The organism is Pseudomonas sp. HR1, assembly GCF_030175875.1.
Classification (GTDB): domain Bacteria; phylum Pseudomonadota; class Gammaproteobacteria; order Pseudomonadales; family Pseudomonadaceae; genus Chryseomonas; species Chryseomonas oryzihabitans.
In genome coordinates this window covers 1-112532 of the sequence record NZ_JASNRF010000005.1, presented here as the reverse complement: position 1 = coordinate 112532, position 112532 = coordinate 1, and the positions used below count along the sequence as shown (strand labels likewise).

Below are 112532 nucleotides of genomic sequence, written 5' to 3'. Positions count from 1 at the left end.
CAGGGCACCGACTTCAAGCTGCTGGCCGAGCGCGGCGTGGAGATCTTCTTCACCCAGGTGTTCCGCGACAGCTTCTTCCATGCCGACATGCACCCGGGCAACATCTTCGTCAGCACCGCCAAGCCTTGGGATCCGCTCTATATCGCGGTGGACTGCGGCATCATCGGCAGCCTGACCCCCGAGGACCAGGACTACCTGGCGCGCAACCTCTGGGCCTTCTTCCAGCGCGACTACCGCAAGGTCGCCCAGCTGCACATCGACTCCGGCTGGGTACCGGCCAACACCCAGGTCAACGAACTGGAAGCGGCCATCCGCACCGTCTGCGAACCCATCTTCGAGAAACCGCTCAAGGACATCTCCTTCGGGCAGCTGCTGCTGCGACTGTTCCAGGTGGCACGCCGCTTCAACATGGAAATCCAGCCGCAGCTGGTGCTGCTGCAGAAGACCCTGCTCAACATCGAAGGCCTGGGCCGCCAGCTCTATCCGGACCTGGACCTCTGGTCCACCGCCAAGCCCTATCTGGAAAAGTGGATGCGCAAGCGGCTGAGTCCGCCCCAGGTCGCCCGCAACATCCAGCAGCAACTGGAGCAGATCCCGCATCTGGCGCAGATGGCCCGCGACACCCTGGAACGCATCACCCAGCCCCACCGCAAGGACCCGCCCAATCCCTGGGGGGATCGCCGCGACGACTGGATCGTGCGCGTCATAGGCGCGGTGCTGCTGGTGGGCGCCGCCCAGCTGGGTCTCGAACCCCAGCCCCATGCCTGGCCGGCCTGGGCCATGCTGGTCGGCGGCCTGGTTCTGGTGATCAGGCGCTGAACTCCTTAAGCTGTAACCGTCCTGTCATTTTTATCGGGCGAAATACACGCCCTCAGCCACTGGTGCCCTGCCGCTGTATTCGAGCCGCGTCTTGTGCGAGGCTGGTACCCTAAATTCGTAGTACTGAACAGACCGATGAGCGACTGGTTAGACGAGATCCACTGGAACAGCGATGGCCTGGTACCGGCCATCGCCCAGGACCCCACCTCGGGGCGCATCCTGATGATGGCCTGGATGAACCGCGAATCCCTGGCCCTGACCGCTGCCGAAGGCCGTGCCGTCTACTGGTCGCGTTCGCGCAACCGGCTGTGGCGCAAGGGCGAGGAATCCGGGCACGTGCAGCGCGTCCTCGAGCTGCGCCTGGATTGCGATGCCGACGTGGTGGTGCTGCAAGTGGAACAGCTCGGTGGCATCGCCTGCCATACCGGCCGGGAAAGCTGCTTCTATCGCGTGTTGCGCGAGGGCCAGTGGGAGACCGTCGATCCGGTGGTCAAGGACCCCAGTGCCATCTATGCCGGAGGGCACGGCCATGACTGACACCCTCGCGCGCCTGGCGCAGGTGCTGGAAGAACGCAAGCAGGCCGCCCCGGACTCCTCCTATGTGGCCAGCCTCTACCACAAGGGTCTGAACAAGATCCTGGAAAAGGTCGGCGAAGAAAGCGTCGAGACCATTCTCGCCGCCAAGGACGCCGCCATCAGCCAGCAATACGACGACGTCATCTACGAGACCGCCGACCTCTGGTTCCACAGCCTGATCATGCTCTCGGCCCTGGGCCAGCATCCCCAGGCCGTGCTGGACGAGCTGGATCGTCGTTTCGGCCTCTCCGGGCACGCCGAAAAGGCCGCCCGCACTCAATCCTGACCCCAAGCTTCGCAACGAGGAAAGACCATGGGTATCTTCGACTGGAAACACTGGATCGTCATCCTGCTCGTCGTGGTGATCGTCTTTGGCACCAAACGCCTGAAGCATCTGGGCTCCGACGTGGGCGAAGCCATCAAGGGCTTCCGCAAGGCCATGCACACCGACGAGGACGACAAGGCCGAACAGCCGGCGTCCACCGCCAGCACGGCCAACCCGAACGCTCCCCTGAATCGCCCCCAGACCTTCGATGCCGAGCACCGCAAGGTCGAAGAGCCGGTGGTGCGCAAGGACTAAGGCCCCGCCATGTTCGGAATCAGCTTTCCCGAAATGATGCTGGTGGGGTTCGTCGCCCTGCTGGTGCTGGGCCCGGAACGCCTGCCCGGTGCCGCGCGCACCGCGGGTCTGTGGATCGGTCGCCTGAGGCGCAGCTTCAACAGCATCCGCCAGGAAGTGGAGCGCGAGATCGGCGCTGACGAAATTCGCCAGCAACTGCGCAACGAGCATATCCTGTCCATGGAACAGCGCGACAACCGGCCCAAGCCTGCCGCCTCCACCCCGGAAGCCCAGACCCCACCGGCCGCCGTTGCTCCGCCCATGCCCCAGGACGTGGTTGCCGAACGCCCGCAGGATCCGCCCCAGACGCCGCCAAGAGCACCATGAGCGACAAGCCTTCCGAACACGATGACCAGGAAATGCCCCTGGTCTCGCACCTCACCGAATTGCGCACCCGCATCCTCCGATGCGTGCTGGCGACCTTTCTGATCTTTCTCGGGCTGTTCTACTTCGCCCAGAAGATCTATGCCTTCGCCTCCGAGCCGATCCGCCGCGTCCTTCCCGAGGGCGCGACCATGATCTCCACGGACGTCACCTCGCCGTTCCTGGCGCCCTTCAAGCTGACGCTGGTGGTGTCGCTGTTCATCGCCATGCCGGTGATCCTGCACCAGGTCTGGGGGTTCGTCGCGCCCGGGCTCTATCGTCACGAGAAGAAGGTCGCCATCCCGCTGCTGATCTCCAGCATCGTGCTGTTCTACGCCGGCATGGCCTTCGCCTACTTCCTGGTGTTCCCGATCATCTTCCACTTCTTCAGCAGCATCACGCCGGAAGGCGCCATGATGATGCCGGATCTCAACGCCTACCTGGATTTCATCCTGACGCTGTTCTTCGCCTTTGGCGTCGCCTTCGAGATTCCGGTGGCCACCGTGCTGCTGATCTGGATCGGCGTGGTCGACGTGGCCTACCTGAAGAAGATCCGCCCCTACGTCATCATCGGCTGTTTCGTGGTCGGCATGATCCTGACCCCGCCGGACGTCTTCTCCCAGACCATGCTGGCCGTACCCATGTGGCTGCTGTTCGAGATCGGCCTGCTATTTGGCCGCTTCGTGCAGAAGCGCGAGCGCCCGCTGGGCGACGAAGACGCCGCCCCCGAAGCCCAACCGCCCGCCGAACGTCCGTGAATCTGATCCTGCTCGAAGCGGCCGACTTCATGGCCGCTGACCGGGTCGTGCTGCGCGATCCACGCCGTCTCGCCCATCTGCGCGAGGTTCACCAGGCGGCTGCCGGCGACCGGATGCGCGTCGGCCTCCTGGATGGCCTGATGGGTACCGGCCAGATCGAGTCCCTCGACGCCGGCCAGGCCTGCCTGACCGTCACCCTCGACCAGCCACCGCCGGCCAAGCTGCCGCTCACTCTGCTGCTGGCCCTGCCCCGTCCCAAGATGCTGCGCCGGGTACTGCAGACCGTGTCCGCCATGGGCGTCGCGCGCCTGGTGCTACTGAACAGCTACCGGGTGGAAAAGAGCTTCTGGCAGACCCCGTTCCTCGAGCCCGCGGCTATCGAGGAGCAATTGCGCCTGGGACTGGAGCAGGCCCGGGACACGGTGCTGCCGGAGGTGCTGATCGAAAAGCGATTCAAGCCCTTCGTCGAGGATCGCCTGCCCGCGCTCGTCGCCGGCACCCGCGGCCTGGTCGGTCATCCGGGCAACTACCCGGCCTGCCCTCGCGCCCTCAACGAGCCCGTGACGCTGGCGATCGGTCCCGAGGGTGGCTGGATACCCTATGAGGTCGAAAAGCTGCAGGAAGCGGGTCTGGCGCCCGTACAGCTCGGTGAGCGCATCCTGCGCGTCGAGAACGCCGTACCCGCCCTCCTCGCCCGCCTGTTCTAGCCCGACCACGGACAAGAAAAAGCCCCGGCGTCTCGCGACACCGGGGCTTTTTCAATGCGCGGAGCGCCGCCTCAGGAGGCGGGCCGCGGGGTCAGGCTGGCCGGACTGGCTGCGGCATCCGCGGCCGAGTCACTGTGGGAGCGCGGCCGCAGGGTGGCGTAGGCTTCCCGCCAGTTGCGGTGCTCTTCAGCCTTCCAGACCTGCAGGTGCAGTTGCGCCATGCCGTCCGGATCGCTTAGCAGACGCCACTGGTCGTCACCCTTGGTCTTCTCGGGACCGGCGGCCAGGACCCGGGCCACCCGCTCTTCGCGCAGCCGGCGTGCCGGCTCCACCACCTTACCGTGGCGACCGCGGGCCATGCCGATGGCCAGGGCATTGAGCACCGGATCGACGGTGGCGCGCAGGAAGCCCCTGGTCAGGGCGTTGCGGTTGTTCAGGTGCAGGTACTCGTCGGTCGCTACCAGCTCGCGCGGCGGTGCATACTCTTCCGGGATCAGGAACAGGTGATGGCGGCGACTGCCCAGACCCAGGTTGGTCCGGCTGGAAATCACCGACACCGGTGCCGACAGGATCAGCGACACCACGATGGGCGACAGCCACCAGAGGAAGCGCGGATCCAGCCAGGCCACGCCGGCGGTCCAGATCAGACCGAGCAGCATCTGCGAACCATGGCGGCGGAAGGCTTCGCTCCAGGGCGTGTCGTTGTCGTCCCGCTGGGGCGAATTCCACTGCACCGACCAGCCCAGGAAGGCGGCGGTCACGAACACCGTGTGAAACAGCATCCTCACCGGTGCCAGCAGCACCGAGAAGAGCATCTCCAGCATCATGGAAAGGAACAGCCGCAGGCCGCCACCGAATTCCTTGGCACCCTTGGCGATGATCAGCACCACGCTGAGCAGCTTGGGCAGGAACAGCAGGATCAGGGTGGTGGAGAACAGCGCGATGGCCTGCTCCGGATGCCACTGGGGCCAGACCGGGAACAGCTGGCGGGGCTGGAAGAAGTACTGGGGCTCCAGCAGCTTGTGGATCGCCAAGAGCGCCGTGGACAGCACCAGGAAGAGGAACCACAGCGGCGCCGACAGGTAGGACATCACCCCGGTGAGGAACACCGCGCGGTGTACCGGGTGCATGCCCTTGACCAGGAACAGCCGGAAGTTCATCAGGTTGCCATGGCACCAGCGACGGTCACGCTTGAGTTCGTCCAGCAGGTTGGGCGGCAGTTCTTCGTAGCTGCCCGGCAGGTCGTAGGCGATCCACACGCCCCAGCCGGAACGCCGCATCAGCGCCGCTTCGACGAAGTCGTGAGAGAGAATCGCACCGGCGAACGAACCCGTGCCCGGCAGCGGTGCCAGGGCGCAGTGGTCGATGAACGGCTTGACCCGGATGATGGCGTTGTGGCCCCAGTAGTGGGATTCACCCAGCTGCCAGAAGTGCAGGCCGGCGGTGAACAGCGGTCCGTACACGCGGGTGGCGAACTGCTGCAGGCGTGCATACAGGGTGTCCATGCCGGACGCCTTGGGCGCGGTCTGGATGATGCCGGCACGCGGATTGGCTTCCATCAGCCGGACCAGGCTGGCCAGGCATTCGCCGCTCATGACGCTGTCGGCGTCGAGCACCACCATGTACTTGTACTGGCTGCCCCAGCGACGGCAGAAGTCGTCGATGTTGCCGCTCTTGCGCTTCACCCGACGACGACGACGGCGATAGAAGATGTGGCCGAAGCCACCAACCTCGCGGCACAGCTCCAGCCAGGCCTTTTCTTCGGCTACGCATTTGTCCGGATCGTTGCTGTCGCTAAGGATGAAGAAGTCGAAGTGCTCCAGCTCGCCGCTGGCGCGGACCGACTCGTAGGTGGCGCGCAGACCGGCGAAGACCCTTGGCACGTCTTCGTTGGCGATGGGCATCACCAGGGCGGTACGCGACTGGGGATCGATCGGCTCGGTGCCGGTGGAACTGGCCGAGATGCTGTACTTGTCGCGGCCGCTGAGCAGTTGCCAGAAGCCCATCAGAGCGGTCCAGAAACCGGCGGACACCCAGCAGAACAGCAGGGCGAAGAGCAGCAGGATGCTGGTCTGCACCACATAGGGCAGTACCTGGCGGATGGACTCGCCCCAGCCCTGACGGTAGACCTCGCCGAGATCGACCAGCGCCCAGCCCTGATAGGGCAGCACGGCCTTCATGTACCAGGTGGCGATGCCGGTCTGCACCAGCATCAGGATCAGCAGGATGAAGCGCCGGAAGGAACCTACCTTGCGCCAGTGCGCATGGGCATCGGCTTCGGGATCGGGTTGCCAGCGGCTGTGATCCTTGCGGCCGAGCAGCCGCTTCCAGCTCCGCGCCACGGGATTGGTGCGCCAGGGATCGGGCACCATCATGGAGCGGGTCATGGGCGGGGTGGCCTTGATGAAGACGCGACCCTGGGCATCGCTGCCCAGCAGCTCGCCATCCTCCAGGGTATCGTCCCAACCGGCGGCCAGACGCGCTTCGGTGGAGGCGATCACCGCCTCGGCACCCTGGGCGCCTTCGCCGCGGGCACCGGCCAGTTGCCGGTGCAGCGACTCGACGTCCGCCGTCTGGTCCAGCACCTGCCGTTGCCCGGCGGGCAACGGCAGGTGTTCGAGGTAGTCGCCAGCAGCGGCGACCGAGGTATCGCGGGTGGTGTTATTCATTGGCAGGTAGCTGGTAAGTCCAGGTTTCGCTGAGCGGTTTGTCACCCTGGGCGAGGTTGGCGCGCATTTCCACCGGCTTGGTCTGATCCTTGACCTTGAGTCTCAAGGTCAGGCGATAGCCCTTGGTAACCGGGTTGTAGCGCACAGAGTTCTCGACCAGTTCACCGTTGGCATCCAGGCTGACCTGGGAGCCGACCTGCGAATCCTCGGGCAGGTCATCGAGGTTCGGACCTTCGAAGTCGATGATGTAGGCCAGGCTGCCATCGGTCTGGCGCACCAGGTTGGACTGGCGCACGTCACCGGTGGACAGACGGGTCTGGGAGACCCAGGCCAAGTCCTTGGTGTGCAGGTTGGGTTCGTCGGTGGTGAAGTGCAGGCGATAGCTGACATCGATCGGCTGGCCCTTCTCCGGCAGGGTGTCCGGCGTCCAGAAGGCCACGATGTTGTCGTTGGTCTCGTCCGGGGTGGGGATTTCCACCAGCTCGACGTGACCCTTGCCCCAGTCGCCCTTGGGCTCTACCCAGCCGCTGGGACGCTTGTCGTAGCGCTCGTCCAGGTCCTGGTACTTGTAGAACTCGTGGCCACGCTGCAGCAGACCGAAACCGCGCGGATTCTCGATGGTGTAGGTGCTGACCGACAGGCGGCGCGGGTTGTTCAGCGGACGCCACAGCCACTCGCCGTTGCCGGCATGGATGGCCAGACCGTTGGAGTCGTGCAGCGCCGGACGATAGTTGACTTGGGCGCTCGGCTGGTTGGGGCCGAACAGGTACATGCTGGTCAGCGGCGCGATGCCCAGCTTGTTGACGTTGTCGCGCAGGAACACCTTGGCTTCGACGTCGACGGTGCTGTCCTTGCCGGGAGTCAGCACGAAGCGATAGGCACCGGTGGCGCGCGGCGAATCGAGCAGCGCATAGATCACCAGGTTGCGGCGATCCGACTGGGGCTGTTCGACCCAGAATTCGGTGAAGCGCGGGAATTCCTCGCCGGACGGCAGCGCGGTGTCGATGGCCAGGCCACGGGCGGACAGGCCATAGACCTGGTTCTTGCCGATCACGCGGAAATAGCTGGCGCCGAGCATGGTCATCAGCTCGTCATGCTTGTCCGCCTTGTTCAGCGGATAGAGCACCTTGAATCCGGCGAAGCCGAGATCCTTGAGCTGGGCCTGGTCGACCTGCAGGTTGCCGAAGTTGAACATCGAGGGATCGTATTTGATCTCTTCGACATTGTTGGCGGTGACCTCGTTGATCTTCACCGGCACGCTGTAGTGCATGCCCTCGTGATAGAAATTCAGGCGGAAGGGCGTCTTGGCATCCTTCCAGTAGGCCTTGTCCTGATTGAAGGTGATCTGCTGATAGTCGGCATACTTCATGCCGCTGAAGGATGCGGGCAGGTTGCTCTTGGGCGCGACGAATTTCTGGCCGGAGAGTTCTTTGGCCTTGGCGGCCACGTCGTCCAGGCTGAAGGCCAGGGCCTGGGCACTGAACAGACCCAGAGCGACGGAGAGCCCGATCAGGGCGAAGCCCTGCTTGCCCGGCTTAACTTTGGAATGAGATAACACGCAGCCTCCTAAATCAGCGTACGAATACGTTTGGCGACGGGTGGTCGCGAAACGGATAGGCAGAGGTCCGACTCCCGCAGGGGTCAATGATTCCCCAGTTGGACGACCGTTCAAACTCGAACTGCGCAATCATAGACACTTGGCAGGGCGCTGTAAGGGGCGCCCTCACTAAATCGACAATAAAAATGTCACTGGTCCGTCGTTGACCAGGGAAACCTGCATGTCGGCGCCGAAACGACCGGTCTGGACCTCGGGATGAAGGTCGCGGGCGAGGCCTACCAGATGGTTGAACAGCCGCTCGCCCTGAGCCGGTGGCGCGGCGCTGGAAAAGCTCGGCCGGCGGCCGCTGCGGGTATCGGCGGCCAGGGTGAACTGGGAGACCAGCAGCAAGCCGCCGCCAACGTCCTGCAGGGACAGATTCATGCGCTGCTCGCCGTCGGCGAACACCCGGTACTCCAGCAGTCGCTTGAGCATGCGGCTGCAGGCGGCCTCGTCATCCGCCGGCTCGATACCGACCAGGACCAGCAGGCCCGCGCCTATGGCGCCGACCGTATGGCACTCAACCTCGACGCTGGCGCGGCTGACCCTTTGCAGCAGCGCCTTCACTCGGCCTCCTGGGGCAGATCGAGCAGCTGGCGGGCGATCTGATCGGTCGCCCGCACCAGGGCGTCGCAGATACCGGGCTCGCTGGCCGCATGACCGGCGTCGCGGATGATCTGCAATTCGCTGCCCGGCCAGGCGTGGTGCAGGGCCCAGGCATTGTCCAGCGGGCAGACCATGTCGTAGCGGCCGTGCACGATCACCGCCGGGATATGGGCGATCCGGGGCATGTCGCGCAGGAGCTGGTCGGGCTCGAGGAAGGCATTGTTGATGAAGTAGTGGCACTCGATGCGGGCGATGGCCAGGGCGTGCTCGCTGAATTTCTCCAGCACGTCGGGATTGGGCCTCAGGGTCACCGTACGCCCCTCCCAGCAGGACCAGGCGCGCGCGGCGGACATCTGTGCCAGTTCGTCCGGACCGGTCAGGCGGCGATAGTAGGCCTGGATGAGGTTGCCGCGCTCTTCCTCGGCGATGGGGTGCAGATAGTCCTGCCAGAAATCGGGAAACAGCCGGCTCGCGCCTTCCTGGTAGAACCACTGCAGATCCACCGGGCGGCAGAGAAAGATGCCGCGCAGGACCATGGCCTTGACCCGCTCGGGATGGCGCTGGGCATAGGCCAGCGCCAGGGTCGACCCCCAGGAGCCACCGAACAGCACCCATTGCTCGATGCCCAGGTGTTCGCGCAGGCGCTCGATGTCCTCGACCAGGTGCCAGGTGGTGTTGTTCTCCAGGCTGGCATAGGGCGTGGAGCGACCGCAGCCGCGCTGATCGAAGGTGACGATGCGGTAGAGATTGGGATCGAAAAAGCGCCGGCTCAAGCGATCGCATCCGGAGCCGGGTCCGCCATGGATGAACAGCACCGGCAGACCATCCGGCGAGCCGCTCTCATCGACATAGAGCACATGGGGCGCTTCGACGGCCAGCTCGTGGCGGGCGTAAGGCTTGATTTCCGGATACAGATTCAGCATGTCGCGCTCCGCGGGGCAGGGTCGGCCCCTTCATCATAGACCTGCACCTTACCGGGTTTCCACGCTACCCGGGCTTGCTTCGCGTCCAGTGGCACCCGCACCATCGACGGCCAGTCGCCAGAGGAGATCGCCATGTCCCATGCCAAGCTGCAGTTGCTGCTGATCGATCCGCAAAACGATTTCTGCGACCTGCCGGGTGCGGCCCTGCCGGTGCCCGGTGCGGTGGCCGGGCTGCAGCGCGTCGCGGCCCTGATCGAGCGCCTGGGTGCCCGCCTCAGCGGGGTGCAGGTGACCCTGGACTCCCATCAGCCGCTGCACATCGCCCATCCGCACGGCTGGCAGGATGCCCAGGGCCAGCCACCGGCGCCCTTTACCCAGATCGGTGCGGACGAGGTGGCCAGCGGTCGCTGGCAGACCCGTGATCCAGCCGAACGTGCCCGGGCGCTGGCCTATGTGCAGGCGCTGGAAGCCGGGGGTCGCTATCGCCTGGTGATCTGGCCGGAGCACTGCCTGGTGGGCGGCTGGGGCCATGGGGTGCAGCAGGATGTCCATCAGGCGCTCAATGCCTGGGGCCGGCAGCAGGGACGCCTGGTGGATTTCATCGCCAAGGGCGGCAATCCCCATACCGAACATTATTCGGCGCTGCGCGCCGAGGTCCCGGATCCGGCGGACCCGGGCACCGCGGTGGACGCTGGCCTGATCGACCGCCTCCAGGCGGCCGATACCCTATTGATCGCCGGCGAGGCGCTTTCGCACTGCGTGGCCAGCACCGTTCGCGATCTGCTGGAATTCTGGCCGCGTGAGAGGCGCCAGGACCTGGTGCTGCTGACCGACTGCAGTCATTCGGTGCCGGGCTTCGAAGCCCAGGGCGACGCCTTCCTCGCCGAGATGCGCGCCGCCGGCATCCGCCTGGCGACCTCGACGGACGTGCTCTAGCCCGTCCGTCCGCGGCCCTACTTGATCTCGTAAAGACCGGTGTAGGTCGCCGAAGCCAGCTGGTTGAGGTGGATCATGAAGCGACCGACCGCATTGGTCGCGTCCGCCGGCACCGGCAGCTGATCGACCTTGAGCGCATGCAGCTGGAAGATGTAGCGGTGCGGCTTGTCACCCTTGGGCGGCGCCGCCCCGCCGAAGCCGCGGGTGCCATAGTCGTTGATCAGTTGCAGGGCGCCCGCCGGCAGACCCGAGCCATCGGCGCGGCCGGCGTCTTCCGCCAGGCCCTGGGTACCGACCGGGATGTTGACCACCACCCAGTGCCAGAACCCACTGCCGGTGGGGGCGTCCGGATCGTAGACGGTCAGCGCCAGGCTCTTGGTATCCGCCGGCAGATCGGACCACTGCAGCGCGGGCGAGATGTTGTCGCCGTGGGCACCGAAGTCGGCCACGTCGAATTCGTGGCGCTTGGGCATGAAGGCGTTGTCGGAAAAGGCATCGGTCCAGAGTTTCACGGAGAGCTCCTGTGGCCTAGGGCATGTGGGCGTCGGTCTCGCGCCAGACCAGACGATTGAGGTTGTAGCCCTTCTCGCGAGCGATGCGCAGCAGCTTTTCGCTCTGCGCCGCGGAAATGTCGGGCTTGCGCGCCAGCAACCAGAGGTACTTGCGATCCGGACTGCCGACCAGGGCGGTCTTGTAGTCGTCGTCGACATAGAGGATCCAGTAGGGTCCCTTGGCGACATTGGGCAGGACACCGCTGAACCAGGTATCGAAGCGCACTTCCAGGCGATCGGTCACGCCCGGCTTGATGGGGGTGGCGGTGCCGGTGGCTTCCTCCACCTTGCCGTCCAGGGTACGGCAGCGGTTGAACACGGCGACCGAGCCGTCGGCCATGACGTGATAGTTGGCTTCGGACTGGGCGCACTTGCGCTGGAAGAACATCGGCAGCCGCGCCACCTCGTACCAGTGTCCCTGGTAGCGCTGCAGGTCGACATTGCCCGCGGTGAGCGGCGGGACTTCGCGCGGGCCGCTGGCGCAGGCCGCGAGCAGTCCGGCGGCACCCGCCAGCAGTAGCAGTTTGGTAGAGGTTTTCATCGCAGACCCTGCCCGGCGAACATCGCCACCTTATCGTTGAGATACTGCACGCTGATGAAGGAGCCGCGATCGCCCCAGGTACAGGTGGTGACGCCCAGGGCACCCGCGCATTCCGTGGGTGCACCCAGGATCTGCTCCACCTCGGCCTTGGTCTGGCCGGCCTTGAGCCGGGAATAGTTTTCCTGATTGACCTTGCCGCAGCCGGCCAGCATCAGACTGCCCACCAGCAACAGCGCCAAGCGCCCTTTCATACCTCTGCTCCTCCATCCTGACGGCAAGGCTATAGAGCCCGCCCGGCCGCCAGGGTTCGCTTCGTCAGCCGGCGAGATAGGAGGAACGGGTCAGGCCCAGGCGCATGGCGTCGAGGAACTGGGTGCGCTCGCGCGCGGTGAGGCGCGCACTGGCGACCTTGTCGCGGTAGTAGGTCATCAGCTCCTCGGGCGAGAGGTGCACGTACCTGAGCATGTCCTCGATGGTGTCGTGGGTCTCGATGCCCCCGTGGCGCACACTGCCGTCGGCGTCCTGGTAGACGTTCACCGAATCGGTGTCGCCGAACAGATTGTGCATGTCGCCGAGGATCTCCTGATAGGCGCCCACCAGGAACACCGCCAGCAGATAGTCTTCGCCCTCGCGCACCTCGTGCACCGGCAGGCTGGTCTCGATGCTCTGCTCGTCGACGTACTGCTTGATCTTGCCGTCGGAGTCGCAGGTCAGGTCCTGCAGCACGGCGCGGCGCACCGGCTCCTCGTCCAGGCGGGTCAGGGGCACGATGGGCAGGATCTGGTCGATGGCCCAGGTGTCGGGCAGGCTCTGGAACACCGAGAAGTTGCAGATGTACTTGTCGGCCAGCTTGTCGTTGAGTTCGTCGAGCACCTGGCGGTGGGAACGCTGGCGCGCCTTGAGCTGGTTGTAGAGGCGACGGCAGATGGCGAAGTAGCACTGCTCGGCCAGGGCCTTGTCGCTCAGGCTCAGGGTGCCGGCGGCGTACTGGGCGGCGGCTTCGCTGACGTACTGGGTGGCGCGCCAGTAGGTCTCGGTGACCATCTCCGGATCGGTGTCGCCGAGCAGTTCGGCCAGCCACTGCACCACCTCGGCCTTGCCTTCGAAGCGCTCGCTGGCCGGCACGCTGTCGTTGTGGCGCTCGACGTCGGTGACCTGCATCACCAGCATGGCGTGGTGGGCGGTCATGGCCCGGCCGCTTTCCGAGAAGATGTTCGGATGCGGCAACTCCTGCTGGTCGCAGAATTCCTTGAGCATGCCGACCACGGTACCGGCGTAGTCGTCCATGTCGTAGTTGATCGAGCTGGCGTTGCGCGAGTGGGTGCCGTCGTAGTCGACGCCCAGACCGCCACCGACATCGATGTGGTCCAGCGGCAGGCCCAGGGCGCGCAGCTCGGCGTAGTAGCGGATGGCTTCGCGGAAGCCCTGGCGGTAGTCGGCCAGGTTGGCGATCTGCGAGCCCATGTGGAAGTGCAGCAGGCGCACGCCCTGCTCCAGGCCGGCGGCGCGGAAGCGCTCGATCACCGACAGCAGCTGGGCGGCGGAGAGACCGAACTTGGACTTCTCGCCACCGGTGTCGGCCCATTTGCTCGACGCCAGGGACGACAGTCGCACGCGCAGGCCGACCTGGGGCGTGACCTTGAGCTCGGCCGCCTCCTCGATCACCAGCGGGACCTCGGATTCCTTCTCGATGACGATGAAGACGCTGTGGCCCAGCTTCTGGCCCATCAGCGCCAGGCGGATGAATTCGCGGTCCTTGTAGCCGTTGCAGACGATGGTGCCGCCCTTGGGCGCCAGCGCCAGCACCGCCATCAGCTCCGGCTTGGAGCCGGCTTCCAGGCCGATGGAGACGTCACGGGTGGCGATGATGTTTTCCACCACCGCTTCCTGCTGGTTGACCTTGATCGGATAGAGGGCGGTGTAGCGGCCCTGATAGTCGAGGCGCTCGATGTTGCGATCGAAGGCACCGGTCAGGTGGCGCACCTGGCCCTGGAGGATGTCGGGGAAACGCACCAGCAGCGGCAGCGACAGCCCCGCTTCGCGCAGCTGGCCGACCAGCACATGGAGGTCGATCGGCTGGCCGTCCGGGCCGTGGGGGCGGACTTCGACGTTGCCGGCGTCGCTGATGGCGAAGTAGCCGGCACCCCAGTGGCGAATACCATAGACGCTGCGGCTGTCCGCCACGGTCCACTGGCTGCCGTCATCTTTGCGCGTGCGTCGTGGGGACATTCGCGGGAATCTCCTGTAGGGAATCTTGCTTTGGATGGACCGCCGCCAGGGGCGGTAAGTTGTACGCGGGGGCTGGAAGGCCTGGCCTAGCCGCCCGATCTCTTGGTCTTGAAGCCGCGTTTTTCGAGTTCGCCGAGCAACAGGTCGACATGGTCGCCCTGGATCTCGATGACGCCATCCTTGAGCGCCCCGCCGGTGCCGCAGCGGCGCTTGAGCGCGCTGGCCAGGTCCTTGAGCGCTTCCTCGCCCAAGGGCACGCCGCTGACCGTGGTCACCGTCTTGCCGCCACGACCCTTGGTCTCGCGGCGCACCCGGGCGATGCCGTCGCCCGCCGGAGCCGCGGCCTGGGGTTCTTCCGGGCGAATGCGGCCGACGTCGGTGGAGTACACCAGCCGGCTGAGATCCGACAGCGACGAGGTTTTCTTGCTCAAGGGACGGTCCTCCCAGTCGGGTTCAGGCGCCGGGCGCCTGGAGGAAGCCTTGGACGCAGCGCCGGCCGGCACGGGCCGCGCTGGTCCGGGGCCGCGCAATGTAGCAGCATCGTCCGCGGATGCTAAGGCGCGAATGCGAGAAATTAAGGCAGGGATGCGACATCCGCGCGGCTGAGCGCCAGCTGCAGGGCTTCCAGCGAATCCGGGCAATAGGGTCGCTGACGCGCGTCGTCGAGGATGGCCGCCGGGGCCAGGAAGCGCGCCTCCAGCACCTCTTCCGGTTGCAGCCGCAACGGACCGTTCCAGCGCGCGCTGAACACGCCGCCCCAGAGGCGATTGCCCGGCTCCTCGAAATAGAAGGTGCCATGGGCGCGCAGGGGCACGTCGCTGACGCCCAGTTCCTCGGCCAGCTCGCGAGCGGCGGACTCCGCATAGCTCTCGCCCGGCGCCACCATGCCGCCGGCGGCGACGTCCCAGTAGCCCGGGTAGAGCGCCTTGCTCAGGGTGCGCCGGTGCACGCAGAGTTCGCCGGCATCATTGAACAGGAGGATGAAGGTGCAGCGACCGATCAGGCCGCGGGCACGCAGTTCCGCCCGCGGCAATTCACCCTGGATGCGGTCGTCGCGATCGACCCAGACCACCCGTTCCCGGTCGGAGGCGGCGCGATGCGCCGCTTCGCGAGCGTCCGGCGTCATCAGCCCTGTTCCAGCAATTGGCGCAGGTCGATGATGGCGGCGTTGGCGCGGGAGATGTAGTTGGCGATCACCAGCGAGTGGTTGGCCAGGATGCCGAAGCCGCTGCCGTTGAGGATCATCGGACTCCAGACCGGCTGCTGCGCCGCTTCCAGTTCGCGGATGATCTCGCGCACGTTCACCGTGGCGTTCTTCTTCGCCAGGGTGTCGGCGAAGTCGACCTCGATGGCGCGCAGGATGTGCGACAGCGCCCAGGCCTGACCGCGGGCCTCGTAGAAGACGTTGTCGATCTGCAGCCAGGGCGTCTCGACGCGCTGCTCGTGCACCTCCGGCACCTGGCCGGCGGGGATGTCCTGGTTCGGCCGCACCTCGGCGTCCAGGCGAACCCGACCGACGCTGGCGGACAGCCGCTGGGACAGCGAACCCAGGCGGGTCTCGACGTCACCCAGCCAGTTGCGCAGGTTGTCCGAACGCGAATAGAAGTAGGCGGTGGGCTGGCCCTGGGCATTCTGGCCACCCAGGCGCGCCAGGTAGCGGTCCAGGGAGGCGATGCCGGCGCGGTATTCCGATTCCGACGAGGGCATGGCCCAGCTGTGGTTGTCGAAGTTGAAGCGCGGCTCGGCCTGGGCCAGGTCGACGTCCTCGGTGGACTGCGACTGGGAACGGGCGAAGTCCTTGCGCAGGGCGCGCGCCAGGTCGCGGGTCTGCACCAGCACGCCGTATTCCCAGGACGGCATGTCGTCGAGCCAGAGGCCCGGCGGGAAGATGTCGTTGGAGAGATAGCCACCCGGTTTGTCCAGCAGGGTACCGGCCACCTGCTTGAGGGTCTCGACCGTGGTGTAGCCAAGCACCAGCTTGCGCCCGCTGGCCGCGGCCGCCTCCTGGGCATGCTGCTGCACCGGGAAGAAATCCGGTTCGCGACTCCAGTACCAGCCTATCGCCAGGGTGACCAGCAGGTAGAGCGCGACCAGCACTGCCACCAGCCGGAGCCATCCCGACCTCAAGTTCCACTCCCGCATGGGCAATTCCTTGCAATGTTTTCAAAGGTGTTGGCGCTTGGACCCCTGCCCGCGGCGCCGGTTGCGCAGCCTTGGCGGCCGACGCGGGCGCCAGGCACCCGGGCAGCCACTTCCGAGACTAGGGTAACAGGCGACGGACGCTACTCCAGAAGCGACCGACAGTGTCCATGCGAGCGGCATAGCCGCCGCTAACCAGGGTACCGCCTCTCCCCTGCTCGCCAGCAATTGGTAGCATAGGGCCACCACCTCAAGAATGACGGAACAATTCGTGAGCGAACCAGATGATCCGAGCCGGGACCGCCTCAAGCTGCACTTCGCGCAACGGGTCATCCACCAGTCGCGCCAGGTGCTGGAGATCTGGCAACGGCTGCAACGAGACGAGTGGACGGCCGGCAGCCTGGTCGAGCTGACCGACGCCAACGCACGCCTGCTGCAATACGCCAAGCGCTTCGAGCAGCAGGGCCATGCCGAGCTCGCCGAGGCCATCGGCGCCTCCCTGGCCCAGGTCGCCGCCAATCGCGGCCGTCTCAACAGCCAGGCCATCACCGAACTCAGCCTGGCCATGCAGAGCCTGTCGCGCACCGGACTGCGCCAGGGTGACCAGCTGGAAACCACCAGCCTGCCGCCGCTGCGCAAGCCGATCTACATCGCCCTGCTCGACACCGAGCGCGCCGAGCGCCTGGCGCAGCAGATGGAATACTTCGGCGTCACCATCCAGATCATCCACGGCGCCGACGACTTCCGCGCGATGATGGACAGCCGGCACCCGGCGGTCATCGTCATGGACGTGGACTTCGGCGGCGCGGGTGCCGGCATCCAGCTGGCGCTGGAGGCCCAGACCGGTCTGGAGCGCAAGCTGCCGGTGCTGTTCTACAGCCACCAGGAAGCCGACACCCCCTTTCGCCTGGCCGCGGTGCGCGCCGGCGGCCAGGAGTTCTACACCGGCACCCTGGATTCGGCGCGGCTACTGGAAAAGATCGAGACCCTCACCCGCACCGTCTACTACGATCCGATCCGCGCCCTGGTGGTGGACGACTCCCGCGCCCAGGCCATGGCCACGGAAATGGCGCTCAACAGCGCCGGCATCGTCACCCGCACCCTGATGCAACCCGGCGCGGTGATGGCGCACCTGGCCGAATTCGTGCCCGATCTGATCATCCTCGACATGTACATGCCCGAGTGCACCGGCACCGAGCTGGCCAAGGTCATCCGCCAGCACGAGCGCTATGTCAGCGTGCCCATCATCTACCTGTCGGCCGAGGACGACCTCGACAAGCAGCTGGACGCCATGAGCGAGGGCGGCGACGACTTCCTCACCAAGCCGATCAAGCCGCGCCACCTGATCGCCACGGTGCGTACCCGCGCGGCCCGGGCGCGCAGCCTGCAGGCGCGCATCGTCCAGGACAGCCTCACCGGCCTGTACAACCACACCCACACCCTGCAGCTGCTGGAAGACGCCTGCTTCCGCGCCCGGCGCAGCCAGCGGCCGATCACCTTCGCCATGCTGGACATCGACCACTTCAAGCAGGTCAACGACCACTACGGCCATCCCATGGGCGATCGGGTGATCAAGAGCCTGGCGCTGTTCCTCAAGCAGCGCCTGCGCAAGTCCGACCACATCGGCCGTTATGGCGGTGAGGAATTCGCCATCGTGCTGCCCGACACCGACCTGGCCACCGCCACCCGCCTTATCGACGAGATCCGCCAGCGCTTCGCCGAGATCCACTATCCGGCGCCGCCCAAGGAACTCAGCTGCACCTTCAGCGCCGGCGTGGCGCAGCTGCAGCCCGGCCAGGAGATGCCCGCGCTGGCCAAACAGGCGGACGAAGCCCTCTATGCCGCCAAGCATGCGGGACGCAATTGCGTACGCCAGTACGGCCAGGACTGACCAGCCAGATGCCTCTGCTATGATCGGCCGCTGCCGATCGCCGAGAAGCCCATGCGTGTCCTGCTGTTCCTGCTCACCCTGCTGCTGACCTTGCCCGCCACTGCCGGGCTGTTCGATGCGCCGCGCCCGAGCGCCGCGCTGGGCCTGGACGGTCAGCGCCCCAGTCAGCAATTCCTGCCGGTGGATCAGGCCTTTCGCCTGGAGCAGCGCCGCGACGCCGAGGGCCGTCCCCAGCTGCGCTTCACCATCGCCGAGGGCTACTACCTCTATCGGCAACGCTTCGCCTTCGACGCCGACCCCGGCCTGCTCACCGCGCCGGTAGCCCTGCCGCCCGGCGAGCCCAAGCACGATGAATGGTTCGGCGACGTCCAGGTCTATCACGCCGGCGTCGACATCCCCCTGCCCCTGGCGCCCGACCGTGGCGGCCAGATCAAGGTGACCTACCAGGGCTGCGCCGATCGCGGCCTCTGCTATCCGCCGGAAACCCGCACCCTGGACATCGCCGGCCCTGCGCTGGCGACCACGGCGACCCCGGCGGCCGCCGCACCCGTCCCAGATCAGCTGGGCTGGCACAGGATCCTGCTGGCCTTTCTCGCCGGACTCGGGTTGACCTTCACCCCCTGCGTCCTGCCGATGCTACCCATCGTCTCGGCGGTGGTTCTGGCCGGCAAGGCGCGCCCCGGACGTGGCCTGCTGCTGGCGCTGGCCTATGTGGTGCCCATGGCCTTGAGCTTCGCCGCCCTGGGCGCGCTCATGGGCGTCTTTGGCGCCAGTCTCAATCTGCAGGCGCAATTGCAGTCGGCCTGGGTGCTGATTCCCTTCGCCGCGCTGTTCGCGCTGTTCGCCCTGGCCATGTTCGGTCTCTTCGAGCTGCGCCTGCCGGCGGTCCTGCGCGAGCGCCTGGAGCAGCTGGCCAGCGGCACCCGCGGCGGTTCCCTGGGCGGCGCGGCCACCCTGGGCGTGCTCTCCAGCCTGATCGTCTCGCCCTGCGTCTCGGCGCCCCTGGCGGGCCTGCTGCTCTATATCAGCAGCACCGCCGACTGGCTCGGCGGCGGACTGGCGCTGTTCGCCCTGGGCCTGGGCATGGGTACCCCACTGATCCTCATCGCCGCCGGTGGCGGCGCCCTGCTGCCACGCAGCGGCGCCTGGCTGGTGGGCATGCGCAATGCCTTCGGCGTCCTGTTGCTGGCGGTAGCCCTGTGGCTGCTCGAACGGCTGCTGCCGGGGCCGCTGGCGCTGGCCGCCTGGGGCCTGCTGGCGGCCGGCGTCGGGCTGTTTCTCGGCGCTCTGGAATTCGTACCAAAGCCACCCCGTCAGCGGCTGCTGCAACTGGCCGGCCTGACCCTGGTGGTCTATGGCGCGGCCGCCGGCATCGGCGCCCTGCGCGGGGCCAGCGATCCCCTGCGACCGCTGGGCGACGCCGCGGCGCCCGCCGTGGCCGGCCGCGCGGACGTCATGCACAGCCTCAGCGATCCGGCGGCCCTGGCCAGCCGTCTCGGCCAGGGGCGACCGGTGCTGGTGGACGTCTATGCCGACTGGTGCATCAGTTGCAAGCTGATCGAGCGCGAGGTGTTCGGCAATCCCGAGGTCCAGGCGCATTTGCGCGACTTCACGCTGATCCGCTTCGATATGACGCAAAGCACCCGGGAACAGCGGCAGTGGCTGGAACGGCAGGGACTGTTCGGTCCGCCAGCGATCCTGTTCTATGCCGGCAGTGGCCAGGAGCAGACCCAGGCGCGCATCGTCGGCGAAATCGACGCCGCGGGTTTTCTCGCCCGACTCGGTGAAGCAAAAAGGCTTATCGCCAGCGATTAAAAGAATTTCGCCCAACGTGCGGGCATTTCCGGCAAACGTCTAGCGACTGGACAGTCACCTCCGGTTGCGGCATAGTCCGCGGCCAATCTGGTTGCGAAATCGCGAGGCAAGTGGCTATGGCGCATCTGCTGGTACTGCACGGGCCCAACCTGAATCTCCTGGGCACCCGCGAGCCGGGCGTCTACGGGGCCACCACCCTGGCCCAGATCAACGCCGATCTCGAAGCCCGCGCCACTGCGGCGGGGCATCGCCTGCAATACCTGCAAAGCAACGCCGAGCACCTGCTGATCGAACGCATCCATGCCGCGCGTGACGAAGGGGTGGATTTCATCCTCATCAATCCGGCTGCCTTCACCCATACCAGTGTCGCCCTACGTGACGCCTTGCTCGCGGTGAGCATCCCATTCATCGAAGTGCACCTGTCGAACGTGCACAAGCGCGAGGCCTTCCGCCACCACTCCTATTTTTCCGACGTGGCGGTCGGTGTCATCTGCGGGCTCGGTGCCAGTGGCTATCGCCTGGCCCTGGAAGCCGCCTGCGAACAGCTCGCCGCCCGCGGCTGAGCGCGACTCAATATCCAGAACATCACCAGAACCCGAGGGGAGAGCCAACGCCAATGGACATCCGTAAAGTCAAGAAACTGATCGAGCTGCTGGAAGAGTCCGGTATCGACGAGCTGGAAATCCGCGAAGGCGAAGAATCCGTCCGCATCAGCCGCAACACCGGCCGCGGCCAGGGCATGCAGACCGTCTACGCCGCTGCCCCCGCTCCGGTCGCCGCCCCGGCCCCGGCTGCCGCGCCGGCCGCTGCCGCTGCACCCGCCAGCGAAGCCGCCGCGCCGCAACTGACCGGTAACGTGGCTCGTTCGCCCATGGTCGGCACCTTCTACCGCGCCTCCTCGCCCACCACCCCGGCCTTCGTCGAAGTCGGCCAGCAGGTGAAGAAAGGCGACATCCTGTGCATCGTCGAAGCCATGAAGATGATGAACCACATCGAAGCCGAAGCCAGCGGCACCATCGGCCAGGTGCTGGTCGAGAACGGTCAGCCCGTCGAATTCGACCAGCCGCTGTTCACCATTGTCTAAGCCCGTGGAGCCCACGATGCTGGAAAAAGTCCTGATCGCCAACCGCGGGGAAATCGCCCTGCGCGTGGTGCGTGCCTGCAAGGAGCTGGGCATCAAGACGGTGGCGGTTCATTCCACCGCCGACCGCGAACTGATGCATCTGTCCCTCGCCGACGAATCGGTGTGCATCGGCCCGGCCCCCTCGCCCCAGTCCTACCTGAACATCCCGGCCATCATCAGTGCCGCGGAAGTCACCGGCGCCACCGCCATCCACCCCGGCTACGGCTTTCTCGCCGAGAACGCCGACTTCGCCGAGCAGGTGGAGCAGTCCGGATTCGCCTTCGTCGGACCCACCGCCGACGTGATTCGCCTGATGGGCGACAAGGTGTCCGCCAAGAACGCCATGAAGCAGGCCGGTGTGCCCACCGTGCCGGGCTCCGACGGCGCCCTGCCGGATGACGAGGCCGAGTGCCTGCGCATCGGCCGCGAAGTCGGCTATCCGGTGATCATCAAGGCCGCCGGTGGCGGTGGTGGTCGCGGCATGCGCGTGGTCGAGGACGAGGCCGAGCTGATCAAGTCGATCAAGCTGACCCAGACCGAAGCCGGCGCCGCCTTTGGCAACTCCATGGTCTACATGGAGAAATTCCTCGGCAATCCGCGTCACGTGGAAGTCCAGGTGCTCTCCGATGGCCAGGGCAACGCCGTGCACCTCTATGACCGCGACTGCTCGCTGCAGCGTCGTCACCAGAAGGTCATCGAGGAGGCGCCTGCGCCCCAGATCGACGAGAAGGCCCGCGAAGAAGTCCTGGCACGCTGCGTCAAGGCCTGCATCGACATCGGCTACCGTGGCGCCGGCACCTTCGAGTTCCTCTACGAAGACGGTCGCTTCTACTTCATCGAGATGAACACCCGCGTGCAGGTGGAGCATCCGGTGACCGAGATGATCACTGGCGTCGACATCGTCAAGGAGATGCTCAGCATCGCCGCGGGCAACCCGCTGTCGATCAAGCAGGAAGACATCAAGATCACCGGTCACGCCATCGAGTGCCGGATCAACGCCGAAGATCCCAAGACCTTCATGCCTTCCCCGGGCCTGGTCAAGCACTACCATGCACCGGGCGGCAACGGCGTGCGGGTGGATTCGCACCTGTACAGCGGCTACAAGGTTCCGCCGAACTACGATTCGCTGATCGCCAAGCTGATCACCTGGGGCAAGACCCGCGACGAGGCCATGGCCCGGATGCGCAACGCCCTGGACGAGCTGATCGTCGACGGCATCAAGACCAATGCCGATCTGCACCGGATGCTGACCCGCGACCAGGCCTTCGGCCAGGGCGGCGTGAACATCCACTACCTGGAGAAGAAGCTCGGCCTGCGCCACTGAGTGCATGACGAGCTCTGATTCAGCGAACGGGCTGCCCTCGGGCAGCCCGTTTTCATTTACCCTCCCCGCTTTGACCCGATTCAGGTAGCCCACCATGTCCTGGCTGCAAGTCCGCCTCGCCCTCACCCCCGCCCAGGCGGAAACCTACGAAGACCTCATGCTCGAACTGGGCGCCGTCTCGGTGACCTTCATGGACGCCGAGGACCAGCCGATCTTCGAGCCGGATCTCGGCACCACCCCGCTGTGGTCCCAGACCCACCTGCTGGCGCTGTTCGAAGGTGATACCGACGCCGCCGCCCTGGAGCAGCGCGTGCAGCTCCTGGCCAACGGCCTCGTCTACGAGGTGGAGCGCCTGGAAGACCAGGAATGGGAACGCAGCTGGATGGACAACTTCCAGCCCATGCGTTTCGGCCAGCGACTGTGGATCGTGCCCAGCTGGCACGAGGCCCCGGAACCCGAGGCGGTCAATCTGCTGCTGGATCCGGGCCTGGCCTTTGGCACCGGCACTCATCCCACCACCTCGCTTTGCCTGCAGTGGCTGGACGGCGAACCGGTCCAGGGCCTGCAGGTGCTGGATTTCGGCTGCGGCTCGGGCATCCTCGCCATCGCTGCCCTGCTGCTGGGCGCCGAGCGCGCCGTGGGCACCGACATCGACGTCCAGGCCCTGGAAGCCTCGCGGGAGAATGCCAATCGCAACGGCATCGACCCGGCACGCTTTCCGCTGTACCTTCCCGTCGATCTGCCAGGCGAGCCGGCCGACGTGGTGGTGGCCAACATCCTCGCCGGTCCGCTGGTCGGCCTGGCCGAGCAGATCACCCGCCTGACCCGCATCGGCGGTCGCCTGGCCCTTTCCGGCATCCTCGCCGAGCAGGCCGAGGACGTGCGCGCCGCCTATGCCGGCTGCTTCGACCTGGAACCCACCGCCACCCTGGACGGCTGGGTACGCATTAGCGGCACCCGTCGTCGCTGACCTGCGCACCGCCACCGGTCCGCTCACCCGGCGGCCCGGTGGAGGCCCTTCTTTCGCCAGGGCCTTCGGGTACACTAGCGCGCTTCACTCCCTGGCTGTCGCCTCGCCATGACCGAATCCCTCGTCGCCCAGTGTCCGCATTGCCATACCCGCTTCCGCGTCACCCAGGAACACCTGGCTGCCGCGGACGGCGACGTACGCTGTGGCGTCTGCCTGGAAGTGTTCAACGCCAGCAACCAGGCCGCGCCCCTGACGGCGCCGCAGCCCATGCCCGTGCCACCTGCGCCCGTGGCCGAACCGGCGCCGACGCCCAGCGAAGCGGCCTGGCCCCATGACGAACTGGACCTGAGCCACCTGGAGCTGGACGCCGAGGTCGCCCGTCTGGGCGCCCTGGAAGAACAGCGCCGCGCGCCGGCAGCACCTTCCGCAGCAGCAACGCCGCCCGCCGTGGCCGCGCCGCGGGAAGAACCGGCACCGGTCCAGGGCCTGGCGGCCCATCGCCCCCAGCACGACGAAGACCCCTTCGAACTGCCGTCGCTCGGCGCCGCCTCGGCCGAGCGCGAACCCGAGCCGGAATCCCTGCGCCTGCCGGCCGAACCCGAGGTCGAGTTCGAACCGCAGCCCGCGCCCTTGCCGCTTCCCGCCGCCGAGCCGGAACCGGAGCCCGAGCCCGAGCCTGAGCCCGCCGTGGAGGCCCGGCCGGAGCCGGACATCGCTCCCGTGCCGACGGCCGTACCTGTGGCACCGCTCGCGGCCACCCGCGCCCCGCTCAAGCCCGCCCCGGCCACGCCGCCCGCGCCCCTCACCACCGCGCCCCCGCGTGAACGCCAGGAGCCGGCACTCGGGCGGGTCGAAGCCGACGACGACGAACGCGCCGAGCCCGGCCTGGGTCGGCTCGACGACTGGCAGGAGCCCGTTGCCGAACCCCTCAGCGCCGCACGCGACGGCGACGACGAGCCGCTGCCGGCCAAGGCCACGACCGCCCTGCGCAGCGAACCGGAATGGCAGGACGATCCCCTGCTGGACCTGCACGACGATCCGCTGCAGCTGGACAGCCAGCCACGGCGCCCGCACTGGGGTCGCCGCCTGCTGTGGATCCTGCTCTGCCTGCTGGCGCTGCTCGGCCTGGCCGGCCAGTACGTCTATTACCACTTCGACGAACTGGCGCGGCAGGACAGCTATCGCCCGCTGTTCGTCCAGGCCTGCGCCAGCCTGGGCTGCAAGGTGCCGTCCAAGGTCGATGTCCAGCAGATCCGCAGCAGCAACCTGGTGGTGCGCAGCCATCCGCAGTTTTCCGGAGCCCTGCGCGTCGATGCCATTCTCTACAACCGGGCGCCCTTCTCGCAGCCCTTTCCGCTGCTGGAATTGCGCTTCGCCGACCTCAACGGCCAGTTGCTCGCCAGCCGCCGTTTCAAGCCCGGCGAGTACCTGAACGGCGAGCTCAAGGGCCAGGACGAGATGCCGCCGCAGACGCCGATCCACATCGCCCTGGACATTCTCGACCCCGGTCCGCGCGCGGTGAACTACAGCCTGAGCTTCTTCTCGCCGGAGTAGCGCCAGGGCGAATTGCTCATAAACTAGCCAACTCGCGCTTTATCCGGAGGCGGCGAGCGGGTATCATTCCCAACCCTTTTCAAGCACAGCAGCCCCTGTCCGCGGCCGGTTTCCGGCGCAGGCGGAACAGGCGCCTATTCGCCAGGGAAAAAGATATGTCGATGGTACGCATCGGCCCTTATACCTTGCCCAATCCGCTGATTCTCGCGCCCATGGCCGGGGTCACCGACCTGCCCTTCCGGCGCCTGTGCCTGGCACTCGGCGCCGGCATGGCCGTGTCGGAAATGGTGACCAGTGACGTGCGGCTCTATGACAGCCGCAAGTCGCGGCTGCGCCTGATCCACGCCAGCGAGCAGGAACCGCGCTCGGTGCAGATCGCCGGCGGCGATCCGGCGATGCTGGCCGAAGCGGCCCAGCGCAATGTCGAACTGGGTGCCCAGATCATCGACATCAACATGGGCTGCCCGGCGAAAAAGGTCTGCAACAAGGCCGCCGGCTCCGCGCTGATGAAGGACGAGGTCCTGGTGGCCGAGATCCTCGCCGCCGTGGTGGCCGCGGTGGACGTTCCGGTGACCCTGAAGATCCGCACCGGCTGGAATCCCGAGAATCGCAACGGCCTGCGCATCGCGCAGTTGGCCGAAGCCGCCGGCATCCAGGCACTGGCCGTGCACGGCCGCACCCGTGACGACAGGTTCCTGGGCGCCGCCGAGTACGACACCATCGCCGCGATCAAGCAGGCGGTCGATATCCCGGTGTTCGCCAATGGCGACATCGACAGCCCGGAAAAGGCCCGGCGCGTGCTCGAGCACACCGGCTGCGACGGCCTGCTGATCGGCCGCGCCGCCCAAGGCCGCCCCTGGATCTTCCGCGAGATCGCCCACTACCTGGCGACCGGCGAGCACCTGGCGGCGCCGAGCGATGCCGAGGTGGAGGCCATCCTGCTGGAGCACCTCGACGCCCTGCATGCCTTCTATGGCCCGGAAATGGGCGTGCGCATCGCCCGCAAGCACGTCGGCTGGTACCTGGCCGACCGGCCGGGCGCCGCGGAATCGCGCGCCCAGTTCAACCGACTGCAAGATACCCAAGCCCAGCACGCCAGCATTCGCGCGTTCTTCGCGCAGCCCCAGATCGGGAAGCAGGTGGCATGAATTCGATGACCGAGACTTTGACTGGAACAGCGCCCGTGAGTGACAACGGCGACCTCAAGCAGCACCTGACCGCTCCCCTGCAGGAGGGCCAGACGCTGCGCGACAGCGTGGAAAAGGCGCTGCGCAACTATTTCGCCCACCTCGATGGGCAGCCGGTGACCGACGTCTACAACATGGTGCTCTGCGAAGTGGAAGCACCCCTGCTCGAAAGCGTGATGAATTACGTCAAGGGCAACCAGACCAAGGCATCGGAGATGCTCGGGCTCAATCGCGGCACCTTGCGCAAGAAGCTCAAGCAATACGACCTGCTCTGATCCGCCTCATCGCCGGCGGCCCAGGGGGCTTGACCGGCGGTCTCTCTCCTCCTGATGGACATGACCATGACCGACCAGACCTCTCGCCTCCCCGTCCGCCGTGCGCTGATCAGCGTGTCCGACAAGACGGGCGTCGTCGACTTCGCCCGTGAACTCGCGGCCATCGGCGTGGAAATCCTGTCCACCGGCGGGACCTACAAGCTGCTGCGCGACGAAGGCATCCCGGCGGTTGAAGTCGCCGACTACACCGGCTTCCCGGAAATGATGGACGGCCGCGTCAAGACCCTGCATCCGAAGATCCACGGCGGCATCCTCGGCCGCCGCGGCATCGACCACGAGGTCATGAGCGAGCACGGCATCCGCCCGATCGACCTGGTCGCGGTCAATCTCTACCCCTTCGCCGCCACCGTGGCCAAGCCCGGCTGCAGCCTGGCCGACGCCATCGAGAACATCGACATCGGCGGTCCGACCATGGTCCGCAGCGCGGCCAAGAACCACAAGGACGTCGCCATCGTGGTCAATGCCAGCGACTACGCGTCCATCCTCGACGACCTCAAGGCCGGCGGCCTGAGCTATGCCCAGCGCTTCGACCTGGCGCTCAAGGCCTTCGAGCACACCGCCGCCTACGACGGCATGATCGCCAACTACCTGGGCAGCATCGACCAGCAGGCCGAGACCCTGTCCACCGAAGGCCGCGCCGCCTTCCCGCGTACCTTCAGCGCCCAGTTCATCAAGGCGCAGGACATGAGATACGGCGAGAACCCGCACCAGCAGGCGGCCTTCTATGTCGAGCACGCCAGCGAGGCCTGCGTGGCCACCGCCACCCAGCTGCAGGGCAAGGAACTGTCCTTCAACAACGTCGCCGACACCGACGCCGCCCTGGAAACCGTCAAGAGCTACGAGGAGCCGGCCTGCGTCATCGTCAAGCACGCCAACCCCTGCGGCGTGGCCGTGGCCGGCGACATCCGCCAGGCCTATGAACTGGCCTATGCCACCGACAGCGAGTCGGCCTTCGGCGGCATCATCGCCTTCAACCGCGAACTGGACGCCGAGACCGCCCGCGCCATCGTCGAACGCCAGTTCGTCGAGGTGATCATCGCCCCGCGCGTCAGTGTCGAGGCCCGCGACGTCGTCGCGGCCAAGGCCAACGTCCGCCTGCTGGAATGCGGCGAGTGGCCCGCCGAGCGCAAGCCCGGCCTGGACCTCAAGCGCGTCAATGGCGGTCTGCTGGTGCAGAGCCGCGATATCGCCATGATCACCGCCGCCGACCTCAAGGTGGTGACCCAGCGCGCCCCCAGCGAGCAGGAACTGCAGGACCTGATCTTCGCCTGGAAGGTGGCCAAGTTCGTCAAGTCCAACGCCATCGTCTACGCCAAGGGCCAGCAGACCGTAGGTATCGGCGCCGGCCAGATGAGTCGCGTCAACTCGGCGCGCATCGCCGCCATCAAGGCCGAGCACGCCGGCCTGGCCGTGGCCGGCGCGGTCATGGCCTCGGACGCCTTCTTCCCCTTCCGTGACGGCATCGACAACGCCGCGGCCAACGGCATCACCGCGGTGATCCAGCCGGGCGGCTCCATGCGCGACGCCGAGGTCATCGCCGCCGCCGACGAAGCCGGCATCGCCATGGTCTTTACCGGCATGCGCCACTTCCGCCACTAAGGACCCGTCACGGCGAGGCCGCACGCGCCTCGCCGTCGCTCCAATTCAAAGTGCGGACGCCACCCTGCGGCCGCCCGAGAGGAACACTGCATGAACGTACTCATCATCGGCAGCGGCGGTCGCGAACACGCCCTGGCCTGGAAGGTCGCCCAGGACACCCGGGTCACCAAGGTCTATGTGGCCCCGGGCAACGCCGGCACCGCCACCGAAGCCAAGTGCGAGAACGTCGCCCTCGACGTCCTGGCCCTGGAACAACTGGCCGACTTTGCCGCCGCCAACGTCGAGCTGACCATCGTCGGCCCCGAGGCGCCGCTGGTGGCCGGCGTGGTCGACCTGTTCCGCAGCCGCGGCCTGCCCTGCTTCGGCCCCACCGCCGGTGCGGCCCAGCTGGAAGGCTCCAAGGCCTTCACCAAGGATTTCCTGGCGCGCCACCAGATCCCCACCGCCGCCTACGCCAACTTCACCGAGGTGGAGCCGGCCCTGGCCTATCTGCGCGAGCAGGGTGCGCCCATCGTGATCAAGGCCGACGGCCTGGCCGCCGGCAAGGGCGTGATCGTCGCCATGACTCTCGCCGAAGCCGAGGACGCCGTGCGTGACATGCTCTCCGGCAATGCCTTCGGCGACGCCGGGGCGCGGGTGGTGATCGAGGAATTCCTCGACGGCGAGGAAGCCAGCTTCATCGTCATGGTCGATGGCAAGAACGTCCTGCCCATGGCCACCAGCCAGGATCACAAGCGCGTCGGCGACGGCGACAGCGGTCCCAACACCGGTGGCATGGGCGCCTATTCCCCGGCGCCGGTGGTGACCCCCGAGGTCCACGAGCGGGTCATGCGCGAGATCATCGAGCCCACCGTGGCCGGCATGGCCAGCGAAGGCAATGTCTACACCGGCTTCCTCTATGCCGGCCTGATGATCGACCAGAGCGGTGCGCCCAAGGTCATCGAATTCAACTGCCGATTCGGCGATCCCGAGACCCAGCCGGTAATGCTGCGCCTGCAGTCCAGCCTGGTGCTGTTGGTGGAGGCCGCCCTGGCCGAGGCGCTCGACAAGATCGAAGCCTGCTGGGATCCGCGTCCGAGCCTGGGCATCGTCCTGGCCGCCGGCGGCTATCCGGGCGACTACGCCAAGGGTGACGCCATCGCCGGTCTCGAAGCCGCCGCGGCGCTGCCGGGCAAGGTGTTCCACGCCGGCACCAGCCTGCGCGATGGTCAGGTCGTCACGGCCGGCGGTCGGGTGCTGTGCGCCACGGCCCTGGGCGAAACGGTCTCCGCCGCCCAGCAGAACGCCTATGCGCTGGCCCAGGAAATCTCTTGGAAGGGCTGCTTCTACCGCAGCGACATCGGCTACCGCGCCATCGCCCGCGAGCGACAGTGAAGCTCGCCTAAGGGATCAGCCTGTTACACTGTTACGTCAACAGACGTGACGGGCTGATCTATACTCGACGTCCGCATTTGCGAAGGGAACTCTCGTGCACCGGCTCTGGATCGCCATAGGCTTTGTGGTCAGCTGGCTGCTGTTGCTGCTGGTGGCCAATTCCGTGCAGGCCGAGAATTCGCCGGATGCGGGCTGGGCGCAATACGAGGACGCCACCGGCGAATTCTCGCTCGACGACGTCCGTGACCGGCTGTCCGCCTTCAAGCCGCTGACCACCGCCCGCGCCCACCGCCCCGCCGGCCCCGGGGCGCTCTGGCTGCACACCCGCATCCAGCCCGACACCCAGCAGCGCCTGCTGCGCATCATTTCGCCCAATGTCGGCTATCTGGACTTCTTCGCCTATCGCGACGACCAGTTGCTCAGCGAGATCCGCGATGGCCTGTCGCGGCCGCTGCTCAATCCGCAGCAACTCAGTCGCGACTTCGTCTTTCCGATTCCGCAGAGCGACCAGCCGCTCGACCTCTTCCTGAGATTCGAATCGCCCCAGCCGATGCGGATCGCCCTGACCCTGAGCAGCAGTGCCGAAGCAGAGGTCACCCATCGGCTGGTGATGTTCGGCGTGCTGCTCGGCTGCCTGGCCATGCTGGCGCTGTACAACGGCGCCCAGCTGCTCTATCACCGCAGTCGCGCCACCAGCGCCCTCACCCTGCTGCTGGTGATGCTGGTCTGCGTGGCCCTGAACATTTTCGGGCTGAGCAAGTTCTTCCTGGGCGGCTTCAAGGGCCAGACGCCGCTGCTGACCGATCTGTCGGTGCTGGCCTGCAGCGCCGCCGGGCTGAATTTCGTGGGGGCCTTCTTTGGCTGGCGGCGACTGCCGCTGTGGATCCGCCGCACGCTCAGGGGCCTGCTGGCGCTGGTCGCCCTGGCCGCCGTGGTGCGCATCGCCGCCGGCGAGTTCTATATCGGCGACTGGCTCATGGTGGTCAATGGTCTGGCGCTGTTCGCCTGCCTGAGCATCGCCCTTGAGCGCTGGCACCAGGGTGCCCGCTATGCGCGGCTGCTGGTGGTGAGCTGCGCCCTGCTGGCCCTGGCCGGACTGATCGCCTTGCCGATCCTGGCCGGTTACGCCAATCCGCCGGTGTGGATGGGCCGCGGCCTGATCGCCAGCTGCATGTTCAGCGGCATCCTGCTCACCCTGGCCCTGGAGGAGCGCCGTCGCTATCTGCGCGAAGAGCATTTCACCCGTACCCGTGACAGAGCGGCCAACCATGCGGAGCTCAAGGGCAAGGCCGAATTCCTTTCGCGCATCAGCCACGAGATCCGCACGCCCATGAACGGCGTGCTGGGCATGACCGAGCTGCTGCAGGGCACGGCGCTGTCGGCCAAGCAGCGCGACTATGTGCAGACCATCCACAGCGCCGGTGCCGAACTGCTCAACCTGATCAACGAGATCATCGACATCACCCGTCTGGAAAGTGGCCAGATCGAGCTGGAAGAGGTCACCTTCGACCTCAATGCCCTGCTCGACGACTGCCTGGACATCTTCAGGCCGCGCGCCGAGGAGCACCGGGTCGAACTGCTCAGCTTCATCCAGCCCCAAGTGCCCCGCCGCTTCATCGGCGACCCGACCCGCCTGCGCCAGATCCTGCTCAACCTGCTGGAAAACGCCTTCCAGCGCACCGAGGAAGGCGAGATCCTGCTGGTGATCTCCCTGGAAGAGGCCACCGGCCAGCCGCCGCGCCTGCGCATCTCGGTGCAGGACAGCGGCACCCCGCTGGATGCGGCCCTGAGTCGCCAGTTGCTGTCCACCCACCTCGACCGCCGCGACTTCCTCGCCAGCGACACCGACAGCCTGGATTTCGGCCTGATCATCGCCCGCCAGCTGGTGCTGCTGATGCAGGGCGACTTCGGCATCCAGAACAACGCCGAGGGCGGTTCCAGCTTCTGGATCAGCCTGCCCATCCCGGCCCAGGCGCTGGTGCTGTCGCGCGGCGACAGCGACTATCCACTGCAGGACGTACGGGTGCTGGTGGTCGACGACAACGAGCTCTGCCGCAAGGTCCTGCAGCAGCAGTGCAGCGCCTGGGGCATGCAGGCGGTCACCGCCGCGTCCGGACGCGAAGCCCTGGCCCTGCTGCGCACCCAGTCGCACCTGCGGGAATACTTCGACGTGGTGCTGCTCGACCAGCAGATGCCGGGCATGACCGGCATGCAGCTGGCCGCGCGCATCAACGAAGACGAGAATCTCAACCACGACCTGCTGCTGATCATGCTCACCGGCCTGAGCAATGCGCCGAGCAAGGTCATCGCCCGCAACGCCGGCATCAAGCGGGTGCTGGCCAAGCCGGTGGCCGGCTATACCCTCAGGGCGACCCTGGCGGACGAGCTGTCGCGCCGCGGCCAGCGGGTCAGCGAACCCGAGCCCGAAGAACAGCCCAGCGGCATCCCCAGCGATTTCCGCGTGCTGGTGGCCGAGGACAACAGCATCTCGGTCAAGGTGATCCGCGGCATGCTGAAGAAGCTCGGCGTCGAACCCGACACCGTGAGCAACGGCCTGGAAGCCTTCGAAAAGCTCCAGCAGAACACCTACGACCTGATCCTGATGGATTGCGAGATGCCGCTGCTGGACGGCTTCGGCGCCACCCGCCGGCTACGCGCCTGGGAACAGCAGAATCATAGGTCGCGCACCCCGGTGGTGGCCCTCACCGCCCACATCCTCGCCGAGCACAAGGATCGCGCCCAGGAGGCCGGCATGGACGGCCACATGGGCAAGCCGATCGAACTCTCGCAGCTGCGCGAACTGCTGCTCTACTGGGCCGAGCGACGGCGGCTGGACGTGACCCGCGCGGGCCTCAAGGCGACTCCTTGAACCTGTCCTTGACGTAGGTGATCTCGGTCTTGCCGTGCGGCACCGGATTGCCTTCCTCGTCGAGATTGACGAAGACGATCTTGTCGATGGTGAGGATGCTCTTGCGGGTGATCTTGTTGCGCACCTCGCATCTGAGGGTGATGGAGGTACGCCCGAACTCGGTGGCGGTGATGCCCAGTTCGATGATGTCGCCCTGGCGCGAGGCGCTGATGAAGTTGATCTCGGAGATGTACTTGGTCACCACCTTGGGATTTTCCAGCTGCACGATGGCGTAGATCGCCGCCTCCTCGTCGATCCACTTGAGCAGGCTGCCGCCGAACAGGGTGCCATTGGCGTTGAGGTCTTCGGGTTTCACCCACTTGCGGGTATGGAAGTTCATCAGGGCTCCTTGAATTCCCGGGGTCTTGAGACATCAGATCAGGGTGCGCGCGGTAGATTCCGGTCGACATGAGGCAGAGCGCCACCCTTTGGGTTTATCGCGATCCTCGTTATACTGCCCGCGCATCGCGGCCACCAGGCCGCCCCGCCTTCCGTTCGAGGGGCGCTGCAGCACGCTGCGTTATCCCATCCTAGCCGACCCGCCGCTGGCGCGGGACCCTCGGCGGGCATGACGCCAGGCGTTGTCAGGCTCGAGCGGAGCGTTATCAGAACGCATCAACGGCGCCCATTCGCACCTAACGAATGGAGACTCTTCAATGAGCGCTGTCCTCACGCCTGCCGCTTTCAACGATTTCAAGGTCGCCGACATCTCCCTGGCCGACTGGGGTCGTCGCGAAGTCATCATCGCCGAATCGGAAATGCCCGCCCTCATGGGTCTGAGACGCAAGTACGCCGGCGAGCAACCCCTGGCTGGCGCCAAGATTCTCGGCTGCATCCACATGACCATCCAGACCGCCGTGCTCATCGAGACCCTGGTGGCCCTGGGCGCCGAAGTGCGCTGGTCGAGCTGCAACATCTTCTCCACCCAGGACCAGGCCGCAGCCGCCATAGCCGCCGCCGGCATCCCGGTGTTTGCCTGGAAGGGCGAGACCGAAGCCGAATACGAGTGGTGCATCGAGCAGACCATCCTCAAGGATGGCCAGCCCTGGGACGCCAACATGGTGCTGGACGACGGCGGTGACCTGACCCAGATCCTGCACGACAAGTATCCGCAGGTGCTGGAGCGCGTGCACGGCATCACCGAAGAGACCACCACCGGCGTGCATCGCCTGCTGGACATGCTCAAGGACGGCACCCTCAAGGTCCCGGCGATCAACGTCAACGATTCGGTCACCAAGAGCAAGAACGACAACAAGTACGGCTGCCGCCACAGCCTCAACGACGCCATCAAGCGCGCCACCGACCACCTGCTGTCCGGCAAGCAGGCGCTGGTGATCGGCTACGGCGACGTGGGCAAGGGCTCGGCCGCCTCGCTGCGTCAGGAAGGCATGATCGTCAAGGTCTCGGAAGTCGATCCGATCTGCGCCATGCAGGCCTGCATGGACGGCTACGAGCTGGTCTCGCCCTATGTCGACGGCCTGAACGACGGCACCGAAGCCTCCGTGGATCGCGCCCTGCTGGGCAAGATCGACCTGATCGTCACCACCACCGGCAACGTCAACGTCTGTGACGCCAACATGCTCAAGGCCCTGAAGAAGCGCGCCCTGGTGTGCAACATCGGTCACTTCGACAACGAGATCGACACCGCCTTCATGCGCCAGCACTGGGGCTGGGAAGAGGTGAAGCCGCAGGTGCACAAGATCCACCGCACCGGCCTGACCGTCGATCCGGCCAACGACGACTACCTGATCCTGCTGGCCGAGGGCCGCCTGGTGAACCTGGGCAACGCCACCGGTCACCCCAGCCGCATCATGGACGGCTCCTTCGCCAACCAGGTGCTGGCGCAGATCCACCTGTACCAGGAGAAGTTCGCCGACCTGCCGGTCGCCGAGAAGACCGCCAACGTCACCGTCATGGTCCTGCCCAAGAAGCTCGACGAGGAAGTGGCGCTGGAAATGGTGAAGGGCTTCGGTGGTGTGGTGACCCGTCTGACCGAGGCTCAGGCCAAGTACATCGGCGTGACCCAGGAAGGCCCCTTCAAGCCCGACAGCTACCGCTACTGATGGCCAGCCCCGCCCGCCAGGGCGGGGCCGCTCACGAGAGAGACGCCGTGAAACCCAGTCTGAGTTTCGAATTCTTTCCCTGCAAGACCGAAGCGGGCCACGAGAAGCTGATCGCCACCGCGCGGCAGCTGGCGAGTCATGGGCCGGAGTTCTTTTCCTGCACCTACGGCGCTGGCGGCTCCACCCGCGACGGCACCTATCGTACCGTGCGCCAGCTCAACGACGAGGTCGGGGTACCCACCGCGCCGCACCTGTCCTGCGTCGGCGACAGCAAGGCCAAGTTGCGCGAGCTGCTGCAGCAGTACCGGGAAGCCGGCATCAACCGCATCGTCGCCCTGCGTGGCGACCTGCCGTCCGGCATGGGCCTGTCCGGTGGTGGCGAATTGCGTTATGCCAGCGATCTGGTCGCCTTCATCCGCGAGGAAACCGGCGATCACTTCCATATCGAGGTCGCCGCCTATCCGGAAACCCATCCGCAGGCGCGCAGCTTTACGGACGACGTGCGCAATTTCGTGTACAAGATGCAGGCCGGTGCTGACCGCGCGGTCACCCAGTACTTCTTCAACGCCGACTGCTACTTCCATTTTGTGGAACGTGTCCGCAAACTGGGAGTCGAAGCCCCAGTGATCCCTGGCATCATGCCGATCACCAACTACAGCAAGTTGGCGCGCTTCTCCGATGCCTGTGGCGCTGAACTGCCACGCTGGCTGCGGAAGCAACTGGAAGCCTACGGTGACGACACCCAGAGCATCCAGGCCTTTGGCGAAGAAGTCATGACCGCCCTCTGCGAGCGACTGCTCGAAGGCGGGGCACCCGGTGTGCACTTCTACACCCTGAACCAAGCGGAGCCGTGTATCGCCATCTGGCGAAACCTCGGTTTTTGAAGTCGGCCACGCGAACTGGCGGCGACTTCACCCAATCGTGATTACCGCTACCGGTCATCGCCCGACTCTTCATCCAGCGCAGGATGACGAGGGCGGGCGAGACGTCCGAAACCTTTCGGACGTCAACCGGAAGCGCAACCGCGCCCCCACGTCGGCGGGACGCCGACAGAGACAGGAACCCCGCATGTCCTTCATTTCCCTCGGTCTCTCCGAGGCCCTTGCCCGCGCCGTGGAAGACGCTGGCTACACGAATCCCACTCCTGTTCAGCAACGCGCCATTCCGGCCGTTCTGCAGGGTCGCGATCTGATGGTGGCTGCCCAGACCGGCACCGGCAAGACCGGTGGCTTCGCGCTGCCGGTACTCGAGCGCCTGTTTCCCAATGGTCATCCCGATGGCCGCCAGCACGTGGCCAAGCAGCCGCGCGTACTGGTCCTGACGCCGACCCGCGAACTGGCGGCCCAGGTCCACGACAGCTTCAAGGTCTATGCCCGTGACCTGCCCATGCGCAGCGCCTGCGTCTTCGGCGGCGTCGGCCTCAAGCCGCAGGTCACCGCCCTGGCCAAGGGCGTCGACGTGCTCGTCGCCTGCCCGGGGCGTCTGCTGGACCTCGCCGGTCAGCAGAGCGTCGATCTGTCCGCCGTCGAGATCCTGGTGCTGGACGAAGCCGACCGCATGCTCGACATGGGCTTCATCCACGACGTCAAGAAGGTCCTGGCCCGTCTGCCGGCGCGCCGCCAGAACCTGCTGTTCTCGGCCACCTTCTCCAAGGACATCACCGACCTCGCCGGCAAGTTGCTGCAGGATCCCGAGCGGATCGAGGTCACCCCGCCGAACACCACCGTCGAGCGCATCGAGCAGCGGCTGTTCCGCATCCCCGCCAACCAGAAGCGCGCCCTGCTCGCCCACCTGATCACCCTGGGTGCCTGGGAACAGGTGCTGGTGTTCACCCGCACCAAGCACGGCGCCAACCGCCTGGCCGAGTACCTGAACAAGCATGGCCTGCCGGCCGCGCCGATCCATGGCAACAAGAGCCAGAACGCCCGCACCAAGGCCCTGGCCGACTTCAAGAGCAACGAGGTCCGCGTCCTCGTCGCCACCGACATCGCCGCCCGCGGCCTGGACATCGACCAGTTGCCCCACGTGGTCAACTTCGAGCTGCCCAATGTCGAGGAAGACTATGTCCACCGCATCGGCCGTACCGGTCGGGCCGGGCGTAGCGGCGAAGCCATCTCCCTGGTTTCGCCCGACGAAGAGAAGCTGCTCAAGGCCATCGAGCGCCTGACCAAGCAGAGCATCCCCGACGGCGACATGCAGGGTTTCGATCCGCAGTCCGTGCCGCCGGAGCAGCCGGAAGTACGTGCCCCGCGCGAGCCGCGTGGCAAGCCGCAGCAGAATCGCCAGAAGAAGGCCGACAAGCCGGCGCGCAGCGAAGGCAAAGGCCAGAATCAGGGCCAGGGCCAGAACCAGGGCAAGGCCGCCAGCGGCGAGCAGTCCGGTGCCCAGCCCCAGGGCGAGCGCAAGGGCCGTACCCGCAATCGTCGCGACCGCCGTGATCGCGACGACGCCGGTCAGGCCAATGCGCAACCCGGCCAGGCCGCGGCCCAGCAGCCGCGCAATCGTGATCCGGAAGAATTCCTGGACGACGATTACGACAACTTCGGCAACAGCGTCGACTACGTCAGCCCCTACCAGGGCAAGGGTCGCAACGGCCAGCGCCGTGGCAACGGCGGCAACGGTGCCCGTCCGGCAGCCGCGAGCAGCAATGGTCAGCAGCCCCGTCAGGGTCAAGGCCAGGGTCAGGGCGCTGCCCGTGCCCAGCGTGGCCAGCAACAGCAGCAGCCCGGCAAGCGCCGTGGCCAGAATGGCCAGCCCCGCGCCGCCCGCCCCTACGAGGCCGCACCCAGCGAGCCGCGTGCCTATGCCCAGGAAGAGCGGGCATCGAGCAAGCCGCAACCGAAGATCGTGCACAAGCCGTCGCGTGCCGACCGCCTGCCGACCCTGGAGCAGCTGGAAGACCTGCCGAGCCGGCCGCGCAGCGAGAAGCCCGCGCTGCTGACCCGCAACCGCGAAGCCTGATGAAGTGCGGGCCGCTCAGGCGGCCCAAACTCCAGGCAAAAAGAAACCCCGCGTTGGCGGGGTTTCTTTTTGCCTGCGGCAGATCAGGCGTGCGCGGCGCGCAGGGCGTCGATATAGGGCTCGGCCTGACGATGGCTGCGGATCAGCTCGATGAAGTCTTCACCCTGATCGTTACGGGCATCCAGATCGTAGCCGGCCTCGACGAAGAAGCCGACGAAGCGCTCGAAATCGTCCGGACGCAGACCGCGATAGGCCTTGACCAGCTTGTGCAGAGACGCGGGGGTATCGTCCGCCGGCTCGACCGCGAGAAACAGCTTGATCTGCTCGTCGCTGATCTCTTCACCGATGACCTGCTTTTTATCCTTGCGCATCCTTTGGCTACCTGTGCTGGGGGATTCTTTGGAGAAAAGAGGGCCGATTCTAACCCCGCCCCTCGCCTGCCCGCCAGTGACAAAGCCAGGGCAATACCGCGACCCCGATCAAAAGTTCAATCGAATTGAGCGCGCATCCAGCGGCGATAGCGCTCGGCATCGGCGGCGCCTTCCAGCGGTGCCCAGTCGGGTCGCTCACCCTCGCCCAGAGGCACGAAGGGCCCGGCCTTGCATTCGAAGAACAGGCAGTCGCCCTCCAGGGCAACCAGCGCATGGTAGTGCCCGGGGGCGAGATCGACGCCCGGGCAACCGGCGCGCTGGGACAACTCGCGGCGCAGCAGCACCTGCCCTTCTTCGCTGAAGGTCAACAGCCCGAGTCGGCCCTGCAGCACCAGCAGACTCTCGGACTTGTGCGGATCCAGGTGGCGATGGGGCGGGATGTAGCTGTCCTCGCACATGCCCACCACCAGGCGGTGGCAGGGCTCGTCCATGGCGTGCAGGTTGTGATGGGCACGGCGGCGCGGACTGGCCGCCGCTTGCCGGAGCAGATCGGCGAACAGCGCCTGATCGAACAGCCGGGCGGTCACAGTCCCTTCACGGCGTAGATGCCGGGCGCATTGCGCCAGTAGCCCTTGTAGTCCATGCCGTAGCCGAAGATATAGCGATCGATGCAGGGCAGGCCGACATAGGTGGCTTGCAGGCCCTTGACCTTGCGGTCGTGGGTCTTGTCGATCAGCACCGCGGTATGGACCTCGCGGGCGCCGGCATGGCGGCAGAAGTCGATGATGGCCTTGAGGGTGTGGCCCTCGTCGAAGATGTCGTCGACGATCAGGACGTCGCGATCGATGAAGGACACCTCGGGCTTGGCCTTCCAGAACAGCTCGCCGCCAGTGGTCTCGTTGCGATAGCGGGTGGCGTGCAGATAGGACATTTCCAGCGGGAAATTCAGCCGGGTGGCCAGCTTGCCGGTCAGGATCAGGCCGCCATTCATGACGCAGAAGACCACTGGATTGCGCTCGGCGAGATCGGCGGTGATGGCCGCGGCGATCCGGTCGATGGCCGCTTCGACCTGGGCTTCGTCATACAGGCAATCGGCTTCCTGCATGACCTGGCGGATGTGGGCGAGATCGGCGGACATGGGGCTTCTCCGGGGGACGGGGCGCCTGCGGGGTGGTTGGCGCGGATAAAAGGCGGCAAAGGTACAGACACCGCGGACCGATCTCAAGCGCCGCCAGGCGGCTACTATTGTCGCAGGGTACTGCCCACCTCGAGCCGGATGCTTTAATGTACCGCGGTTTTTTTGTGCGCCTGCCCTTCCTGCGGCAGGCCTTCGGGCCGCCGGTCGTACCGAAACCGCCCTCGATCCGCTGCCCTACCGTCTCTGGAGAATCCCATGCCCGTCCACGAAATCCGCCACCCGCTCATCCGTCACAAGCTCGGTCTGATGCGGCGCGCCGACATCAGCACCAAAAACTTCCGTGAACTGGCCCAGGAAGTCGGTGCCCTGCTGACCTACGAGGCGACCAAGGACCTACCGGTGGAAGAGGTGGACATCGAGGGCTGGTGCGGTACCGTCAAGGTGGAAAAGATCTCCGGCAAGAAGGTCACCGTGGTGCCCATCCTGCGCGCCGGCATCGGCATGCTCGACGGCGTGCTCAGCCTGATCCCCAGCGCCCGGGTCAGCGTGGTCGGCCTCGCCCGCAACGAATCCACCCTGCAGGCCCACACCTACTTGGAAAAGCTGGTGGGTGAACTGGACCAGCGCCTGGCCATGATCATCGATCCCATGCTGGCCACCGGCGGCTCCCTGATCGCCACCATCGATCTGCTGAAGAAGGCCGGGGCCAAGGAAATCCGCGCCCTGGTGCTGGTCGCGGCGCCCGAGGGCATCGCCGCGGTCGAGCAAGCCCATCCGGACGTGCGCCTCTACACCGCCTCCATCGACGAGCGCCTCAACGAGCATGGCTACATCCTGCCGGGCCTGGGCGATGCCGGTGACAAGATCTTCGGCACCAAGCAGAAGGACGCCTGAGCGTGACCGCGCGGGAACCGCTCTGGCGGGAGATCCTGGTCGGCGCCCAGATGCTCTTCGTGGCCTTTGGCGCCCTGGTGCTGATGCCGCTGATCACCGGCATGGACCCCAATGTGGCCCTCTTCACCGCAGGCTTCGGCACCCTGCTGTTCCATCTGGTCACCGGCCGTCAGGTCCCGGTGTTCCTGGCGTCGAGCTTTGCCTTCATCGCCCCGATCATCGCCGCCAAGGCCGAATTCGGCCTGCCGGCGGTGCTGGGCGGCGTGGTGGCGGCCGGCTTCGTCTACACCTTCCTGGGGCTGGCGGTGAAGCTGCGTGGCGTGGGCTTCATCGATCGCCTGCTGCCGCCGGTGGTGATCGCCCCGGTGATCATCTCCATCGGCCTGGGCCTGTCGCCGGTGGCGGCCAACATGGCCATGGGCAAGGCCGGTGACGGCAGCGCCCAGCTGGTGCCCTATGCCACGGCGATGATGATCTCCATGCCGGCGCTGGTCACTACCCTGCTGGTGGCCATCTACGGCAAGGGCATGTTCCGCCTGGTGCCGATCCTCGCCGGGGTCTTCGTCGGCTACGCGCTGGCCTTCGTCTTCGGCATCGTCCATACCGAGGGCATCGGCGCTGCGCCCTGGCTGGCGATCCCGGCCTTCGTCGCACCGGAATTCCACTGGGGCGCCATCCTGTTCATGGTCCCGGTGGCCCTGGCGCCGGCCATCGAGCATGTCGGCGGGGTGATTGCGGTGGGCGGGGTGACCGGCGAGAACTACCTCAAGCAACCCGGTCTGCACCGCACCCTGCTGGGTGACGGCCTGGCCACCTCCTCCGCCGGCCTGTTCGGCGGACCGCCCAACACCACCTACGCCGAGGTGACCGGCGCGGTGATGCTGACCAAGAACCACAATCCGCGGGTCATGCTGTGGGCGGCGGGCTTCGCCATGGTGCTGGCCTTCGTCGGCAAGTTCGGCGCGGCACTGCAGACCATCCCGGTGCCGGTCATGGGCGGCATCCTCTGCCTGCTGTTCGGCTCCATCGCGGTGGTGGGGCTGAACATCCTGATCCGCCATCAGGTGGATCTGTCCGAGGCGCGCAACCTGGTGATCGTCTCGGTGACCCTGGTGTTCGGCATCGGTGGCATCGTCTTCGGCAACGGCGAGATCGGCCTCAAGGGCATCTCCCTCTGCGGCCTGATCGCCATCGGCCTCAACCTGGTCCTGCCCGGGCACAACGCCTGGAAGAAGGACGCCGAGCCGCCTGAGCGTCCGCTGCTCTGACGGCACGCCTCCAGATGCCGGCCTAGGCCGGCATCTTGGGTTGCTCGATGGGCTGCGGCGGCAGCTCCGCCACCTCTTCGCACAGTTCCACCAGCGCCTGCGCCCAGGCCGGGTTGTCGTTGACGCAGGGAATCAGCACCAGCTCCCGGCCACCGGCTTCGATGAACTGCTCGCGCCCGCGATCGCCGATCTCTTCCAGCGTCTCGATGCAATCGGCGACAAAGGCCGGGCACATCACCAGCAGGCGCTTCACGCCGGCCTTGGCCAGCTCGTCCAGCCGCGCCTCGGTGTAGGGCTCGATCCACTTGTCCTTGCCCAGCCGTGACTGGAAGGACACCGACCACTTGCCATCGGGAATGCCCAGGCGCCGGGCCACCAGCTCGGCGGTGCGCTGGCACTGGCTGCGATAGCAGACGGCCAGGGCCTTGGCGCTGACCTTGCTGCTGTCGGGCGCGCGCAGGTCGTGGCTGCGATCCTTGACCAGCTTGCGGATGTGCCGCTCGGGCAGGCCGTGGAAGGACAGCAACAGGTGGTCGTAGGGCTCCTCGAGATAGGGCTCGACGCTGGCCGCCAGCGCCGCCTGGTATTCCGGACGGTCGTAGAAGGGCGGCAGGATCTTCAGCGTCAGCGGCAGCTGGTGGGCCTCGATCACCCGCCGTGCCTCGACGATGGCGGTGGTGGTGGTGCTGTCGGCGAACTGCGGATAGAGCGGCGCATAGGTCACTTCGCGGATGCCCTGGCTGGCCAGGCGCTTGAGCACCGATTCCACCGAGGGCTCGCCGTATCTCATGCACAACTCCACCGGACCGTGGCGCCAGAGGGGCCGCACGGCCTCCTGCAGGCGGCGGCTGAGCACGATCAGCGGCGAGCCGTCGTCCCACCAGATCGACTCATAGGCCTCGGCCGAGGCGGCGGGTCGCTTGATCAGCACCAGGGACACCAGCAGACGGCGCAGCGGCCAGGGCAGATCGACCACATAGGGATCCATCAGGAACTGGTTCAGATAGCGCTTCACGTCGGGGACGTGGGGCGAATCGGGCGAACCCAGGTTGGCGAGCAGCAGAGCGTTGGTAGTCATCGTGAATCCTTGGCAGCGAGCAGGTCGGCCAGGGCCGCGTCCAGCTCGGGATAGCGAAAGACATACCCGGCCGCGAGCAGGCGCTCGGGTCGGGCGCGCTGACCACCCAGCAGGAGGATGGACAGCTCTCCCATCAGGCGCAGGGCGAAGGCGGGAATCAGCAATCGCGCCGGGCGCCGCAAGGCCCGCCCCAGCGCTTCGGTGAACTCGCGGTTGCGGACCGGCTGGGGGGCACAGAGATTATAGGGACCCTGGGCGTCGCTTCGGTTGAGAAGAAAATCGATGGCCCCGATTTGATCCTGTAAATGAATCCAGGGCATCCATTGGCGTCCATTGCCCAGGCGCGCGCCCAGGCCGAAGCGGAAGGGCGGCAGCAGGCGCAGCAGAAAGCCGTCGTCGGCGGCCAGTACCAGGCCGGTGCGCAGGTTGACCACGCGGATGCCCAGTTGCTCGGCCTCGTTGGCGATCTGCTCCCAGGCCAGGCACAGCTCGCCAGCGAAGTCGGGGCCGGCCAGGCTGTCGGCCTCGCTCACCGGTTTTTCGCCGCTGTCGCCATAGAAGCCGGTGGCCGAGCCGGAGAGCAGGACCGCGGGTTTCTGCGGGCGCCCGCGCAGCCACTCGATCAGGCGCTCGGTGGTGCCGATGCGGCTCTGCCAGAGTTCGGCCTTGCGACTGCGTGTCCAGGGCTTGTCGGCGATGGGCGCGCCGGCCAGGTTGACCACCGCGTCCAGCTGCTCGTCGCCCAGCGCGTCCAGCTGGGCGATGCCGCGCACGCCGGGTCCGCATTCGCGCGCTACCCGCGCCGGGTCGCGGCTGAGCACGGTGAGCTGGTGCCCGGCAGCCGCCCATTGGCGGCACAGCGCGCGGCCGATCAATCCGGTGCCACCTGTCAGCAGGATATGCATGTCGTCACTTCCTTCTCGTATTGCCCTGCCGCCCGTATGCATCTGAACGAAGGGAAGAGGATTGTTTGGTATGGTCGTGGGTCGAAAGATCCAGAACGGTTGCCAGTCGTAGCCGTAGAGCCCTTGCGCGCGCAAACGTTCGACAAGGGCGAATCGTCAGACAAGCGAGGTCCATCATGACTGCCCCCATCGCCATCGTTGGCGCAGGAATAGCCGGACTTGCCGCGGCCCAGACGCTGATTCGCGCCGGGCAGCAGGTCCAGATCTTCGACAAGAGCCGCGGCAGCGGCGGCCGCATGGCCAGCAAGCGCAGCGAAGCCGGTGCCCTGGACCTGGGCGCCCAGTATTTCACCGCCCGCGACCGGCGCTTCATCGACGCCCTCAACGAATGGCGGCGAGCCGGTTGCGCGGCCGAATGGAATCCGGTGCTCTACCAGTATCGCGACGGGCGCCTGAGTCCCTCCCAGGACGAGCAGCCGCGCTGGGTCGGGGTGCCGCGCATGAGCGCCATCACCCGCCACCTGCTGGCCGATCTGCCGGTCACCTTCGACTGCCGCATCACCGAGGTCTTTCGCGGCGCCCAGCACTGGCACCTGCTGGACGCCAGCGGCGAGACCCACGGCCCCTTCGCCCAGGTCGTCATCGCCATGCCGGCGCCCCAGGCCACCGCCCTGCTCTCCAGCGTGCCCAAGCTGGCGGCCACCGTGGCCGGCGTCAGCATGGAACCGACCTGGTCGGTGGCCCTGGCCTTCGCCACGCCCCTGCAGACCCCGGTGGAAGGCTGCTTCGTGCAGGGCAGCGAACTGGACTGGCTGGCGCGCAATCGCTGCAAGCCCGGGCGCGACACCACCCTGGACACCTGGGTGCTGCACGCCACCAGCGCCTGGAGCAAGGCGCACATCGATGCCTCCAAGGACGCGGTGATCGAACGTCTGCACGGCGCCTTCGCCGAGCTGATCGGCTGTCCGCTGCCGGCGCCGGCCTTTACCCTGGCCCATCGCTGGCTCTATGCCCGCCCCGCGCAACCTCACCAGTGGGGCGCCCTGGCCGACCCCGACATGGGCGTCTTCGTCTGTGGCGACTGGTGCTCCAGCGGGCGGGTGGAAGGGGCCTGGTTGAGTGGTCATGAGGCTGCGCAGCAGCTCCTGAGCAGTCTGGATTAAGCGACGAAGCGCACGCCGTCTGTAACCTGCGGCGAATCTTTTGCCGCAGCCCCCTGTCGAAAGTTGCACCAAACTTGTACAAACAGGAAAACCTTGTACAAGAAAATACACGACAGGGGATCTCCATGCTTGCCAACTCCTCCTCCAGCCTGCCCCGCCCGCGCCTGGGCATCAGTGCCTGCCTGCTGGGTGACGAAGTCCGCTATAACGGTGGACACAAGGAATCCCGGCTCTGCAGCCAGACCTTCGCCGAGCACTTCGACTTCGTCCGGGTCTGCCCGGAAATGGCCATCGGCCTCGGCACGCCCCGCGAACCCATCCGCCTGGTGGGCGACTCCCAGGCGCCGCGCGCGGTGGGCACCGTCGACCCCAGCCTGGACGTGACCGCCGCCCTGACCCGCTACGGGGAAAAGATGGCGGGCGAGCTCACCGACCTGTCCGGCTTCATCTTCATGCAGAAATCGCCTTCCTGTGGCATGGAAAGGGTCAAGGTCTATCACGCCAATGGCCAGGGCAGCGAAACCGACGGTCGCGGCCTGTTCGCCGCCGCCATCATGCGTCTACGACCGGACTTGCCGGTGGAAGAAGCCGGGCGCCTGAATGATCCGGTGCTGCGGGAAAACTTCGTCACCCGCGTCTTCGCCCACGCTCATTGGCTGCAGCTCATGCAACAAGGCCTGACGGCACGTGCCCTGCTGTCCTATCATTCGCGCTACAAGTACCAACTCATGGCCCATGATGCCCACCGGGCCCGGGCGCTTGGTCAGTTGGTCGGCAGCATCGGCCAGCGCAATCTGGACGAGCTGGGACAGGAGTATTTCAGTGGCCTGATGGCTGCACTGAAAAAGTGCGCTACCCGTGGTACTCACTGCAATGTGCTCTATCATCTATTCGGTTATCTGCGTCGGGTCCTGAGCGACAGCGAGAAGCAGGAAATGCAGCAGCTCATCGAGCAGTACCACGAGGGCGTCGTTCCTCTGGTCGTGCCCCTGACGCTGCTCAAGCACCACTTCCGCCAGCATCCGGATCGTTATGTGAACGAGCAGGCCTATCTCCAACCGCACCCCGAACGCCTGAGTCTGCGAAATGCCATCTAGCGCCTCTCCCTTGCCTTCGTCGTCCAACGCCGAAGAGCAGGACTACCAGTCCGCTCTCCATGAGGGCTGGCTGCCCATCCGGGAAATCGCCCGGCGCACCGGCGTGAACGCCGTGACGTTGAGGGCCTGGGAGCGGCGCTATGGCTTGCTGGTGCCCAAGCGCACCCCCAAGGGCCATCGGCTGTACAGCGAGGCCCATGTGGTCCGGGTGCAGCAGATCCTCGCCTGGATCGCCCGCGGCGTGGCGGTCAGCCAGGTCAAGGGACTGCTCGACGAACAGCGGCCCGCCGCGGTACCTAGCGACACGCCTTGGCAGGGCATCCATCAGGAGATGATGGACGCCATCGGCCGGCTGGCCTCGCGCGCCCTGGACGAAGCCTACAATCGCGCCGCCTCGCTCTATCCCCCGCGGGTGCTGCTGGACCAGTTGCTCTGGCCGCTGCTGCGGGAACTGGAGCGCCTGAGCCAGGCCACCGACGATGGCGGCTTGCAACAGGTGTTCTTCCAGTCCTGGCTGCGCAGCAAGCTGGGCGCGCGGATCTACCACAGCCAGCACAGCCTGAGAGGCGCCCCCCTGGTGCTGCTCAATCTCGACGACACGCCGATGAATGTGTCCCTGTGGCTCTGCGCCTGGCTGATCAGCGCCGCCGAGTGCCCGGTCGAGATCGTGGAATGGGCGGTCCCCGCGGGCAATCTGGATCGCCTGGTCGAGCAGCTGGAGCCCCGCGCGCTGGTGCTCTGCCGTGACAGTCGACCCGACAGCGAGCTGCGCCGCCAGCTGCAGACCTTCGCCAACCGCCATGCCCGCCCCTGCCTGACCCTGGGCGCTCTGGGCGAATCCCTGACCGCCGACGCCGCACCGGCGCGCAGCCCGGGGGAGGCCTTCGACCGCCTGCAGAGTGCCGGCCTCCTGCGCCAGGAACGCCACACATGAGTCAGCTCGTCTGGTTTCGTACCGACCTGCGCACCCTCGATCATCCCGCTCTCCACGCCGCCGCCGAACAGGGTCCGATGGTGGCCGTCTTCCTGCTGAGTCCTGCCCAGTGGCAGGAACATGACGAGGCGGCGGTCAAGGTCGATTTCTGGCTGCGCAATCTCGCCGAACTGGGCAAGACGCTCGGTTCTCTCGGTATCCCCCTGCTGGTGCGCAGCGCCGAGCGCTGGAAACAGGCGCCCCAGGTACTGCTTGAGCTGGCCAGGGAACTGGACCTCGAACACCTGCACTTCAATGACGAATACGGGGTCAACGAAGCCGCGCGCGACGACGCCGTGGCTGAAGCCTTCGAAGCGGCGGGGCTGACGGCCCATCGCTATCTAGACCAGACGCTGTTCGCGCCGGGTACGGTGCTGACCAAGAGCGGCGGCTATTTCAAGGTCTTCGGCCAGTTCAGGAAGACCTGCCTGGCACGCCTGGAAACCGGTCTGCCGACGCCCCTGCCCGCTCCCGGCAAGCAGAAGAAAAGTCTGGTCCAGGCGGATGACCTGCCCACCTCGGTCGCCGGCTTTGCGGCCATCTCGCCCGAGGTGCAACAGCTGTGGCCGGCCGGTGAAGAGGCCGGCCTGCAGCGTCTGCAGGCCTTTATCCAAAACGACCTGGAGGACTATCACCAGGCGCGGGACATTCCCTCCACACCCGGTACCAGCCAGTTGTCCGCCTACCTCAACGCCGGCGTGCTGACGCCCCGGCAGTGCCTGCAGGCGGCGGTCCGGGCCAATGACGGCCTGCTCAGCGGCGGCAAGCAGGGGGCGGCCACCTGGATCACCGAGTTGCTCTGGCGCGAATTCTATCGCCACGTGCTGGTGGGCTATCCCTGGGTTTCGCGGCACCAGCCGTTCAACCGGGACCTGGCCGCCCTGCCCTGGCGCGACGACCCCGAAGGCCTCGACGCCTGGCAGCAGGGGCGCACCGGGATTCCCATCATCGATGCCGCCATGCGCCAGCTCCTGCAGACCGGCTGGATGCACAACCGCATGCGCATGCTGACCGCCATGTTTCTCTGCAAGAATTTGCTGATCGACTGGCGTGAAGGTGAACGCTGGTTCATGCAGCACCTCATCGACGGCGATCTGGCCTCCAACAACGGCGGCTGGCAGTGGAGCGCCTCCACCGGTACCGATTCGGTGCCCTATTTCCGGGTATTCAATCCCCATACCCAGGCGCTCAAGATCGATGCCCGGGGCGATTATGTGCGCACCTGGATACCGGAGCTGGCCGACCTCAAGGGCAAGGCCGTGCACACCCCCGGGGGCCGTTACCTGACGCCGCTGGTGGACCTGGGCGAGAGTCGCCAGCGCGCCCTGTCCGCCTACCGTGGCATGGCGCGCAAGACGGAAACGAAAAAGCCGGACTAGGTCCGGCTTTTTTCATATCGGCCCTGGATCAGAGGGTATGGCTGTAGAACAGCGCATAGGACTCGATGCCATCGTTGGGCTGCTTGATGCCGGCGTTGGAATAGTGGGTCGCGCGGATGCCGACGCGCTGGGTGTCGCCGAACTTCAGGCCCAGGCCGATGCGGTCTTCGAAGTTGAAGGCCGAACCCAGGTCCTGTTCGCCGACCTTGGTGCTGGAGAATACCGAGACGCCGATACCGGCCTCGACAAAGGGCTTCACCTGACCCTGGCCGAATTCGTAGACGAACACCGGGGCGAAGGACAGCGAATGCTGGTCGGAAGAATGGCCGTTGTCACCTTCCCAGTAGGTGTAGCCCGCATCCCAGTAACCGGTCAGGCGGCCGGTGGAGCTCTGCCACCAGCTCTTGTCCCAGTTCCAGCCGGCACCGATGCGGTACGTCATGCCGCTCTGGCTGGTGGCGCCGACCGCCCCGGTGATTTCCACAGCCTGTGCCGCTGCCACGCCACCCAGCGAAAGCGCGGCGGCTACTGCGACGGAAAGCAATTTGTTCATGAGAGTGCCCTTATGGATGTTTCTAGTTTTTACGAACCGCCAGCATTGACCCCTAAGTCGTGAAGGTGTTCACAGGCTGGGACATTTTTACCTACAAGGTCGGATGCTAGTCGCTGGACAGGCATTTGGCGAGCAAAACCCGGGCAGAAAAGTCAGACGAACGCCTTTACCTCGGCACCTGCCGGCCAGAGTTGCGGCAGTACCGCCTCCAGGTCGGCGGGCTCGCCGGACGTCCAGATCCGCGTCGGGCCGGCGGGTCCAGGGGCCAGGCGCGCGTCCCGCGCCAGCAGACTCTGCAGGCGCCGGGCCACGGCGGCGCCGGTATCCACCAGGATGATTTCTGGCGGCACCAGTTCCGCCAGCAAGGGGCGCAGGAAGGGGTAGTGGGTGCACCCCAGGATCAGGGTGTCGCACTCTGCCGTCAGCAGCGGCTCGAGAAAACCCTGCAGCAGGCGCCGGGTCTCGGGGCCGTGCAGATCGCCGCGCTCGACCTGCTCCACCAGTCCCGGGCAGGGCTGGGTCACGACCTGGACGCCCAGGGCGAATCGGTCCAGCAAGGCCGCGAACTTGGCGCTCTGCAGCGTACCCGTGGTCGCCAGCACCCCGACCCGGCCATTGCGGGTGGCGGCGGCCGCCGGCTTCACCGCCGGCTCCATGCCGACGATGGGCCAGCGGGGATAGCGTTCGCGCAGATCGGCCACCGCCGCCACGGTGGCGGTGTTGCAGGCCACCACCAGGGCCTTGGCACCCTGGGCGTGCAGCCGCGCCGCGATCAGCTGGCAGCGCTCGCGGATGAAGGCGGGGGTCTTTTCCCCATAGGGGATATGGCCGCAGTCGGCGATGTAATGCAGGGTTTCCGCTGGCAACAGCTGGCGGATCTCCGCCAGCACCGACAGGCCGCCGACGCCCGAGTCGAAGACTCCGACCGGCGCCTCCTCAGCCATGGCGGGCGCCGCACACCGGGCAACCCGGATCGCGCTTGACGCGCAATTCGCGGAAGCGACTGCCCGCGGCGTCCACCAGCAGCAGTCGTCCCACCAGCGGCTCGCCGAAGCCGGCCAGCAGCTTGAGCGCTTCCAGTGCCTGCAGACTGCCCACCAGCCCCACCACCGGACCAAGCACCCCGGCTTCGCTGCAACTGAGCTCGGCTTCGCTGCCCTCGCCATAGAGGCAGTGATAGCAGGGACTGTCGGCGCGACGCGGATCGAAGACGCTGAGCTGGCCTTCCAGGCGAATGGCCGCGCCACTGACCAGCGGCCGCCCGGTGGCCACGCAGGCGGCATTGACTGCCGCCCGGGTGCTGAAGTTGTCCGAGCAGTCCAGTACCAGGTCCACCGCGGCGATGCGCGCCGCCAGGCTGTCGGCGTCCAGCGCCTCGCGCAGCGGCACCAGGCGTACCTCCGGATTGAGCGCCGCCAGGCGTTGCAGGGCGGAATCCACCTTGCCCTGGCCGATGCGGCTCTCGTCGTGCAGCACCTGGCGCTGCAGGTTGCTCAGGTCCACCTGGTCGAAGTCGGCCAGGTGCAATTCGCCGACGCCGGCGGCAGCCAGGTAGAGCGCCACCGGCGACCCCAGACCGCCGAGGCCGACGATGAGCACTCTGGCGTCCTTCAGTCGCAATTGTCCGGCGATATCCACCTGGGCCAGCAGTATCTGCCGGCTGTAGCGCAGCAGTTCGCCGTCGCTCAGCATGGCCAGCGGCCTCCGCTGATGCGCGCGTGACCACCCAGGTCCTGGCGACTCTCGACCTCGATGAAGCCCTGGCGCACCAGCAGTTCGCGTACCGCGGCGGCCTGCTCGAAGCCGTGTTCCAGCCACAGCCAGCCACCCGGCTGCAGGTGCGCGGGCGCCGCCGCGATCAGCTCACGGATATCGTCCAGTCCATCGGTGCCGGCTACCAGGGCGCTGCGCGGCTCGAAGCGCACATCGCCTTCGTCGAGATGGCGATCGCTGCCGGCGATATAGGGCGGATTGCTGACGATCAGCTCGAAACGCTGTCCGGCGAGGGCGGCGAACCAGTGACTCTGCTGGAAGCCGACGTTGCCCAGCCGCAGGCGCTGGGCGTTGCGCCGGGCCAGTTCCACCGCCGCCGGGATGCGATCCACCCCGCTGACCTGCCAGCGCGGTCGTTCATGGGCCAGGGCCAGGGCGATGGCACCGGTACCGGTGCCCAGATCCAGCACCCGCACCTCGTCGGCCAGGGGCAGCGCCAGGGCGGTTTCCACCAGCACCTCGGTGTCGGGACGCGGGATCAGGGTATCGGGGCTGACCTCCAGGTCCAGCGACCAGAAGCCCTGCTGGCCGAGGATATAGGCCACCGGCTCGCCCTGCCGGCGGCGTTCGAGATCGGCCTGGAACCGTGCCAGGGCCTCGCGCGGCACCAGCTTCTCCGGCCAGGTGCGCAGGTAGCTGCGTGGCTTGTCCAGGGCGGCCGCCAGCAGCAATTCCACGTCGAGGCGGGCGCTGGGCGAATCCGGCAACTGGCTTTCGCGCACCAGGGCGCCGATGGTGGCCATGGCTTAGTCTCCCAGGGCCGCCAGCTGGTCGGCCTGGTATTCCTGCAGCAGCGGATCGATGACCTGCTGGACGTCGCCGTTGACCACCTCGCCGAGGGAATAGAGGGTCAGGTTGATGCGGTGATCGGTCACCCGCCCCTGGGGGAAGTTGTAGGTACGGATGCGCTCGGAGCGGTCACCCGACCCCACCAGCAGCCGGCGGGTGTCGGACATTTCCTTGTGCGCCGCCGCGTCCTGCTGGTCGTTGAGCTTGGCCGACAGCCAGGCCATGGCCTTGGCGCGGTTCTTGTGCTGGGAGCGTTCCTCCTGGCACTCCACCACGATGCCGGTGGGCAGGTGGGTGATGCGCACCGCGGAGTCGGTCTTGTTGACGTGCTGACCGCCCGCCCCGGAGGAGCGATAGGTGTCGACGCGCAGATCGGCCGGATTGATCTCGATGGCCTGCTGCTCGTCAGGCTCGGGCAGCACCGCCACGGTACAGGCCGAGGTGTGGATGCGGCCCTGGGATTCGGTTTCCGGCACCCGCTGCACCCGGTGCGCGCCGGACTCGAACTTGAGCTTGGCGTAGACGTTGTCGCCCTCGACCCGGGCGATGACCTCCTTGAAGCCGCCGTGCTCGCCCTCGTTTTCCGAGAGCACTTCCAGTCGCCAGCCCTGGCGTTCAGCATAGCGCGAATACATGCGGAACAGATCGCCGGCAAAGATCGCCGCCTCGTCGCCACCGGTACCCGCGCGGATTTCCAGGAAGACGTTGCGGCCGTCGTTGGGATCGCGCGGCAGCATCATGCGCTGCAACTCGTCTTCCAGTTCCTGCAGGCGCGCCTTGGCAGTGCCGACCTCTTCCTCGGCCATCTCGCGCAGATCCGGATCGCTGTCCTTGAGTAGCGCCTGGGCGCCCTCCAGGTCGGCCTGCACCTTGCGGTATTCGGTGAACGCCTGGCTGACCGGCTCGAGTTCAGCGTATTCCTTGGAATAGGCGCGGAACTGGGTCTGGTCGCTGATGACTTCGGCGTCGCCCAACAGCGCGGTCAGCTCCTCGAAGCGGTCCTGCAGACCGTCGAGCTTGTGCAACAGAGAGGTCTTCATGTCTTGTCCAAACCCTCGTCGAGGGCGAAGAGTTCCTGAGCCAGGGTCAGCGCGTCGACGCGTCCCTCGGCGGATAGTTTCTTGAGCTGCACGCTCGGTGCGTGCATCAGCTTGTTGGTGAGGCTGCGCGCCAGGGCGGCCAGGGCTTCCTGGGGATCGGCGCCATTGGCCAGCTGGCGCTGGGCGCGAGCCAGTTCGTCGTCGCGGATCTGCTCGCCCTGCTGACGATAGGCGCGGACCACGTCCACCGCGGCGCGCTCGCGCAGCCGCTGCATGAAGTCGTCGACCCCGGCCAGCACCAGCTTCTCGGCGGCCTGGGCCGCGCCCTGGCGACTCTTGAGATTTTCCGCCACCACCTCGTGCAGGTCGTCCACCGTATAGAGGTAGACGTCTTCCAGCTCGCTCACCTCCGGCTCGATGTCGCGCGGCACGGCGATGTCGACCATGAAGATGGGCTTGTGCCGACGCTGCTTGAGCGCCCGTTCCACCGCGCCCTTGCCGAGGATGGGCAACTGGCTGGCAGTGGAACTGATGACGATATCGCTGTTGACCAGTTCGTCGGGAATGTCGGCCAGGAGCACGGTATGGGCGCCGAATTCCTCGGCCAGGTGGCTGGCGCGCTCCAGGGTGCGGTTGGCGACGACGATGCGGCGCACGCCCTGTTCGTGCAGATGGCGGGCGACCAGGGTGATGGTCTCGCCGGCGCCGATCAGCAACGCCTGGCTGCGGCTGAGGTCGCTGAAGATCTGCTTGGCCAGGCTGACCGCGGCAAAGGCCACCGACACCGGGTTCTCGCCGATCGCCGTGTCGGTGCGCACCGCCTTGGCGGTATTGAAGGTGGCCTGGAACAGGCGGCCCAGCAGCGGCCCCACGGTGCCGGCCTCGCGGGCCACGGCATAGGCCGACTTGAGCTGGCCGAGGATCTGCGGCTCGCCCAGCACCATGGAGTCCAGCCCGGCGGCCACCCGCATCATGTGCCGTACCGCGGCTTCGTCTTGGTGCAGATAGATGCTGGCGCGCAGGTCTTCCAGGGGCACCCGGTGGTACTGGGCGAGCCAGGCCAGCACGGCGTCCGCCAGGCTAGGCTCCAGCTCCAGGTAGAGTTCGCTGCGATTGCAGGTGGAAAGAATCGCCGCTTCGCGACTGTGGGTGGCCTGCTCCAGCTGGCGCAGGGCCTCGACCGTCTGCTCCGGAGTGAAAGCCACGCGTTCGCGCACCTCAACCGAGGCGGTCTTGTGATTGATGCCGAGCGCGAGAAAGGCCATGGACGCAAGCAGTCGAACGGATTGGGAAAGCCGAACATTGTCCTACGCGCGGGCGGTGGCGACAACCAGCAGCGACGAGACGTCGGACAATCGCCGTCATAGCCTGGGCGAATGAATCTTGCCGGGCAAAAGGCGTCAACAGCCTCGACCACCGCACTTCTCGGCCCGCCGCTCCGCATGTGCGACGCGGCCACGGCGACTCTTGTGGCATGATGGACCGACTGTAAAAAGGCCGCCCTGACCCTATGACCAGATACCTCGCGCTGCTGACGACCGCCCTGCTGCTCGCCGGCTGCCAGAACCTCGGCCGGCAGCCGACGCCCGCCGCCGCCATCCCGCCGCCCACCGCCAAGACCAGCACGCCGCAACCGGCCGGCTCCTTTCGCGAAGACACCCTCTATGACCTGCTGGTCGGCGAGCTGGCCGGTCAGCGCAACCGTTTCGACATCGCCCTGACCAACTATGTCGAGCAGGCCAAGTCGACCCAGGACCCGGGGGTGGCCGAGCGCGCCTTCCGCATCGCCGAATACCTGGGCGCCGATACCCCGGCGCTGGAAACCGCGCAGATCTGGGCGCGCAACGCCCCCGACAACCTGGATGCCCAGCGCGCCGCCGCCATCATGCTGGCCCGCGCCGGGCGCTACGACGAATCCATGGCCTATATGGAGCGCGTGCTCCAGGGCCAGGGCGACACCCACTTCGATTTCCTCGCCCTGTCCGCGGCGGAAACCGACGAGACCACCCGCGCCGGGCTGCTCAAGAGTTTCGATCGACTGCTGGCCAAGTATCCGCGCAACGGCCAGCTGCTGTTTGGCAAGGCGCTGCTCTTGCAGCAGGACGGCCGCGCCGACGAGGCGCTGAAACTGCTGGAGCGCAATCCGGCGGCCAAGCGCGAAGTCGCCCCGCTGCTGCTGCGCGCGCGCCTGCTGCAGAGCCAGGACCGCAGCGCCGAGGCCCTGCCGCTGCTCGAAGCCGGCATCCGCCAGCACCCGGAAGACCGCCGCCTGCGCCTGGCCCATGCCCGGCTGCTGGTGGAGCTGGATCGCCTGGACCAGGCCAAGCGCGAATTCGCCGAGCTGGTCACCCAGTTCCCGGACGACGACGACCTGAGATTCTCCCTGGCGCTGGTCTGCCTGGAAGCCCAGGCCTGGCGCGAAGCCCAGATCTATCTCAAGGAACTGCTCGAGCGCGGCAGCCACGTGGACGCCGCGCACCTCAACCTGGGGCGCAGCTACGAAGAACTCGACCAGCCCGAACAGGCGCTGGCCGAATACGCCCAGGTCGGACCGGGCACCGACTACCTGGCCGCCCAGCAGCGCCAGGCGGAAATCCTGCTGGGCAGCGGCCGCATCGCCGAGGCCCGTCAGCGCCTGGCCGACGCCCGCAAGCGCCAGAGCGAATACGCCGTGCCGCTCTATCTGCTGGAAGTCGAAGGCCTGGCCAGTGCCGACCAGACCGCCCTCGCCGACCAGACCGTGCAGCAGGCCCTGCAGCAGTATCCCAACGACCTGAATCTGCTCTATGTCCGCTCCATGCTGGCGGAAAAGCGCGGTGATCTCGGTCAGCTGGAAGCCGATCTGCGCTATATCATCGCCCACGACCCCGACAACGCCATGGCGCTCAACGCCCTCGGCTACACCCTGGCCGATCGCACCCCGCGACTGGCCGAGGCGCGCCAGCTGATCGACAAGGCACACCAGCTGAGTCCGGACGATCCGGCGATCCTCGACAGCATGGGCTGGATCCGCTATCGCCAGGGCCAGTTGGCCGACGCCGAACGCTATCTGCGCCAGGCCTACGAACGCTTCCCCGATGCCGAGGTGGCGGCCCACCTGGGCGAGGTGCTCTGGGCCCAGGGCAAGCGCAGCGAAGCGCGCAAGGTCTGGCGCGTGGGCCTCGACGCCGACGCCGATGACGCCATCCTGCGCAGTACCCTCAAACGCCTGACTGGAAGCGAAACCCTCCGATGATCCGCCTGCGTACCCTCTTCACCCTGTTCCTGCTCGCCCTGCTGGCCGGTTGCGCCAGCACCTCTCGCCAGGAGGCCGTGGAAGGCCAGGGCAACGCCGCCCAGTGGCAGGCCCATAAAAAACGTATTGCCGCCCTCGACGGTTGGCAGATCGACGGCAAGGTCGGCATCCGCGCGCCGCGCGATTCCGGCAGCGGCACTCTGTTCTGGCTGCAACGCCAGGACTACTACGACATCCGTCTGGCCGGCCCCCTGGGGCGCGGCGCCACCCGCCTCACCGGGCGTCCGGGCGCCGTCACCCTCGACGTCTCCGGCCAGGGCAGCTACCAGGCCGACTCCCCCGAGGCCCTGCTGGAACAGCAACTCGGCTGGCGCCTGCCGGTCTCGCACCTGCTCTGGTGGGTGCGCGGCCTGCCGGCCCCGGACAGCCGCAGCCAGCTGACCCTGGACGCCGACAGCCACCTGGCGCGCCTGGTGCAGGACGGCTGGACCGTGGAATACACCCGCTACACCGAGCAGAACGGCTACACCCTGCCCGAGCGCCTCAAGCTCACCGGCAAGGACCTAGAAGTCATCCTGGTGGTGAAGACCTGGCAGCCGCGCGAGCTGGGCAAATGACCCCGGCGCCCGCCTTCACCCTGCCGGCGCCGGCCAAGCTCAATCTGTTCCTGCACATCCTCGGGCGCCGCGCGGACGGCTATCACGAACTGCAGACGCTGTTTCAGTTTCTCGACTGGGGCGATGACCTGGGCTTTGCCGGACGCGACGACGGCGAATTGCAGCTGCACGACGGCCTGCCGGGCGTCGCCCCCGAGCAGAATCTCATCCTGCGCGCCGCCCGGTTGCTGCAGCAGGAAAGCGGTACCCGGCAAGGCGCCGATCTCTGGCTGACCAAGCGGCTGCCCATGGGCGGCGGCATCGGCGGAGGCAGTTCGGATGCCGCCACCACCCTGCTCGGCCTGAATCACCTCTGGGGCCTGGGCGCCAGCCTCGACGACCTGGCGGCCCTGGGACTGCGCCTGGGCGCCGACGTACCGGTGTTCGTCCGCGGCCAGGCCGCCTTCGCCGAGGGCGTGGGCGAAAAGCTCACCCCGGTCGCACCGCCGGAACCCTGGTATCTCGTGGCCGTGCCGCAAGTCTCTGTAAGTACAGCAGAAATTTTTTCAGATCCGCTGTTGACACGGGACACTCCCGCCATTAAAGTTTGCGCCGTTCTCAAGTGGTCAGGTCGAAACGACTGCCAGAGTACGGTCGAAAGGCGTTACCCAGAAATTCGTAACGCTTTGATCTTGCTAAACAAATTTGTTTCAGCTAGATTAACCGGCACTGGAGGTTGCATATTTGGAAGCTTTCCAAATAAGACCGAAGCTGATACAGTAGCAAGCCAGCTACCAGCATCACTTCCAGGCTTCGTAGCCAAAGGCAGCAACACTTCCATGTTGCACCGGGCGCTAGCAAGTCTGACCAGAGAATGAGTACAGCTAGTACTCTGCAAGATACAGGGGCGTCGCCAAGCGGTAAGGCAGCAGGTTTTGATCCTGCCATGCGTTGGTTCGAATCCAGCCGCCCCTGCCATTTTCCTTCCAAGACCCACCTCAAGCCGCAGGAACTGCAGCGTGTCCAAGATGATGGTCTTCACGGGGAACGCCAACCCCGATCTGGCACGGCGCATCGTGCGCCAGCTGCACATCCCTCTCGGTGACGTCTCCGTCGGAAAATTCTCCGATGGCGAGATCAGCGTCGAAATCAACGAGAACGTTCGGGGCAAGGATGTCTTCATCATCCAGCCCACCTGCGAGCCGACCAACGACAACCTGATGGAACTGGTGGTGATGGCCGATGCCTTCCGCCGCTCCTCGGCCACTCGTATCACCGCAGTCATCCCCTATTTCGGCTATGCGCGCCAGGATCGCCGTCCGCGTTCCGCGCGCGTCGCCATCACCGCCAAGGTCGTGGCCGACATGCTGACCGTGGTGGGCATCAATCGCGTGCTCACCGTCGATCTGCACGCCGACCAGATCCAGGGTTTCTTCGATATTCCCGTGGACAACATCTACGGCTCCCCCGCCCTGGTGGATGACATCGAAGACCAGCGTTTCGAAAATCTGATGATCGTCTCCCCGGACATCGGCGGCGTGGTGCGTGCGCGTGCCGTGGCCAAGAGCCTGGGTGTCGACCTGGCGATCATCGACAAGCGTCGTCCCAAGGCCAACCAGTCGGAAGTGATGCACATCATCGGTGACATCCAGGACCGCACCTGCGTGCTGGTCGACGACATGGTCGATACCGCCGGCACCCTGTGCCATGCGGCCAAGGCCCTGAAGGAACACGGCGCCGCCAAGGTCCTGGCCTACTGCACCCACCCGGTGCTGTCGGGTCGGGCCATCGAGAACATCGACAACTCCGTGCTGGACGAGCTGGTGGTGACCAACACCATTCCGCTGTCCGCCGCGGCCCAGGCCTGCAGCCGTATCCGCCAACTGGACATCGCGCCGGTGGTGGCCGAGGCGGTACGCCGGATCAGTAACGAAGAATCCATCAGCGCGATGTTCCGTTAAGGAACAGCCGCTCTGGAAGCGCCCCGGAAGGCCGTGACGGTCTACCGGGGCTTTTTAGTCGGTAGGGCCGTAGAACTGGTCGCAAGTCTCGGTCTGCCGATTCCTTATCCTGGAGATTCACAATGGTTGATTTCACTCTGAATGCCGAAGTGCGTTCCGACCTGGGGAAAGGTGCGAGCCGCCGCCTGCGTCGTAATGCCGGTAACGTTCCCGCCGTGATCTACGGTGGCGACAAGGCTCCGACCTCCATCACCCTGGTCGGCAAAGACCTGGCCAAGATGCTGGAAAGCGAAGCCGCTTTCGCCAGCGTCATCACCCTGAAGGTCGGTGGCAGCAACGAAAGCGTCCTGGTCAAGGCCCTGCAGCGTCATCCCTCCAAGGGCTACGTCATGCACGCTGACTTCCTGCGCGTCATCGCCGGCCAGAAGCTGACCGCCCACGTCCCCCTGCACTTCATGAACCAGGAAACCTCCGTGGGCGTGAAGCAACAGGGTGGCGAGATCCTGCACACCATCAACGAAGTCGAAGTTTCCTGCCTGCCGAAAGACCTGCCGGAATTCATCGAAGTCGACATGGCCAAGGTCGAGCTGGACCAGATCGTTCACCTGAGCGACCTGAACGTCCCGGCTGGCGTCGAGCTGGTGTCCCTGGCCCACGGCAGCGATCTGCCGGTTGCCAGCATCCACATGCCGCGCATCCGTGAAGAAGCTGCTGACGGCGCTGCCGAAGAAGGCGCTGCCGAGTAAGTTCTCGCACGCCTGAAAGAGAAGGGCTCCTGACATGACTGCCGTCCAACTGATCGTCGGCCTGGGTAATCCGGGCCCCGAATACGACCAGACCCGGCACAATGCAGGGGCCCTTTTCGTTGAGCGGCTGGCAGCCGCCCAGGGCGCGAGCCTGGCTGTCGACCGCAAGTATCACGGCCTCGTGGGGCGCTTTCGCCACGCGGGCAACGATGTTCGTCTGCTCATTCCCACCACCTACATGAACCGCAGCGGCCAGGCCGTGGCGGCGCTCGCCGGCTTTTTCCGCATCCCGCCGGCGGCCATCCTGGTGGCCCATGACGAACTTGACCTGCCACCCGGCACCGCGCGCCTCAAGACCGGCGGCGGCCACGGTGGGCACAACGGGCTGCGCGACATCATCGCCCAGCTCGGCAATCAGAACGGCTTCCAGCGCCTGCGCCTGGGCATCGGCCATCCGGGCCATGCCAGCCTGGTTTCCAACTTCGTGCTGGGCCGCGCACCGCGCAGCGAGCAGGACCTGCTCGACACCAGCATCGAGGCCGCCCTGGAGGTGGTACCGGCGCTGCTGGACGGCGACCTGACCCGCGCCATGCAACGCCTGCACAGCCGCAAGGCCTGACCTACCCTACCCTCTTCCTTTTCTTCCGCGAGGACACACACCATGGGATTCAATTGCGGCATCGTCGGCCTGCCCAACGTCGGCAAGTCCACCCTGTTCAATGCCCTGACCCAATCCGGTATCGCGGCGGAAAACTTCCCCTTCTGCACCATCGAGCCCAACAGCGGCATCGTGCCCATGCCCGATGCGCGACTGAACGCCCTGGCGGAGATCGTCAAACCCGAGCGGGTGATCCCCACCACCATGGAGTTCGTCGACATCGCCGGCCTGGTGGCGGGTGCCTCCAAGGGTGAAGGCCTGGGCAACAAGTTTCTCGCCAACATCCGCGAGACCGATGCCATCGCCCACGTGGTGCGCTGCTTCGAAGACGAGAACGTCATCCACGTGGCCAACTCGGTGGACCCCAAGCGGGACATCGAGGTGATCGACCTGGAGCTGATCTTCGCCGACCTCGACAGCTGCGAAAAGCAGCTGCAGCGCGTGACCCGCAACGCCAAGGGCGGTGACAAGGAAGCCCTGGCGCAAAAGGCCCTGCTGGAACAGCTGATTCCCCACTTCGAGGCCGGCAAGCCCGCCCGCAGCCTGATGAAGGGCCTGGACGAAGAGCAGAAGCGCCTGGTGCGCAGCTTCCACCTGCTGACCAGCAAGCCGGTGATGTACATCGCCAACGTCGCCGAAGACGGCTTCGAGAACAACCCGCACCTGGACGTGGTCCGTGCCATCGCCGAAGAAGAAGGCGCCGTGGTGGTGCCGGTATGCAACAAGATCGAAGCGGAAATCGCCGAGCTGGACGACGACGAGGAAAAGCAGATGTTCCTTGAGTCCATGGGCATGGAAGAGCCGGGCCTGAACCGGGTGATCCGTGCCGGCTACGAACTGCTCAACCTGCAGACCTACTTCACCGCCGGGGTGAAGGAAGTCCGCGCCTGGACCGTCCGCGTCGGCGCCACCGCGCCCCAGTCGGCCGCCGCCATCCACACCGACTTCGAAAAGGGCTTCATCCGCGCCGAAGTGGTGGCCTATGACGACTTCATCGCCTTCAAGGGCGAGAACGGCGCCAAGGAAGCCGGCAAGTGGCGCCTGGAAGGCAAGGACTACATCGTCAAGGACGGTGATGTCATGCACTTCCGCTTCAACGTCTGAGTCACGGCGAACACCAAGAACCCCCTCCTCACCGCAAGGTGGCGAGGGGGTTTTCTTTTGCGCGGCGATTGGCTGTCGCCGCGCAAAGGCACGGCTCGCGGGACGTCGATTTGGCACAATGACCGTCGCTCGACCGCCCGCTTGGGCTCTTTCCGCCGCCTGGATGCCGCCATGAATTTCGAAGACCTGCGCCTGTTCGTCACCACCCTGAACGAGGGCAGCTTCACCGCCGCCGCCGACAAGCTGGGGCTGTCCAAGCAATTCGTCAGCCGGCGGACCATGGCACTGGAGGAAAGTCTGGGGGTGCGGCTGCTCAATCGCACCACGCGACGCCTGCAGGCGACCGAACTGGGGATGCTGCTCTATGAGCGGGCGGTCAAGATCCTCGAAGACGTCAACGACACCGAGGAATTGCTCTCCAGCCGGCGGACGGTGCCCCAAGGGGTGCTGCGGGTCAGTGCGCCCATGACCTTTGGCACCCTGCACCTGAGTCCCCTGCTGCCGGATTTTCTCTCGGCCTATCCGCAGATCCGCCTGGAGCTGGATCTCAATGACCGGGCGGTGGATCTGCTGGCGGAGGGCTATGACATGTCGATCCGTATCGGCACCCTGGCCGACTCCAGTCTGATCGCCAAGCGGCTGACCGAGATGCAACTGGTGACCTGTGCCAGTCCGGATTATCTACAAAAGGCGCCGCCGCTGCTGCAGCCGGAGGATCTGGCCGAGCACAGCTGTCTGCTCTATGGCCATGGTCGCCAGGTGGAATGGCGCTTCCAGCGTGGGGGCAAGCCGCTGGTGCTGCCCATGCAGGGTCAGCTCCGGGCCAACAACGGAGAGGTGGTGCGGGATGCGGCCATCGCCGGTCAGGGCATCGCGGTGCTGCCGACCTTCATCATCGGCGCGGCGCTGGCCTCAGGTGCGCTGGTGCAGGTGCTGGAGGACTTCGCCCTGCCCAGCGCGGCGGTCTATGCGGTCTATCCCCAGCATCGTCAGTCGGCGCGCATCGTCCAGCTGTTCTCGGACTATCTGCGCGACCGGCTGACGGTTCAGCCGACTCACGCCGCGGCGCCGCGGGTCGGTTGACGCTGGGGCCACTGCTGCAGGGTCCGCTCGGCGCCGTCGGCGGCCAGGCGTTGGCCGTCCAGGCGCTGTTGCTGGCGCTGGATCGAGGGTTGCAGACTGCGCTCGGCACCGTTCTCAGCCAGGGCACGGCGCGGGTCGAGACGCTGTTGCTGACGTTGGATCGACGGCTGCAGACTGCGATCGGCGCCGTTCTCGGCCAGGGCACGGCGCGGGTCGAGACGCTGTTGCTGACGTTGGATCGACGGCTGCAGACTGCGATCGGCACCGTTTTCGGCCAGAGTACGATCCTGCTGCTGGTGCTTTTCGATCAGCGAACCCAGGGGGCGCAGGGCGCTTTCCTCGGCCTGGGCGGATTGGGCGATGGCGGCGGTGAGCAGGGTGGCGGCGAAGAGGGCGGTGAGGGCTTTCATGGCGAGTACCTGTGTCGGGTGGGTGTGGACTCATTGTCGCCAGCCCACCCCGCGCCTAGAAATCGTCCCTCGGGATAGCGATCATCGACCGCGCTGATGATGGCGTTCAGGCCCGCGCCTGACGCTGGCGCAGCAGGAACAGGCACCACACGGCCAGTGCCGTGGCCGCCAGCAGGCACCCAGCCAGGCTCACGCCGGTCCAGCCGAAGTGCTCGTAGAGTCGCGCCGACAGCAGCGAACCCAGGGAGCCGCCGAGGAAGTAGCCGGTCATGTAGCCGGCGTTGAGGCGGCTGCGCGCTTCCGGGCGCAGCCGATAGACCACGTTCTGGTTGCTCACGTGGCTGAGCTGCACGGCGAGATCCAGCACCAGGATGCCAACCAGCAGCGCCGCCAGCGACTGCTGGGCGAAGGCCAGGGGTAGCCAGGCCAGGGTCAGGGAGGCCAGGCCGATGCTGGTGGCGAGATTGCCCTTGCCCTGGTCGGCCATGCGTCCCGCCAGGTTGGCGGCCAGGGCGCCTACCGCGCCGGCGAGACCGAACAGGCCGATGGTGCCGTCGCTGAAGCCATAGGGCTCGGCGGCGAGCAGAAAGGCCAGCGGCGTCCAGAACACCGCGAAGACGGCGAAGCCCAGGCACCCCAGCAGGGTGCGCAGCCGGTGCAGGGGCTCGTCGCGCAAGAGCTCGAACACCGACCCCAGCAGCCGTGGATAGCTCAGGCCGGCCGACTGCTGATAGCGCGGCAGCGCCAGGCGCAAGGCCAGGGCGGTGGCCAGCATCAGACCGGCCGCCACGGCATAGACTGTGCGCCAGTCGCCCAGGGACGAGAGCGCCCCGGCCACGGTGCGGGCCAGCAGAATGCCGAGGATGAGGCCGCTCATCACCGTGCCCACCGCCCTGCCCCGCTGCTCCGGCGCGGCCAGGGTCGCGGCGAAGGGCACCAGCACCTGGGCCACCACCGAGAAGAGCCCGGTCATGGCGGTGCCCAGCAGCAGCCAGATCAGACTGGTGGCGGTGGCGCTCAGGGCCAGGCCGGCGGCGGCGATCACGCTCATGGTGACGATCAGTCGCCGGCGCTCCAGCAGGTCGCCCAGGGGCACCAGCAGCAGGAGTCCGGCGGCGTAGCTGAGCTGGGCGGTGGTGACGATGCTGCCGGCCTGGGTGTAGCTGAGGTCGAAGCGCTGGGCGATGGTGTGCAGCAGCGGCTGGTTGTAGTAGTTGCTGGCCACGGCGATGCCGGTGGCGACGGCCATGAGCAGGGTCAGCCAGCGGCTGAGAGGAGGCGTGGGATTGGACATCCGCAGGATCCGGCAGGGAAGAGGCTGGTCAGTATCGGGCAACGGCAGCTATCGGTTAAATGAATCGTTAAGATGGCCTTGATCTCATTTCAAGATAGCGCCATGAATCTCAAGCAGCTGGAATTCGCCGTCGCCCTGGCCGAGGAGCGCCACTTCACCCGCGCCGCCGAGCGTTGCCATGTGGTGCAGTCGGCGCTCAGTCACCAGATCGCCCGGCTGGAAGCCGAGCTGGGCGCCACCCTGTTCGAGCGCCTGCCGCGCCAGGTACGCATCACTCCCGCTGGTGAGGCCCTGCTGGTGCATGCACGCCAGGCGCTGGCGGCGGTGGAGCGCTTGCAGCAGGACGTGGCCGCCGCGGTCGGCGCCATTCGCGGCACCCTGACGCTGGGCCTGATCTCCTCGGTGCCGCGCCTGGATATCGTCGAGTTGCTGGCCACCTTCCATGCCCGTCATCCCCAGGTGGACATTCGCCTGCGCCAGGACAAGAGCGAGACGCTGCTGGCGGCGGTGCGCGAGCGGCAACTGGATTTCGCGCTGATCGGGCTGTCGCGCCAGGTGGCCCTGGAGGCGGTGGACAGCCGCCTGCTGCTCAGCGAGGAACTGGTGGCGGTGCTGCCCGCCGCGCACAGCCTGGCGGGGCGAGAAAGGCTGTCGCTGCACGAGCTGGTGGATCTGCCGCTGGTGGACCTGCCCGCGGGCAGCGGCGCGCGGCGGCAGACCGACGAAGCCTTCGCCGCCCTGGGCCTGCCCCATCGGGTGCGCTTCGAGACGGGCAACATGCAGTTGCTGGAGCGCTTCGTCCGCCGCGGCCTGGCGATCGGTCTGGTGCCTCAAAGTATCGCCAGCACCTTTGCCGGCCTGGCCCGGGTGCCGGTCAGCGATGCGCCCCAGCGTAACGTCCACGCCATCTGGTCGCCGCTGCCGACGCCGGCGACCCGGGAATTTCTCAAGGTACTGGAAGAGGCGCTGGCGGATTAGCTGTCGCGCATCGGTCGGCCGTACAGCCGTTGAGGCGATATGCGCGGGCTACGTGCCGAAGTATGGTCCGGTGACGAACCTCTGGAGCGTGAGGCGCTTCTTTGTCCGCGATCCCAGTGGGAGGCTGTTGATTTCCTGGCGCAGAACTGAGGACTTGGCAAGCTCCCTGGTCGCGGCCATGGCGGTCCACCGATGCGGTCGCTCCTACAGGAATGGCGGCTCCTGTAGGAGCGGCCCGTGGCCGCGATAGGTGTGTAGAGCCGTAGCCTGGAAAACGGCGCAGCCTTTTCCGGGGGTGACGTCGTCGTGCGGGGCGTGCCCTCACCCCAGCCCTCTCCCGGAGGCAGAGGGGGGTTATTCGAGCAGGTGTTCAGCTCTATCTGAACCGTAGCCTGGAAAACGGCGCAGCCTTTTCAAAGGGGTGACGTCGTTTTGCGTGGCGTGCCCTCACCCCAACCCTCTCCCGGAGGGAGAGGGGGCTAGCCGTGCAGGCGTTCAGCTCTATCTGAACCATAGCCTGGAAAACGGCGCAGCCTTTTCCGAGGGTGACATCGTTGTGCGGGGAGCGCCCTCACCCCAACCCTCTCCCGGAGGGAAAGGGGGCTAGCCGTGCAGGCGTTCAGCTCTATCTGAACCGTAGCCTGGAAAACGGCGCAGCCTTTTCCAGAGGTGACATCGTTGTGCGGGGCGTACCCTCACCCCAGCCCTCTCCCGGAGGGAGAGGGAGTTATTCGAGCCGGTGTTCAGCCGCGGCAGAACGCTAGACAGCCTGCAGAGCTACCCTCAGCCCTCGCTGACCGGCAGCCGGCGCACGAAGTTGCCCACCCGCCAGGCCAGCTGTTCGCCCTGGCACTGCACCAGCAGGTTGCGCACCGGGTAGGACTGGCCGGCGACGCTGGCTTCGGCCTGGGCTTCGCTGGCGCCGTCCAGGTGGTTGCGGGCGAGAACCTGATAGCTGCCGGTGGGGCAGCGCGCCGCCGCTTCGCCCGCGCAGCCGGACCAGCTGCCGAAGACCCCGTTGCACTGCACCAGGTAGGCCGTGCTGCCATCCCTGAGGTAGGCGTTGTGGGAGCTGGCGCAGCCGGCCAGCAGGGCGAGGAAGCCGGCGCAGGCCAGCAGGCGGAGGGTAGTGCGAAGGGCGGCGAGGCTCATGGGAGTGGCTCCAAACAATATGGAGCCATCCTAAGAAGCCAACCCCCTCCCCCATAAATCGTACCGGCGGATAGCGCTTATCGACGACGCTGATGGCCGCGGCGCTAGGGGTTCTCGCCCATGAATCTGATGATCTCGCCGCGCAGCCAGCGCTCGCCCGGATCCTGGTCCTGGGCGGCGCGCCAGACCAGCGACAGCTTGGCCGGGACGATGGGAAACGGCGGTTCCTCGAGGCGCAAGCTGCCACTGGCGGCCAGCGCCCGGGCTGCGTAGTCAGGCACCGTGGCGAGCAATTCGCTACCCGCCAACAGGGCGCCGAGGCCGTTGAAGTGGGGTACGCCCAGGGCCACCTTGCGACTGCGGCCGAGGCGCGCCAGGTCGTCGTCGATGTTGCCGCAGAGATCGCCGGACATGGACACCAGCACATGGGGCCGGGCGCAGTAGTCGTCCAGGGTCAGGGGTGCGGGATCGCGGTCGGCGCGCACTACCAAGGCGCGGATGTGCCTCAGGGTGCGGCACTTGGCGTTGGCCGGCAGCTGGGTGGTGTAGCTGATGCCCAGGGACACCTCGCCACTGGCCAGCAGCCCGGGCAGGAGCAGGAAGTTGGCGTTGCGCACCACCAGCACACAGTGCGGCGCCACCTCGCGCAGATGGGCCAGCAGCGGCGGCAGCAGGCCGCATTCGACGTCGTCGGACATGCCCAGGCGAAACACCGCGCGACTGGCGCCGGGGTCGAAGTCGTCGACCTCGCTCAAGGCATTGGACAGGCCGTCCAGGGCCGGACGCAGCCGTTCGAGAATGGCCAGGGCGCGCGGGGTGGGCTCCATCGCCCGACCGCTGCGGACCAGCAGGGGATCGTCGAAGAACTGTCGCAGGCGCACCAGGGCGGCGCTGATGGCCGGCTGGCCAAGAAAGAGCTTTTCCGCAGTGCGGGTGAGGTTGCGCTCGTGCATCAGGCTTTCGAACACCACCAGCAGGTGCAGGTCGATGCGGCGCAGGTCGTTGCGGTTCACGGCATCCCTCCGCGAAGGTCAGGCGCCGGGAGAGGCGCCTGACCGTCGTTTACCTTACTTGGCGGCCAGCTTGGCGTAGCTGGTCATCAGGTTGCGGTAGTTGGGGATGTGGTTGGACAGCAGGGCGCCCAGGCCCTCGATGTCGTTGCGCCAGTCGCGGTGCAGTTCGCAGGCCACGCTGAACCAGTTCATGAGCTGCACGCCGGCGGCGCTCATACGCGCCCAGGCGGCCTGCTGCACGGTCTTGTCGAAGGTGCCGGAGGCATCGGTCACCACGAAGACGTCGAAGCCTTCGGCGATGGCGGCCAGCGCCGGGAAGGCCACGCAGACGTCGGTCACCACACCGGCAATGATCAGCTGCTTGCGGCCGGTGGCCTTGATGGCGGCGACGAAGTCTTCGTTGTCCCAGGCGTTGATCTGGCCGGGACGGGCGATGTACGGCGCCTCGGGGAACAGCTCGATCAGCTCGGGCACCAGCGGGCCGTTGGGGCCCTGCTCGAAACTGGTGGTGAGGATGGTGGGCAGACCGAAGAACTTGGCGCTGTTGGCCAGGGCCAGGACGTTGTTCTTGAAGTCGCTGGGGGTGAAATCCTGCACCAGGGAGATCAGACCGGCCTGGTGGTCGATCAGCAGGACGACGGCATCGTTCTTGTCGAGACGGTTGTAGGGCTTGCTCATGGTGGAGTCCTCGGGGGTGGTGGTTGATGAGGTAACGGGCTGCGCTAGGCGCCGCCCAGGAGATGGCGGATGGCGATGGGTACGCCGGGGGTCTGGTATTGCCGCGCCGCCGCTTCCAGGCGCTGTTCGCCCTGGGTGACGCGGTGGTGGTGGCGCAGGTGCTCCAGCCAGGATTCGTCGCAGAAGAATTCCTGCCAGCGGCGCGGTTCGGCGCTGTCCTGCAGCAGCGCCCAGGAGAAGGCGCCGTTGCGCCGGCGCATGGCGCCCACCGCCTGCATGGCCTGGCGAAAGGCCGGGCCGTGCTCGGGGGCGATGTCGTATTCCAGGGTGACCATCACCGGGCCGCGCTCGCGGTCCAGGGAGTCGTCGAGGATGGGCGCCGGCCAGTGCAGCGAAGGCGCGATGTCCGCCGCCGGGGTGACCGGCAGGCGCAGGCGCCAGGTCAGCCCGATGCCGGCCAGCAGCACCCCGGCCGCCGCGCTCAGCGCCACGCTCAGGGAGAAATGACTGGCCAGGGCGCCCCAGAGGAAGCCGCCCAGGGCGCTGGTGCCAAAGAACACCAGGATATAGACGGCCAGGGCGCGGGCGCGCACCCAGGCGGGTACGGCGGTCTGGGCGGCCACCTGCAGGCTGGAGAGCACGGCGATCCAGGCCAGGCCGCTGGCCAGCATCACCGGCAACAGCCAGGCGAAGTCGCGGATCCAGGCCAGGCCGAGCAGGACCAGCGCATAGAGGGCACTGGCGCCGGCCACCAGCAGGTCGCTGGAGAGTCTTTCACGCAGGCGCGGCAGGAGCATGGCGCCGCCGATAGCGCCCAGGCCGACACAGCCGAGCAGGATGCCGAAATCCAGGGCGGTGCCCTGCAGGGCCTGGCGTACCAGCAGGGGCAGCAGGGCCATGCCGGCACTGGCGCCGAGGAAAAACGCGGCGGTCCGGGCCAGCACCACCTGCAGCTGGAGCGAGCTGCAGGCATAGCGGAAGCCGACCCGGACGGCGCCCAGCAGGCGCTCCGCGGGCAGCACGGCGGCTGCAGGTTGGCGTCGCCAGGTCAGGAGCGCGACGATCACGGCAAAAAAGGAGACGGCATTGAGGGCGAAGGTCAGCCAGGGACCGGCCAGGCTGACCAGCACCCCGGCCAGGGCCGGGCCGAGGGCGCGGGCCACGTTCATGCCCAGGCTGGACAGGGCGATGGCCGCGGGCAACTCGCTCTTGTCGACCAGCTCGGGGGTCAGCGCCGACCAGGCCGGCAGCATCAGCGCGGTGCCCACGCCCATGGCCAGGGTCAGGCCCAGCAGCAGCGGTACGGTCATCCAGCCGGCCAGGGTCAGACCAGCCAGGGCCAGGGCCACCGCGGCCATCCACAGCTGCACGCCGAGCAGATAGCGGCGCCGGTCGACGATGTCGGCCAGGGCGCCGGCCGGCAGCGCCAGCAGGAACATCGGCAGCGCCCCCGCCACCTGCACCAGGGCCACCGCCAGGGGGCTGGCGGACAGCGAGGTCATCAGCCAGCCGGCGCCCACCTCGTGCATCCAGGTACCGATGTTGGAGGCGATGCTGGCCAGCCACAGCCAGCGAAAGGTGCGCTGGCGCAGCGGCTGCCAGGGCGAGGCGACGTTGGGAGTCACGGCGGCGGCGGTCATGGCGGCGCTCCTCAGAAGCTGAAGCAGGAGCAGCCGAAGGCGCCCCAGAAGCCACTGAAGTCGCTCACCGGCACCCGGCTCTGGCGCGCCCGCTCATGGCCGTGGCCATGCACGGCACAGGCACCGGCGCACTGGTGCACGGCGGCTTGCAAGGGCGAACCAGGTTTCCAGTGACCGGGCACCTTGACCACCGGCGACCAGTCCGGGGTGACCGGCAAGGGCGGCGGACCCAGACGATCGAATTCCTCGGCGCCATGGACGATGCGGCCACCAACCACGGTGAGCACCGACTCCAGGTGCTTGATGGCCTCTTCCTCGACCGTGAAGAAGTCTGCCGAGAGCACCGCCACGTCGGCCAGCTGGCCCACCCGCAGCTGGCCCTTCTTGCCCTGCTCCGAGGAGAACCAGGCGCTGCCTTGGGTGAACAGCTGCAGCGCGGTGGCCCGTGGCAGGCCTTCCTGGTAGAGCGCGAGGCCGCCGACGGTACGGCCGCTGACCAGCCAGTACAGCGAGGTCCAGGGGTTGTAGCTGGAGACGCGGGTGGCGTCGGTTCCCGCGCCCACCGGCACGCCGGCGGCCAGCATCCGCTGGATCGGCGGGGTCTGCTCGGCCGCCTGGGCGCCATAGCGGTCGACGAAGTATTCGCCCTGGAAGGCCATGCGGTCCTGGATGGCGATGCCGCCGCCGAGCGCCTTGACCCGCTCGATGTTGCGCGGGCTGATGGTCTCGGCGTGGTCGAAGAACCAGGGCAGGCCGTTGAAGGGCACGTCGCGGTTGACCCTCTCGAAGACGTCGAGCATCCGCGAGATGGATTCGTCGTAGGTGGCGTGCAGGCGGAACGGCCAGCGCTGCTCCACCAGGTGGCGCACCACGGGTTCCAGATCGGCTTCCATGGTGGGCGGCAGGTCCGGGCGCGGTTCGAGGAAGTCCTCGAAGTCGGCCGCCGAGAAGGCCAGCATCTCGCCGGCGCCGTTGTGGCGGAGGAAGTCGGTGCCCTGGTGCAGGGTGACGCTGCTGGTCCAGTTCTTGAAGTCGGTCAGCTCTTCCTTGGGTCGCTGGGTGAAGAGGTTGTAGGCGATGCGCACGGTGAGCTGGTCGGCGTCGGCCAGTTCCTGGATCACCTGATAGTCATCCGGGTAGTTCTGGAAGCCGCCGCCGGCGTCGATGGCGCTGGTCAGCCCCAGGCGATTGAGTTCGCGCATGAACTGGCGGGTGGAATTGACCTGGTATTCCAGCGGCAGCTTGGGTCCCTTGGCCAGGGTGGCGTAGAGGATCATGGCGTTGGGCCGGGCGATGAGCATGCCGGTGGGCTCGCCGCGAGCGTCGCGCTGGATCTCGCCGCCCGGGGGATTGGGGGTGTCCCTGGTGTAGCCCACGACCCGCAGGGCGGCGCGGTTGAGCAGCGCCCGGTCGTAGAGGTGGAGGATGAACACCGGGGTGTCCGGCGCCGCCTGGTTGAGTTCGTCCAGGGTCGGCAGGCGCCGCTCGGCGAACTGGAATTCGTTCCAGCCGCCCACCACCCGCACCCACTGGGGCGCCGGGGTGCGCTCAGCCTGGTCCTTGAGCATGCGCAGGGCATCCGCCAGCGAGGGCACGCCCTCCCAGCGCAGCTCCAGGTTGTAGTTGAGGCCGCCACGGATCAGGTGCAGGTGGGAGTCGTTGAGGCCGGGAATGGCGCGGCGCCCGCGCAGGTCGACCACCTGGGTGGCCGGGCCGCGATGAGCCATGACGTCGCTGTCACTGCCCACGGCGATAAAGACGCCGTCCCTGATGGCGACCGCGGTCGCTTCGGGGCGCTCGGGATCGACGGTGTGGAGCTTGCCGTTGTGCAGGATCAGATCGGCGTGTTGCATGTGGCCTCCGGGACCAGGGTCAGAAGCCCGGGCGCAGGGCGCCCGGGAAGGTTCAGCGGGCGACGAAGGCCAGCAGGTCGCGGTTCAGCTGCTCGGCGTGGGTCACCGCGAAGCCGTGGGGCGCGCCGGCGTACACCTTGAGTTCGGCGCCGCGGATCAGCTGGGCGGCGAGCTTGCCGGTGGTTTCGAAGGGCACCACCTGGTCGGCGTCGCCGTGGATCACCAGGGTGGGTACGTCGACCTTGGCCATGTCTGGGCGGAAGTCGGTTTCCGAGAAGGCGGTGACGCAGTCCAGGGTGCCCTTCAGCGACGCCAGCAAGGCGATGTTGAGGGTCTGGGTGAAGACGCCCGCGGAGACCTCCTGGCCCTTGTTGGTGCCATAGAAGACCGGGGCGAAGTCGGCGAGGAACTGGGCGCGGTCCTTGAGCAGACCACCACGGATACCGTCGAAGACGCCCTGGTCGACGCCCTGGGGGAAATCCGGCTTCTGCCCGAACAGCGGGGTGACGGCGCCGAGCAGCGCCAGCTTGGCGACCCGCGCCGAACCGTGGCGCGCCAGGTAGCGGCTGACGTCGCCACCACCCATGGAGAAGCCCACCAGGGTGACGTCGCGCAGGTCCAGGTGCTCGATCAGCTCCTTGATGTCGTCGGCGAAGGTGTCGTAGTCGTAGCCGTTCCACGGCTGGCCGGAGCGCCCGAAACCGCGGCGGTCGAAGGCGATGGCGCGATAGCCGTTGGCGGCCAGATGGTGCATCTGGTAGTCCCACATATCGGCATCAAGCGGCCAGCCGTGGCTGAACAGCACGGGCTTGCCGCTGCCCCAGTCCTTGAAATAGATCTCGACGCCGTCGCGGGTGGTGAAGGTGCTCATGGTTGTTCGCCTCTAGCGGTGGGGGGAGTGGAAAAGGCGCCCGAGCGGGCGTTGAGCCAGGGCGCGCACAGGCGGCTCACCCTCGGCATGATCAGGAACACCACCAGCGGCACGATGCACAGGGTGATCAGCAGGTTGCTGGGCACCGGTCCGGCCAGCAGCGGATAGCGCGCGAACAGCGGCTGCCACAGCGGCGGGATCAGCATCGTCAGGGGCGCGATGACTAGGTAGGTGAGCACCGCCTGCTTCCAGGCCGGTGGCTGGCGCACGCCGGGGCGTGGCGGGGTGAACCAGAATTCGGCGTCGGCATGCACCTCGGGCGCATCGGCCTCGCGCAGCAGCGGCGCCACCTCGGCGATCAGCGCCTGGCGCTCCGGCGAGGCCAGCCAGGCCTGCAGTTGTTCGACGTCGGCGAAGCGCACCAGGGTGGTGAAGGCGGCGCCCTCCTCGGCCGGCGGGATGACGTCCACGCCGAGGTGACCGCAGGCCGCGCGGGCGGCGGTGACGGCGCGCTGCAACCAGCGCTGGTAGGCCTGGTGCTGGCCGGCCAGGGGCTGGTGACGGATCACCAGGGTGACGATGCGGCCGTGGGCCTGGTGCGGGTCTTGCCCGAGTGCGGCGGTCATGACAGCGCCCTGGCGAAACGGCCCTGGGCGGCGTGACGCCTGGCCAGCCGCGCCTCCAGCGAGTAGCGACCCGGTCCGGTGAGTGCCAGGGTGCCGAACAGCACCAGCAGCAGCCAGCCGAACTGACCCTCTTCCAGCGACCACTGCGGATGCACCACCAGCAGGGCGATCAGCAGCAGCCCCAGGATCGGCAGGCAGGCCAGGCGCGTCGCCCAGCCCAGGACGATCAACAGCGGGCAGAGCACCTCGGCGAAGACGGCGAAACCCAGGGTCGGCCAGGCACCCAGGTGCAGCGGGTCCTCGATCAGGCCGAGCTGCTGGCGGAAATGCAGCGCCTTGGGCAGGCCGTGCACCGCCAGGAGCAGTCCGGCGCCACCCAGGCGCAGGAACAAGAGTCCCAGATCCAGTCGCGTCTCGCGCATGGCCCATCCTCCTGATGAGAGAGTCGGCTGCGAGAAAAGCCCCGCGCCGTCGATGGGGCGGACTTTCGCCCGGACGCTGGGGAGCGGCCTTGGACGTCTGTGCTGGTTTTTGTACGCCTGTGCTGTGGCGTATGGCTGAAAGGATTCAGGTCACAGCCAAGGCAGGATAGTCAACCTCAGAGGGACTGTTTAACGCGCGAGCACTACTTATTCGAATACGGAGTGGACAGTAATCTAGCCCCATCGCATCCACGCCGGATGCCGGATCTGGAAAAGGACCCTCGCCCATGAACACCCAAGCCCTCACCGCCACCACCGGCCGCCTGCTGCTCGCCAGCCTCTTCCTGTTCAGTGGCGTGGGCAAACTGCTCGCCCCGGCCGCTACCAAGGGCTACATCGCCGCCATGGGCCTGCCTTTCCCGGACCTCGCCTACCTGGGCGCCCTGGTGGTGGAGCTGGGCCTCGCCAGCCTGCTGCTGATCGGCTATCGCACTCGGCCGGTGGCCCTGGCCATGGCCGCCTTCACCCTGGTCACCGCCCTGGTGTTCCACAGCCACTTCGCCGACCAGAATCAGTTGATCCACTTCCTCAAGAACGTCGCCATCGCCGGGGGCCTGCTGCAGGTGGCGGCCTTCGGCGCCGGGGCCCTGAGCCTGGATGGCCGGCGACCGCTGCGGGCGGCCCGGCTGGCCTGATCGCCCTCGCTCGTTGCGCCCGCCTGGATCCTTGGGTTCAGGCGGGCGCCGTCACATCCAGCATCCTGGCGCAGGCCTCGCGCACCAGCTCGAGGAACAGGCGCAGTCGCGCCGGATAGACCCGGGCGTAGGGATAGATGAGATAGATCGGCAGGGGCGTGGCCTGCCATTCGGGGAGCAGATGTACCAGGCGCCCCGCGGCGACGTCCTCGCGTACCATCCAGTGCGACAGCGCCGCGCAGCCCAGTCCCCGCACCGCGGCATGGCGGGCGACGAAGAGACTCTCGGTGGCCAGCCGCGCCCGCAAGGGGATCAGCCGGCTTTCGCCAGAAGAACCCAGCTGCAGGCGCAATTCGGTCTGGTAGAACTGGGTCATGGCGATCCAGGGCAGCGCCGTCAGCTCCTCGGGTGCCCTCAGCGTGCCTGCCAGGTCCGGCGCCGCCACCAGGATGCGCTGGACATCGCCCAGGCGCACCGCCACGGTGTCCGAATCCTCCACCGCCCCCACCCGAATCGCGCAGTCGACGCCATCGGCGACGAAATTCGGTGCGCGGTCGCTGAGCACCCAGTCCACCTGCATGCCCGGATAGCGCCGCAGATAGGTCTCCAGCGGATCGAGCAACTGCTCCTGGCCGAAGGCATGGGGCATCACCACCCGCAGCCGCCCCTCGGGCTCGGCATGGGCGCCGTGCAGGGCGGCGGCGAAGGCCTGCCAGTCGCCGAGCAGTTGCTGGGCCTGGCGATAGCAACGCTGGCCATCCTCGGTCAGGCGCAGGGCGTGGGTCGAACGCTGCACCAGACGCACCTGCAGCGCCGCCTCCAGTGCCTGCAGGCGCCGGCTGACGGTGGGCTGGGTGGTGCCGAGCTGGCGCGCGGCCGCCGACAGACTGCCGGCCTCGACGATGCGGACGAAGGTCTCCAGCAGGTCGAGACGGTCGTGAGAAAAGGTACTGTTCATACGGCCTACGTATACCCCCTGTACCGGACGTTCGGCTACAGGGGGCGATGGTTGTGCTGAACAATACGCTCATCGTCTTCCCACCGGATGAACCGCCATGACCGATATTCCACTCCCGCATAGCCAGACCTCAGCGCACCGTACCGGCCTGTCCCCTGCCCTGCTCGGCCTGCTGGCCACCGGCGCCGGCCTCAGCGTGGCCAACCTCTATTACAGCCAACCGCTGCTGGGCACCCTGGCCAGTGCCCTGCCCGCGCCCGCTGCCGACGTCGGGCTGATCCCCACCCTCACCCAGCTCGGCTATGCCCTGGGGCTGCTGCTGCTCGCACCCCTGGGTGATCGCTTCGACCGCCGCCGCATCATCCTGGCCAAGCTGGCCGTACTGCTGCTGGCGCTGCTGGGCGCCAGCCTGGCGCCCGGGCTGCACGGGCTGCTGCTGGCCAGCCTGGTGACCGGGCTGGCCGCCACCGTGGCCCAGGACCTGGTGCCCGCCGCCGCGACCCTGGCGCCGCCGGCCGAGCGCGGACGCATCGTCGGCACGGTGATGACCGGCCTGCTGCTGGGCATCCTGCTGTCCCGGGTGGTCAGCGGCCTGGTGGGCGAGTGGCTTGGCTGGCGGGCGGTCTATCTGTTCGCCGCCCTGAGCATCGCCGCCATCGGCGTGGCGGTCTGGCGCGGCCTGCCCGCCTTCGCCGCCACCACCCAACTCAGCTATCCGGCCCTGCTCGGCTCCCTGGGCGCGCTCTGGCGCCGCCATGCCGCCCTGCGCCGGGCGACCCTGGCGCAAGCCCTGCTGTCGGTCGGCTTCAGCGCCTTCTGGTCGACCCTCGCCCTCTATCTGCACGCCGGGCCCTTCCAGCTGGGCAGCGCCGCCGCCGGCGCCTTCGGCCTGGCCGGTGCCGCCGGTGCCCTGGCCGCGCCCTGGGCCGGCCGCCTGGCGGATCGCCATGGCTCGGAGTGGGTAACGCGGCTGGGCATCGGCCTGGCGGCCCTGGCCTTCGCCAGCCTGCTCCTGCTGCCCTGGCTACCAGGCGTGACCGGTCTGGTGCTGCTGGCGCTGGCGACGGTGGTCTTCGACCTGGGCGTCCAGGCCACCCTGATCGCCCACCAGGCCCAGGTCTACGGCCTGGAACCCGAGGCGCGCAGCCGACTCAACGCGGTGCTCTTCACCGGCATGTTCATCGGCATGGCCAGCGGTGCGGCCCTGGGCAGTCTGCTGCTGGCCCGGCTGGGCTGGAATGGCGTCGCCGGCCTGGCGCTGGCCACCGCCCTGCTGGCCCTGGCGGTACGGCTCTGGCCTGGCCGTCCGCGCCCGGTTCGGTGATCGCGGACCAGGATCTGACGCCACCCAGCCCGAGACATCGTCAACCAGGATAGGACGACCATTCTCCTCCCAGCCCGTTAATCAAACCGCAGCGCCACAGTAGGATGACTTCCATGGCGTCGGTACAGACCGCGCCCCTTCAGACAAGGAGCCTCATCATGCTGGCCATTCGTAAAGCTTCCGATCGCGGCGCCGCCAACCACGGCTGGCTCAAGTCCTTCCACACCTTTTCCTTCGCCAGCTACCGCAATCCGGCGGAACAGGGCTTTTCCGACCTGCTGGTGATCAACGACGACACCGTGACCGGGGGCCAGGGCTTCGGCGAGCACCCGCATCGCGACATGGAGATCTTCTCCTATGTGCTCGAAGGCGCCCTGGAGCACCAGGACAGCCTGGGCACCGGCTCGGTGATCCGCCCCGGTGACGTCCAGCTGATGAGCGCCGGCAGCGGCGTCAGCCACAGCGAGTACAACCACTCCGCAAGCGAGCGGGTGCACTTTCTGCAGATCTGGATCGTGCCCAACGTGCGCCGCGCCGAACCGCGCTACCAGCAGCAGCACTTCAGCGCCGAGGCCAAGCGTGGTCGCCTGGCCCTGATCATCTCGCCGGACGGCGCCGAGGGTTCGCTGGAAGTGCGCCAGGACGCCCGCGTCTACGCCGGGCTGTTCGACGGCAGCGAGAGCGCCCGCCTGCAACTGGCCCCCGAGCGCCATGCCTATGTGCACGTCGCCCGCGGCAGCCTGGAGCTGAACGGCGTCCTGCTGCAGGCCGGTGACGGCGCAAGGCTGCGCGGCGAACGCGAGCTGCAGCTGGCCCACGGCACCGACGCCGAGGTGCTGGTGTTCGATCTGCGGCCCAACGAACTGCCGCAAATGCCCTGACCCTGTCTGCGCCTAGGTAGTAGCAGGCGCCAAGCCCGGAGGCCGCTCAGTCGGCCTCCCCTTGCCGAGAACGCGCCATGAGCACCCAAGCCCTGACCTCCCTGGTGGCCGGTAACGCCACCCTCTGGCTGACGCTGAACGTCTTTGGCGAACAGCTGGGCCTGCCGGTACCGGCCTATCCCTCGCTGGTGGTGATGGGCGCGGCGGCCGATGAGGCCGAATTGCTCCTGGCGCTTCTGGCTACCGTGGCGGTCACCGGGGTGGCCGATCTGCTCTGGTACTGGGCCGGTCGGCGGCATGGTGCCTGGCTGCTGCGCCATCTGCCGGGTCATGTCCCGGCCGCCACCCGCTTGCCCGGCCTGCTGCTGGTGGCCAAGTTCATTCCCGGCGCCGCGGCCCTCGCCACCCTCAGCGCCGGGGCCAGTGCCATGCCCCTGCGGCGCTTCCTGGCCTACGACCTGGGCGGCGCCACCCTGTGGATCGGCTCCGGTCTGGCCCTGGGTCGGCTGTTCGAGGCGCACATCCTGGCCCTGCTCGACGGACTCCAGGCCTATGGCCCGGCGCCCCTGCTGCTCGCCGGACTGCTTGGCCTCGCCCTGCTGGGCTGGCACCTGCTGGCCCGCCGGCACGCTCGGCCAAGTCCGTCGCGACAGTATTGCGCCTAGACGGTTGCCGTCTTAACGCTAATTAACGATAGCCAACTCGCACGTCAGACAACTGCACGGAATCATTCTCATCCAGGCGGTCGCGCCACGCGGCTGGTTTGATAGGGAGAGCGCCATGTCCATGACCGTCGATAGCACCCTGGCTCTATCCAGTACCCGACTGGTCGGTTTGGCAGCCTGGCAGGAACGGCTGGCCAAGGAAGTCCTGCTGCAGCATCTGGAGCGCGGCATCAGCGTCAGCCAGGTCGCCTCCGTCTGCGGCCTGTCGCGCAGTCACTTCACCCGCCAGTTCAAGCTCAGCGCCGGACTCGCCCCCCTGGAATGGCTGCGCCAGCAACGCATCGACCGCGCCCGGCACCTGCTCGCCGAGCACCGACTACCCCTGGCGGCGATCGCCCTGGAGTGCGGCTTCTTCGATCAGGCGCATCTGAGCCGGGTGTTCACCCGCGCCGTCGGGGTCCCGCCGCTGGCCTGGCAACAGCAGGCCCTGGAGCGGCGGTTGCTGACGGAACTGGCGCAGGTGCAGCCGCAGCATGGCCAGCAGGCGGTAGCCTAGGGCCGCCCCGCTGCCTTCGACCAGGATCAGCGACTTGTCCACCAGTTGCCCCAGCAGGGGGATGAACAAGGCCTCCTCCAGCCCGCGCTGCGCCGCCAGGCGCAGGGCCTGCTGACGACTGAAGCGCTCGCCGGCCTCGGCCAGGGTCGCCAGCACGGCGAATTCCGACTCGCTCAGGCTGTGCAGACTCCAGTCGAGCATGGCGCCAAGGCTGCGCTGGCGTTGCGCCGCCGTGCGCCGTCCGGCCACGCTCAGGTAATAGCCGCCGTCGAGTTGCGCCAGTACCCCCGCCAGCCCCAGCGCCGCTACCTGCTCGGCCAGGATCTCCAGCGCCAGGGGCACGCCTTCGCTGCGGCGGCAGATCTCGCCCACCAGCTGCACGTCGGCCGGCCGCAGCTGCAGCCCCGGCAGGCGCGCCCGGGCACGTCGGACGAACAGCCGAAAGGCCGGCTCGCGCATGGCGTCGCGCAGTTGCCGCGCGGGTGGTTGCGCGACCGGCAGCGGCGCCAGGCGCAACACGGCCTCGCCTTCCACCCGCAAGGCTTCGCGACTGGTGACCAGCACCCTGAGTTGCGGACAGCCCTGCAGCAGGTTTTCCACCAGCCAGGCCGCGGGTTCGACCAGGCGCTCGGCGTTGTCCAGCACCAGCAGCAGGCGCCGCGTGGCCAGCGCCTCCTGCAGCGCCGGCAGGCCACTGCCGCTGGCCAGGCCCAGGTCACTGGCGAGACGGTCCACCAGCGCCATCATGTGGCCCAGCGCCGCAAGATCGAGACTCTGGATCCCGTCGGCGAAGTCTTCCAGCGTGGGCAGCAGGTGCTGGACCAGCAGCGACTTGCCGACACCGCCGGTGCCCACCACCGACACCAGGCGGCGTTGCGCGAGCAGGCGACGCAATTCGACCAGGCTGGTGTCGCGCCCCTCCAGGGGCGTCAGGGGCAGCGGCGTCTCGGCCAGCGGCGTGAGGTCCGCTTCGTTCAGGCGCTCCACCGCCAGGGCGAAGCCGTAGCCGCGCTGCCGGGCGCTGAGAATGGGATCCCGATCGCTGTAGGGCCGCAGCACCCGGCGCAGGGCCGAGATGTGCACCCGCAGATTGATGTCCTCGACGACGGCGCCGGGCCAGACCCGGGCCATCAGGGTCTGCTTGCCGACCAGCTCGCCGGGGTGCTCCAGCAGCACCCGCAGGATATCCAGTGCGCGCCCACTCAGGGGCAGCGGCCGCTCGCCATCCAGCAGCAGGCGCCGGCGCGCATCCAGGACCAGGCCGCAGAAGCGGAAGGCACTGGCGTCTTCCAGGGACTTGGGCTCTTGCATGACCATGTCGCGCCCCCTCGCTGCGGGTCCTGCGGGCACCTGGCTCCGCAGCCCCTCGCCAGTAGGCGCCTCTCCTTGCCGATAGGTATGACCATTCTGGCCGCTGCCCAGGCAAGGCGTATGACGATCTACGGCCAGAAGCTGCCATCGATGGGCGTGATACCGCCATCCGCAGCTGCGTTCAGCTGAACTGGTAGCGGTACTGCGCTGGGGTCAGCCCCAGATGGCTCTGGAAGGCGGCGCGCATGCAGCGATCGCTGGCGAAGCCGCTGCGAAAGGCCACGGTCTTCAGCGGCAGCTCGGAGGTCTCCAGCAATTCGCGCGCATGATCGATGCGCGCCCTGAGCACGAACTCCAGGGGCGTCATGCCGGTGTCGCGCTTGAACACCCGGGCGAAGTTGCGGGTGCCCATGGTCGCGAGTTCGGCGAGCCGGCTGATCGAATAGGCCTGGTCGATGTTCGCTACGACATGCTGCTGCACCCGGGTGATGGCGGTGGTCGCCTCCGGCTCGTCGAACAGCGGACTGAACTGGGCCTGCTTGCCCTGCCGCTGGGTCACCACCACCAGCACCTTGGCCACCTCCCGGGCGATGGCCTTGCCGTGGTCTTCGGCCACCAGCGCCAGCGCCAGGTCGATGCCGGCGGTGACTCCGGCCGAGGTGAGCAGCGGGCCGTCGCTCAGGTAGATCTCGTCGGCGGTCACCTGGGCGCGGGGAAAACGGCGCGCCAGACGTTCGCGATAATTCCAGTGGGTGGTCACCCGCCGGCCATCGAGCAGACCGGCGCTGCCGAGCAGAAAGGTGCCGGTGCAGACCGCCCCGTAGCGCGCGCACTGCGCGGGCACCTGCCGTAGCCAGGCCGCGACATCGGGATGGGGCTCCAGATAAGCACCCGGCCCGCCGGGCACCAGCAGCAGGTCGTAGGCCCCCGGCGGCTGCTGGGTGGTGAGCTCCGTGCGTATCGTCATGCCATTTGAACAACGCAGAGTCCGCCGCCGCCCCGCGGCGATGGTCACGATGCGATAGTGGTCGGCTGCCGGCAGATAGCGATTGGCGATGGAGAACACCTCCACCGGCCCGGCGAAATCCAGCATCAGCACCTCGGGGACCAGCAAGAAAGCCACTGTCCTCGTCATGGCGATACATCCTTATCCGTGTTGCAGTTTGTCCTTGGACGCTGGAGCGTCCGGGTGACGGTAGGGACGAGGATAAGGATCTGTCCCCCGAGGACAAGCAGTAGCAAAAGGCCATCCATCTATTTTTTGCCACGCGCGATCAGGGGCCAACGAAAGGAAGGCCTCTGGCTCAGGGTTCTTGTGGACCTGCTATTGGCGCTACCCCCGCCGCAACCTGATCAGGGTGATCTCGCTCGGCGCGCCGAAACGCAGCGGCGGGCCCCAGTAGCCAGTGCCGCGGCTGATGTAGACGGTCAGTCGACCCAGGCGGTGGATGCCGGCCACCCAGGGTTGCTGCAGGCGCACGAAGTGCATCCAGGGCCAGAACTGGCCGCCGTGGGTGTGGCCGGAGAGCTGCAGGTCGGCGCCGGCGGCTTCGGCCTTGGGCGCCGAGCGCGGCTGATGGGCCAGCAGCAGGCGGAACAGGCCTTCCGGGGTGCCGGCGAAGGCGGCGGCGGCGTCGCTGCGGTGGCTGGGCACATAGAGCGGCGCCGAGTAGTCGGTGATGCCGGCCAGCACGAAGGGCGTGCCCTGGTGCTGCAGCACCCGATGCTCGTCGAGCAGCACGGTCAGGCCCTGGTCGCGCCAGGTGCGCACCCAGGCTTCGGCGCCGGAATAGTATTCGTGGTTGCCGGTGATGGCGTAGGTGCCCAGGCGCGCCTTGAGCCCTTGCAGCGGCAGGAATTCGTGCTGCAGTTCGGCCACGCTGCCGTCCACCAGGTCACCGGTGATGGCCACCAGATCGGCGTCCAGGCCGTTGACCCGGTCGACGATGCGTTGCAGATAGCCGGCCTTGATGGTCGGGCCGATGTGCAGGTCGCTCAGTTGCACGATGCGCAGTCCGTCCAGGCCGGAGGGCAGGCTGGGCAAGGCTAGTTCCACTTCCTTGACCCTGGCCGTGCGGCGGGCGTTGTAGACGCTGCGCAGGGCCACCAGCAGCACCAGTCCCAGCACCGCCCAGGCACTGCCGACGCGCCAGGCGGCGTCCAGCGGCTGACCGATGAGGCTGGCCAGGGCCACCACCAGACCGCGCAGCAGGCTGAACACCGCCAGGCTGGAGAACACGCCCATGGCGATCAGCGCCGCCCAGGCCAGCAGGCGCGAATTCATGTCCCGCGAACGAAAGCCCAGGGGCACCAGGACGAAGGACAGCAGCAGCAGGGCCCAGAAGGGTAGCTGGGCGGCCGGCGTCAGCCCGAGGTCACCGATGACGCTGAGGCCGATGAACAGGTGCAGGGCGAAGAGAACCAGATACATCATGGCGCGGGAGCGGAACATGGAGGGCCCTGAGGCTAGGAAGAGGTCTTACCTTAGCACCCCGCCGGTCGCCCCTCGGAGCCCCGGTGTGTTTCCGGCTACAACGATTCAGCCGGCATTCAGCGCTGCTCCGCCTCGCCGGCCTGGGCCGCCTGATCCGCGCGCCGGCCCAGGTAGAAGCCGAGCCAGGCCCAGAGCGCCGCGCAGCCGGCGCCCACCAGCGCCGGCAGCCAGGCGCCGTGGCCGAGCAGATCCAGCAGACTCTTGGCCCAGCCGCTGGCGGCGTCACCGGCGCGATAGACCACGGTGTCGATGAAGTTCTTGGCCTTGTACTGGGTCTCGGCGTCCAGCGGCGCGAAGAGCATCTCGCGACCCGGGCGGATGAAGGCGTATTCGCCGATCCGCCTGACGATCATCAGCCCCGCCAGCATGGCGAAGGTGGGCAGCAGCGCGAGGCCCAGGAAGCCGATGCACATCAGCAGCGGCACCCCGGCCAGCAGCACCCGCACCCCGAGGCGCTGGGCCAGGCGACCGGTGATCAGCACCTGGCTGGCCAGGGCGCCGGCCTGGACCACGAAGTCCAGCAGGCCGAACACCTGCACCTGGCGGGCGCGATCGGGAAACAGCTCGGCCACCAGTCGCGCCTGCTCGAAGTAGAGAAAGGTGCTGACCGTGGCCAGCAGGATGACGAAGGCGCTCACCGCCAGCAGATAGGGCGAGGCCAGCACCCGGGTCAGGCCGCTGAAGGGGTTGCCGGCCACCGGGCGACGCGGACTTTCGGTCGGCGGCGCACCCGGGCGTCCGGCACCGCGGGTCTCGCGCCAGCCCATCAGATAGGCCTTGAGCCTGAGCGCCAGGAGCAGCAGCGCGGCGGCCAGCAGCGCCAGGCCCGCTTCACCGATCAGGGGCGCCAGGGCGGCGGCCAGCACCGGCCCGAGCAGGCCACCGACACTGGCCCCGGCGGCGATGAAGGCGAACAGCCGCCGCGCCTGGGCGCCGTCGAAGACATCGGCCATCAGACTCCAGGCCACCGAGACCACGAAGAGGTTGTAGACCGAGATCCAGACATAGAAGGTACGCGCCAGCCAGACGCTGTCGCCTAAGCTTGCGAAGCAGGCGGCGAAGGCCAGGAGGTTGAGCGCGAAGAAGCCGTAGACCCAGTCGACGAAGCGAATCCGCGCCACCCGCGAATTGAGCCAGGCGAACAGCGGCACGGCGAGCAGCATCACCACAAAGGTGGCGGTGAACAGCCACTGCAGATTCTCCACGCCGCCGGCGATGCCCATGGCCTCGCGGATCGGCCGCAGCATGAAGTAGCCGGCGAACAGGCAGAGAAACAGCGCAAAGCCCGCCAGGGCCGCGGACGATTCACCGGCGCGGGCGTCGAGGACGCGACCGAGCCAGTCCTTCATCTAGGCGAACAGCCCGGCGATGGCCTCGCGCTGGCGCGCATCGGGCAGGCGCCCGCGACCGGCCTGGAGGTTGTCGACCATGTAGCGCGGATTGCTGGTGGCCGGGATCACCACAGTCACCGCTGGGTCGGCGAGGATGAACTTGAGCAGCAGTTGCGCCCAGCTGGTCGCGCCCAGTTCGGCGGCCAGCGGCGGCAGTGGCTTGCCACGGGTGCCGGCGAGCAGGTTGCCGCGCTGGAAGGGTCTATTGATCAGCACGGCGATGCCCTGGTCGCGGCAATAGGGCAACAGGCGTTTTTCGGCTTCGCGCTCGCCCACCGAATAGTTGAACTGCACGAAGTCGACCTTCTCCTTTTTCAGGGTAGCGAGCAGATCGTCCAGCGCCGCTTCGCGATAGTGGGTGACGCCCACGTAGCGCACCTTGCCGGCCTGCTGCTGTTCGCGCAGCAGGGCCAGTTGGTTGGCGGTGTCCTGCAGGTTGTGCACCTGGACCAGATCCAGGCGCTCGGTCTGCAGGGCCTTGAAGCTGGCGGCCAGTTGCGCCGCGCCGCGTTCGCGGCCGGTAGAGGAAATCTTGGTGGCGAGAAAGACCTTGTCGCGGGCCTGGGCCCGCCTGACCAGCTCCCCGGCCACCCGTTCGGAGTTGCCATAGCTGGGCGCGGTGTCGATGAGGGTGCCGCCGCCGTCGAGCAACGCCTTGAGCACCTCCTGCAGCGGCGCCAGGGCGGCGTCGTTCAGGTCGACATCGAGATTGCCCGAGGTGCCCAGGCCGATGACCGGCAGCGCCTCGCCGGTGCGCGGGATCTTGCGGGTCAGCAGCGGCTCGGCGGCCTGGGCGCTCTGCCACAGCCAGGGCGCGGCGGTCACGGCCGCAGCCAGGGCGGTGGTGGTCTGCAGGAAATGGCGACGGGTCGGCATGGCGGGCCTCGCGACGATCGGATTCGGAAAGGTGACCCTTGAGTTAAGCGGTTCTTCCAGCCGATTGCCTACCGGGCTCATTGCGGCATGTTGCGGCGCTCTCGCAGGTTGAGTTGAGCGCAGCGAAGCCCAACACCGCCCAAGGTTGGACATCCCTGTTGGGCTTCGACGATGGAGCCGTCCCAGACCAACCTACGTGGCTAGCTCCCGTAGCGTGGACAACGGCGTAGCCTTGTCTGCTAATGGCATTAGCGCACACCTGTGGAAAACGCTGCGCGGTTTTCCACGCTACGGGTTGGCGACATCCTGGCCCGCAAGGATGTCGTGATCCGCTGGTGGCAAACTTCCATCGCCGCCCAGGTAGCGGTCGTAGAAATCCCGCACCGTGACGTTCTTGTGCTTGGCTTCGAACATGATGTCGAAACGGTCGAGGAACTGGCAGGCGTAGCGGTTGCACCAGTCGTTCCACATCATGTCACTGTGGGCATAGAGCAGCCGCTTGCTGATCTGCTGCAGCAGGAACTTGATGTCGATGCGCTCGCTGGGCGAGACGCCCATTTCCATCAGCGCCTCCGGCGGCTGGGAGTAGTGCATGGCCGGACGCACCCCGCGCCAGCTGTCGATGATGCGCGCCACCCGTGGCTCCCAGGGATCGATGTAGGCCTCCTCGTGGATCCAGCAGTGGTGGATGTCCAGCACCACCGGGGCGAGGTCGGCCAGTTGCAGGCAGTCGTCGACGCCATAGGTCTTTTCATCGTTCTCGAAGGTGATGCAGTTGCGCGCCTCGCCTGAAAGACGCGGCCAGACCGCGCGGATGCCCGGCACGCCCAGGCGACCGGCGATGTGCACGTTGCACTTGAAGTCCTGGAATGTCTGGCCGTAGCCCATCAGGCGGATCATGTCGGCGTGGTATTCGAATTCCTTCAGGCTGTTCTCCACCACCTCCGGGCGATCCGAGCCCAGCACGCAGAATTGCCCGGGGTGCAGCGACAGCCGCACATCGCGGCGGCGGGCCAGCTCGCCCAGCCGGCCGAAGCGATCCTCCAGCAGCGCCTGCAATTCCTGGGAGCGATAGAAGTAGGCGAATTCGGCGTGGCTGTAGAAGGGCAGCAGGTCGCTGCTCAGGCGAAGCATGCGCAGATTGTCCGGCAGGTCGGCGACGTGCTCGACGAATCTCAGCTGGGCATCGAGGTTGTGGGTGACCACGTCCAGCAACTTGGCCTCGGCGGCGGCGCGCTCGACGCTGCCCAGCCAGCGCAGGGTGGTGGTGCGGGTATTGAAGGCCCGCTCGACCTGCTCCAGTTCCTTGAGCGACAGGCTGCGCTCGGGGTGACGGTACATGCAGGCAAAGCCGATTCGATACATGGGACGCTCGGGTCAGGGACTCTAGGGATTAGTCCGCGCGGCGCCGCTTGGGTGCGGGTGGAGTGATGGGTGGAGGGGTGTCACCTGGAAATGTGGTGCCTGGGCGTGCCCTCACCCCGGCCCTCTCCCAGGGGGAGAGGGGGTGGTATGGCAAGGGGGGTGACGTTCTCGATGTATCAACTTGAGCGGCGGCAGCCAGTGGAAAACGCTGCGCGGTTTTCCACGCTACGGGAATCGATACTATTGCGGCCATGGCGGTCCGCCGATGCGGCCGCTCCTAGAGGGGATGAGGCTCTTGTAGGAGCGGCCCATGGCCGCGATGAAGATGCGCCCAAGCCTCCTAGCCCGGACCCAACCACACCGTTAGAGCATGCAGCGGTAGGGTGGAAAACGGCGCAGCCTTTTCCACGCATGCTCGGGCTGCCCTACCCCGGCCCGAACCACTGCGTCAGCGCATGCAGCACCAGCCCCACCAGGCCGCCCACCAGGGTGCCGTTGATGCGGATGAATTGCAGGTCCTTGCCGACGCTCTGCTCCAGTTGCTGGACCAGTTCATCGGTATCCCAGGCGGCTACCCGCTCGGCGATATAGTCGCCGATGCGCTGGCGGTTGCGGTCGATGAAGGGCGGCGCCACCGCCATCAGCTGCTCGTTGATCCAGCGTCTCATGGCTTCGTCGCGACTGAGCGTCTCGCCCAGTTCGGCCAGTAGCCGGCCCAGGCGGCGGCGGATGCGCGAATCCGGCGCGGCGAGATCCGCCTGCAGCCAGTTCACCAGTTCGTCCCACAGTTCCTGCAGATAACCCGCCAGCGCCGGGTGCTCCAGCAGCCGGTCGCGCAACTGCTCACCGCGCAGGCGAACGGCCGGGTCCTCCTTGAGGCGCTCGATGAAGCCGACCAGATAGCCATCGAAATGCCGCCGCAACTCGTGCTCGCGGTCATGGCTGATCTCGCCGATCAGCCGCGACACCGCCTGCACCACCTTGATCGCCGACCAGCGTCCGACCCGCTCGTCCAGCCCCAGGTATTTGAGGGTGCGCAGTTCGCCGCCAATGGTGCGGGCGATCAGCGCCTGGGTGTCTTCGTCCTGCAGCAGGCGATCAATCTCCTGCAGCACCTCGTCGAGCACCGCCTGGTGGCGGCCGTCGGCGGTCAGCATGTCGAGCAGTTCGCCGGACAGCGCCGCCACGTCCAGGCGCTGCAGCCGCTCCACCGCCACCCGGCGGATGAAGGCCTGCACCCGCACCTCGCGCAGGGCCTCCAGGGAATAGCGGGCCACGCCGGTGGCCTGGCTGGCCACCGCAGCGGCGTTGTCCGGCTGACGCAACCAGCCGGCCAGACGCCCGGCGGCGTCCAGTTCCTCCAGCTTGGCCAGCACCTGGGGCGTGGCGAGGAAGTGCAGGCAGATGAAGTCCGACAGCTTGCGTCCGACCCCGGCCTTGTTGCGCGGGATGATGGCGGTGTGGGGAATCGGCAGGCCCAGCGGATGGCGGAACAGCGCGGTCACCGCGAACCAGTCGGCGATGGCGCCGACCATGGCCGCCTCGGCGAAGGCGGCGGCGTAGCCCCAGGCTGGATGGCGGGCCTCCAGGGCGGTGGCCAGGCAGTAGAGCGCCGCCGCCAGGAACAGCAGCAGCAGCGCGATGAGCTTCATGCGCCGGACCGGGGTGAGGCCGTCGCCGGAGAGTGTGGTCATGGAAAGGGGACAATCCTCGCGCGGGATGATCCCCGCATCCTACCCCAGACTAGAGTCTGACCCAGCGCTCCTCCTGCGCCGATTGCCGCGCGGCCTGGGCCAGGCGCTCCACCTCCCAGGCCTCCTGGAAGTCGACGCCGGTGTGATCGGGGTTGCCGCCCAGGGCTTCCAGCAGCGAGCGGACCTCCAGGGTCTTGAGTTCGTTGTAGCCGAGCTGGTGGCCGGGGGCCGGGCAGAAGGCGGCGTAGTCCGGCAGGTGCGGACCGGCCAGCAGGGTACGGAAGCCGGCCAGGCCCGGACGATCGCCGACCTGGTAGAGGCGCAGTTCGTTGAGGCGCTCCTGGTCGAAGCTGAGGGTGCCGCGGGTGCCGCAGACCTCGAAGGCCAGGCGATTCTTGCGCCCGTGCTTGAGCCAACTGGTGGTCAGGGTGCCGCGAGCGCCACTGGCGAAGCGCAGCAGCAGATGGGCTTGGTCGTCGATCTCCACCGTGCGGGTGCCGCCCTGGTGGGGCCGCTGGCCATGGGCGGTGTGCAGATCGGCGCAAAGCGCCGCCACCGGGCCGAGCAGAAAGCGCGCCAGCGACAGGATATGGCTGCCCAGATCGGCCAGGGCGCCGCCGGCCTGGCGGGTCTCGCAGCGCCAGGTGATGGGCCCCTGGGGATCGCCCATGAAGTCTTCGCTGAATTCGCCGCTAAAGCTGACGATCTCGCCCAGCTCGCCGCTCTGGATCAACTCGCGCGCCTGCTTGAGCATGGGATTCTGTAGGTAGTTGTAGCCGACCCGGTTGACCACCCCGGCCTGGCGCGCGGCGTCGCGCATCCGCGTGGCCTCCTCCAGGCTCACCGCCAGAGGCTTTTCGCAATAGACCGCCTTGCCGGCCGCCAGGGCGGCCAGGGCCATGGGCGCGTGCAACAGGTTGGGCGTGGTGATGGCCACCAGCTCGACCTGGGGATCGGCGATCAGGCGCTCCCAGTCGCAGCTGCGGACGAAACCCCAGGCGTCGGCGCAGCGGGCGGCGCGTTCCGGATCGGCGTCGGCCAGGGCCACCAGCCGCGGACGGACCGGCAAGCTGAAGCTGCTCGCCGCGTGATGGAAGGCCTGGGCGTGGGCATGACCCATGAAGCCGGTGCCGATCAGACCGATGCCGATGTCGCGCATGTCGTTCTCCGTCAGAGGTATGGAAAGACCCGGCCGGCCAAGCCAGTAGCCGACCGGGTAAAAGGAAGGGTGGGTGCAGGCTCGCCCTCACCCCGGCCCTCTCCCGGAGGGAGAGGGGGAAAAGCGGTCGGGTGTTGGCTCGGCTCCCACCCCGGCCCTCTCCCGGAGGGAGGGGGGAAAAGCGGTCGGGTGCAAGCGCAGCCCTCTCTCAGGGGAAAGGGGAAAGCGCCAGCCCTAGCGCTTGGCCTTGCGCTTGTTGCGGTACTGGTCGATGACCACGGCGACCACGATGATCAGGCCCTTGATGATGTCCTGGACGTAGGCGTCCACCCCGAGAAAGGTGAAGCCGCTGGCCATGGTGCCGAGGATCAGGGCGCCGATCACGGTGCCGGTGATGCGCCCTACCCCGCCCGCCAGGCTGGTGCCGCCGATCACCGCCGCGGCGATGGCGTCCAGTTCGTAGGACATGCCCATGCCGGCCTGGCCGGTGGCGGCGCGGGCCGAGGCCACGACCCCGGCCAGGCCCGCCAGCAGACCGGCGATGCTGTAGACGATGATCAGGTGCTTCTTGACGTTGATGCCGGAGATGCGCGCGGCCTGCATGTTGCCGCCGATGGCATAGGTGTACTTGCCGTACTTGGTGTAGCGCAGGGCGATATGGAAGATCACCGCCACCACCAGGAAGATGATCACCGGCATGGCCCCGGCGCCGATGGCGGTGTAGTTGTCGGACAACATGCTGATCGGCTGGCCTTCGGTGTAGTAGCGCGCCAGGCCGCGGGCCGAGACCATCATGCCGAGGGTGGCGATGAAGGGCGGGATGCCGGTGACGGCGATGATGCTGCCGTTGATGGCGCCGGCCAGCAGCCCCACCCCGAGGCCGGCCATGACCGGCACCCAGACCGGCAGGTCGGTCAGCGAGGGAAACACCGCGCGGCCGAAGTCCGAGGTCTGGGCCAGACTCGCCGCCACCATGGCCGACAGCGCCAGCACCGAGCCGGAGGAGAGGTCGATGCCGGTGGTGATGATCACCTGGGTCACGGCGATGGCCAGCAGGCCGATGATCGAGACCTGCAGGATCATCAGCACCAGGCGCTGGGAGTTCATCAGGAAACTCTGGTCGCGCAGCACCCAGCCGAAGGCCTCGAAGGCCAGGCCGATGCCCAGCAGCACCAGCAGGATGCCCAGTTCGGTGGGGATGCGGCGCCGCGGGCGCGCGGTGGGTAGCTCGGCGGTTTTCTTGTCCAGGAGGGCACTCATCTTGTTCTACCTCGTTATAGGCCGGAGGCGGCGGGCAGGCACCCGCCGCGCGTGACGCGCGCTAGTGCAGTACGGGATTGCCCGAGGCCAGGTGCATGACCCGCTCCTGGGTGGCTTCGCCGCGATCGAGAAAGCCGGTGACGGTGCCTTCGTGCATCACCATCACCCGGTCGCTCATGCCCAGGACCTCGGGCAGTTCGGAAGAAATCATGATCACCGCCAGGCCCTCGGCGGCCAGCTTGGCGATCAACCGGTAGATCTCGGCCTTGGCACCGACGTCGATGCCGCGGGTGGGCTCGTCGAGGATGAGGATGCGCGGGCGGGTCATCAGCCAGCGGGCGATCAGCGCCTTCTGCTGGTTGCCGCCGGAGAGGTTGGCGATGCACTGGTCCAGCGAGGGCGTCTTCACCCGCAATTGCTGGCGCATCTCCTCGCAGAGCTGATCGAGGCGCTGCTGCTGCACGAAGCCGCCGCTGGCGAAGCCGTTCAGCACCGCCACCTCCATGTTTTCCCCCACCGACAGGCAGGGAAAGATGCCGGTGTCCTTGCGGTCCTCGGTGAGCAGCGCCAGGCCTTTCTGGATGGCGAGGCAGGGATCGTTCATGCGCACCGGCTGGCCGTCGATGCGGATCTCGCCGGCGGTGGCCGGGGTCACCCCGAACAGCGTCTCGGCGACGTTGGTGCGCCCCGAGCCCATCAGCCCGGCGATGCCCAGCACCTCGCCGGCGCGCAGGTCGAAGGAGACGCCGGAAAACACCCCGTCCAGCCCCAGGTCGCGCACCGACAGCAGCACCTCGTCACGCGGCGCGGTGCGTTCCGGGAACAGCTGGGTCAGTTCGCGCCCCACCATCATGGCGATCAGGCCGTCGCCGTTCATGCTGTCGGCGCGCTGCAGGCCGATGTACTGGCCATCGCGGAACACCGCGACCTCGTCGGCGATCTGGAACACCTCGTCCATCTTGTGGGTGATGTAGACGATGCCCTTACCCTGGGCCTTGAGGTCGGCAATGATGGAAAACAGGTGCGCCACCTCGGTCTCGGTGATGGCCGAGGTGGGTTCGTCCATGATCAGCACGTCGCTGTCGTAGGACACCGCCTTGGCGATCTCCACCATCTGCCGCCCGGCGATGGACAGGCTGCCCACGCTGTCTTCCGGATCCAGGGCGATGCGCAGCCGGTCCAGCAGGGCCTGGGTCTGACGACGCATCTTGCCGTGGTCCACCAGGTGCAGGGCATTGAGCGGTTCGCGACCCAGCCAGATGTTCTCGGCGATGGTCATGAAGGGCATCAGGTTGAGTTCCTGGTGGATCATGGCGATCCCCGACTGCAGCGCCTGCAGCGGCGTCTCGAAGCGTACCGGCACGCCGCGCAGCCGCACCTCGCCGGCATCGGGCTGATAGATGCCGGCGATGATCTTCATCAGCGTCGACTTGCCCGCGCCGTTCTCGCCCATCAGCGCCAGCACGGTGCCGGGACGCACCCGCAGCTGCACGTGGGACAACGCCTTGACGCCGGGAAACTCCTTGGTGACGTCGACGATTTCCAGCAGGTATTCGCTGGGTGCGGCCGTGGCCGCAGGGGCGGGAGCTGTGGCAGGGGTGGCGGAACTGAGCATGATCACGATCTCCTCGCGGGCGCCGACCGGGCGGCGCGGGCCGCTGGTCAGTGAGGGGTGCGGGGCGCAGGGCTGGCCGTGACGGCATTCGCCAGGTGCGGGCAGGTGCCCGGCGGACAGGAGATCGGAGACCCATGCAGGGACAGGAAGCGGGATGGCATGACGGCACCTTTTATTCTTGTTGAAGGGCGCGCTCGCCGAGGCAAGCGTGCCGCTGTACGTCTTGGCTTGTTCTCGACTCTATTGGAAAATAAATTCCAGTCAATATATTTTTGGAATTTTTGGGTGATAACGATCACCGGTCTCCGGCCCGGCCGGCGCCGGGTGGAAAGACCCCGAATAGACGAAACGGGCAGACCGCTGCCGGACTGCCCGTTTCGTGTGGAAAACCGTGCTGGCGCGGCGCCCCGCCCTCCTTCCAGGGCGACGCTGGCGCCTCAGGTCATTTGGTCATGGCCTGGAATTCGGCGACGTTTTCCGGGGTGATCAGGCGGAAGGGAATCAGCACGTTCTGCTCGCCCGGGGTCTTGTTGATCATCTTGAGCGCCGCATCGAGGGCCCCTTCGGCCTGGCCCTTGGCGTCCTGGAACACCGAGACCGTCACCAGGCCCCGCTTGATGGCGGCGAGACCATCCGGCGTACCGTCGACGCCGGTGACCAGTACGTCCTTCTTGCCGGCCTGGCGCAGGGCCATGGCCGCGCCGATGGCCATCTCGTCGTTGTTGGCGAAGATGGCGTTGAGCTCCTTGCCGGCCAGCAGCCAGTTGCTGGTCAGGTCCATGGACTTGTCGCGCTGCCAGGCCGCGGTCTGCTCCTCGACGATCTTGATGTCCGGGTACTTGGCCAGGACTTCCTTCACCCCGGCGGTGCGGTTATGGGTGGAGTTGTTGGCCAGATCGCCCAGCAGGATGGCCACCTGGCCCTTGCCGCCGAGCTTGTCCGCCACGTACTGGGCCTGCAGGCGGCCGGCTTCCTTGTCGTCGGAGGTCACCGCCACCACGCCCGCCGGCAGCTTGGGATCGTCGGGGCGGCGGTTGATGTAGACGATGGGCACGCCGGCCTTGGTGGCGGCCTCGGTCAGGGTCCGGGTGGCGGCGGTGTCCACCGGATTGACGATGACCGCATCGACCTTCTGGCTGATGAAGCTCTGCACCTGGCTGAGCTGCTTGACCACGTCGTTGCGGGCGTCCTCGAATTGCAGTTGCACGCCGTCGGTCTTGGCCTTCTTGGTCATGTATTCGCGCACATAGGTGAGGTAGTTGTCGTCGAACGACGACATGGTCACCCCGACCTTGAGGTCCGCCAGGGCCGCGCTGCTGCCCAGCAGCAGCGACAGCGCCAGGGTGGCAAAGCGAGTTTTTTTCTGCATGGTTCAGGCTCCATTCGTGGGGTGACGATCAGCAAGGGGATCAGGCAGGCGCAACGGCCAGGCGCACCTCGGGCGCCACGCGGTCTTGAACCGGGCGGAGCCTGGGCGGACGCCGGACAGGTGGGGATCAGTGGGGGCGGTAGAACACCGCGGCGCCGGGCGAGGCGCAGAGCACGGCGCCGCTGCGCTCGTGGCAGAACAGCCGGCCCAGCAGGGCGAGCAGCCGGGAGGGACGCTGCACCTCGAGGCGGTGCACGGTAGAGAGAGCAAGACGGAAGGAATGCGTGGAGTGGTTCATGTGACGGCACCTATTATTGTTGTCGGGGCGCACGGCCCTGGTGACTCGTGTGTGCAACTGCTCTCGACTCTATTGGAAATTTAATTCCACAACAAGAGCAAAATAGAAATTTCATTCGACATTCGCGGACGACTGCCGCGCGCGGCCCTGGGCACCTGCCCGCGGCCGCTCCGCCGTCTCTGCGAGGCTCTCTACCGCAAGACTTTCGCCCGTTCGGGCACTCTGCCGCGCCGCCTCCAGGATCGCCTGGCAGGCCAGGGTTTCCCGCGGCGTGACCGGCAAGGGCGCGCCCTGGGTCAGGGCGGCCAGCCAGCTCTCGTAGAACAGGTCCCAGCGGCCCCGTTCGCTCGGCACCCGCGAGCGCTCCTCGCCCATGCTCAACCAGCCCCAGCGCTGATGCTCCTCGGCGCCCCAGCTGGCCTTTTCGCTGCGTGGGGTACGGCCCTGCCGTAAAGCCTCGGCCTGGCCGTCCAGGCCATCGACGCTATAGACGCCCCGCTCGCCGACTACCCGCAACCGCTGCGGACAGCGCTGCAAGCCGCTGCCCGAAAGGTGCGAGACCACCCCCGAGCGATGACGCAGGGACAGAAAGAATTCCCGCTCCCGCGCGGGATCGCCACGGGGGAACTGCGCCTCGGCATAGACCCGTTCGACCGGCCCGAACAGCAGCAGCGCCTGGTCCACCAGATGGCTGCCCAGTTCGAGGAGCAGGCCCGCCTCGGTGCCCAGGCCCGCCGCAGTCAGGTCCGTCAGTTGCAGGCGCGACTCGAAGAGGCGTACCCGGCCCAGGCGCTTCTCGCGCAGCAGGCGGGCCAGGGTAAGCAGATCCGAATCCCAGCGGCGCGGTTGATGGATGCAGAGCGGGACGCCGAGCCGTTCGGCCAGCGCCAGCAGCTCCTCGGCCTCTGCCAGGGTCCTCGCCAGCGGCGCCGCGCAGACCACCGGCAGGCCCCGCAGCAACGCCTCCCGCACCTGCGCCGCCCGTTCGCCGAGGGGCGTGGCGATCACCAGGCTGTCCACCCCGGCGGCGATCAGACCGGCCATGTCGGGATGGCAGGTGACGCCGGGATAGGCCCTGCTCAGCTCGGCGCAGGGCGCCGTGGAGCCGGTCACCACCCCCACCAGCTGGGCGCCCGGGGTGCTGGCGATCAGCGGCGCCTGCAGCAGGCGCCCGGGGCCGTCGTAGCCGACCAGTCCGATTCTCACGTGCGGAGCCTCCCCTGCAGGCAGCTCATCCCCGCGGGCGACCTAGTCGTAGAAGGCCGGCCGGCTGGGCAGGGTCACCGGCTCGATGGCGCCGCTGTCCTGGGCCTTGATGCAGGCGTCGGCGGTGACCGCGGCGATATAGCCGTCCCAGGACGATGGCCCAGTCAGCTGGCCAGCGGCGAGGTCGTCGATAAAGGCCTGCAGCTCCACGTCGTAGGCGGCGATGAATCTGTCCTTCCAATCCATCAGGATCTCGTTGGACAGCCGCGCCTCGCTGCGCAACTGCACCGAGGTCGGCTCCGGCAGGCGGGCGATGCCGCGCTCGCCGACGATCTCGCACTGGATGTCGTAGCCGTACTGGCAATTGACGAACACCTCGACGTCGATGCGCACGCCCTTGGCCGTTTCCAGCAGCACCACCTGGGGATCGCGCAGGTGCTCGCGCGCCGCCGGCGCCTTGCGCGGGAACACCACCTGGGCGGACACATAGTGATCGTCCAGCAGCCAGGCCAGCACGTTGATCTCGTGGATCAGGGTGTCGGTGATGGCCATGTCGGTGCTGTAGTGCTCGCTCACCGTGGGATTGCGGTGAGCGGCGTGGATCATCAGCGGCGCGCCGATGCGATCGGCGTCGACCACTGCCTTGAGCTGGCGATAACCGGCGTCGTAGGGCCGCATGAAACCCACCTGCACCAGTCGCTTGCCGTGGGCCTGCTCGGCTTCGACGATGCGCCGGCAGCCCTCGGCGGTGGTCGCCAGGGGCTTTTCGCAGAACACCGGCTTGCCGGCGGCGATGGCGGCCAGCACGTATTCCTCGTGGGTCGGGCCCCAGGAAGCGACCAGCACCGCCTGGACGTCCGCGGCGGCGATCAGCGCATGGCCGTCGGCATAGACCTCTGCGGTGATGCCCAGCTCCTGGACCACCCGGGCGGCCTGTTCGGCGTTGATGTCGGTCACCGCCACCACGCGACTGCCCAGCAGGGTGTGGCTCAGGCGGCGGATGTGTTCGCGGCCGATGGCGCCGGTCCCGATGACACCGATGTTCAAGGTCATGACTTCATTCTCCGATTTGGACTTGTTGTGGAGTGAGCGGCGCTCAGTACTGGCGGGCCTGGGCGGCTTTTTCCCTGAGCACCCGGGCGACGGCGGCGATCTTTTCGCTGGTGGAGACCTCCGCGCCGCCGACCCGCCACCAGGACAGGTAGCCGTGCAGCATGGTCTTGGGCAGCACCTTGATGTCGATCAGGGTGGAAACCGTTTGCCGCCGGGCATCGGTCAGGGCCGCTTCCAGCTCTTCCAGGGTGCGCACGCTGTAGGTCTTGCAGCCGTAGGCGGCGGCGCTCATGGCGAAGTCCACCGGCACGAAGTCGCCGTCGAGCCGGCCGGTCTCCGGATTGCGGTAGCGGAATTCGGTGCCGAAGCTGCCCATGCCATGGCCGACCTGCAGGTTGTTGATGCAACCGAAGGTCATGTTGTCGAGCAGCACCACGTTGATCTTGCGCCGCTCCTGGATGGAGGTGGCCAGCTCCGAGTGCAGCATCTGGTAGGAACCGTCGCCGACCAGCGCATAGACCTCGCGCTCGGGCTCGGCCAGCTTCACGCCGAGGGCGGCGTTGATCTCGTAGCCCATGCAGGAATAGCCGTATTCCAGGTGGTAGGTGTTGACGCCCTTGCTCTGCCAGGCGCGCTGCAGGTCACCCGGCAGGCTGCCGGCGGCGGCGACGATGATGGCGTCGTCGTCCAGCCGCTCGTTGAGGCGGCCGAGCACCTGGCTCTGGGTCAGGGACGAACCGGTCAGGCGGACGAATTCCTCCAGCACCGCGCGCGGCAGGTCGTCGTCGATCTCCGGTACGAAGTCGGCGCCGGTGTAGCCGACCGCATAGACCCGTTCCACCTCCTGGCGATAGCGCTCGCGCGCCTCTCCGACCTGACCGCCCCAGCCGGCGCGGTAGTCGGTAGCCCCTAGCGCCTCGGTCAGGGCCAGGAGGGCTTCGCGGGCATCGGCCACCACGGCCAGGCCGTCGAGCTTGCCGGCGTCGAAGGCGGCCACGTTGAGATTGAGGAATTCCACCTCGGGATGCTGGTAGAGCCATTTCGAGGAGGTGGTGAAATCGGTGTAGCGGGTGCCCACGCCAATGATCAGATCCGCTTCCAGGGCCAGCAGGTTGGCGGCCAGGCAGCCGGTCTCGCCGATGCCGCCGACATTGAGTTCGTGGCTGGAGACGACCGCGCTCTTGCCGGCCTGGGTCTCGGCGAAGGGAATCTCGAAGCGCTCGGCGAAGCGCTGCAGGGCCTCGGCGGCGCCGGAATACTTCACCCCACCGCCGCAGATCAGCAGCGGCTTGCGCTTGCGCTTGAGCAGTCCAACCGCCTCCTCGATGGCGGCAGCCACCGGCGGCCGGCGATCCAGGCGGTGCACCCGCTTGGCGAAGAAGTAGTCGGGATAGTCGTAGGCCTCGCCCTGCACATCCTGGGGCAGCGCCAGGGTCACGGCGCCGGTCTCGGCCGGATCGGTCAGCACGCGCATGGCGTTGATCGCCGCGCTCATCAGTTGCTCGGGGCGGTTGATGCGGTCCCAGTACTTGCTCACCGCGCGGAAGGCATCGTTGGTGCTGATCGACAGGTCGTGGAATTGCTCGATCTGCTGCAACACCGGATCGGGCTGGCGACTGGCATAGACGTCCCCCGGCAGCAGCAACAGCGGGATACGGTTGGCGGTGGCGGTGGCCGCGGCGGTCAGCATATTGGCCGCGCCCGGCCCCACCGAGGAGGTGCAGGCATAGATCTGCCGGCGCAGCTTCTGCTTGGCGAAACCGGTGGCGGCATGGGCCATGCCCTGCTCGTTGCGCCCCTGGTGCACCACCAGGTCGCCGGCGTCCTGCTCCAGCGCCTGGCCGAGGCCGAGCACATTGCCATGGCCGAAGATGGTGAAGACGCCGGCGACGAACCTGGTCTCGACGCCATCGACGCTGAGGTACTGGTTGTCGAGAAATTTAACCAGGGCTTGGGCCATGGTCAGACGTTGGGTGCTCATGGCTTCTCCCCGGTCACTTGGCGGTGGGCATGCTGAATTCGGCGCCCTTGGCGATGCTGTCGGGCCAGCGCTGCATCACGCTCTTGTAGCGGGTGTAGAAGCGCAGGCCTTCCTCGCCATAGGCGTGGTGATCGCCGAACAGCGATCTCTTCCAGCCGCCGAAGGAATGCCAGGCCATGGGCACCGGGATGGGCACGTTGATGCCGACCATGCCCACCTTGATGGTGCGGGCGAAGGCGCGGGCGATGCCGCCGTCGCTGGTGAAGCAGGAGACGCCGTTGCCGAATTCGTGGGCGTTGATCAGCGCCACCGCGCTGGAGAAGTCCGGTACCCGCACGATGCCCAGCACCGGGCCGAAGATCTCTTCCTTGTAGATGGTCATCTCCGGGGTCACGCCATCGAACAGGGTGGCGCCAACGAAGAAGCCGTTCTCGGCGCCGGGCACCTTGAAGTTGCGACCATCCACCAGCAGCCTGGCGCCCTCCTCCACCCCCTTGGTGATGTAGCCCTCGACCTTGGCCTTGTGCTGACCGGTCACCAGTGGGCCCATGTCGGCATCGGCTTCCACGCCGTTGCGTATCCGCAGGGCGTCGATGCGCGGCAGCAGTTTCTCGATCAGGGCATCGCCCACCTCGCCCACCGCCACGGCGATGGAGATGGCCATGCAGCGCTCGCCGGCCGAACCGAAACCGGCACCGATCAGGGCATCGGCGGCCTGGTCCAGGTCGGCGTCGGGCATCACGATCATGTGGTTCTTGGCGCCGCCGAGGGCCTGGACACGCTTGCCATGACGGGTACCTTCCTGGTGGATGTATTCGGCGATGGGCGTGGAGCCGACGAAGGAGATGGCCTCCACGTCCGGGTGCTGCAGGAGGGCGTCCACCGCCACCTTGTCACCCTGGACCACGTTGAACACGCCATCCGGCAGCCCCGCCTGCTTGAGCAGCTCAGCGAGCAACAGGCTGGCGGAAGGATCGCGTTCGGAAGGCTTGAGGATGAAGGTGTTGCCGGTGGCCAGCGCCATGGGAATCATCCACAGCGGCACCATCACCGGGAAATTGAAGGGGGTAATGCCGGCGCACACGCCCAGCGGCTGGCGCAGATTCCAGTTGTCGATGCCGCCGCCGATGTTGTCGCTGTAGCTGGTCTTGGCCAGGTGCGGCGCGGCGCAGGCGAATTCCACCACCTCGATGCCGCGGGTTACCTCGCCCATGGCGTCGGACAGCACCTTGCCGTGCTCGCGGGTGATCAGCGCCGCCAGTTCCTTGTGGTGCTGGTCGAGCAGCTCCTTGAAGCGGAACAGGATGCGCGCCCGCCGCAGCGCCGATTGCTCGGACCATTCGGGAAAGGCCGCCTTGGCCGCGGCGACGGCCTGGTCCACGGTCTGCACCGTGGCTTGGGCGACCCGCGCCTGGACCACGCCCTCGGCCGGGTTGAAGACGTCGCTGAAGCGCTCGGCCTGGGTCGAGACCGCGCCGTTGATGTAGTGCCCGATGACAGGGGTGTCGCTCATGTTCTGGCTCCTGGTGTCCTGAGGGTCGCCGCTGCGGCGCGTGCGAAAGGGATTAGCGCGTCAGCAGCCACTCGTGCTGCGGATCGTTGTGGAACTTCCAGACGCGCCGGGGACCGGCCATCACGTTGAGGTAATAGGACTCGTAGCCATAGGGCACGCTGACCGGGTGATAGCCGCGCGGCACCAGCACCACGTCGTGGTCCTCCACCGCCATGGCCTGGTCCAGGTCGCGCTCGTCGGTGTAGACGCGCTGGAAGACGAAGCCCTGTCCCGGATCGATGCGGTGGTAGTAGGACTCCTCCAGCAGACTCTCCGCCGGCAGGTTGTCGCGGTCGTGGCGATGGGGCGGATAGCTGGAGGAATGCCCGGACGGAGTGCGCACCTCCACCACCAGCAGCGAATGGGCGGCCGCCGTGTCCGGCAGGATGTCGCAGACATAACGGGTATTGGCGCCCTTGCCGCGGGTGGATCGCTGCATGCTCGCCGGCTCGATCAGCCGCGGCGGCAGCCGGTCTGCCACCACCGGATTGCCCGGCGAGGTGCAGACGGCGATTTCGGCGATGCTGTCGGCGGTCACCCGCGCCTCGCTACCGGGCGGCAGGTAGGCGGCATAGGGCGAGACGTCCTCGAAGACGCTCTGGCGCCCGGCCAGCCCGCGCCAGGCGAAGTCGCCCAGTTGCGGATGCCCGCCTTCGATACTGGCGCCGCCGCTGAGCAGCACGATGCAGACCTCCAGGTCACCCGCCAGCACCGGCAGGGACTTGCCCGCTTGCAAGCGATGGGCGGCGAAGCCGACATAGTCCAGGGCACCGGCCGGGACACTGACGATGTCGCGGGCGCTCCGGTCGGCTTTGACGAGCAGATTCATCACAGGTCTCCTCAGGCAGTGGCCTGCGCCACCAGCTGGCGCAGATGGTCGTAGCCCTTCTTGGCGTATTCGTAGGCCGGCGCCACCGCCGGGTCCTGCTCGGCTTCCACCACCAGCCAGCCCTGGTAGCCGGCGGCAACCAGCACCTTGAGCAGCGCCGAGAAGTCGATGTCGCCATCCCCCGGCACGGTGAAGGTGCCGTTGAGGATGCAATCCGGAAAGCTCCACTGGTTGTTGCGCGCCAGCTGCACCACGGCCTTGCGCACGTCCTTGAAGTGCACATGGCAGACCCGGTCGATATGTTGCTGCAGCACGCTCAGGGGATCGCCACCGCCCATGTAGCAGTGACCGGCATCGAACAGCAGGCCGACGTCCGGAGAGGTCAGCGCCATCAGCCGGGCGATGTCCTCGGGCGCTTCCACATAGGCGCCCATGTGGTGGTGATAGGCCAGGCGCAGGCCCTGGGTCAGGGTGAAGGCGGCCAGCCGATCGAGCTTCTCGGCATAGGTCTGCCAGGCGGCGTCGCTGTGGAAGCGCGGCCGCTCGATCAGGGGAATCCGCTGCCCCTGGATGGAGCCGGCCACCTCGCCATAGACCAGTACCCTGGCGCCGTTCTCGGCCAGCAGCCGGCAATGGGGACGGATCGCCTCGATTTCGGCCTCGACGTCACGGTGCGCCAGACCGCTGGAATACCAGCCGGACACCAGTTCCAGGTCATGCTCGCCGAGCACCTCGCCCAGCGCCTTCGGCTCGCTGGGAAACTTGCCGCCCAGCTCGAAGCCCTGGAAGCCGATTTCCTTGCCCTCGCGCAGGATGGTTTCCAGCGGGGTGTCGCCGCCCAGGGCCGGCAGGTCGTCGTTGGCCCAGGAGATGGGGTTGATGCCGATCTTGAGTTGTTGTTGTGCGGTCATGTCAGCCTTGCTCGTCAGGAGGCGATCAGGCGCGGGCGTCGCGCCAGGCCTGGATCAGGAATTCGAAGTTGCTGCGGATCTGCGCGATCAGCGCGCGGTCGTCGAGCTCGCCGGCCAGCCAGGCCCGACTCGGCTGGGCGAAGATGGTCCGGCCCACGGCGAAACCCTGGCAGCGCTGGCTGGCACTGGCCTGCCGAAAGCCTTCGGCCAGCTCCTCGGCCGGGGCGTTGAGGCCCAGCAGCACAACGCCCTGGCAATGGGGATCGCGCTCGGCAATCAACTGGTCGAGTTGCCTCCAGACGGCGGCCGGCTGCGCCTCGATCTTCCACCACTCGGGATAGATGCCCAGGTTGTACAGCCGCTTGATGGCGCGATAGAGCACGTCCGGCCGGCTGGACGCATGGTTCTTCGGCGGGATGACCTCCAGCAGGAGTTCATGACCGCTGGCCTGGGCCGCCTGGTACAGCCCCTTCAGCTGGGCTTCCTGCTCCAGGCGCAGCAGCGGCTCGTCGTCCGGGTGGAATTGCACCAGGCACTTGATGATCTGTTCGCCCGGCCAGCTCAGCAGATTACTGCCCACCGAGCGACCGTGTTCGAAGGCCAGCGGCCGCGAGTTCTGCAGCTCCACCGGCCGCGCCACCCACCAGCCACGGCCGGTGGCGGCGTTCAGCGCATCCTGGCCGAAACGCTCGTCGGCCAGCAGCCCGACATTGGCCGCCACGCCCTGCCGCGCCAGATCCTGTTCGACCTGCTCGATGGCCTGGACGAACAACTGCTTGAGCGCCGGAATCCGCGCCGGATCGGCGCCCACCTGCTGGGCGCTTTCCACCAGCTGGTAGCGGTGATCGAAGGCGAAGATGAACAGCTGTTGCCAGGCGCGGTGGCGGACGCTGACCCGGTGCAGCCGGGTGAGCACGGGATCGAGGTCGGGTCGGGTGATGGGCACCGGACTGTGGTGGAGGTAGTCCAGTTCGGCCAGGGTCGGCATGGCCGGGGCGCAGCCATGGCGCGACACCACCAGTCCGCCGCAGGCATTGGCCAGCCGACAGCATTCGGCATCGTCGCCACCGGTCAGCCAGCCGCGCAGGAAGCCGGACATGAAGGCATCGCCGGCGCCCAGCACATTGAGCACTTCGACGCGGATACCACGATGGATCTCGCCGTCCTCGAGACGCGCCGGGATGGCGCCGTGGAGCACCGTGCAGCCCTGGGCGCCGAGCTTGACCACTAGGGTCGCCGCGGTCACCTCGCGCACCCGGCGCAGCGCGGTGAGCAGGTCTTCGCTGCCCCCGGCGATCTGGAATTCCTCCTCGGTGCCCACCACCAGGTCGAAGCGCGGCAGGATGCGCTGCACATGGGCGCTGACCTCGGCACTGGCGATGAAACGGGTCTCGCCATCGGCCTTGCCGGTCAGCCCCCAGAGCACCGGGCGGTAGTCGATGTCCAGCACCCGCTTCACGCCATTACGCTCGGCATAGTCCAGGGCCCGGCTGCTGGCCTGGAACACGCCCTCGGTGGAGAAGTGGGTACCGGTGATCAACAGCGCCTTGGCGCTGGCGATGAAGGCCTCGTCGATGTCGTCCGCGCCCAGCGCCATGTCGGCGCAATTCTCACGATAGAACACCAGGGGAAAGGTCTCGCGGTCCTTGATGCCCAGCAGCACCAGGGCGGTGAGGCGCTCGCGATCCACCTGGATGCCGCGGGTGTCGCAGCCTTCCTGCGCCAGCGTCCGGGTCAGGAAGCGGCCCATATGGTCGTCGCCGACCCGGGTCAGCATCGCCGACTTCAACCCCAGGCGCGCGGTGCCGAAGGCGATGTTGGCGGAGGATCCCCCCAGGTACTTGGCGAAGCTGCTGACGTCTTCCAGCGGCGCCCCGATCTGCTGCGCATAGAGGTCGACGCCCAGTCGACCCAGGCAGATGACATCCAACTGGCGCCCGCTGGCGAAGAAATGATCACCCATGGGTGGCTCCTGCTTATTGTTATCGGCCAACCGCGCGGACCCGAGGGGCCGAACGTGTGAGTGAGCTCAGGCTAGAACGACGCCGCGGACAAATCAACAAATTTTCCACATGAGATTTTATGGAATTTAATTTCCATAACTGGCGTACACTGCTCCTGCCGCCCCACTTCGACGCCGCCCGGCGAATGGGTTAAGTTGCCGGCACAAGAATCCCTACCGTGAGATAGCCCATGTCCTCCGACTCCCCGGCCGACGACCCCCTCAGCAGCGCGCCGCTGGCCGATCCGCCCGGCAACGTCGAGCAGTTGCTGGCCTGCATCGCCCGTGACTACGAGGCCCTGCCGCGCCAGCTGAAACGGGTGGCCGCCTATGTCAGCCAGCAGAGCGACAGGGTCATGGTGGATCGCATCAGCGATATCGCCGGGCAGTGCGAGGTGCACCCCTCGGCCATCGTGCGCTTCTCCCAGCGCTTCGGCTTCAAGGGCTTCAGCGAGATGCAGGCGCTGTTTCGCGAGGCCTACACCCACAAGACCACGCCGGTGCAGAACTACCAGCAGCGCATCCGCAGCATGATCGCCAACAAGAGCCAGCGCGCCAGCAGCGGCGATCTGGCCCGCGAATGCATCAACGCCACCCGCTCGGGTCTGGATCGACTGGCCGAGGAACTGGACGACGCCGCCTTCGACAAGGCCGTCGACCTGCTGGTGAACGCCGAGAACATCTATGTGGTGGGGGTGCGCCGCTCCTTCGCCGTGGCCGACTACCTGGTCTACAACCTGCAGCACACCAACAAGCGCATCCACCTCATCACCGGCCTGGGCGGCGGCTATCGCGAGCAGATGCGCAGCATCGCCCAGGGCGACCTGCTGATCGCCATCAGCTTCAGCCCCTATGGCAAGGAAAGTCAGCAGTGCGTGCGCATCGCCCAGCACCACAAGGCCAAGACGCTGATCATCACCGACAGCAACCTCTCGCCCCTGGCCAAGCGCGCCGATTCGCTGCTGCTGGTCAACGAGGGCAGCGCCTTCGCCTTCCGCTCCCTGAGCGCCACCCTCTGCCTGTGCCAGGCGCTGTTCCTGGCCCTGGGCTATCGCCTGGAGCTGAAGATGGACGAGATCCAGCTGCCGCTGGACGAGGACGACTAGCCGGGAGCGGCCGGACGCAGCAGCCGGCCAGGTCCCGACAGGGCTGCGCAAACGCTTGATCGACAAACAGAAATTTCTTGAGCAGAAGGCTTGACAGCCACCGGCGCCTTGCCAATAATGCGCGCCTCGGATGGCTACGTAGCTCAGCTGGTTAGAGCATAGCATTCATAATGCTGGGGTCCGGGGTTCAAGTCCCTGCGTAGCCACCACCTATTTTCAAGGGTCAGCGTAAGCTGGCCCTTTTTTATTGCCCACGAAAAAGTCCACCGTGGCACCGCTCTTCGTCCCCTCTCCCTCCGGGAGAGGGTTAGGGTGAGGGAACGCCCTGCCTCCACGGATAAGTCGCCCAAGCCACATCTGGCACCGCTCTTCGTCCCTTCTCCCCTCGGGAGAGGGCTAGGGTGAGGGAACGCCCCGCTACCGCAGATAAGTCCCGCCCAAGCAGACCCAAGCCACAGGCAGCGCCGCTCTTCGTCCCCTCTCCCCCCGGGAGAGGGCTAGGGTGAGGGCCCCCTTCACGCCAGACCTCAGCCCCGCCCATGAAAAAGCCCGACCTAGGCCGGGCTCGATCACCGCGCAAGCAGCCTACAGGGCGACCTTCTGCTTGCTCTCCACCTCTTCCACAGCCGCCGCGTCCTGGGTGTCGATGGACTGTACCAGCGCCTTGGAGCTGAAGGCCCGCAGGTCGCGCAGGAAGTTGTCGCGCCAGGATGCCAGGTCGGCCTGGCGGATCACCCGCATCATGTCCTCATAGCGCGACTTGCGCTCTTCCAGCGGCATGCGCAGCGCCCGGTCCAGCGCCTCGGCCATGCCGACATGGTCATAGGGATTCACGATCAGCGCGGAGTTGAGTTCGCGCGCCGCCCCGGCGAAGCGCGACAGCACCAGCACGCCCGGATTTTCCGGGTCCTGGGCCGCCACGTACTCCTTGGCCACCAGGTTCATGCCATCGCGCAGCGGCGTCACCAGACCCACGTCGGAGGAGCGGAACAGCCCCATCACCGTGCGCCGGTCATAGCTCTTGTTCAGGTAGCGGATCGGCGTCCAGTCCAGCTCGGAGAAATGCCCGTTGATATGGCCGGCATGGCTCTCCAGCTGACGGCGGATGTTCTGGTAGGAGACCACGTCTGCCCGCGACGAAGGCGCGATCTGCACGAACTGCACCGCCCGGTGATGCTCGGGGAAATGCTCCAGCAGCTTCTCGAACGCCTGGAAGCGCTCCACCAGCCCCTTCGAGTAGTCGAGGCGGTCGACGCTGACGATGGTCTTGTAGGGCACGCCCTCGATGCTGCGCGAGATGAACTGGCGCCGCGTGCGATAGGACTCGGCCTGCTTCTGGATGACGTCCGGCATCACGCCGATGGGATAGACGCCCACCCGGAAGTTATGCCCGTAGGCGGTCAGGCTGCCGTCCTTCTCCAGCACGCCGCGTACCTCGCGGGTGATGTAGTCTTGGAAGGCCAGCTGGTCGGTGTCGGTCTGGAAGCCGATCAGGTCATAGAAGCACAGGGTCTTGAGCAATTCGTTGTGTGGCGGGATCGCGGTGAGGATCTCCGGCGCCGGAAAGGGAATGTGCAGGAAGAAGCCGATGCGATTGCGGATGCCCAGCATGCGGCAGGCTTCGGCGAAGGGAATCAGGTGATAGTCGTGCACCCAGATGATGTCATCGGGCTTGAGCAGGGGCTTCAGGCGCTCGGCCATGGCCATGTTGACACGCCGATAGCCGTCGTACTCTTCCCGGTTATAGCGCGCCAGATCGATCCGGTAGTGGAAGATCGGCCAGAGGGTGGCGTTGGAGAAACCGCGGTAGTAGTGGTCGTAGTCGCGCTTGGTCAGGCCAAAGGTCACGTAGTCGATGTTGTCCTTGGTCTGGGTCTTGGCCGGCCCGTTTTCCTTGACCGTCTCGCCGTTCCAGCCGAACCAGATGCCGCCCGACTTGCGCAGGGCGTCCAGTACGCCCACTGCCAGACCACCCGCGGTCGCCTTGCCTTCTTCGATCGGGGCCACCCGATTCGATACCACCACTAAACGGCTCATCCTAATCTCCTTGCTTATAATGTGGCGCGAGGTCACGGCTCAGCTGCTGCAGCCAGAGGGCTACCGCTTCCACCGAAGGCAGGCGGGTCTTGGCGACCGTCTCCCCCTCTCCTACCTTGACGGTCAGACCGCCTCGCGCATTGACGACAGTGAACCCCTCTTCATCGGTACGATCGTCGCCGAGAAACACCGGCAGGCAGCCGGCAAAGGGTTCCAGTTCGAGAAAACGGGCGATGGCCTCGCCCTTGCTCGCCGCAGCGGGCTTGAGTTCGAAGACGCACTTGCCCGGTTGCAACTTGAATTCGGGATGGTCGGCGACGATGCCTTCGGCCAGTTCGCGCACTAGGGCTTCCTTGTCCGGCGCCTGGCGATAGTGCAGGGCGAAGGCCACGCTCTTGCGCTCCAGCAGCAGGTCCGGATGGTCGGCCAGGGCCGCTTCCAGGCGGGCGCCGACCTGCGCCAGCACCGCGGCGTCCAGGGTCACCCGATGGATCTCGCCTTGGGGATCGCGCCATTCGGCACCATGTACGCCAGCCGCCGGCAGTTGCAGCGGCCTGGTGAATCCGTCGATCTCCGCCAGCGGTCGCCCGGAAACCACGGCGACGCCATGGTGGCGCGCCAGCTGCTCGAGCGCAGCGAGAGTTTCGGCGGGAATGAAAACCTGTTCCGGACGTGGCTGCAGTTCTGCCAGGGTGCCATCCAGATCGAAGAAGAAGGCCAGCGGCTGGCCCGATGAGGTGAGGCTGTCGAGGTCGATCATGGAAGGTACGACTGCCGGGTCACCGTATGGTTCGTTCACACCTTCCGGCAGTGCCGAGGAATTCCCCTTGCCGGCTCGTAGTCGGATTCAGGGAGATGCTCTAGCAGCCCTGCCTTTGGAGACCACCATGAACAAGCCCGATATCACCAAGACCCCCGAAGAGATCGACGACATCCAGGACCGCATGGGCGACATGCGCGAACTCGACTTCAGCGATCGCAAGGACGAGCGTCAGGGCCGTGCCGGCGACGAGATGGATGAACGCGACTACGAAGGCCAGTTTCCCGAAGAGCGCGTGCGCCAGGCCGGCATGACCGGTGGCGAGACCCTGGATCATCAACCGACCATGGACGACGCCAGTCCGGAGACCCTGCTGGACGAGACGGGTGCCCGCTCGCCGACCGACTACGGCGATGCCTGGCCCAACGACAAGGAGCTGAGCGTGGTCGAGAACAGCGACATCGGCGGCGGCTCCGGCCAGGACGAAGCCGAACTCGGTCGCAGTCATCCCCTGGACGGCCAGGCCTGGGACGGCGAAGCCGACGAACCCAACGAAGCCGAGACCCAGAGAGACGCCCGCTACGCCGATCTGGATGCGAACGACGAAGACCTCGCCGGAGACACCGGTCTGGACCTGGACGAAAAGCGCGCCGATCACTGAAACCGCTGAAGGCCTAGTCGAGCAGCGTACAGGCCATCACCAGCGCATCTTCCCGGCCGCCGACCGCGGGATAATAGTCCCGCCGGCGGCCGATCTCGTTGAAGCCATAGCGTTCATACAACCGGTAGGCCGCCTGGTTGCTGGCACGCACCTCCAGAAAGCACTCGTTGGCCTTAGCCTTGCGTGCTTCCTGCAGGAGGTGTTCCAGCAGCCGCAGACCGAGACCACGGCCCTGACTTTCCGGCTTGATGGTGATGTTGAGCAGATGGGCCTCGTCGAGGATGACGTTGATCACCCCGTGCCCCACCTGCTGCTCGCCGGCCGTCATCACCCAGCAGTCGTAGGACTTCAGCGCATCGGTAAAGATGCCGCGGGTCCAGGGGTGGCTGAAGGCCTGATATTCGATCTTCAATACCGTGTTCAGATCGGCTTCGGTCATCCGCCGAAAGCTCACCGCATCGTTCATTGCTGTTCCATCCAGCGGCGCCGCAACGGGCGCATGGCTTGCCAGAGCGCGGCCTTGGCGGCCGGCTCTTCCATCAAGATATCCAGTCCCGGCACCAGCCAGGCCGGTCCCAGGGCGGTGTCCTGCTCCACCCCCGTGAGCTGCGCATCCGCGACGCCACTGCAGCGTCGCGCGGCCACGCCGATCAGCCAGAGGCCCAGGCCTTCGCCCAGGCGCTCCTGGTGCCCCGAGACGAAGCTCTGCACGAATTCGGCCGCCGCCGCCGGGCCCTGGTCGAGTTGGCCGCTGTTGAGCAGCGGCCAACGAATGGGTTCTTCACTGACGATCCGCGGCGTATCCGGCAGGCCGGCAGCGCGCAGCAGATCCCGCAGCAGCAGATAGGCGGGATCGCGCGAACCCAGGGTGTCGCCGGTGGGCAACTCCAGCAGCAGCAGGCAACGCCCGGCCTGGAGCAGCTGCAGGGCAAAGCGCGGCGCTGGCTCCCGTGGTGGCGGCGGCGCCCGCTCCGGTTCCGGCTCGGCCACGGGAAGCGCGGCCGGCTTCAGCGCAGCGGGTCGCGGGATCTCGATACGCGGCCGATGCGCCGCCGGTGCCTCGGCTGCCGCAGCGACCGGCGCGGCCTTGGCCACCGGCTCCGGGCGGACCACCCGAGCGGCAACGGGCGCCTCTTCCGGCTCCTCGACCCACAGGGCTTCCGGCCGCGAAGGCGCAGCGAAGGGCAACACCGTGCGCGGCACCCAGACATCCAGCTGCAACGCCTGCAGATAGGCGTGACGACGCGCCTCGGCGGCAAGCGCGGGGCTGGTGGCGGTGGCGGGGTCGGACATGGGCGGATCCTTCGGACACGCGGCGGGATAATTCGGGGCGGCATTGTCGCGCGGATCGCCGCGGATCGAAAGGCCGCCCTGCCCATCGGTCCCACCGCGGTCACATCGAAGGCTCTGGCGTCTGGAGTACAATGGCGCTTTTGTCTGGTGCGGTCCCCGCCATGATCGACCCCAAACGCGTCCTGCGTACCCTCGCCGAACACTGGCACCTCATCGACCCGCTGTGCGCCCACTTCGACAGCGGCACCCTGGGCCTGGCCGAGTTGCGTGCCCGCCTGGCCGAACAGCTGCCCGAGCGCACGCCGGCCGACCTCACCGCCCTGCTCAACACCTGGATTCGCCTGGACATCCTGGTGCCGGTGGCCAAGAGCCCCAATCGCTTCGAACTCAATGGCCAGATCCACGATTTCCTCGGCTATCTCAGGCGCGAACACCGGCTGGGCCTGTGCCTGGAGATCGAGGCCTACCTGCGCCACCTGGAGCGCCTCGCCGGCCACATCCGCGAAGCCTTCGACAACCGCGACGGCCCCGACCTCGTCCGCCAGCTGCGCCTGCTGGACATGCGCGTGCGCGATGTCCTCAAGAAGCTGGCCAACGACGGCCATGCCCTGGAGGGCGTCGCCGAGCGCGCCAAGACCAGCGATCGCCAGATCCCCCTGCGCCAGCGCTATGCCGAGGTGCTGGCCACCTGGGACGAATACGTCGAGCCGATGATCCAGCTGGTGGCCGCCGACGGCGCTTTCGAGCGCGGCGTCCACCGCGTCGAGCAGGTGCTCCTGCACCTGCTGGGCGAACAGCAGCGCCTCGGCCAGCTGGTCGACGATGACCTGCTGCTGCGCACCCAGGCGCGCATCCTGGAGATGCACAACGCCGCCCAGCTGGCGCTCAGACGTGCCCGCGAATTGCTGCTGCCGCTGCGCGAGGAAGCGCGTCGGCACAATGCCGTGACCCGCGGCGCCGCCCTGGCCCTGGCCACCATCCGCCGCAAGGGCCTCGACGCCGTGCCCCAGGCCGCCCTGCCCCTGTTCAGCCGGCCACAGAGCGTCTTTCTCGGCACCACCGCCCAGGTGGAAAGCTATGTCTACGCCCTGGCGCGCTTCGAGCCCAAACCGGCGCGCTTTCCCAGCCAGAGCAGTCGCCCGCGGGACAGCGAACGCCCGGCCGCGCCCCGTACCGCCCGCGAGATGCTCGATCTCTGCCAGGACGCCCTGCCGCTGCCGGATCTCATGGCCTGGCTGCTGGAACAGGAGCCGGCCGGCGACACCGACGAGTTGCTCTACTGGTTCTCGCGCCTGTCCCGCGATACGCGCTTCCAGCGCCAGCGCCTGGATCGCCGCCACTACGACACCCTCGAACACCGCGTCAGCCTGTGCTCCTACGCCCTGACCGCCCGATCCCTCGCGAGCGACGCCCATGCAACTTGATCTCAACGAAATGACCCAGCTCGCACCCATCTTCCGCGAGCTGTTCAAGGGCTATCACCTGTCCCGCAGCGAGCCCGAGAGCTACGCCCAGCTCAGCCAGCAGCAGGACCAGTACCGCGCCCTGTTCCGCGCCCTCGGCTTCGAACTGGTCTGCGATTCGCGCGGCTTCTACTACTTCGTGCCCGAGCAGATGGGCGCCCAGGTCAACAAGACCGCCCAGCGCCTGGCGCTGTTCACCTTCATCCTGGTCGAGCACCTGGCCGACCAGGGCCGCGACCCCCTGGCCGTGCTCGACGGCGGCACCCTGGGCCGGCACGAATTGCCGGCGCTGCTGGACAAGTACCGCGACCTCTTTCTGCAGGCCGAGGTCACCACCCAGGAAGAGCTGGAGGAAAAGATCCTGCGCCGCCTGACCCAGCTCGGCTTTGCCCTGGACAGCAACGGCACCTACCGCTTCCTGCCGCCCATGCACCGCTTTCTCGATGTCTGCCTGACCGTGCAGCAGGATCGCGACCTGGCCGCCGGCCTGCATGCCAGCGACCTGCCGCTACCGGCCCCGACCCTCGCCAGCGACGAAGACGGCAGCGAGCAGGAAGGCGCCGACGAGGATGACGAAGAGGCTGCCCTGGCCCGCGCCATCGCCGCAGAACGGGAGTTCGACCTATGATCCGCTACGGCATCAGCCGCTTCGCCCTGCTCAACACCGCCGGCTACAGCCTCGGCCTCTTCCCGCTGGAACAGCCGCTGTCGGTCTACGGCGCCAACAACCTGGGCAAGAGCGCCTCCATCAACGCCCTGCAATTCCCCATCCTGGCGCGGCTCTCCGACATGAGCTTCGGCAAGTACAGCAACGAGCAGTCGCGCAAGTTCTACTTCGCCACCGACACCAGCTACATCCTCATCGAATTGCGCCTGGCCCACGGCCCCCACGTCATCGGTGTGGCCGGTCGTGGCCCGGGCGGTGGCTTCGGCCACCAGTTCTTCGCCTATGCCGGCGAACTGGACCTGGCCCACTACCAGCGCGACGGCGCCTGCCTGCGCCAGCGCGAACTCTTCGCCAGTCTGGAGCGCGCCGGCCTCAAGGCCTATGAAGTCAAACCCGAGGAATTGCGTCGCCTGCTGGTTGGCGGCCATACCAGCGTCCCGCTGGACCTGACCCTGATCCCGCTGCGATCCACCAGCGAACAGAGCCTCAAGACCTTCCGCGCCCTGTTCATCAACCTGCTGCACATGCGCGAGATCACCGCGGCCAAGCTCAAGCAGCTGTTTCTCGATGCCTTCGAGCACAGCCTGAGATCCGGCAGCGTCGACTACATCGCCGCCTGCGAGGAAGCCTTCCGCGACGTGCGTCGCATGGAGCAGGACTACCAGTCGCTGGTCGCCGCCGGCCCGCTGGTCGATGCCCTGGCCAATGGCGTCGAGCAACGCGACCGCCTGAGGGGCAAGCTGCATCGCCTCTCGCCGCTGCTCGACAGTCTGCTCGGCACCTGGCAGCACTACGCCCTGGACCGCCGTGACGAACTCCTGGCCCAGACCGAACACTACCGCCAGGAACAGGACGGTCTGCAGCAGAGCCAGCGCGACGGCACCAGCGAACTGATGCGCCGCGAGCGCGAGATCAGCAGCCTGCAGCGCTGGCTCGCCGAGCTGGCCCAGCTCAAGCACCGCTTTGCCCTGGTGGACTCCACCGCGCCCCTGGAAGCCCAGTTGCTGGCCGCCAAGGACGCCCACGACGAACTGGCCGGCGCCCTGTCCCAGGCCCGCCAGTTCAGCAGCGAAGACCTCGACCAGCGCGTCCGCGAACTGGAGCAGCGCCTCAAGGCTATTCGCCAGCAACTCGACCACGCCGACAACAACAGCTACGCCCGCCTGCGCGAGGAATTCAGCCAGGCCGACGTCGACCGCCTAATGCGGCTGTTCAATGGCCAGCTGTTCAGCCTGCCACTCGGCCCCAAGGGCGTCGAACTGAGCGAGGACGGCAACTGGGTAAAGACCTTCGAAAGCATCCTGGCGCGCTTCCAGGGCGATCGCCTCGAATTGCCGGGCCTGTCCCTCGACCTGTCGGGCATCGAGCCACCCACCCTGCAGGCCCTCGCCGATCGCGCCGCCCTGCGTGACCAGAAGGACCGCCTGGAGCGCGAACTCAAGCAGCTCAAGGCGCAGCAGGGTGTCAGTCTCGACCGCCAGGCCAGCAAGGCCCAGGCCGAAGCCCTCTACCAGCAGGTCCTGGATGCCCAGAAGGCCCTGGAAGACTTCCGTCGCTGCCAAACTCTGGGTGCCGAGGAAAACGAGAAGCTCGAACAGCTGGCCCAGCTGGAAGCCGCCCAGGACGAACTGAGACGCGCCGGCGACGCCTTCACCGAGCGCGTCCAGCAACTCTCCGCCAAGCTGCAGCTGATCGGTCGCCAGCTGGCCGACCTGGAAGCCAAGGACCGCACCCTGGCCGACGCCCTGCGCCGCCGCCAGCTACTGCCCACCGATCTGCCCCAGGGCACGCCCTTCATGGAGGCGGTCGACGATTCCCTGGAAAACCTGCTGCCGCTGCTCAACGACTACCAAGACACCTGGCAGGCCCTGCAGCGCGCCGACACCCAGATCGAGGCGCTCTATGCCCAGGTCCGCCTCAAGGGCGTCGCCAAGTTCGACAACGAGGAAGATCCCGAGCGCCGCCTGCAGCTGCTGGTCAACGCCTATGCCCATCGCCAGGACGAAGCCCTGACCCTGGCCAAGGCCCGCCGCGCCGCCGTCACCGACATCGCCCGCACCCTGAGAAACATCCGCAGCGACTACGACAACCTCGAACACCAGCTGCAGCTGTTCAACCGCGAGATCAATCGCAAGCAGGTCTCCAATCTGGAGAGCTTCCGCATCGTCCTGGCGCCGAACAAGGAGGCGCTCAAGCACATCGACCAGATCATCCACAGCGCCGGTCAGTACGAGGAAGGCGAAACCCTGTCGGTCTTCGATCTCACCCAGGACAGCAGCCAGGACCAGAAGAACGAGGACGCCAAGGAATACCTGGCACGCCTGGTGGCCGCCAACGGCAACCAACTCGGCCTCAAGGACCTCTTCGAGCTAGCCTTCGAGATCACCAAGCAGGGCGGCCAGCCGATCCTGCACACCGACATCGACGGCGCCGCCTCCAACGGCACCACCATGACCATCAAGGCGCTCACCAACATGTACCTGTTGCTGCACCTGATGGACCGGGAGCAGGCCGCCAAGATCCGCCTGCCCTACTACCTGGACGAAGCCGCCGACATCGACGAACGCAACCAGCAGGCGCTGATCGAGACCAGCCAGCAACTGGGCTTCGTGCCCATCCTGGCCAGCGTCAAACCCCAGGTCAGCGCCCAGGTCGCCATCGACCTCGAAGGCGGCAGCGGCCCCGGCGGCATCTACATCGACGAAGCCGACTGGAAATACATCGCCAAACGCGACCTGGCCCTGCCCGAACCTGCGTGAGCCCCTGCCAGAACGCAAAAAGCCCGGCATCTGCCGGGCTTTTTCTTGCTCTTGTAACGCTGCGATAGGTTGGGTTGAGCGCAGCGACGCCCAACATCCGACCATCCGATCGCGGCCATGGGCCGCTCCTACTGCATGCCTTTTAGCAGGAGCGGCGGCATCGGCGGATTGCCATGGCCGCAATAGCCGGGCTGTTGTAGCTCCTGTGCTCTTTTCGGAGTGCCACCAGTGACCGTCTAGCAGGCTCCGCGCCAAGCTCTCCGCCACTCCGCTCCTGGTCTCCTCTCCCCCGGGAGAGGGCTAGGGTGAGGGCCACCTCAGCTACGCAGCCTTAGGCTTTCTCTGGCCGATCATCTGCTCCTAGCGCCTAGGCGCTCTGGCACTCGGCCAAACTTTTCCCGCCCCAAAGACAACACCCCCGCCAGAGTGAACTGAGCGGGGGTGCTGGGTGTTAGGCGCTTGA

The 112532-nt window shown here is 67.1% G+C and carries 104 protein-coding genes, 2 tRNA genes, 1 pseudogene and 1 riboswitch (1 of these 108 running past the window's edge); of the genes and pseudogenes, 50 read left to right on the top strand and 57 right to left on the bottom strand.

All coding sequences use genetic code 11. The annotated features are described in order from the left end of the window. From ubiB to QKY98_RS18290, 7 genes are all read left to right on the top strand, one after another. Nucleotides 1-819, top strand: partial view of a ubiquinone biosynthesis regulatory protein kinase UbiB gene (gene ubiB / locus QKY98_RS18320; RefSeq protein ID WP_007161608.1) — the 3' portion only. It extends 780 nt beyond the left edge of the window; only the last 819 of its 1599 coding nucleotides appear in the window; its start codon lies beyond the left edge, outside the window; it ends in the stop codon at nucleotides 817-819. 135 nt (nucleotides 820-954) lie between these two features. Beyond that, the gene (hisI, locus tag QKY98_RS18315) at nucleotides 955-1356 is read left to right on the top strand and encodes a phosphoribosyl-AMP cyclohydrolase (RefSeq protein WP_058791511.1); all 402 of its coding nucleotides are present in this window, start codon (nucleotides 955-957) and stop codon (nucleotides 1354-1356) included. Further along, nucleotides 1349-1681, top strand: coding sequence for a phosphoribosyl-ATP diphosphatase (locus tag QKY98_RS18310; protein ID WP_007161606.1), 333 nt, complete (start codon nucleotides 1349-1351; stop codon nucleotides 1679-1681). Before hisI ends, QKY98_RS18310 begins: the two co-directional genes overlap by 8 nt. Nucleotides 1682-1708: 27 nt before the next feature. Beyond that, on the top strand, nucleotides 1709-1975 hold the full coding sequence (locus tag QKY98_RS18305) for a twin-arginine translocase TatA/TatE family subunit (protein WP_027598925.1): 267 nt from the start codon (nucleotides 1709-1711) through the stop codon (nucleotides 1973-1975). 9 nt (nucleotides 1976-1984) lie between these two features. Continuing rightward, nucleotides 1985-2341, top strand: coding sequence for a Sec-independent protein translocase protein TatB (gene tatB / locus QKY98_RS18300; protein ID WP_007161604.1), 357 nt, complete (start codon nucleotides 1985-1987; stop codon nucleotides 2339-2341). Next, the gene (gene tatC / locus QKY98_RS18295; RefSeq protein WP_027602898.1) at nucleotides 2338-3135 is read left to right on the top strand and encodes a twin-arginine translocase subunit TatC; all 798 of its coding nucleotides are present in this window, start codon (nucleotides 2338-2340) and stop codon (nucleotides 3133-3135) included. Before tatB ends, tatC begins: the two co-directional genes overlap by 4 nt. Continuing rightward, nucleotides 3132-3842 carry a 16S rRNA (uracil(1498)-N(3))-methyltransferase gene (locus tag QKY98_RS18290; RefSeq protein ID WP_144961964.1) on the top strand — a complete coding sequence of 237 codons (711 nt, stop codon included), beginning with the start codon at nucleotides 3132-3134 and terminating at the stop codon, nucleotides 3840-3842. The genes tatC and QKY98_RS18290 overlap by 4 nt, the downstream gene beginning before the upstream one ends. Nucleotides 3843-3913: 71 nt before the next feature. Here the strand turns inward: QKY98_RS18290 and mdoH are convergent, their stop codons facing one another. The 4 genes from mdoH to pip all read right to left on the bottom strand — a co-directional run bounded on the left by mdoH (nucleotide 3914) and on the right by pip (nucleotide 9637). Further along, nucleotides 3914-6511 carry a glucans biosynthesis glucosyltransferase MdoH gene (gene mdoH, locus QKY98_RS18285; RefSeq protein ID WP_027602896.1) on the bottom strand — a complete coding sequence of 866 codons (2598 nt, stop codon included), beginning with the start codon at nucleotides 6509-6511 and terminating at the stop codon, nucleotides 3914-3916. Beyond that, nucleotides 6504-8024, bottom strand: coding sequence for a glucan biosynthesis protein G (locus tag QKY98_RS18280; RefSeq protein WP_186354039.1), 1521 nt, complete (start codon nucleotides 8022-8024; stop codon nucleotides 6504-6506). The genes mdoH and QKY98_RS18280 overlap by 8 nt, the downstream gene beginning before the upstream one ends. A 213-nt stretch (nucleotides 8025-8237) precedes the next feature. Then, a complete protein-coding gene (gene dtd, locus QKY98_RS18275; RefSeq protein ID WP_284671364.1) occupies nucleotides 8238-8675 on the bottom strand; it encodes a D-aminoacyl-tRNA deacylase in 438 nt (145 codons plus the stop codon). Beyond that, nucleotides 8672-9637 (bottom strand): prolyl aminopeptidase, encoded by a 966-nt coding sequence (gene pip, locus QKY98_RS18270; protein WP_027602893.1) that lies wholly within the window; start codon nucleotides 9635-9637, stop codon nucleotides 8672-8674. The genes dtd and pip overlap by 4 nt, the downstream gene beginning before the upstream one ends. Nucleotides 9638-9769: 132 nt before the next feature. Between pip and QKY98_RS18265 the strand changes: the two genes are divergently transcribed. After that, nucleotides 9770-10573, top strand: coding sequence for a cysteine hydrolase family protein (locus tag QKY98_RS18265; protein ID WP_284671363.1), 804 nt, complete (start codon nucleotides 9770-9772; stop codon nucleotides 10571-10573). A gap of 17 nt (nucleotides 10574-10590) precedes the next feature. On the opposite strand, the gene QKY98_RS18260 is transcribed toward QKY98_RS18265, so the two are convergent. From QKY98_RS18260 to QKY98_RS18230, 7 genes are all read right to left on the bottom strand, one after another. Next, the gene (locus QKY98_RS18260) at nucleotides 10591-11085 is read right to left on the bottom strand and encodes a YbhB/YbcL family Raf kinase inhibitor-like protein (protein WP_027602891.1); all 495 of its coding nucleotides are present in this window, start codon (nucleotides 11083-11085) and stop codon (nucleotides 10591-10593) included. A gap of 16 nt (nucleotides 11086-11101) precedes the next feature. Next, the gene (locus QKY98_RS18255; protein WP_007161595.1) at nucleotides 11102-11665 is read right to left on the bottom strand and encodes a lipocalin family protein; all 564 of its coding nucleotides are present in this window, start codon (nucleotides 11663-11665) and stop codon (nucleotides 11102-11104) included. Then, nucleotides 11662-11916, bottom strand: a complete 255-nt coding sequence (locus tag QKY98_RS18250) for a hypothetical protein (protein WP_007161594.1) — start codon at nucleotides 11914-11916, stop codon at nucleotides 11662-11664. Before QKY98_RS18250 ends, QKY98_RS18255 begins: the two co-directional genes overlap by 4 nt. A gap of 64 nt (nucleotides 11917-11980) precedes the next feature. Then, the gene (gene speA, locus QKY98_RS18245; RefSeq protein ID WP_007161593.1) at nucleotides 11981-13894 is read right to left on the bottom strand and encodes an arginine decarboxylase; all 1914 of its coding nucleotides are present in this window, start codon (nucleotides 13892-13894) and stop codon (nucleotides 11981-11983) included. Nucleotides 13895-13980: 86 nt separating this feature from the next. Continuing rightward, on the bottom strand, nucleotides 13981-14325 hold the full coding sequence (locus QKY98_RS18240) for a translation initiation factor Sui1 (protein WP_007161592.1): 345 nt from the start codon (nucleotides 14323-14325) through the stop codon (nucleotides 13981-13983). A 143-nt stretch (nucleotides 14326-14468) separates the two neighbouring features. Beyond that, nucleotides 14469-15020 (bottom strand): NUDIX hydrolase, encoded by a 552-nt coding sequence (locus QKY98_RS18235; RefSeq protein WP_284671362.1) that lies wholly within the window; start codon nucleotides 15018-15020, stop codon nucleotides 14469-14471. Further along, nucleotides 15020-16036, bottom strand: coding sequence for a DUF2333 family protein (locus QKY98_RS18230; RefSeq protein ID WP_007161590.1), 1017 nt, complete (start codon nucleotides 16034-16036; stop codon nucleotides 15020-15022). Before QKY98_RS18230 ends, QKY98_RS18235 begins: the two co-directional genes overlap by 1 nt. A 268-nt stretch (nucleotides 16037-16304) precedes the next feature. Between QKY98_RS18230 and QKY98_RS18225 the strand changes: the two genes are divergently transcribed. The 12 genes from QKY98_RS18225 (at nucleotide 16305) to QKY98_RS18170 (ending at nucleotide 32074) form a co-directional block, all read left to right on the top strand. Continuing rightward, the gene (locus QKY98_RS18225) at nucleotides 16305-17924 is read left to right on the top strand and encodes a response regulator (protein WP_017641054.1); all 1620 of its coding nucleotides are present in this window, start codon (nucleotides 16305-16307) and stop codon (nucleotides 17922-17924) included. 51 nt (nucleotides 17925-17975) lie between these two features. Next, nucleotides 17976-19739, top strand: a complete 1764-nt coding sequence (gene dsbD / locus QKY98_RS18220) for a protein-disulfide reductase DsbD (protein WP_284671361.1) — start codon at nucleotides 17976-17978, stop codon at nucleotides 19737-19739. A 116-nt stretch (nucleotides 19740-19855) separates the two neighbouring features. Next, nucleotides 19856-20302 carry a type II 3-dehydroquinate dehydratase gene (gene aroQ, locus QKY98_RS18215; protein WP_007161587.1) on the top strand — a complete coding sequence of 149 codons (447 nt, stop codon included), beginning with the start codon at nucleotides 19856-19858 and terminating at the stop codon, nucleotides 20300-20302. A gap of 53 nt (nucleotides 20303-20355) precedes the next feature. Beyond that, nucleotides 20356-20823 carry an acetyl-CoA carboxylase biotin carboxyl carrier protein gene (accB, locus tag QKY98_RS18210; RefSeq protein ID WP_007161586.1) on the top strand — a complete coding sequence of 156 codons (468 nt, stop codon included), beginning with the start codon at nucleotides 20356-20358 and terminating at the stop codon, nucleotides 20821-20823. A 16-nt stretch (nucleotides 20824-20839) separates the two neighbouring features. Beyond that, nucleotides 20840-22186, top strand: a complete 1347-nt coding sequence (gene accC / locus QKY98_RS18205) for an acetyl-CoA carboxylase biotin carboxylase subunit (RefSeq protein ID WP_027598936.1) — start codon at nucleotides 20840-20842, stop codon at nucleotides 22184-22186. 94 nt (nucleotides 22187-22280) lie between these two features. Then, nucleotides 22281-23156 carry a 50S ribosomal protein L11 methyltransferase gene (prmA, locus tag QKY98_RS18200; protein ID WP_108582354.1) on the top strand — a complete coding sequence of 292 codons (876 nt, stop codon included), beginning with the start codon at nucleotides 22281-22283 and terminating at the stop codon, nucleotides 23154-23156. Nucleotides 23157-23264: 108 nt separating this feature from the next. Beyond that, a complete protein-coding gene (locus QKY98_RS18195) occupies nucleotides 23265-24710 on the top strand; it encodes a DUF3426 domain-containing protein (protein WP_169854719.1) in 1446 nt (481 codons plus the stop codon). Nucleotides 24711-24865: 155 nt separating this feature from the next. Next, nucleotides 24866-25858 carry a tRNA dihydrouridine synthase DusB gene (gene dusB / locus QKY98_RS18190; RefSeq protein WP_169854720.1) on the top strand — a complete coding sequence of 331 codons (993 nt, stop codon included), beginning with the start codon at nucleotides 24866-24868 and terminating at the stop codon, nucleotides 25856-25858. Further along, nucleotides 25855-26172 (top strand): DNA-binding transcriptional regulator Fis, encoded by a 318-nt coding sequence (fis, locus tag QKY98_RS18185; RefSeq protein ID WP_026083845.1) that lies wholly within the window; start codon nucleotides 25855-25857, stop codon nucleotides 26170-26172. The genes dusB and fis overlap by 4 nt, the downstream gene beginning before the upstream one ends. Before the next feature lie 66 nt (nucleotides 26173-26238). Beyond that, a complete protein-coding gene (gene purH / locus QKY98_RS18180; protein WP_044341972.1) occupies nucleotides 26239-27831 on the top strand; it encodes a bifunctional phosphoribosylaminoimidazolecarboxamide formyltransferase/IMP cyclohydrolase in 1593 nt (530 codons plus the stop codon). Nucleotides 27832-27921: 90 nt separating this feature from the next. Next, nucleotides 27922-29205 (top strand): phosphoribosylamine--glycine ligase, encoded by a 1284-nt coding sequence (gene purD, locus QKY98_RS18175; RefSeq protein WP_042136596.1) that lies wholly within the window; start codon nucleotides 27922-27924, stop codon nucleotides 29203-29205. A 94-nt stretch (nucleotides 29206-29299) separates the two neighbouring features. After that, nucleotides 29300-32074, top strand: a complete 2775-nt coding sequence (locus QKY98_RS18170; protein ID WP_044341973.1) for a response regulator — start codon at nucleotides 29300-29302, stop codon at nucleotides 32072-32074. Here the strand turns inward: QKY98_RS18170 and QKY98_RS18165 are convergent. Further along, nucleotides 32058-32453, bottom strand: coding sequence for an acyl-CoA thioesterase (locus tag QKY98_RS18165; RefSeq protein ID WP_007161577.1), 396 nt, complete (start codon nucleotides 32451-32453; stop codon nucleotides 32058-32060). The two genes, QKY98_RS18170 and QKY98_RS18165, sit on opposite strands and share 17 nt — an antisense overlap. Nucleotides 32454-32604: 151 nt before the next feature. Further along, nucleotides 32605-32747, top strand: a riboswitch (S-adenosyl-L-homocysteine riboswitch). A gap of 22 nt (nucleotides 32748-32769) precedes the next feature. On the opposite strand from QKY98_RS18165, the gene ahcY reads away from it, so the two are divergent. From ahcY to rhlE2, 3 genes are all read left to right on the top strand, one after another. Continuing rightward, a complete protein-coding gene (gene ahcY, locus QKY98_RS18160) occupies nucleotides 32770-34176 on the top strand; it encodes an adenosylhomocysteinase (RefSeq protein WP_007161576.1) in 1407 nt (468 codons plus the stop codon). Between the two features lie 47 nt (nucleotides 34177-34223). After that, entirely contained in the window at nucleotides 34224-35060 is an 837-nt protein-coding gene (metF, locus tag QKY98_RS18155) for a methylenetetrahydrofolate reductase [NAD(P)H] (RefSeq protein ID WP_007161575.1), read from the top strand. Nucleotides 35061-35244: 184 nt separating this feature from the next. After that, a complete protein-coding gene (rhlE2, locus tag QKY98_RS18150; RefSeq protein ID WP_278897346.1) occupies nucleotides 35245-37137 on the top strand; it encodes an RNA helicase RhlE2 in 1893 nt (630 codons plus the stop codon). 83 nt (nucleotides 37138-37220) lie between these two features. Here the strand turns inward: rhlE2 and QKY98_RS18145 are convergent, their stop codons facing one another. From QKY98_RS18145 to QKY98_RS18135, 3 genes are all read right to left on the bottom strand, one after another. Further along, nucleotides 37221-37508: a PA4642 family protein gene (locus QKY98_RS18145; RefSeq protein WP_007161573.1), complete on the bottom strand. Its 288-nt coding sequence runs from the start codon at nucleotides 37506-37508 to the stop codon at nucleotides 37221-37223. Between the two features lie 116 nt (nucleotides 37509-37624). Continuing rightward, entirely contained in the window at nucleotides 37625-38095 is a 471-nt protein-coding gene (locus tag QKY98_RS18140; RefSeq protein WP_144961954.1) for a WbuC family cupin fold metalloprotein, read from the bottom strand. After that, on the bottom strand, nucleotides 38092-38646 hold the full coding sequence (locus QKY98_RS18135; protein WP_027602880.1) for a hypoxanthine-guanine phosphoribosyltransferase: 555 nt from the start codon (nucleotides 38644-38646) through the stop codon (nucleotides 38092-38094). Before QKY98_RS18135 ends, QKY98_RS18140 begins: the two co-directional genes overlap by 4 nt. Before the next feature lie 255 nt (nucleotides 38647-38901). Between QKY98_RS18135 and upp the strand changes: the two genes are divergently transcribed. After that, nucleotides 38902-39540, top strand: coding sequence for a uracil phosphoribosyltransferase (gene upp, locus QKY98_RS18130; protein WP_027598946.1), 639 nt, complete (start codon nucleotides 38902-38904; stop codon nucleotides 39538-39540). Between the two features lie 2 nt (nucleotides 39541-39542). Then, nucleotides 39543-40808, top strand: a complete 1266-nt coding sequence (locus tag QKY98_RS18125; protein WP_502945092.1) for a uracil-xanthine permease family protein — start codon at nucleotides 39543-39545, stop codon at nucleotides 40806-40808. A gap of 22 nt (nucleotides 40809-40830) precedes the next feature. Here QKY98_RS18125 and QKY98_RS18120 read toward each other — a convergent pair whose 3' ends face one another. Both QKY98_RS18120 and QKY98_RS18115 read right to left on the bottom strand, forming a co-directional pair. After that, the gene (locus tag QKY98_RS18120; RefSeq protein ID WP_027598948.1) at nucleotides 40831-41886 is read right to left on the bottom strand and encodes a ferrochelatase; all 1056 of its coding nucleotides are present in this window, start codon (nucleotides 41884-41886) and stop codon (nucleotides 40831-40833) included. Next, on the bottom strand, nucleotides 41883-42791 hold the full coding sequence (locus QKY98_RS18115) for a TIGR01777 family oxidoreductase (protein WP_042136587.1): 909 nt from the start codon (nucleotides 42789-42791) through the stop codon (nucleotides 41883-41885). The genes QKY98_RS18120 and QKY98_RS18115 overlap by 4 nt, the downstream gene beginning before the upstream one ends. 65 nt (nucleotides 42792-42856) lie before the next feature. Between QKY98_RS18115 and QKY98_RS18110 the strand changes: the two genes are divergently transcribed. From QKY98_RS18110 to QKY98_RS18095, 4 genes are all read left to right on the top strand, one after another. Further along, nucleotides 42857-43954 carry an NAD(P)/FAD-dependent oxidoreductase gene (locus tag QKY98_RS18110; RefSeq protein WP_077173138.1) on the top strand — a complete coding sequence of 366 codons (1098 nt, stop codon included), beginning with the start codon at nucleotides 42857-42859 and terminating at the stop codon, nucleotides 43952-43954. Nucleotides 43955-44079: 125 nt separating this feature from the next. After that, nucleotides 44080-45051 (top strand): YbgA family protein, encoded by a 972-nt coding sequence (locus QKY98_RS18105; RefSeq protein WP_027602876.1) that lies wholly within the window; start codon nucleotides 44080-44082, stop codon nucleotides 45049-45051. Further along, complete coding sequence (locus tag QKY98_RS18100) at nucleotides 45041-45985, top strand: MerR family transcriptional regulator (RefSeq protein ID WP_150340595.1); 945 nt, start codon at nucleotides 45041-45043, stop codon at nucleotides 45983-45985. Before QKY98_RS18105 ends, QKY98_RS18100 begins: the two co-directional genes overlap by 11 nt. Then, a complete protein-coding gene (locus tag QKY98_RS18095; RefSeq protein ID WP_284671360.1) occupies nucleotides 45982-47403 on the top strand; it encodes a cryptochrome/photolyase family protein in 1422 nt (473 codons plus the stop codon). The genes QKY98_RS18100 and QKY98_RS18095 overlap by 4 nt, the downstream gene beginning before the upstream one ends. A 28-nt stretch (nucleotides 47404-47431) precedes the next feature. On the opposite strand, the gene QKY98_RS18090 is transcribed toward QKY98_RS18095, so the two are convergent. The 6 genes from QKY98_RS18090 to hemA all read right to left on the bottom strand — a co-directional run bounded on the left by QKY98_RS18090 (nucleotide 47432) and on the right by hemA (nucleotide 52823). Beyond that, nucleotides 47432-47956 (bottom strand): acyloxyacyl hydrolase, encoded by a 525-nt coding sequence (locus QKY98_RS18090; protein WP_027602873.1) that lies wholly within the window; start codon nucleotides 47954-47956, stop codon nucleotides 47432-47434. Between the two features lie 152 nt (nucleotides 47957-48108). Beyond that, a complete protein-coding gene (gene murI / locus QKY98_RS18085) occupies nucleotides 48109-48900 on the bottom strand; it encodes a glutamate racemase (RefSeq protein ID WP_284671359.1) in 792 nt (263 codons plus the stop codon). Further along, nucleotides 48893-49648 (bottom strand): molybdopterin-synthase adenylyltransferase MoeB, encoded by a 756-nt coding sequence (locus QKY98_RS18080; protein WP_284671358.1) that lies wholly within the window; start codon nucleotides 49646-49648, stop codon nucleotides 48893-48895. Before QKY98_RS18080 ends, murI begins: the two co-directional genes overlap by 8 nt. After that, nucleotides 49642-50472 (bottom strand): peptide chain release factor N(5)-glutamine methyltransferase, encoded by an 831-nt coding sequence (gene prmC / locus QKY98_RS18075; protein WP_284671357.1) that lies wholly within the window; start codon nucleotides 50470-50472, stop codon nucleotides 49642-49644. The genes QKY98_RS18080 and prmC overlap by 7 nt, the downstream gene beginning before the upstream one ends. A 3-nt stretch (nucleotides 50473-50475) precedes the next feature. Continuing rightward, nucleotides 50476-51558, bottom strand: coding sequence for a peptide chain release factor 1 (prfA, locus tag QKY98_RS18070; protein ID WP_007161558.1), 1083 nt, complete (start codon nucleotides 51556-51558; stop codon nucleotides 50476-50478). Next, nucleotides 51555-52823 carry a glutamyl-tRNA reductase gene (hemA, locus tag QKY98_RS18065; RefSeq protein WP_007161557.1) on the bottom strand — a complete coding sequence of 423 codons (1269 nt, stop codon included), beginning with the start codon at nucleotides 52821-52823 and terminating at the stop codon, nucleotides 51555-51557. The genes prfA and hemA overlap by 4 nt, the downstream gene beginning before the upstream one ends. Before the next feature lie 245 nt (nucleotides 52824-53068). Between hemA and QKY98_RS18060 the strand changes: the two genes are divergently transcribed. The 9 genes from QKY98_RS18060 (at nucleotide 53069) to QKY98_RS18020 (ending at nucleotide 60941) form a co-directional block, all read left to right on the top strand. After that, entirely contained in the window at nucleotides 53069-54793 is a 1725-nt protein-coding gene (locus tag QKY98_RS18060; protein ID WP_027602869.1) for a tetratricopeptide repeat protein, read from the top strand. Further along, entirely contained in the window at nucleotides 54790-55410 is a 621-nt protein-coding gene (gene lolB / locus QKY98_RS18055; RefSeq protein WP_058792729.1) for a lipoprotein insertase outer membrane protein LolB, read from the top strand. The genes QKY98_RS18060 and lolB overlap by 4 nt, the downstream gene beginning before the upstream one ends. Continuing rightward, the gene (ispE, locus tag QKY98_RS18050; protein ID WP_042136570.1) at nucleotides 55407-56267 is read left to right on the top strand and encodes a 4-(cytidine 5'-diphospho)-2-C-methyl-D-erythritol kinase; all 861 of its coding nucleotides are present in this window, start codon (nucleotides 55407-55409) and stop codon (nucleotides 56265-56267) included. The genes lolB and ispE overlap by 4 nt, the downstream gene beginning before the upstream one ends. 25 nt (nucleotides 56268-56292) lie before the next feature. Next, nucleotides 56293-56367: transfer RNA gene (locus QKY98_RS18045), tRNA-Gln, on the top strand. A gap of 41 nt (nucleotides 56368-56408) precedes the next feature. Beyond that, on the top strand, nucleotides 56409-57350 hold the full coding sequence (locus tag QKY98_RS18040; RefSeq protein WP_007161553.1) for a ribose-phosphate pyrophosphokinase: 942 nt from the start codon (nucleotides 56409-56411) through the stop codon (nucleotides 57348-57350). Between the two features lie 122 nt (nucleotides 57351-57472). After that, nucleotides 57473-58096 carry a 50S ribosomal protein L25/general stress protein Ctc gene (locus QKY98_RS18035; RefSeq protein ID WP_027602867.1) on the top strand — a complete coding sequence of 208 codons (624 nt, stop codon included), beginning with the start codon at nucleotides 57473-57475 and terminating at the stop codon, nucleotides 58094-58096. Between the two features lie 34 nt (nucleotides 58097-58130). Continuing rightward, entirely contained in the window at nucleotides 58131-58715 is a 585-nt protein-coding gene (pth, locus tag QKY98_RS18030; RefSeq protein WP_027602866.1) for an aminoacyl-tRNA hydrolase, read from the top strand. A 42-nt stretch (nucleotides 58716-58757) separates the two neighbouring features. Next, nucleotides 58758-59858: a redox-regulated ATPase YchF gene (gene ychF / locus QKY98_RS18025; protein ID WP_007161550.1), complete on the top strand. Its 1101-nt coding sequence runs from the start codon at nucleotides 58758-58760 to the stop codon at nucleotides 59856-59858. 171 nt (nucleotides 59859-60029) lie between these two features. Then, nucleotides 60030-60941, top strand: coding sequence for a LysR family transcriptional regulator (locus QKY98_RS18020; protein ID WP_027602865.1), 912 nt, complete (start codon nucleotides 60030-60032; stop codon nucleotides 60939-60941). Here the strand turns inward: QKY98_RS18020 and QKY98_RS18015 are convergent. Further along, on the bottom strand, nucleotides 60914-61351 hold the full coding sequence (locus QKY98_RS18015; protein ID WP_284671356.1) for a hypothetical protein: 438 nt from the start codon (nucleotides 61349-61351) through the stop codon (nucleotides 60914-60916). The two genes, QKY98_RS18020 and QKY98_RS18015, sit on opposite strands and share 28 nt — an antisense overlap. 106 nt (nucleotides 61352-61457) lie before the next feature. Then, nucleotides 61458-62645, bottom strand: coding sequence for an MFS transporter (locus tag QKY98_RS18010; RefSeq protein ID WP_284671355.1), 1188 nt, complete (start codon nucleotides 62643-62645; stop codon nucleotides 61458-61460). A 102-nt stretch (nucleotides 62646-62747) separates the two neighbouring features. Between QKY98_RS18010 and QKY98_RS18005 the strand changes: the two genes are divergently transcribed. Then, nucleotides 62748-63623, top strand: coding sequence for a LysR family transcriptional regulator (locus QKY98_RS18005; RefSeq protein ID WP_144961940.1), 876 nt, complete (start codon nucleotides 62748-62750; stop codon nucleotides 63621-63623). 783 nt (nucleotides 63624-64406) lie between these two features. On the opposite strand, the gene QKY98_RS18000 is transcribed toward QKY98_RS18005, so the two are convergent. From QKY98_RS18000 to QKY98_RS17965, 8 genes are all read right to left on the bottom strand, one after another. Then, nucleotides 64407-64775 (bottom strand): hypothetical protein, encoded by a 369-nt coding sequence (locus tag QKY98_RS18000; protein WP_144961938.1) that lies wholly within the window; start codon nucleotides 64773-64775, stop codon nucleotides 64407-64409. Between the two features lie 104 nt (nucleotides 64776-64879). After that, a complete protein-coding gene (locus QKY98_RS17995; protein WP_044342892.1) occupies nucleotides 64880-65788 on the bottom strand; it encodes a LysR family transcriptional regulator in 909 nt (302 codons plus the stop codon). 54 nt (nucleotides 65789-65842) lie between these two features. After that, nucleotides 65843-66466 (bottom strand): isochorismate family cysteine hydrolase YcaC, encoded by a 624-nt coding sequence (gene ycaC, locus QKY98_RS17990; RefSeq protein WP_042136560.1) that lies wholly within the window; start codon nucleotides 66464-66466, stop codon nucleotides 65843-65845. 44 nt (nucleotides 66467-66510) lie between these two features. Next, nucleotides 66511-68106, bottom strand: coding sequence for an MFS transporter (locus QKY98_RS17985; RefSeq protein ID WP_284671354.1), 1596 nt, complete (start codon nucleotides 68104-68106; stop codon nucleotides 66511-66513). A gap of 11 nt (nucleotides 68107-68117) precedes the next feature. After that, nucleotides 68118-69959 (bottom strand): amidohydrolase, encoded by a 1842-nt coding sequence (locus QKY98_RS17980; protein WP_284671353.1) that lies wholly within the window; start codon nucleotides 69957-69959, stop codon nucleotides 68118-68120. A gap of 52 nt (nucleotides 69960-70011) precedes the next feature. Next, the gene (locus QKY98_RS17975) at nucleotides 70012-70830 is read right to left on the bottom strand and encodes an alpha/beta fold hydrolase (RefSeq protein WP_027602856.1); all 819 of its coding nucleotides are present in this window, start codon (nucleotides 70828-70830) and stop codon (nucleotides 70012-70014) included. Then, a complete protein-coding gene (locus tag QKY98_RS17970; protein WP_044342896.1) occupies nucleotides 70827-71456 on the bottom strand; it encodes an antibiotic biosynthesis monooxygenase in 630 nt (209 codons plus the stop codon). The genes QKY98_RS17975 and QKY98_RS17970 overlap by 4 nt, the downstream gene beginning before the upstream one ends. Beyond that, nucleotides 71453-71878, bottom strand: a complete 426-nt coding sequence (locus QKY98_RS17965; RefSeq protein WP_284671352.1) for a DoxX family protein — start codon at nucleotides 71876-71878, stop codon at nucleotides 71453-71455. The genes QKY98_RS17970 and QKY98_RS17965 overlap by 4 nt, the downstream gene beginning before the upstream one ends. Before the next feature lie 287 nt (nucleotides 71879-72165). On the opposite strand from QKY98_RS17965, the gene QKY98_RS17960 reads away from it, so the two are divergent. Further along, complete coding sequence (locus QKY98_RS17960) at nucleotides 72166-72573, top strand: DoxX family protein (protein WP_150340585.1); 408 nt, start codon at nucleotides 72166-72168, stop codon at nucleotides 72571-72573. Between the two features lie 37 nt (nucleotides 72574-72610). On the opposite strand, the gene QKY98_RS17955 is transcribed toward QKY98_RS17960, so the two are convergent. Further along, nucleotides 72611-73531, bottom strand: coding sequence for a LysR family transcriptional regulator (locus tag QKY98_RS17955; RefSeq protein ID WP_074584042.1), 921 nt, complete (start codon nucleotides 73529-73531; stop codon nucleotides 72611-72613). A 97-nt stretch (nucleotides 73532-73628) separates the two neighbouring features. Between QKY98_RS17955 and QKY98_RS17950 the strand changes: the two genes are divergently transcribed. From QKY98_RS17950 to QKY98_RS17935, 4 genes are all read left to right on the top strand, one after another. Continuing rightward, nucleotides 73629-74855 (top strand): MFS transporter, encoded by a 1227-nt coding sequence (locus QKY98_RS17950; protein ID WP_284671351.1) that lies wholly within the window; start codon nucleotides 73629-73631, stop codon nucleotides 74853-74855. A 158-nt stretch (nucleotides 74856-75013) separates the two neighbouring features. After that, the gene (locus QKY98_RS17945) at nucleotides 75014-75736 is read left to right on the top strand and encodes a pirin family protein (protein ID WP_027602851.1); all 723 of its coding nucleotides are present in this window, start codon (nucleotides 75014-75016) and stop codon (nucleotides 75734-75736) included. A 77-nt stretch (nucleotides 75737-75813) separates the two neighbouring features. After that, a complete protein-coding gene (locus QKY98_RS17940) occupies nucleotides 75814-76401 on the top strand; it encodes a DedA family protein (protein WP_007161531.1) in 588 nt (195 codons plus the stop codon). 115 nt (nucleotides 76402-76516) lie between these two features. Beyond that, the gene (locus tag QKY98_RS17935; protein ID WP_044342902.1) at nucleotides 76517-76957 is read left to right on the top strand and encodes a helix-turn-helix domain-containing protein; all 441 of its coding nucleotides are present in this window, start codon (nucleotides 76517-76519) and stop codon (nucleotides 76955-76957) included. A 621-nt stretch (nucleotides 76958-77578) separates the two neighbouring features. Here the strand turns inward: QKY98_RS17935 and QKY98_RS23790 are convergent. From QKY98_RS23790 to QKY98_RS17840, 19 genes and pseudogenes are all read right to left on the bottom strand, one after another. Then, a pseudogene (locus QKY98_RS23790) lies at nucleotides 77579-78268 on the bottom strand (winged helix-turn-helix domain-containing protein); the annotation flags it as partial. A gap of 181 nt (nucleotides 78269-78449) precedes the next feature. After that, a complete protein-coding gene (locus tag QKY98_RS17925; RefSeq protein WP_169854753.1) occupies nucleotides 78450-79403 on the bottom strand; it encodes a GlxA family transcriptional regulator in 954 nt (317 codons plus the stop codon). 198 nt (nucleotides 79404-79601) lie between these two features. Further along, complete coding sequence (locus QKY98_RS17920; protein ID WP_284671350.1) at nucleotides 79602-80720, bottom strand: metallophosphoesterase; 1119 nt, start codon at nucleotides 80718-80720, stop codon at nucleotides 79602-79604. A 98-nt stretch (nucleotides 80721-80818) separates the two neighbouring features. After that, entirely contained in the window at nucleotides 80819-82111 is a 1293-nt protein-coding gene (locus QKY98_RS17915) for an NTP/NDP exchange transporter (protein WP_169854754.1), read from the bottom strand. Next, nucleotides 82112-83029 (bottom strand): aldo/keto reductase, encoded by a 918-nt coding sequence (locus QKY98_RS17910; protein ID WP_284671349.1) that lies wholly within the window; start codon nucleotides 83027-83029, stop codon nucleotides 82112-82114. It lies immediately after the preceding gene. A gap of 288 nt (nucleotides 83030-83317) precedes the next feature. Continuing rightward, a complete protein-coding gene (gene uvsE / locus QKY98_RS17905; protein ID WP_077173152.1) occupies nucleotides 83318-84394 on the bottom strand; it encodes a UV DNA damage repair endonuclease UvsE in 1077 nt (358 codons plus the stop codon). 425 nt (nucleotides 84395-84819) lie between these two features. Further along, on the bottom strand, nucleotides 84820-86088 hold the full coding sequence (locus QKY98_RS17900) for a DUF445 domain-containing protein (protein ID WP_284671348.1): 1269 nt from the start codon (nucleotides 86086-86088) through the stop codon (nucleotides 84820-84822). 49 nt (nucleotides 86089-86137) lie between these two features. Further along, nucleotides 86138-87247 (bottom strand): Gfo/Idh/MocA family protein, encoded by a 1110-nt coding sequence (locus QKY98_RS17895; protein ID WP_284671347.1) that lies wholly within the window; start codon nucleotides 87245-87247, stop codon nucleotides 86138-86140. 234 nt (nucleotides 87248-87481) lie between these two features. Beyond that, nucleotides 87482-88507 carry an ABC transporter permease gene (locus QKY98_RS17890; protein ID WP_007161522.1) on the bottom strand — a complete coding sequence of 342 codons (1026 nt, stop codon included), beginning with the start codon at nucleotides 88505-88507 and terminating at the stop codon, nucleotides 87482-87484. 61 nt (nucleotides 88508-88568) lie between these two features. Next, complete coding sequence (locus QKY98_RS17885; RefSeq protein WP_027602842.1) at nucleotides 88569-90122, bottom strand: sugar ABC transporter ATP-binding protein; 1554 nt, start codon at nucleotides 90120-90122, stop codon at nucleotides 88569-88571. A gap of 442 nt (nucleotides 90123-90564) precedes the next feature. Next, complete coding sequence (locus QKY98_RS17880) at nucleotides 90565-91491, bottom strand: sugar ABC transporter substrate-binding protein (protein ID WP_027599141.1); 927 nt, start codon at nucleotides 91489-91491, stop codon at nucleotides 90565-90567. A 127-nt stretch (nucleotides 91492-91618) separates the two neighbouring features. After that, entirely contained in the window at nucleotides 91619-91789 is a 171-nt protein-coding gene (locus tag QKY98_RS17875) for a hypothetical protein (RefSeq protein WP_155951353.1), read from the bottom strand. Nucleotides 91790-91900: 111 nt separating this feature from the next. Further along, nucleotides 91901-92995, bottom strand: coding sequence for a Gfo/Idh/MocA family protein (locus QKY98_RS17870; protein WP_284671346.1), 1095 nt, complete (start codon nucleotides 92993-92995; stop codon nucleotides 91901-91903). 42 nt (nucleotides 92996-93037) lie between these two features. Next, nucleotides 93038-94048: a bifunctional inositol 2-dehydrogenase/D-chiro-inositol 1-dehydrogenase gene (gene iolG, locus QKY98_RS17865; RefSeq protein WP_058791981.1), complete on the bottom strand. Its 1011-nt coding sequence runs from the start codon at nucleotides 94046-94048 to the stop codon at nucleotides 93038-93040. Between the two features lie 43 nt (nucleotides 94049-94091). Then, entirely contained in the window at nucleotides 94092-96029 is a 1938-nt protein-coding gene (gene iolD / locus QKY98_RS17860; RefSeq protein WP_284671345.1) for a 3D-(3,5/4)-trihydroxycyclohexane-1,2-dione acylhydrolase (decyclizing), read from the bottom strand. A 13-nt stretch (nucleotides 96030-96042) separates the two neighbouring features. Continuing rightward, nucleotides 96043-97542 carry a CoA-acylating methylmalonate-semialdehyde dehydrogenase gene (locus tag QKY98_RS17855; protein ID WP_284671344.1) on the bottom strand — a complete coding sequence of 500 codons (1500 nt, stop codon included), beginning with the start codon at nucleotides 97540-97542 and terminating at the stop codon, nucleotides 96043-96045. A 52-nt stretch (nucleotides 97543-97594) separates the two neighbouring features. Further along, nucleotides 97595-98410: a 5-deoxy-glucuronate isomerase gene (gene iolB, locus QKY98_RS17850; RefSeq protein WP_284671343.1), complete on the bottom strand. Its 816-nt coding sequence runs from the start codon at nucleotides 98408-98410 to the stop codon at nucleotides 97595-97597. 11 nt (nucleotides 98411-98421) lie between these two features. Continuing rightward, nucleotides 98422-99321, bottom strand: coding sequence for a myo-inosose-2 dehydratase (gene iolE, locus QKY98_RS17845; protein WP_042136516.1), 900 nt, complete (start codon nucleotides 99319-99321; stop codon nucleotides 98422-98424). A 25-nt stretch (nucleotides 99322-99346) separates the two neighbouring features. Beyond that, nucleotides 99347-101284: a bifunctional 5-dehydro-2-deoxygluconokinase/5-dehydro-2-deoxyphosphogluconate aldolase gene (locus QKY98_RS17840; protein WP_108582802.1), complete on the bottom strand. Its 1938-nt coding sequence runs from the start codon at nucleotides 101282-101284 to the stop codon at nucleotides 99347-99349. Between the two features lie 230 nt (nucleotides 101285-101514). On the opposite strand from QKY98_RS17840, the gene QKY98_RS17835 reads away from it, so the two are divergent. Both QKY98_RS17835 and QKY98_RS17830 read left to right on the top strand, forming a co-directional pair. After that, complete coding sequence (locus QKY98_RS17835) at nucleotides 101515-102429, top strand: MurR/RpiR family transcriptional regulator (protein WP_027599134.1); 915 nt, start codon at nucleotides 101515-101517, stop codon at nucleotides 102427-102429. A gap of 132 nt (nucleotides 102430-102561) precedes the next feature. Next, nucleotides 102562-102638, top strand: a tRNA-Met gene (locus tag QKY98_RS17830). Between the two features lie 376 nt (nucleotides 102639-103014). Here QKY98_RS17830 and otsA read toward each other — a convergent pair. Together otsA and otsB are read right to left on the bottom strand one after the other, a co-directional pair. Further along, nucleotides 103015-104466 carry an alpha,alpha-trehalose-phosphate synthase (UDP-forming) gene (gene otsA, locus QKY98_RS17825; RefSeq protein WP_027599133.1) on the bottom strand — a complete coding sequence of 484 codons (1452 nt, stop codon included), beginning with the start codon at nucleotides 104464-104466 and terminating at the stop codon, nucleotides 103015-103017. Between the two features lies 1 nt (nucleotide 104467). Beyond that, nucleotides 104468-105226 carry a trehalose-phosphatase gene (gene otsB / locus QKY98_RS17820; protein ID WP_284671342.1) on the bottom strand — a complete coding sequence of 253 codons (759 nt, stop codon included), beginning with the start codon at nucleotides 105224-105226 and terminating at the stop codon, nucleotides 104468-104470. A gap of 127 nt (nucleotides 105227-105353) precedes the next feature. On the opposite strand from otsB, the gene QKY98_RS17815 reads away from it, so the two are divergent. Further along, entirely contained in the window at nucleotides 105354-105887 is a 534-nt protein-coding gene (locus QKY98_RS17815) for a hypothetical protein (protein WP_284671341.1), read from the top strand. A gap of 13 nt (nucleotides 105888-105900) precedes the next feature. Here the strand turns inward: QKY98_RS17815 and rimI are convergent, their stop codons facing one another. Together rimI and QKY98_RS17805 are read right to left on the bottom strand one after the other, a co-directional pair. Beyond that, the gene (gene rimI, locus QKY98_RS17810; RefSeq protein ID WP_074584026.1) at nucleotides 105901-106353 is read right to left on the bottom strand and encodes a ribosomal protein S18-alanine N-acetyltransferase; all 453 of its coding nucleotides are present in this window, start codon (nucleotides 106351-106353) and stop codon (nucleotides 105901-105903) included. Continuing rightward, complete coding sequence (locus tag QKY98_RS17805; protein ID WP_284671340.1) at nucleotides 106350-107180, bottom strand: energy transducer TonB; 831 nt, start codon at nucleotides 107178-107180, stop codon at nucleotides 106350-106352. Before QKY98_RS17805 ends, rimI begins: the two co-directional genes overlap by 4 nt. A gap of 161 nt (nucleotides 107181-107341) precedes the next feature. On the opposite strand from QKY98_RS17805, the gene mksB reads away from it, so the two are divergent. From mksB to mksF, 3 genes are read left to right on the top strand one after another with little or no spacing between them, the layout of a single operon-like run. Continuing rightward, on the top strand, nucleotides 107342-108604 hold the full coding sequence (gene mksB, locus QKY98_RS17800) for an Mks condensin complex protein MksB (protein WP_284671339.1): 1263 nt from the start codon (nucleotides 107342-107344) through the stop codon (nucleotides 108602-108604). Next, a complete protein-coding gene (mksE, locus tag QKY98_RS17795; protein WP_284671338.1) occupies nucleotides 108594-109271 on the top strand; it encodes an Mks condensin complex protein MksE in 678 nt (225 codons plus the stop codon). The genes mksB and mksE overlap by 11 nt, the downstream gene beginning before the upstream one ends. After that, nucleotides 109268-112069, top strand: coding sequence for an Mks condensin complex protein MksF (gene mksF, locus QKY98_RS17790; protein ID WP_284671337.1), 2802 nt, complete (start codon nucleotides 109268-109270; stop codon nucleotides 112067-112069). Before mksE ends, mksF begins: the two co-directional genes overlap by 4 nt. Nucleotides 112070-112532 lie beyond the last annotated feature (463 nt).

Excerpts from the sequence above, each read along its gene's own strand:
- QKY98_RS18035 (WP_027602867.1), top strand. The coding sequence starts at position 57,473 with ATGGTTGATTTCACTCTGAATGCCGAAGTGCGTTCCGACCTGGGGAAA.
- QKY98_RS17975 (WP_027602856.1), bottom strand. The coding sequence starts at position 70,830 with ATGAGCACCTTCACCACCCGCGACGGCGTCGAGATCTATTTCAAGGAC.
- QKY98_RS17835 (WP_027599134.1), top strand. The coding sequence starts at position 101,515 with ATGTCCTCCGACTCCCCGGCCGACGACCCCCTCAGCAGCGCGCCGCTG.
- dusB (WP_169854720.1), top strand. The coding sequence starts at position 24,866 with ATGTCGATGGTACGCATCGGCCCTTATACCTTGCCCAATCCGCTGATT.
- QKY98_RS17910 (WP_284671349.1), bottom strand. The coding sequence starts at position 83,029 with ATGCCGACCCGTCGCCATTTCCTGCAGACCACCACCGCCCTGGCTGCG.
- QKY98_RS18005 (WP_144961940.1), top strand. The coding sequence starts at position 62,748 with ATGAATCTCAAGCAGCTGGAATTCGCCGTCGCCCTGGCCGAGGAGCGC.
- iolB (WP_284671343.1), bottom strand. The coding sequence starts at position 98,410 with ATGAATCTGCTCGTCAAAGCCGACCGGAGCGCCCGCGACATCGTCAGT.
- QKY98_RS17970 (WP_044342896.1), bottom strand. The coding sequence starts at position 71,456 with ATGACCGCCGCACTCGGGCAAGACCCGCACCAGGCCCACGGCCGCATC.
- mksF (WP_284671337.1), top strand. The coding sequence starts at position 109,268 with ATGATCCGCTACGGCATCAGCCGCTTCGCCCTGCTCAACACCGCCGGC.
- QKY98_RS17965 (WP_284671352.1), bottom strand. The coding sequence starts at position 71,878 with ATGCGCGAGACGCGACTGGATCTGGGACTCTTGTTCCTGCGCCTGGGT.
- QKY98_RS18105 (WP_027602876.1), top strand. The coding sequence starts at position 44,080 with ATGCTTGCCAACTCCTCCTCCAGCCTGCCCCGCCCGCGCCTGGGCATC.
- QKY98_RS18265 (WP_284671363.1), top strand. The coding sequence starts at position 9,770 with ATGTCCCATGCCAAGCTGCAGTTGCTGCTGATCGATCCGCAAAACGAT.
- ychF (WP_007161550.1), top strand. The coding sequence starts at position 58,758 with ATGGGATTCAATTGCGGCATCGTCGGCCTGCCCAACGTCGGCAAGTCC.
- otsB (WP_284671342.1), bottom strand. The coding sequence starts at position 105,226 with ATGATCGACCTCGACAGCCTCACCTCATCGGGCCAGCCGCTGGCCTTC.
- QKY98_RS18230 (WP_007161590.1), bottom strand. The coding sequence starts at position 16,036 with ATGCGGGAGTGGAACTTGAGGTCGGGATGGCTCCGGCTGGTGGCAGTG.
- prmA (WP_108582354.1), top strand. The coding sequence starts at position 22,281 with ATGTCCTGGCTGCAAGTCCGCCTCGCCCTCACCCCCGCCCAGGCGGAA.
- purD (WP_042136596.1), top strand. The coding sequence starts at position 27,922 with ATGAACGTACTCATCATCGGCAGCGGCGGTCGCGAACACGCCCTGGCC.
- QKY98_RS17855 (WP_284671344.1), bottom strand. The coding sequence starts at position 97,542 with ATGAGCGACACCCCTGTCATCGGGCACTACATCAACGGCGCGGTCTCG.
- QKY98_RS18000 (WP_144961938.1), bottom strand. The coding sequence starts at position 64,775 with ATGAGCCTCGCCGCCCTTCGCACTACCCTCCGCCTGCTGGCCTGCGCC.
- QKY98_RS17940 (WP_007161531.1), top strand. The coding sequence starts at position 75,814 with ATGAGCACCCAAGCCCTGACCTCCCTGGTGGCCGGTAACGCCACCCTC.
- QKY98_RS18120 (WP_027598948.1), bottom strand. The coding sequence starts at position 41,886 with ATGACTACCAACGCTCTGCTGCTCGCCAACCTGGGTTCGCCCGATTCG.
- QKY98_RS17920 (WP_284671350.1), bottom strand. The coding sequence starts at position 80,720 with ATGTTCCGCTCCCGCGCCATGATGTATCTGGTTCTCTTCGCCCTGCAC.
- aroQ (WP_007161587.1), top strand. The coding sequence starts at position 19,856 with ATGGCGCATCTGCTGGTACTGCACGGGCCCAACCTGAATCTCCTGGGC.
- QKY98_RS18305 (WP_027598925.1), top strand. The coding sequence starts at position 1,709 with ATGGGTATCTTCGACTGGAAACACTGGATCGTCATCCTGCTCGTCGTG.
- QKY98_RS17805 (WP_284671340.1), bottom strand. The coding sequence starts at position 107,180 with ATGTCCGACCCCGCCACCGCCACCAGCCCCGCGCTTGCCGCCGAGGCG.
- QKY98_RS17900 (WP_284671348.1), bottom strand. The coding sequence starts at position 86,088 with ATGACCACACTCTCCGGCGACGGCCTCACCCCGGTCCGGCGCATGAAG.
- QKY98_RS18015 (WP_284671356.1), bottom strand. The coding sequence starts at position 61,351 with ATGAAAGCCCTCACCGCCCTCTTCGCCGCCACCCTGCTCACCGCCGCC.
- lolB (WP_058792729.1), top strand. The coding sequence starts at position 54,790 with ATGATCCGCCTGCGTACCCTCTTCACCCTGTTCCTGCTCGCCCTGCTG.
- QKY98_RS18100 (WP_150340595.1), top strand. The coding sequence starts at position 45,041 with ATGCCATCTAGCGCCTCTCCCTTGCCTTCGTCGTCCAACGCCGAAGAG.
- QKY98_RS17925 (WP_169854753.1), bottom strand. The coding sequence starts at position 79,403 with ATGACGAGGACAGTGGCTTTCTTGCTGGTCCCCGAGGTGCTGATGCTG.
- QKY98_RS18235 (WP_284671362.1), bottom strand. The coding sequence starts at position 15,020 with ATGACGCCGGACGCTCGCGAAGCGGCGCATCGCGCCGCCTCCGACCGG.
- QKY98_RS18090 (WP_027602873.1), bottom strand. The coding sequence starts at position 47,956 with ATGAACAAATTGCTTTCCGTCGCAGTAGCCGCCGCGCTTTCGCTGGGT.
- QKY98_RS18145 (WP_007161573.1), bottom strand. The coding sequence starts at position 37,508 with ATGCGCAAGGATAAAAAGCAGGTCATCGGTGAAGAGATCAGCGACGAG.
- hemA (WP_007161557.1), bottom strand. The coding sequence starts at position 52,823 with ATGGCCTTTCTCGCGCTCGGCATCAATCACAAGACCGCCTCGGTTGAG.
- ahcY (WP_007161576.1), top strand. The coding sequence starts at position 32,770 with ATGAGCGCTGTCCTCACGCCTGCCGCTTTCAACGATTTCAAGGTCGCC.
- QKY98_RS17885 (WP_027602842.1), bottom strand. The coding sequence starts at position 90,122 with ATGCTCAGTTCCGCCACCCCTGCCACAGCTCCCGCCCCTGCGGCCACG.
- QKY98_RS17880 (WP_027599141.1), bottom strand. The coding sequence starts at position 91,491 with ATGCAGAAAAAAACTCGCTTTGCCACCCTGGCGCTGTCGCTGCTGCTG.
- ispE (WP_042136570.1), top strand. The coding sequence starts at position 55,407 with ATGACCCCGGCGCCCGCCTTCACCCTGCCGGCGCCGGCCAAGCTCAAT.
- murI (WP_284671359.1), bottom strand. The coding sequence starts at position 48,900 with ATGGCTGAGGAGGCGCCGGTCGGAGTCTTCGACTCGGGCGTCGGCGGC.
- purH (WP_044341972.1), top strand. The coding sequence starts at position 26,239 with ATGACCGACCAGACCTCTCGCCTCCCCGTCCGCCGTGCGCTGATCAGC.
- tatB (WP_007161604.1), top strand. The coding sequence starts at position 1,985 with ATGTTCGGAATCAGCTTTCCCGAAATGATGCTGGTGGGGTTCGTCGCC.
- otsA (WP_027599133.1), bottom strand. The coding sequence starts at position 104,466 with ATGAGCCGTTTAGTGGTGGTATCGAATCGGGTGGCCCCGATCGAAGAA.
- QKY98_RS17980 (WP_284671353.1), bottom strand. The coding sequence starts at position 69,959 with ATGCAACACGCCGATCTGATCCTGCACAACGGCAAGCTCCACACCGTC.
- QKY98_RS18060 (WP_027602869.1), top strand. The coding sequence starts at position 53,069 with ATGACCAGATACCTCGCGCTGCTGACGACCGCCCTGCTGCTCGCCGGC.
- QKY98_RS18080 (WP_284671358.1), bottom strand. The coding sequence starts at position 49,648 with ATGCTGAGCGACGGCGAACTGCTGCGCTACAGCCGGCAGATACTGCTG.
- QKY98_RS18135 (WP_027602880.1), bottom strand. The coding sequence starts at position 38,646 with ATGTCCGCCGATCTCGCCCACATCCGCCAGGTCATGCAGGAAGCCGAT.
- QKY98_RS18250 (WP_007161594.1), bottom strand. The coding sequence starts at position 11,916 with ATGAAAGGGCGCTTGGCGCTGTTGCTGGTGGGCAGTCTGATGCTGGCC.
- QKY98_RS17890 (WP_007161522.1), bottom strand. The coding sequence starts at position 88,507 with ATGAGTGCCCTCCTGGACAAGAAAACCGCCGAGCTACCCACCGCGCGC.
- pth (WP_027602866.1), top strand. The coding sequence starts at position 58,131 with ATGACTGCCGTCCAACTGATCGTCGGCCTGGGTAATCCGGGCCCCGAA.
- QKY98_RS18095 (WP_284671360.1), top strand. The coding sequence starts at position 45,982 with ATGAGTCAGCTCGTCTGGTTTCGTACCGACCTGCGCACCCTCGATCAT.
- mksB (WP_284671339.1), top strand. The coding sequence starts at position 107,342 with ATGATCGACCCCAAACGCGTCCTGCGTACCCTCGCCGAACACTGGCAC.
- QKY98_RS17950 (WP_284671351.1), top strand. The coding sequence starts at position 73,629 with ATGACCGATATTCCACTCCCGCATAGCCAGACCTCAGCGCACCGTACC.
- QKY98_RS18255 (WP_007161595.1), bottom strand. The coding sequence starts at position 11,665 with ATGAAAACCTCTACCAAACTGCTACTGCTGGCGGGTGCCGCCGGACTG.
- iolE (WP_042136516.1), bottom strand. The coding sequence starts at position 99,321 with ATGACCGCACAACAACAACTCAAGATCGGCATCAACCCCATCTCCTGG.
- upp (WP_027598946.1), top strand. The coding sequence starts at position 38,902 with ATGCCCGTCCACGAAATCCGCCACCCGCTCATCCGTCACAAGCTCGGT.
- QKY98_RS17945 (WP_027602851.1), top strand. The coding sequence starts at position 75,014 with ATGCTGGCCATTCGTAAAGCTTCCGATCGCGGCGCCGCCAACCACGGC.
- hisI (WP_058791511.1), top strand. The coding sequence starts at position 955 with ATGAGCGACTGGTTAGACGAGATCCACTGGAACAGCGATGGCCTGGTA.
- mdoH (WP_027602896.1), bottom strand. The coding sequence starts at position 6,511 with ATGAATAACACCACCCGCGATACCTCGGTCGCCGCTGCTGGCGACTAC.
- accB (WP_007161586.1), top strand. The coding sequence starts at position 20,356 with ATGGACATCCGTAAAGTCAAGAAACTGATCGAGCTGCTGGAAGAGTCC.
- QKY98_RS17915 (WP_169854754.1), bottom strand. The coding sequence starts at position 82,111 with ATGAAGGACTGGCTCGGTCGCGTCCTCGACGCCCGCGCCGGTGAATCG.
- ycaC (WP_042136560.1), bottom strand. The coding sequence starts at position 66,466 with ATGAGCAAGCCCTACAACCGTCTCGACAAGAACGATGCCGTCGTCCTG.
- QKY98_RS17815 (WP_284671341.1), top strand. The coding sequence starts at position 105,354 with ATGAACAAGCCCGATATCACCAAGACCCCCGAAGAGATCGACGACATC.
- QKY98_RS18020 (WP_027602865.1), top strand. The coding sequence starts at position 60,030 with ATGAATTTCGAAGACCTGCGCCTGTTCGTCACCACCCTGAACGAGGGC.
- QKY98_RS18115 (WP_042136587.1), bottom strand. The coding sequence starts at position 42,791 with ATGCATATCCTGCTGACAGGTGGCACCGGATTGATCGGCCGCGCGCTG.
- QKY98_RS18010 (WP_284671355.1), bottom strand. The coding sequence starts at position 62,645 with ATGTCCAATCCCACGCCTCCTCTCAGCCGCTGGCTGACCCTGCTCATG.
- QKY98_RS17840 (WP_108582802.1), bottom strand. The coding sequence starts at position 101,284 with ATGGGTGATCATTTCTTCGCCAGCGGGCGCCAGTTGGATGTCATCTGC.
- tatC (WP_027602898.1), top strand. The coding sequence starts at position 2,338 with ATGAGCGACAAGCCTTCCGAACACGATGACCAGGAAATGCCCCTGGTC.
- QKY98_RS17985 (WP_284671354.1), bottom strand. The coding sequence starts at position 68,106 with ATGACCGCCGCCGCCGTGACTCCCAACGTCGCCTCGCCCTGGCAGCCG.
- uvsE (WP_077173152.1), bottom strand. The coding sequence starts at position 84,394 with ATGTATCGAATCGGCTTTGCCTGCATGTACCGTCACCCCGAGCGCAGC.
- accC (WP_027598936.1), top strand. The coding sequence starts at position 20,840 with ATGCTGGAAAAAGTCCTGATCGCCAACCGCGGGGAAATCGCCCTGCGC.
- iolD (WP_284671345.1), bottom strand. The coding sequence starts at position 96,029 with ATGAGCACCCAACGTCTGACCATGGCCCAAGCCCTGGTTAAATTTCTC.
- QKY98_RS17935 (WP_044342902.1), top strand. The coding sequence starts at position 76,517 with ATGTCCATGACCGTCGATAGCACCCTGGCTCTATCCAGTACCCGACTG.
- prmC (WP_284671357.1), bottom strand. The coding sequence starts at position 50,472 with ATGGCCACCATCGGCGCCCTGGTGCGCGAAAGCCAGTTGCCGGATTCG.
- speA (WP_007161593.1), bottom strand. The coding sequence starts at position 13,894 with ATGTCCCCACGACGCACGCGCAAAGATGACGGCAGCCAGTGGACCGTG.
- mksE (WP_284671338.1), top strand. The coding sequence starts at position 108,594 with ATGCAACTTGATCTCAACGAAATGACCCAGCTCGCACCCATCTTCCGC.
- fis (WP_026083845.1), top strand. The coding sequence starts at position 25,855 with ATGAATTCGATGACCGAGACTTTGACTGGAACAGCGCCCGTGAGTGAC.
- QKY98_RS18195 (WP_169854719.1), top strand. The coding sequence starts at position 23,265 with ATGACCGAATCCCTCGTCGCCCAGTGTCCGCATTGCCATACCCGCTTC.
- rhlE2 (WP_278897346.1), top strand. The coding sequence starts at position 35,245 with ATGTCCTTCATTTCCCTCGGTCTCTCCGAGGCCCTTGCCCGCGCCGTG.
- QKY98_RS17895 (WP_284671347.1), bottom strand. The coding sequence starts at position 87,247 with ATGCGCGACATCGGCATCGGTCTGATCGGCACCGGCTTCATGGGTCAT.
- QKY98_RS17955 (WP_074584042.1), bottom strand. The coding sequence starts at position 73,531 with ATGAACAGTACCTTTTCTCACGACCGTCTCGACCTGCTGGAGACCTTC.
- dsbD (WP_284671361.1), top strand. The coding sequence starts at position 17,976 with ATGCGTGTCCTGCTGTTCCTGCTCACCCTGCTGCTGACCTTGCCCGCC.
- prfA (WP_007161558.1), bottom strand. The coding sequence starts at position 51,558 with ATGAAGACCTCTCTGTTGCACAAGCTCGACGGTCTGCAGGACCGCTTC.
- pip (WP_027602893.1), bottom strand. The coding sequence starts at position 9,637 with ATGCTGAATCTGTATCCGGAAATCAAGCCTTACGCCCGCCACGAGCTG.
- iolG (WP_058791981.1), bottom strand. The coding sequence starts at position 94,048 with ATGACCTTGAACATCGGTGTCATCGGGACCGGCGCCATCGGCCGCGAA.
- QKY98_RS17960 (WP_150340585.1), top strand. The coding sequence starts at position 72,166 with ATGAACACCCAAGCCCTCACCGCCACCACCGGCCGCCTGCTGCTCGCC.
- QKY98_RS18165 (WP_007161577.1), bottom strand. The coding sequence starts at position 32,453 with ATGAACTTCCATACCCGCAAGTGGGTGAAACCCGAAGACCTCAACGCC.
- QKY98_RS17875 (WP_155951353.1), bottom strand. The coding sequence starts at position 91,789 with ATGAACCACTCCACGCATTCCTTCCGTCTTGCTCTCTCTACCGTGCAC.
- QKY98_RS18310 (WP_007161606.1), top strand. The coding sequence starts at position 1,349 with ATGACTGACACCCTCGCGCGCCTGGCGCAGGTGCTGGAAGAACGCAAG.
- rimI (WP_074584026.1), bottom strand. The coding sequence starts at position 106,353 with ATGAACGATGCGGTGAGCTTTCGGCGGATGACCGAAGCCGATCTGAAC.